Origin of the sequence: Nonomuraea sp. NPDC049624 (genome assembly GCF_040675255.1) — a bacterium.
Taxonomy (GTDB): domain Bacteria; phylum Actinomycetota; class Actinomycetes; order Streptosporangiales; family Streptosporangiaceae; genus Nonomuraea.
Map to the genome: position 1 here is coordinate 688959 of NZ_JBFAOR010000003.1, position 112638 is coordinate 801596.

At 73.5% G+C, this 112638-nt stretch carries 110 protein-coding genes (2 of these 110 running past the window's edge); 56 read left to right on the forward strand and 54 right to left on the reverse strand.

Features of this window, described 5'->3' with window-relative positions; genetic code table 11:
- Positions 1-114, forward strand: the end of a protein-coding gene (locus AB0J76_RS14480) for a hypothetical protein (RefSeq protein WP_352329107.1). 609 nt of this gene lie to the left of the window's left edge; only the last 114 of its 723 coding nucleotides appear in the window; its start codon lies beyond the left edge, outside the window; the stop codon is at positions 112-114.
- Positions 115-185: 71 nt separating this feature from the next.
- On the opposite strand, the gene AB0J76_RS14485 is transcribed toward AB0J76_RS14480, so the two are convergent.
- Both AB0J76_RS14485 and AB0J76_RS14490 read right to left on the reverse strand, forming a co-directional pair.
- Positions 186-1535: a S8 family serine peptidase gene (locus AB0J76_RS14485; protein WP_352325945.1), complete on the reverse strand. Its 1350-nt coding sequence runs from the start codon at positions 1533-1535 to the stop codon at positions 186-188.
- Positions 1536-1626: 91 nt separating this feature from the next.
- The gene (locus AB0J76_RS14490; protein WP_352325946.1) at positions 1627-2601 is read right to left on the reverse strand and encodes an EamA family transporter; all 975 of its coding nucleotides are present in this window, start codon (positions 2599-2601) and stop codon (positions 1627-1629) included.
- A 221-nt stretch (positions 2602-2822) separates the two neighbouring features.
- Between AB0J76_RS14490 and AB0J76_RS14495 the strand changes: the two genes are divergently transcribed.
- The gene (locus tag AB0J76_RS14495) at positions 2823-3644 is read left to right on the forward strand and encodes a CPBP family intramembrane glutamic endopeptidase (RefSeq protein WP_352325948.1); all 822 of its coding nucleotides are present in this window, start codon (positions 2823-2825) and stop codon (positions 3642-3644) included.
- Positions 3641-4300, forward strand: coding sequence for a transcriptional repressor LexA (gene lexA / locus AB0J76_RS14500; protein ID WP_352325949.1), 660 nt, complete (start codon positions 3641-3643; stop codon positions 4298-4300). The genes AB0J76_RS14495 and lexA overlap by 4 nt, the downstream gene beginning before the upstream one ends.
- Before the next feature lie 65 nt (positions 4301-4365).
- On the opposite strand, the gene AB0J76_RS14505 is transcribed toward lexA, so the two are convergent.
- Positions 4366-4980, reverse strand: a complete 615-nt coding sequence (locus tag AB0J76_RS14505) for a peptide deformylase (RefSeq protein WP_352325950.1) — start codon at positions 4978-4980, stop codon at positions 4366-4368.
- 164 nt (positions 4981-5144) lie between these two features.
- Here AB0J76_RS14505 and AB0J76_RS14510 point away from each other — a divergent pair, with 164 nt between their 5' ends.
- From AB0J76_RS14510 to AB0J76_RS14525, 4 genes are all read left to right on the forward strand, one after another.
- A complete protein-coding gene (locus AB0J76_RS14510) occupies positions 5145-6098 on the forward strand; it encodes a hypothetical protein (protein WP_352325952.1) in 954 nt (317 codons plus the stop codon).
- A gap of 155 nt (positions 6099-6253) precedes the next feature.
- Positions 6254-7300 carry a methyltransferase gene (locus AB0J76_RS14515; RefSeq protein ID WP_352325954.1) on the forward strand — a complete coding sequence of 349 codons (1047 nt, stop codon included), beginning with the start codon at positions 6254-6256 and terminating at the stop codon, positions 7298-7300.
- Positions 7301-7401: 101 nt separating this feature from the next.
- Entirely contained in the window at positions 7402-8244 is an 843-nt protein-coding gene (locus AB0J76_RS14520; protein WP_352325955.1) for a GNAT family N-acetyltransferase, read from the forward strand.
- A gap of 130 nt (positions 8245-8374) precedes the next feature.
- Positions 8375-8860, forward strand: coding sequence for a PepSY domain-containing protein (locus AB0J76_RS14525; protein ID WP_352325957.1), 486 nt, complete (start codon positions 8375-8377; stop codon positions 8858-8860).
- Between the two features lie 177 nt (positions 8861-9037).
- On the opposite strand, the gene AB0J76_RS14530 is transcribed toward AB0J76_RS14525, so the two are convergent.
- From AB0J76_RS14530 to AB0J76_RS14540, 3 genes are all read right to left on the reverse strand, one after another.
- Positions 9038-9649, reverse strand: a complete 612-nt coding sequence (locus AB0J76_RS14530; RefSeq protein ID WP_352325958.1) for a methyltransferase domain-containing protein — start codon at positions 9647-9649, stop codon at positions 9038-9040.
- A gap of 73 nt (positions 9650-9722) precedes the next feature.
- The gene (locus AB0J76_RS14535) at positions 9723-10364 is read right to left on the reverse strand and encodes a TIGR04282 family arsenosugar biosynthesis glycosyltransferase (RefSeq protein ID WP_364389621.1); all 642 of its coding nucleotides are present in this window, start codon (positions 10362-10364) and stop codon (positions 9723-9725) included.
- A 41-nt stretch (positions 10365-10405) separates the two neighbouring features.
- On the reverse strand, positions 10406-11752 hold the full coding sequence (locus tag AB0J76_RS14540) for a hypothetical protein (RefSeq protein WP_352325960.1): 1347 nt from the start codon (positions 11750-11752) through the stop codon (positions 10406-10408).
- Positions 11753-11880: 128 nt separating this feature from the next.
- Between AB0J76_RS14540 and AB0J76_RS14545 the strand changes: the two genes are divergently transcribed.
- Positions 11881-12861: an NAD-dependent epimerase/dehydratase family protein gene (locus AB0J76_RS14545; protein ID WP_352325961.1), complete on the forward strand. Its 981-nt coding sequence runs from the start codon at positions 11881-11883 to the stop codon at positions 12859-12861.
- A complete protein-coding gene (locus tag AB0J76_RS14550) occupies positions 12858-13547 on the forward strand; it encodes a glycosyltransferase family 2 protein (protein WP_352325962.1) in 690 nt (229 codons plus the stop codon). The genes AB0J76_RS14545 and AB0J76_RS14550 overlap by 4 nt, the downstream gene beginning before the upstream one ends.
- Here AB0J76_RS14550 and AB0J76_RS14555 read toward each other — a convergent pair.
- Genes AB0J76_RS14555 through AB0J76_RS14565 form a run of 3 tightly spaced genes read right to left on the reverse strand, consistent with a single transcriptional unit; the run spans position 13525 to position 14671 of the window.
- On the reverse strand, positions 13525-13857 hold the full coding sequence (locus AB0J76_RS14555) for a YnfA family protein (RefSeq protein WP_352325964.1): 333 nt from the start codon (positions 13855-13857) through the stop codon (positions 13525-13527). The two genes, AB0J76_RS14550 and AB0J76_RS14555, sit on opposite strands and share 23 nt — an antisense overlap.
- A gap of 5 nt (positions 13858-13862) precedes the next feature.
- Positions 13863-14291: a MerR family transcriptional regulator gene (locus AB0J76_RS14560; RefSeq protein WP_352325966.1), complete on the reverse strand. Its 429-nt coding sequence runs from the start codon at positions 14289-14291 to the stop codon at positions 13863-13865.
- Complete coding sequence (locus tag AB0J76_RS14565) at positions 14288-14671, reverse strand: hypothetical protein (RefSeq protein ID WP_352325967.1); 384 nt, start codon at positions 14669-14671, stop codon at positions 14288-14290. The genes AB0J76_RS14560 and AB0J76_RS14565 overlap by 4 nt, the downstream gene beginning before the upstream one ends.
- 96 nt (positions 14672-14767) lie before the next feature.
- Here AB0J76_RS14565 and AB0J76_RS14570 point away from each other — a divergent pair, with 96 nt between their 5' ends.
- Both AB0J76_RS14570 and nhaA read left to right on the forward strand, forming a co-directional pair.
- Positions 14768-14914 (forward strand): hypothetical protein, encoded by a 147-nt coding sequence (locus AB0J76_RS14570; RefSeq protein ID WP_352325968.1) that lies wholly within the window; start codon positions 14768-14770, stop codon positions 14912-14914.
- Positions 14915-15017: 103 nt separating this feature from the next.
- Positions 15018-16235: a Na+/H+ antiporter NhaA gene (gene nhaA, locus AB0J76_RS14575; protein ID WP_352325969.1), complete on the forward strand. Its 1218-nt coding sequence runs from the start codon at positions 15018-15020 to the stop codon at positions 16233-16235.
- Here nhaA and AB0J76_RS14580 read toward each other — a convergent pair.
- The gene (locus AB0J76_RS14580) at positions 16232-17188 is read right to left on the reverse strand and encodes a WYL domain-containing protein (RefSeq protein WP_352325970.1); all 957 of its coding nucleotides are present in this window, start codon (positions 17186-17188) and stop codon (positions 16232-16234) included. The two genes, nhaA and AB0J76_RS14580, sit on opposite strands and share 4 nt — an antisense overlap.
- A 72-nt stretch (positions 17189-17260) precedes the next feature.
- Between AB0J76_RS14580 and AB0J76_RS14585 the strand changes: the two genes are divergently transcribed.
- The 4 genes from AB0J76_RS14585 to ppk2 all read left to right on the forward strand — a co-directional run bounded on the left by AB0J76_RS14585 (position 17261) and on the right by ppk2 (position 20936).
- On the forward strand, positions 17261-18019 hold the full coding sequence (locus AB0J76_RS14585) for a DinB family protein (RefSeq protein WP_352325971.1): 759 nt from the start codon (positions 17261-17263) through the stop codon (positions 18017-18019).
- A gap of 1 nt (position 18020) precedes the next feature.
- Complete coding sequence (locus AB0J76_RS14590) at positions 18021-18728, forward strand: alpha/beta hydrolase (RefSeq protein ID WP_364389625.1); 708 nt, start codon at positions 18021-18023, stop codon at positions 18726-18728.
- 68 nt (positions 18729-18796) lie between these two features.
- Positions 18797-19873 (forward strand): phosphate ABC transporter substrate-binding protein PstS, encoded by a 1077-nt coding sequence (pstS, locus tag AB0J76_RS14595; RefSeq protein WP_364389626.1) that lies wholly within the window; start codon positions 18797-18799, stop codon positions 19871-19873.
- A 103-nt stretch (positions 19874-19976) separates the two neighbouring features.
- The gene (gene ppk2 / locus AB0J76_RS14600) at positions 19977-20936 is read left to right on the forward strand and encodes a polyphosphate kinase 2 (RefSeq protein WP_352331487.1); all 960 of its coding nucleotides are present in this window, start codon (positions 19977-19979) and stop codon (positions 20934-20936) included.
- Positions 20937-21044: 108 nt separating this feature from the next.
- Here ppk2 and AB0J76_RS14605 read toward each other — a convergent pair whose 3' ends face one another.
- Positions 21045-21542: a CAP family protein gene (locus AB0J76_RS14605; protein ID WP_352330571.1), complete on the reverse strand. Its 498-nt coding sequence runs from the start codon at positions 21540-21542 to the stop codon at positions 21045-21047.
- Between the two features lie 247 nt (positions 21543-21789).
- Here AB0J76_RS14605 and AB0J76_RS14610 point away from each other — a divergent pair, with 247 nt between their 5' ends.
- Entirely contained in the window at positions 21790-22896 is a 1107-nt protein-coding gene (locus AB0J76_RS14610; RefSeq protein ID WP_352330572.1) for a dipeptide epimerase, read from the forward strand.
- A 164-nt stretch (positions 22897-23060) separates the two neighbouring features.
- Here the strand turns inward: AB0J76_RS14610 and AB0J76_RS14615 are convergent, their stop codons facing one another.
- From AB0J76_RS14615 to AB0J76_RS14655, 9 genes are all read right to left on the reverse strand, one after another.
- A complete protein-coding gene (locus AB0J76_RS14615) occupies positions 23061-24068 on the reverse strand; it encodes a dihydrodipicolinate synthase family protein (protein WP_352330574.1) in 1008 nt (335 codons plus the stop codon).
- A gap of 1 nt (position 24069) precedes the next feature.
- Positions 24070-25095, reverse strand: coding sequence for an NAD-dependent epimerase/dehydratase family protein (locus AB0J76_RS14620; RefSeq protein WP_364389627.1), 1026 nt, complete (start codon positions 25093-25095; stop codon positions 24070-24072).
- Positions 25096-25167: 72 nt separating this feature from the next.
- On the reverse strand, positions 25168-25938 hold the full coding sequence (locus AB0J76_RS14625; RefSeq protein WP_352328345.1) for a sugar phosphate isomerase/epimerase family protein: 771 nt from the start codon (positions 25936-25938) through the stop codon (positions 25168-25170).
- Positions 25935-26942 carry a Gfo/Idh/MocA family oxidoreductase gene (locus AB0J76_RS14630; RefSeq protein ID WP_352328344.1) on the reverse strand — a complete coding sequence of 336 codons (1008 nt, stop codon included), beginning with the start codon at positions 26940-26942 and terminating at the stop codon, positions 25935-25937. The genes AB0J76_RS14625 and AB0J76_RS14630 overlap by 4 nt, the downstream gene beginning before the upstream one ends.
- A gap of 32 nt (positions 26943-26974) precedes the next feature.
- Positions 26975-27787: a carbohydrate ABC transporter permease gene (locus AB0J76_RS14635; RefSeq protein ID WP_352328343.1), complete on the reverse strand. Its 813-nt coding sequence runs from the start codon at positions 27785-27787 to the stop codon at positions 26975-26977.
- The gene (locus AB0J76_RS14640) at positions 27780-28715 is read right to left on the reverse strand and encodes a sugar ABC transporter permease (protein ID WP_352328342.1); all 936 of its coding nucleotides are present in this window, start codon (positions 28713-28715) and stop codon (positions 27780-27782) included. Before AB0J76_RS14640 ends, AB0J76_RS14635 begins: the two co-directional genes overlap by 8 nt.
- Entirely contained in the window at positions 28712-30004 is a 1293-nt protein-coding gene (locus AB0J76_RS14645) for an extracellular solute-binding protein (RefSeq protein WP_352328341.1), read from the reverse strand. Before AB0J76_RS14645 ends, AB0J76_RS14640 begins: the two co-directional genes overlap by 4 nt.
- A gap of 54 nt (positions 30005-30058) precedes the next feature.
- Positions 30059-31174 (reverse strand): GntR family transcriptional regulator, encoded by a 1116-nt coding sequence (locus AB0J76_RS14650; protein WP_352328340.1) that lies wholly within the window; start codon positions 31172-31174, stop codon positions 30059-30061.
- Positions 31175-31286: 112 nt separating this feature from the next.
- Positions 31287-33518 carry a hypothetical protein gene (locus AB0J76_RS14655; RefSeq protein WP_352328339.1) on the reverse strand — a complete coding sequence of 744 codons (2232 nt, stop codon included), beginning with the start codon at positions 33516-33518 and terminating at the stop codon, positions 31287-31289.
- Between the two features lie 258 nt (positions 33519-33776).
- Between AB0J76_RS14655 and AB0J76_RS14660 the strand changes: the two genes are divergently transcribed.
- Entirely contained in the window at positions 33777-34256 is a 480-nt protein-coding gene (locus tag AB0J76_RS14660) for a hypothetical protein (protein WP_352327619.1), read from the forward strand.
- On the opposite strand, the gene AB0J76_RS14665 is transcribed toward AB0J76_RS14660, so the two are convergent.
- The 4 genes from AB0J76_RS14665 to AB0J76_RS14680 all read right to left on the reverse strand — a co-directional run bounded on the left by AB0J76_RS14665 (position 34245) and on the right by AB0J76_RS14680 (position 39083).
- Entirely contained in the window at positions 34245-34868 is a 624-nt protein-coding gene (locus AB0J76_RS14665) for a cysteine hydrolase (RefSeq protein ID WP_352327620.1), read from the reverse strand. The genes AB0J76_RS14660 and AB0J76_RS14665 overlap by 12 nt on opposite strands.
- A gap of 10 nt (positions 34869-34878) precedes the next feature.
- Complete coding sequence (locus tag AB0J76_RS14670; RefSeq protein ID WP_352327621.1) at positions 34879-35907, reverse strand: alcohol dehydrogenase catalytic domain-containing protein; 1029 nt, start codon at positions 35905-35907, stop codon at positions 34879-34881.
- Positions 35908-36054: 147 nt separating this feature from the next.
- Positions 36055-37719 carry an RICIN domain-containing protein gene (locus AB0J76_RS14675; RefSeq protein ID WP_352327622.1) on the reverse strand — a complete coding sequence of 555 codons (1665 nt, stop codon included), beginning with the start codon at positions 37717-37719 and terminating at the stop codon, positions 36055-36057.
- Positions 37720-37928: 209 nt separating this feature from the next.
- The gene (locus tag AB0J76_RS14680; protein WP_352327623.1) at positions 37929-39083 is read right to left on the reverse strand and encodes an ROK family protein; all 1155 of its coding nucleotides are present in this window, start codon (positions 39081-39083) and stop codon (positions 37929-37931) included.
- 161 nt (positions 39084-39244) lie between these two features.
- Between AB0J76_RS14680 and AB0J76_RS14685 the strand changes: the two genes are divergently transcribed.
- From AB0J76_RS14685 to AB0J76_RS14720, 8 genes are read left to right on the forward strand one after another with little or no spacing between them, the layout of a single operon-like run.
- On the forward strand, positions 39245-40546 hold the full coding sequence (locus AB0J76_RS14685; RefSeq protein ID WP_352327624.1) for a glycoside hydrolase family 36 protein: 1302 nt from the start codon (positions 39245-39247) through the stop codon (positions 40544-40546).
- Positions 40543-41472, forward strand: coding sequence for a sugar ABC transporter permease (locus tag AB0J76_RS14690; RefSeq protein WP_352327625.1), 930 nt, complete (start codon positions 40543-40545; stop codon positions 41470-41472). The genes AB0J76_RS14685 and AB0J76_RS14690 overlap by 4 nt, the downstream gene beginning before the upstream one ends.
- A gap of 7 nt (positions 41473-41479) precedes the next feature.
- On the forward strand, positions 41480-42289 hold the full coding sequence (locus tag AB0J76_RS14695) for a carbohydrate ABC transporter permease (RefSeq protein WP_352327626.1): 810 nt from the start codon (positions 41480-41482) through the stop codon (positions 42287-42289).
- 22 nt (positions 42290-42311) lie between these two features.
- On the forward strand, positions 42312-43613 hold the full coding sequence (locus tag AB0J76_RS14700; RefSeq protein ID WP_352327627.1) for a sugar ABC transporter substrate-binding protein: 1302 nt from the start codon (positions 42312-42314) through the stop codon (positions 43611-43613).
- An 8-nt stretch (positions 43614-43621) separates the two neighbouring features.
- Entirely contained in the window at positions 43622-45166 is a 1545-nt protein-coding gene (locus tag AB0J76_RS14705) for an alkaline phosphatase D family protein (protein WP_364389629.1), read from the forward strand.
- A gap of 10 nt (positions 45167-45176) precedes the next feature.
- Positions 45177-47126: an NPCBM/NEW2 domain-containing protein gene (locus AB0J76_RS14710; RefSeq protein ID WP_364389631.1), complete on the forward strand. Its 1950-nt coding sequence runs from the start codon at positions 45177-45179 to the stop codon at positions 47124-47126.
- Positions 47127-47142: 16 nt separating this feature from the next.
- Complete coding sequence (locus tag AB0J76_RS14715) at positions 47143-48753, forward strand: beta-N-acetylhexosaminidase (RefSeq protein WP_352329969.1); 1611 nt, start codon at positions 47143-47145, stop codon at positions 48751-48753.
- A complete protein-coding gene (locus tag AB0J76_RS14720; RefSeq protein WP_352329962.1) occupies positions 48750-49472 on the forward strand; it encodes a tyrosine-protein phosphatase in 723 nt (240 codons plus the stop codon). The genes AB0J76_RS14715 and AB0J76_RS14720 overlap by 4 nt, the downstream gene beginning before the upstream one ends.
- 16 nt (positions 49473-49488) lie before the next feature.
- On the opposite strand, the gene AB0J76_RS14725 is transcribed toward AB0J76_RS14720, so the two are convergent.
- On the reverse strand, positions 49489-50340 hold the full coding sequence (locus AB0J76_RS14725; protein ID WP_352329963.1) for a PHP domain-containing protein: 852 nt from the start codon (positions 50338-50340) through the stop codon (positions 49489-49491).
- A 115-nt stretch (positions 50341-50455) separates the two neighbouring features.
- Here AB0J76_RS14725 and AB0J76_RS14730 point away from each other — a divergent pair, with 115 nt between their 5' ends.
- The gene (locus AB0J76_RS14730; protein WP_352329965.1) at positions 50456-51100 is read left to right on the forward strand and encodes a TetR/AcrR family transcriptional regulator; all 645 of its coding nucleotides are present in this window, start codon (positions 50456-50458) and stop codon (positions 51098-51100) included.
- Here AB0J76_RS14730 and AB0J76_RS14735 read toward each other — a convergent pair.
- Genes AB0J76_RS14735 through paaA form a run of 7 tightly spaced genes read right to left on the reverse strand, consistent with a single transcriptional unit; the run spans position 51088 to position 56537 of the window.
- Positions 51088-51942 carry a 3-hydroxyacyl-CoA dehydrogenase family protein gene (locus AB0J76_RS14735; RefSeq protein WP_352329967.1) on the reverse strand — a complete coding sequence of 285 codons (855 nt, stop codon included), beginning with the start codon at positions 51940-51942 and terminating at the stop codon, positions 51088-51090. The genes AB0J76_RS14730 and AB0J76_RS14735 overlap by 13 nt on opposite strands.
- Positions 51939-52679, reverse strand: a complete 741-nt coding sequence (locus AB0J76_RS14740; protein WP_364389634.1) for an enoyl-CoA hydratase/isomerase family protein — start codon at positions 52677-52679, stop codon at positions 51939-51941. The genes AB0J76_RS14735 and AB0J76_RS14740 overlap by 4 nt, the downstream gene beginning before the upstream one ends.
- Positions 52680-52736: 57 nt before the next feature.
- Complete coding sequence (paaE, locus tag AB0J76_RS14745; protein WP_352324185.1) at positions 52737-53822, reverse strand: 1,2-phenylacetyl-CoA epoxidase subunit PaaE; 1086 nt, start codon at positions 53820-53822, stop codon at positions 52737-52739.
- Between the two features lies 1 nt (position 53823).
- Positions 53824-54366 (reverse strand): 1,2-phenylacetyl-CoA epoxidase subunit PaaD, encoded by a 543-nt coding sequence (paaD, locus tag AB0J76_RS14750; protein ID WP_352324186.1) that lies wholly within the window; start codon positions 54364-54366, stop codon positions 53824-53826.
- Positions 54363-55268, reverse strand: a complete 906-nt coding sequence (gene paaC, locus AB0J76_RS14755; RefSeq protein ID WP_352324187.1) for a 1,2-phenylacetyl-CoA epoxidase subunit PaaC — start codon at positions 55266-55268, stop codon at positions 54363-54365. Before paaC ends, paaD begins: the two co-directional genes overlap by 4 nt.
- Positions 55269-55281: 13 nt before the next feature.
- On the reverse strand, positions 55282-55575 hold the full coding sequence (gene paaB, locus AB0J76_RS14760) for a 1,2-phenylacetyl-CoA epoxidase subunit PaaB (RefSeq protein WP_352324188.1): 294 nt from the start codon (positions 55573-55575) through the stop codon (positions 55282-55284).
- Positions 55572-56537 (reverse strand): 1,2-phenylacetyl-CoA epoxidase subunit PaaA, encoded by a 966-nt coding sequence (gene paaA / locus AB0J76_RS14765; protein WP_352324189.1) that lies wholly within the window; start codon positions 56535-56537, stop codon positions 55572-55574. Before paaA ends, paaB begins: the two co-directional genes overlap by 4 nt.
- 91 nt (positions 56538-56628) lie before the next feature.
- Here paaA and paaZ point away from each other — a divergent pair, with 91 nt between their 5' ends.
- On the forward strand, positions 56629-58668 hold the full coding sequence (gene paaZ / locus AB0J76_RS14770; RefSeq protein ID WP_352324190.1) for a phenylacetic acid degradation bifunctional protein PaaZ: 2040 nt from the start codon (positions 56629-56631) through the stop codon (positions 58666-58668).
- Between the two features lies 1 nt (position 58669).
- Positions 58670-59461: an enoyl-CoA hydratase-related protein gene (locus AB0J76_RS14775; RefSeq protein WP_352324191.1), complete on the forward strand. Its 792-nt coding sequence runs from the start codon at positions 58670-58672 to the stop codon at positions 59459-59461.
- Between the two features lie 18 nt (positions 59462-59479).
- Here AB0J76_RS14775 and AB0J76_RS14780 read toward each other — a convergent pair whose 3' ends face one another.
- Complete coding sequence (locus AB0J76_RS14780; RefSeq protein WP_352324192.1) at positions 59480-59989, reverse strand: Lrp/AsnC family transcriptional regulator; 510 nt, start codon at positions 59987-59989, stop codon at positions 59480-59482.
- Between the two features lie 121 nt (positions 59990-60110).
- Here AB0J76_RS14780 and pdhA point away from each other — a divergent pair, with 121 nt between their 5' ends.
- From pdhA to AB0J76_RS14800, 4 genes are all read left to right on the forward strand, one after another.
- Positions 60111-61217, forward strand: a complete 1107-nt coding sequence (pdhA, locus tag AB0J76_RS14785) for a pyruvate dehydrogenase (acetyl-transferring) E1 component subunit alpha (RefSeq protein WP_364389638.1) — start codon at positions 60111-60113, stop codon at positions 61215-61217.
- Between the two features lie 13 nt (positions 61218-61230).
- Positions 61231-62250 carry an alpha-ketoacid dehydrogenase subunit beta gene (locus tag AB0J76_RS14790; RefSeq protein ID WP_352324213.1) on the forward strand — a complete coding sequence of 340 codons (1020 nt, stop codon included), beginning with the start codon at positions 61231-61233 and terminating at the stop codon, positions 62248-62250.
- Entirely contained in the window at positions 62247-63785 is a 1539-nt protein-coding gene (locus AB0J76_RS14795) for a dihydrolipoamide acetyltransferase family protein (RefSeq protein WP_352324194.1), read from the forward strand. Before AB0J76_RS14790 ends, AB0J76_RS14795 begins: the two co-directional genes overlap by 4 nt.
- Positions 63786-63987: 202 nt before the next feature.
- A complete protein-coding gene (locus AB0J76_RS14800; protein WP_352324195.1) occupies positions 63988-64329 on the forward strand; it encodes a MazG-like family protein in 342 nt (113 codons plus the stop codon).
- Between the two features lie 155 nt (positions 64330-64484).
- Here AB0J76_RS14800 and AB0J76_RS14805 read toward each other — a convergent pair whose 3' ends face one another.
- From AB0J76_RS14805 to AB0J76_RS14815, 3 genes are all read right to left on the reverse strand, one after another.
- Complete coding sequence (locus AB0J76_RS14805; protein WP_352324196.1) at positions 64485-64805, reverse strand: GYD domain-containing protein; 321 nt, start codon at positions 64803-64805, stop codon at positions 64485-64487.
- A gap of 138 nt (positions 64806-64943) precedes the next feature.
- Complete coding sequence (locus AB0J76_RS14810) at positions 64944-65537, reverse strand: hypothetical protein (RefSeq protein ID WP_352324198.1); 594 nt, start codon at positions 65535-65537, stop codon at positions 64944-64946.
- Positions 65538-65752: 215 nt separating this feature from the next.
- Complete coding sequence (locus AB0J76_RS14815) at positions 65753-66280, reverse strand: hypothetical protein (RefSeq protein ID WP_352324199.1); 528 nt, start codon at positions 66278-66280, stop codon at positions 65753-65755.
- Between the two features lie 232 nt (positions 66281-66512).
- On the opposite strand from AB0J76_RS14815, the gene AB0J76_RS14820 reads away from it, so the two are divergent.
- Positions 66513-67988, forward strand: a complete 1476-nt coding sequence (locus AB0J76_RS14820; RefSeq protein WP_352324200.1) for an alpha/beta fold hydrolase — start codon at positions 66513-66515, stop codon at positions 67986-67988.
- Positions 67989-68208: 220 nt separating this feature from the next.
- Here the strand turns inward: AB0J76_RS14820 and AB0J76_RS14825 are convergent, their stop codons facing one another.
- Entirely contained in the window at positions 68209-68775 is a 567-nt protein-coding gene (locus AB0J76_RS14825; RefSeq protein ID WP_352324201.1) for a histidine phosphatase family protein, read from the reverse strand.
- Between the two features lie 346 nt (positions 68776-69121).
- Here AB0J76_RS14825 and AB0J76_RS14830 point away from each other — a divergent pair, with 346 nt between their 5' ends.
- Positions 69122-69874 (forward strand): peptidylprolyl isomerase, encoded by a 753-nt coding sequence (locus AB0J76_RS14830; RefSeq protein ID WP_352324202.1) that lies wholly within the window; start codon positions 69122-69124, stop codon positions 69872-69874.
- A gap of 146 nt (positions 69875-70020) precedes the next feature.
- A complete protein-coding gene (locus AB0J76_RS14835) occupies positions 70021-70776 on the forward strand; it encodes a PASTA domain-containing protein (protein WP_352324203.1) in 756 nt (251 codons plus the stop codon).
- 234 nt (positions 70777-71010) lie between these two features.
- On the opposite strand, the gene AB0J76_RS14840 is transcribed toward AB0J76_RS14835, so the two are convergent.
- On the reverse strand, positions 71011-71373 hold the full coding sequence (locus AB0J76_RS14840; RefSeq protein WP_352324204.1) for a DUF1622 domain-containing protein: 363 nt from the start codon (positions 71371-71373) through the stop codon (positions 71011-71013).
- 432 nt (positions 71374-71805) lie between these two features.
- The gene (locus AB0J76_RS14845) at positions 71806-72414 is read right to left on the reverse strand and encodes a TetR/AcrR family transcriptional regulator (RefSeq protein ID WP_352324206.1); all 609 of its coding nucleotides are present in this window, start codon (positions 72412-72414) and stop codon (positions 71806-71808) included.
- Positions 72415-72684: 270 nt separating this feature from the next.
- Here AB0J76_RS14845 and AB0J76_RS14850 point away from each other — a divergent pair, with 270 nt between their 5' ends.
- Complete coding sequence (locus AB0J76_RS14850; protein ID WP_352324207.1) at positions 72685-73047, forward strand: STAS domain-containing protein; 363 nt, start codon at positions 72685-72687, stop codon at positions 73045-73047.
- A 54-nt stretch (positions 73048-73101) separates the two neighbouring features.
- On the opposite strand, the gene AB0J76_RS14855 is transcribed toward AB0J76_RS14850, so the two are convergent.
- Positions 73102-73482, reverse strand: a complete 381-nt coding sequence (locus tag AB0J76_RS14855) for an STAS domain-containing protein (protein WP_352324208.1) — start codon at positions 73480-73482, stop codon at positions 73102-73104.
- Positions 73483-73825: 343 nt separating this feature from the next.
- Between AB0J76_RS14855 and AB0J76_RS14860 the strand changes: the two genes are divergently transcribed.
- The 3 genes from AB0J76_RS14860 to AB0J76_RS14870 all read left to right on the forward strand — a co-directional run bounded on the left by AB0J76_RS14860 (position 73826) and on the right by AB0J76_RS14870 (position 77601).
- Positions 73826-74272, forward strand: a complete 447-nt coding sequence (locus AB0J76_RS14860; protein ID WP_352324209.1) for an ATP-binding protein — start codon at positions 73826-73828, stop codon at positions 74270-74272.
- A 156-nt stretch (positions 74273-74428) separates the two neighbouring features.
- On the forward strand, positions 74429-75295 hold the full coding sequence (locus AB0J76_RS14865) for an SDR family oxidoreductase (protein WP_352324211.1): 867 nt from the start codon (positions 74429-74431) through the stop codon (positions 75293-75295).
- Between the two features lie 77 nt (positions 75296-75372).
- On the forward strand, positions 75373-77601 hold the full coding sequence (locus tag AB0J76_RS14870) for a SpoIIE family protein phosphatase (protein WP_352324212.1): 2229 nt from the start codon (positions 75373-75375) through the stop codon (positions 77599-77601).
- Between the two features lie 198 nt (positions 77602-77799).
- On the opposite strand, the gene AB0J76_RS14875 is transcribed toward AB0J76_RS14870, so the two are convergent.
- Entirely contained in the window at positions 77800-78510 is a 711-nt protein-coding gene (locus tag AB0J76_RS14875) for an NAD(P)-binding domain-containing protein (protein WP_352330333.1), read from the reverse strand.
- 317 nt (positions 78511-78827) lie between these two features.
- Between AB0J76_RS14875 and AB0J76_RS14880 the strand changes: the two genes are divergently transcribed.
- Positions 78828-79343, forward strand: a complete 516-nt coding sequence (locus AB0J76_RS14880; protein ID WP_352330335.1) for a carboxymuconolactone decarboxylase family protein — start codon at positions 78828-78830, stop codon at positions 79341-79343.
- 24 nt (positions 79344-79367) lie between these two features.
- On the opposite strand, the gene AB0J76_RS14885 is transcribed toward AB0J76_RS14880, so the two are convergent.
- Positions 79368-79760 (reverse strand): nuclear transport factor 2 family protein, encoded by a 393-nt coding sequence (locus AB0J76_RS14885; protein WP_352330337.1) that lies wholly within the window; start codon positions 79758-79760, stop codon positions 79368-79370.
- Between the two features lie 139 nt (positions 79761-79899).
- On the opposite strand from AB0J76_RS14885, the gene AB0J76_RS14890 reads away from it, so the two are divergent.
- On the forward strand, positions 79900-80472 hold the full coding sequence (locus AB0J76_RS14890; RefSeq protein ID WP_352330339.1) for a carboxymuconolactone decarboxylase family protein: 573 nt from the start codon (positions 79900-79902) through the stop codon (positions 80470-80472).
- Positions 80472-82007 (forward strand): NAD(P)-binding domain-containing protein, encoded by a 1536-nt coding sequence (locus AB0J76_RS14895; RefSeq protein ID WP_352330341.1) that lies wholly within the window; start codon positions 80472-80474, stop codon positions 82005-82007. Before AB0J76_RS14890 ends, AB0J76_RS14895 begins: the two co-directional genes overlap by 1 nt.
- A gap of 59 nt (positions 82008-82066) precedes the next feature.
- Here AB0J76_RS14895 and AB0J76_RS14900 read toward each other — a convergent pair whose 3' ends face one another.
- The gene (locus AB0J76_RS14900; protein WP_364389645.1) at positions 82067-83209 is read right to left on the reverse strand and encodes a glutamate--cysteine ligase; all 1143 of its coding nucleotides are present in this window, start codon (positions 83207-83209) and stop codon (positions 82067-82069) included.
- Between the two features lie 195 nt (positions 83210-83404).
- Between AB0J76_RS14900 and AB0J76_RS14905 the strand changes: the two genes are divergently transcribed.
- Positions 83405-84676 carry a cytochrome P450 gene (locus AB0J76_RS14905; protein ID WP_352330495.1) on the forward strand — a complete coding sequence of 424 codons (1272 nt, stop codon included), beginning with the start codon at positions 83405-83407 and terminating at the stop codon, positions 84674-84676.
- 25 nt (positions 84677-84701) lie between these two features.
- Here AB0J76_RS14905 and AB0J76_RS14910 read toward each other — a convergent pair whose 3' ends face one another.
- Entirely contained in the window at positions 84702-85553 is an 852-nt protein-coding gene (locus AB0J76_RS14910; RefSeq protein WP_352330493.1) for a DUF72 domain-containing protein, read from the reverse strand.
- A 78-nt stretch (positions 85554-85631) separates the two neighbouring features.
- Between AB0J76_RS14910 and AB0J76_RS14915 the strand changes: the two genes are divergently transcribed.
- Positions 85632-86489 carry an NAD(+)/NADH kinase gene (locus AB0J76_RS14915; RefSeq protein WP_364389647.1) on the forward strand — a complete coding sequence of 286 codons (858 nt, stop codon included), beginning with the start codon at positions 85632-85634 and terminating at the stop codon, positions 86487-86489.
- Positions 86490-86495: 6 nt separating this feature from the next.
- Here the strand turns inward: AB0J76_RS14915 and AB0J76_RS14920 are convergent, their stop codons facing one another.
- Complete coding sequence (locus AB0J76_RS14920) at positions 86496-87839, reverse strand: YibE/F family protein (protein ID WP_364389649.1); 1344 nt, start codon at positions 87837-87839, stop codon at positions 86496-86498.
- 70 nt (positions 87840-87909) lie between these two features.
- On the opposite strand from AB0J76_RS14920, the gene AB0J76_RS14925 reads away from it, so the two are divergent.
- Entirely contained in the window at positions 87910-88623 is a 714-nt protein-coding gene (locus AB0J76_RS14925; RefSeq protein WP_352328871.1) for a DUF72 domain-containing protein, read from the forward strand.
- Positions 88623-89591 (forward strand): magnesium transporter CorA family protein, encoded by a 969-nt coding sequence (locus AB0J76_RS14930; protein ID WP_352328873.1) that lies wholly within the window; start codon positions 88623-88625, stop codon positions 89589-89591. The genes AB0J76_RS14925 and AB0J76_RS14930 overlap by 1 nt, the downstream gene beginning before the upstream one ends.
- A 17-nt stretch (positions 89592-89608) precedes the next feature.
- Here the strand turns inward: AB0J76_RS14930 and AB0J76_RS14935 are convergent, their stop codons facing one another.
- Positions 89609-90211 carry a His/Gly/Thr/Pro-type tRNA ligase C-terminal domain-containing protein gene (locus AB0J76_RS14935; protein ID WP_352328874.1) on the reverse strand — a complete coding sequence of 201 codons (603 nt, stop codon included), beginning with the start codon at positions 90209-90211 and terminating at the stop codon, positions 89609-89611.
- A gap of 563 nt (positions 90212-90774) precedes the next feature.
- On the opposite strand from AB0J76_RS14935, the gene AB0J76_RS14940 reads away from it, so the two are divergent.
- Positions 90775-91749, forward strand: coding sequence for a LuxR C-terminal-related transcriptional regulator (locus AB0J76_RS14940; protein ID WP_352328875.1), 975 nt, complete (start codon positions 90775-90777; stop codon positions 91747-91749).
- Here the strand turns inward: AB0J76_RS14940 and AB0J76_RS14945 are convergent.
- Entirely contained in the window at positions 91703-92203 is a 501-nt protein-coding gene (locus tag AB0J76_RS14945; protein ID WP_352328877.1) for an ATP-binding protein, read from the reverse strand. The genes AB0J76_RS14940 and AB0J76_RS14945 overlap by 47 nt on opposite strands.
- A gap of 206 nt (positions 92204-92409) precedes the next feature.
- On the opposite strand from AB0J76_RS14945, the gene AB0J76_RS14950 reads away from it, so the two are divergent.
- The 3 genes from AB0J76_RS14950 to AB0J76_RS14960 all read left to right on the forward strand — a co-directional run bounded on the left by AB0J76_RS14950 (position 92410) and on the right by AB0J76_RS14960 (position 94319).
- Positions 92410-92877 (forward strand): adenylyltransferase/cytidyltransferase family protein, encoded by a 468-nt coding sequence (locus tag AB0J76_RS14950; RefSeq protein ID WP_352328879.1) that lies wholly within the window; start codon positions 92410-92412, stop codon positions 92875-92877.
- A 73-nt stretch (positions 92878-92950) separates the two neighbouring features.
- Positions 92951-93535, forward strand: coding sequence for a hypothetical protein (locus AB0J76_RS14955; protein WP_352328881.1), 585 nt, complete (start codon positions 92951-92953; stop codon positions 93533-93535).
- A 40-nt stretch (positions 93536-93575) separates the two neighbouring features.
- Complete coding sequence (locus AB0J76_RS14960) at positions 93576-94319, forward strand: DUF427 domain-containing protein (RefSeq protein ID WP_364389652.1); 744 nt, start codon at positions 93576-93578, stop codon at positions 94317-94319.
- A gap of 44 nt (positions 94320-94363) precedes the next feature.
- On the opposite strand, the gene AB0J76_RS14965 is transcribed toward AB0J76_RS14960, so the two are convergent.
- From AB0J76_RS14965 to AB0J76_RS14990, 6 genes are all read right to left on the reverse strand, one after another.
- Positions 94364-94963, reverse strand: a complete 600-nt coding sequence (locus AB0J76_RS14965; RefSeq protein WP_352330995.1) for a TIGR03086 family metal-binding protein — start codon at positions 94961-94963, stop codon at positions 94364-94366.
- 136 nt (positions 94964-95099) lie between these two features.
- Positions 95100-96362 (reverse strand): M20/M25/M40 family metallo-hydrolase, encoded by a 1263-nt coding sequence (locus AB0J76_RS14970; protein WP_352330993.1) that lies wholly within the window; start codon positions 96360-96362, stop codon positions 95100-95102.
- Positions 96359-98230: a prolyl oligopeptidase family serine peptidase gene (locus tag AB0J76_RS14975; RefSeq protein WP_364389654.1), complete on the reverse strand. Its 1872-nt coding sequence runs from the start codon at positions 98228-98230 to the stop codon at positions 96359-96361. Before AB0J76_RS14975 ends, AB0J76_RS14970 begins: the two co-directional genes overlap by 4 nt.
- A gap of 6 nt (positions 98231-98236) precedes the next feature.
- On the reverse strand, positions 98237-99271 hold the full coding sequence (locus AB0J76_RS14980; RefSeq protein ID WP_364389656.1) for a C39 family peptidase: 1035 nt from the start codon (positions 99269-99271) through the stop codon (positions 98237-98239).
- Between the two features lie 120 nt (positions 99272-99391).
- Positions 99392-100504, reverse strand: a complete 1113-nt coding sequence (locus AB0J76_RS14985) for a DUF5925 domain-containing protein (RefSeq protein WP_364389658.1) — start codon at positions 100502-100504, stop codon at positions 99392-99394.
- A gap of 56 nt (positions 100505-100560) precedes the next feature.
- Entirely contained in the window at positions 100561-102207 is a 1647-nt protein-coding gene (locus AB0J76_RS14990; RefSeq protein WP_352328329.1) for a serine/threonine-protein kinase, read from the reverse strand.
- Between the two features lie 94 nt (positions 102208-102301).
- On the opposite strand from AB0J76_RS14990, the gene AB0J76_RS14995 reads away from it, so the two are divergent.
- From AB0J76_RS14995 to scpA, 5 genes are all read left to right on the forward strand, one after another.
- A complete protein-coding gene (locus AB0J76_RS14995; protein ID WP_352328328.1) occupies positions 102302-104167 on the forward strand; it encodes a potassium transporter TrkA in 1866 nt (621 codons plus the stop codon).
- Positions 104168-104209: 42 nt separating this feature from the next.
- Positions 104210-105148: an S-methyl-5-thioribose-1-phosphate isomerase gene (gene mtnA / locus AB0J76_RS15000; RefSeq protein WP_352328327.1), complete on the forward strand. Its 939-nt coding sequence runs from the start codon at positions 104210-104212 to the stop codon at positions 105146-105148.
- Positions 105149-105226: 78 nt separating this feature from the next.
- Positions 105227-106006 (forward strand): N-acetylmuramoyl-L-alanine amidase, encoded by a 780-nt coding sequence (locus AB0J76_RS15005; protein ID WP_352328326.1) that lies wholly within the window; start codon positions 105227-105229, stop codon positions 106004-106006.
- Positions 106007-106051: 45 nt separating this feature from the next.
- Positions 106052-107767 carry a methylmalonyl-CoA mutase family protein gene (locus tag AB0J76_RS15010; protein ID WP_352328325.1) on the forward strand — a complete coding sequence of 572 codons (1716 nt, stop codon included), beginning with the start codon at positions 106052-106054 and terminating at the stop codon, positions 107765-107767.
- Complete coding sequence (gene scpA / locus AB0J76_RS15015) at positions 107764-109908, forward strand: methylmalonyl-CoA mutase (protein ID WP_364389661.1); 2145 nt, start codon at positions 107764-107766, stop codon at positions 109906-109908. Before AB0J76_RS15010 ends, scpA begins: the two co-directional genes overlap by 4 nt.
- 90 nt (positions 109909-109998) lie before the next feature.
- On the opposite strand, the gene AB0J76_RS15020 is transcribed toward scpA, so the two are convergent.
- Entirely contained in the window at positions 109999-111615 is a 1617-nt protein-coding gene (locus AB0J76_RS15020) for a serine/threonine-protein kinase (RefSeq protein ID WP_352326783.1), read from the reverse strand.
- A 101-nt stretch (positions 111616-111716) separates the two neighbouring features.
- On the opposite strand from AB0J76_RS15020, the gene meaB reads away from it, so the two are divergent.
- On the forward strand, positions 111717-112638 hold the 5' portion of the coding sequence (gene meaB / locus AB0J76_RS15025; protein ID WP_352326784.1) for a methylmalonyl Co-A mutase-associated GTPase MeaB. It continues 47 nt past the right edge of the window; 922 of the gene's 969 nt are visible here — the first part of the coding sequence; it begins with the start codon at positions 111717-111719; the stop codon falls past the right edge of the window.

Here is a 112638-nt window from a genome sequence, read left to right on the forward strand (position 1 = left end):
GAGCACATCAACTTCGGCGGCAGCTCGCTGATCGTGCCGCCCTTCTCCGACATCCCCAACCTCGTCCCCAGCGGGTGGAACGACCGGATCTCCTCGGTCTGGAACCACGGCTGACCCTTCGTCCACCGGCCCTCCCCGGCGGACGGCGGCGCCGCGTACCCACGGGTGCGCGGCGCCGTCGCGGTTCAGGCGGCCCGGGTGCGGTGCGAGCGGAGCGCGGCCAGGACGCCGGCGGGGTTGACGATGCCGTACCCGTAGTCGTGGTCGAAGCCGACCGTGCTGCGGTCCTCGGCGGTGCGGTTGAGCAGCGTGCGAAGCTGCGCGGGCGACAACTTGGTGGACGGGTGGCGGGTGCGCAGCGCGGCGATGACGCCGGCCACCACGGGGCAGGAGGTGGAGGTGCCGGTGTCGGGCGTGCCGGGGCCGCTCGCCTCGGAGCCGGCGTAGTGGGTGTAGGCGGCCAGGTCGGGCTTGTGGTCGCCCAGCCGGGCCGGCCCCTGCGAGGAGTAGCCGACGCGCTCGCCGCGGGTGTCGACCCCGGCCACCGTGACCACCTTCGGATGGCCGTTGCCGCCCACGATGTCGGTGAACCCGCAGCTCGCCGCCGGGCAGTCGCGTCCGCAGTTGCCCGCCGCGAACACGATGTCGGCCCCGGCGTGCTCCAGATTCGAGATCATGACGTTGAACGGGTGCATCGGGTTGTCGGAGTAGTTGCCGGGGTGGCCGGGCGGGAAGTCCTGCTGCGGGTTGTACAGGCCCCAGCTGTTGCTGACGACCAGCGAGCGGGACTCGGCCGGCATGGCCTCCAGGAGTCCGCGCAGGTGGGTGTAGGCGGCCACGGCGTCGGACAGCAGGCCCTCTGTCGTGCCCTTCCTGCTCTGCAGGACGGCGATGTCGAGCAGCGTCGAGCGCGGGGCGGCGAGCTGGGTGTTGAAGGCGCACAGGCTGCCGTGCTCCACCGGGTAGCGCCCCGGCGTGGGCGTGACGCCGGGCGGGGCCCAGCTGTGCCCGGCGTCGAGGGTGACCTGGCGGCCGAGCTTGGTGCTCACGTGGTCGGCGTTGACGCCGCCGTCCACGACCGCCAGGTTGACGCCGTGGCCGTCGTAGCCGGCCGCGCGCAGGTCGGAGGTGCGCAGCAGTCGTTCGACGTCGTGCCAGTCGCCGACCGGGCCGGTGTCGGCGCAGGTCAGGTGGGGATGGATGGACGGGTCGGCGAACACGCCGACGACCTCGCGCACGGACGACGACAACAACGCCAGCCTGGACGGCAGGTCGTCGTCGGAGAGCTCGCCGCGCACGAGCACGCTGGCGTGCTCGGCCGACAGGGAGAAGCCCAGCGGCCGGTTGATCGACGACAGCAGGCCGCCCGAAGGCGAGGCGGGCAGGGCGCGCGGCAGGGCCAGCGGGGCGAACGCCTGGTCCAGGACGATTCCCGGCAGGTCTCCTGCCACGTCGGCGACCGTGGCGGTCACGCCGGGGTCGAGGACGGCTTCGACGGTTTCACGGGCGGGGCGGAGCTGGATCAGGACACGCAAGGCTCCACCTCCTTCCTCGGGACGGGGATGGGACAGTCGTTGCTTCCCCTTGTAAATACCCGTTGTAGTGAATTAACTACTTACAGTAGTGTCAGCACTTCATTGCTCCCGAGGTCACCTCTTTGTCGCCGTCCAGGCCCGTGGGCCCTGTCGCCCGGGGACGTGTGCGGCGGGTCGCGGTCTGGGCGAGGAGCGCGCCGGACAACACGATCACGCCGCCCGCGATCTGCGGCCCGCCCAGGCCCTCGCCGAGCACCCCCCAGGCCGCCAGCGCCCCGCCGATGACCTCCAGCGACGCCACCGTGGCGCCCACGGCGGCCGACAACCGCCGCACCGCGTTCACCCCCAGGATGTAGGCCACCACGCTGGCGACCGCCACCATCCACGCGAAGGCCACCGGCACGGGCAGCGTCAGGGCGCCGGGCGCGGGAGTGGCGGACGTCGTGAACGCCTCCCACCGCAGGGCCCACGGGCGGGCGAGCGGGACCAGCGCCACAGCCGCGCCCGCCATGCCCCAGGCGACCAGCCCGAGCGGGTCGACGTCGTCCCCGAAGCTGTCGTTCATCAGGAAGTACCCGGCGGAGCAGGCCGCGGCCAGCAGGCCGAGGGCCAGGCCCAGCGCGTCCAGCCGCAGGTCGTGCCAGACCTCGGCGACGATCCCGAGGCCGGCCAGGGCGACGAGCGCCCCGGCGTAGGCCGCCCGGGGGAGCCGGACCTTGCGGACCAGCCGCACCCAGGCCGCCACCATGACCGGGGCCATGTAGACCAGCAGCAGGGCGACCCCCACGGGCAGGCGCGTGATCGCCGCGAAGTACAGCGACTGCACCCCGGCCACCGCGACGACCGCGTACAGCGCGAAGAACGGCCACCTGGCCCGCGGGATGCGCAACGCCGCGGGCCTGACCGCGGCCAGCACGCCCAGCAGCAGCAGCCCGGCCGCCGCCATCCGCGCCCACACGGCCTCGATCGGCGTCAGCCCGGCCGCGACGAGGTACCTGGCCATCGGCCCCGAGAACGCGAAACACGCCGAGGACCCGAACGCGAGCGCGAGCCCCGCATACCTCATACCGCACCACCAGAGCCGTCATCACTGTCACCACTTGCCGGGAAGCCACGACCCTGACACGCGCCCCGGCGCGGGCGCAACGCGATTACCGGCCCTCAGCCGGTGGTCGTAGTCCCCAGGTGGCAGAGGCGGGGCGGCGATTCGGATCTTCGGCCGATGGGCGGCGGGAGCGGGGTCCTGAACACTTGGCGGGGCCCACCCCCCCGGAGGAAGGTCCGCCCGTGTTCCGACAGCTCGACGACCGCGTCACGTCGATCGTCTACATCGTGGTCGTGCTCGCCGTCTCGGCGGGCACCGCGCGCGTCGCCGAGGGGCTCGTCCTGGCCCTGTCGCCGCTGCTCACCGTGCTGGTGCTGCTGTTCGTCGTCACCCGGGAGGGATACTCCAGGGACGGGCTGCGCCGCCTCGGCCTGGGCCGGGCCGGGCTGCGCGTCTGGCCGGCCGCCGTCGCCGCCACCGCCGGGGTGTGCCTGCTGGCCACGGCGGGCGCGGTCGTCCTGGGGTTCGGACGGTTCACCGCGCCGCGGGGCGACTGGGCGCAGTCGGTGGCGGCCGTGCTCGTCACCGGGCCGATCCTGGCCTTCGCCGAGGAGATCGGCTGGCGGGGCTACCTGCAGCCCCGGCTCGCCCGGCTGGGGGAGCGCACGTCCATGCTCGTCGTCGGGGTGGTGTGGATCGCCTGGCATCTGCCGTACGTCCTGTTCACGCCGTATTACCACGCCGAAGGGGCGCGGGCCGTCGTGCTGCCGCTGTTCGGCGCGTCGGTCATCGCGTTCTCGTTCCTCTTCGGCTACCTGCGGGTCATGTCCGGCAGCGTGTGGCCGGCCGTGCTGGCCCACTTCGCGCACAACGCGACGTTCGCCCTGCTGCTGGAGCACGCCGTCATCACCGACCGGCCCGTGGTGGTGGCCGAGTACCTGGCCGGCGACACCGGGCTGTTCGTCCTGGCGGGCACGGCGGCCTGCGCCCTCGCGGCCGGGATCGCCCGTTCCGCCGGCGGCCGCCACCGCTCCGGCCGCCCGGCCTCTAGCATTCCTCTGTGACCACCTACGACGACCATGACACGTTCGAGCACCTGAACGTCTCGGCCCTGCCGCAACGACAGCAGCGGATCCTGGCCGCGATCCGCGACTGGGTGGTCAGACACGGATACCCGCCGAGCACCCGCGAGCTGGCCCAGGCGGTGGGGCTGCGCTCGCCGTCGTCGGTCTCGAAGCACCTGAGGAGCCTGGAGGAGCAGGGCTTCCTCAACCGCGGCGCGGCGATGACCCGCCCGATCGACGTGCGCCTGTTCCTGCGGCCGCCGTCGGCCGAGCCGCCCGCCGAGCTGGTGAGCGTCCCCGTGGTCGGCGACATCGCCGCGGGCACGCCCATCCTGGCCGACGAGCACCTCGACGACACCCTGACCCTGCCCCGCGACCTCACCGGCCGCGGCACCGTGTTCGGCCTGCGGGTACGCGGCGACTCGATGGTCGACGCGGCCATCTGCGACGGCGACATCGTGGTGGTGCGGCAGCAGCCGGAGGCGCACTCGGGGCAGATCGTCGCCGCCATGATCGACGGCGAGGCCACCGTGAAGGTCTACCGGCGGCGCGACGGGCACGTCCTGCTCGAACCGCGCAACCCCCGCTACGACGTCATCGACGGTGACCGCGCCGTGGTGCTGGGGATCGTGGTCTCGGTGATCCGCAGCGTGTGACCGGCGGCGTGTGACCGGCGGCGTGTGACCGGCGGCGGGTGACCGGCGGCGGGTGACCGGCGGCGTCAGGGGCGGGGGGTCAGGAGACGTTCGTGGTTGGCGGTGGTCGACAACGAGCGGAGGTCGGCGCGGTCGAGGTAGATCGTGCCGTTCAGGTGGTCGGTCTCGTGCTGGGCGATGCGGGCCGGCCAGCCGGACAGCTCCTTCTCGTACGGGCGGCCGTCCCCGTCGAGGGCAGACAGCCGCACCCGCGCGTGCCTCGGGACGACGGCGGTCAGCCCCTCCACGCTGAGGCATCCCTCGTAGAACGCCCGGAAGCCGGGGCCGACGGGCGTCACGACGGGGTTGACCAGCTCCAGCGGCGGCTGCGGAACACGTTCGCGCTCGGCAGCCAGGTCGGGCGGCAGCTCGGCCGGGTCCTCGATGACCGCCAGCGCCAGCGGGATGCCGACCTGCGGCGCGGCCAGGCCCACCCCCACGCCCGGCAGGTGCCGGAACATCGCGTCGAGCAGCTCGCGCAGGAGGGCGTCGGAGAGCTGGCCGTCGTACGGCTCGGCGGTCCGGCGCAGCACGGGGTCGCCGATCTGGGTGATCGACCAGGGCCTGGGGGAGGCGAGCAGGGCGTGCACGCGCTCGGTCAGCTCCTCGGCGCTCGGGCCGGTGCCGTTCAGGGGGCTCATGGGGGTCCTTCCGCTCGACGTCGCTCGCTCAGCAGACGGTAGAGCATGCGCGGTGACCCAGTTTCGGCGGGTAAAGAGGGCTAGAATCATTCATAGAGTAGTTGATCCACTGCAATGGGTAATGATCGCTGCGGATGATCACGTAACGTCGCAGGGAGACACCCATGTGCAAGAGAACGATCGCCGTCCTCGGCCTGGCCGCGACGGGCCTGCTGACGGCGGCGGGCCCGGCGGCGGCCGAGGACGGCAGCAGAGCCGCCGCTCCGTGCGTCGCCGCCCGGCTCGAGATCACCGGCGGGCCCTCGGTCAGGGCGAGCACGCTGCTCGACACCTCGGCCGTGCGGACGTTCCTGCAGGGTCTCGTCCGCCCAGCAGACCGCCCAGCAGACCGGTCGGCGGACCGGCCGGGGGCGCTCCCGCGTACGGCGGACGCGTCGTTCGCCGAGGCCGCCGAGTTCCCCGGCGTGCTCGACGCCTTCCTGCTCGACGTCGAGCAGGAGATCGGGGTGAGCAGGCCGAACAGCGGCACGGAGGAGGCCCGGCCGACCGCGGCGGACGGCGACACCCTGGCCCGGCGGATCCTGGAGCCGCTCGTCGCCGCCGCCCTGGACTGCGCCCCGGCCCCCGGCACGTCGGACGTCGGCACGTCGGCCCCCGGCACATCGGCCCCCGGTACGTCGGACGTCGGCACGTCGGCCCCCGGTACGTCGGACGTCGGCTCGTCGGACAGCGGCGCGGCCGAGACCGGCTGGTGGGAGACCGGGCGGCCGGAGGCCGGCTCGTCGGCCGCGGCGGAGCCGTCGTCCCTGCTGGACGCCGCGGGAGCCACGGCGGTGCTCGAAGCGCTGGTCAACCGGCCCGAGACGTGCCTCACCGACGGCACCTCGACCATCCGCACCGGCGACGACGGCATGTCGGTCACGACCGCCTCGTCCCGGATGTCGCTGCTCGACGCGCTCGGCGTCAGAAGGACGCTGGACTTCCTGACCGGCCGGCCGTCGGCGGCCTGCCCCGCTGCCGACGTGCCCCTGTCGGCGGCGGCCACCGAGCGGGACCGGCCGACGTCGCTCCTGGACAGTCTCGGTCTGGGAGCCCTGTTCTCCAGGCTCCTGGGCTGACGCACCCCGGAGGCGGCCCCGCGCCGGGGTTCGCACGCAGGACCGGCTGAGGTTCGCGCGCGGGACCGGCTGTGGTTCGCGCGCCGGACGGGGCAGGGGTCGCGTGGTAGGTTGCGGGCGAGCCTTGATCCTTTGGGAGAAGGGGGCGTGCGGCCGTGACAGGAACCGGCGACGAGACCGTCCACCCGACGGCGTGGCAGGCGGCGTGGGAGGTGCTGGCCCCCGTCACGGACATGGTCACCCCGATGGCCGTACGCGTCGCGGCCACCCTGCGCCTGACCGATCTGATGGGCGGCGCCGAGCTGTCCGTCGAGGAGCTGGCCCGCAGGACGGGCGCCGACGCCGACGCCCTGGGCCGGCTGCTGCGCCACCTCGCCTGCCACGGCGTCTACGCCGAACGGGAACCCGGCGTGTTCGCGGTCAACGAGCCCGCCGCGCTGCTGGCCTCCGGCCACCCCTCCATGATGCGCGACCGGCTCGACCTCGACGGCTTCGGCGGGCAGATGGACGTCGCGCTCACCGGCCTGCTGCACACCGTCCGCACCGGGCGGCCCGCGTGGGAGAGCGTCCACGGCGCCCCGATCTGGCACCATCTCGCCGCTCACCGGCAGGTCGGCGAGTCGTTCGACGCCCTGATGGCCGCGGGCGCCGACGACCTCACCGACGCGGCCGAGGGGTACGACTGGTCCGGCGTACGGCACGTGGTCGACGTCGGCGGCGGCACCGGCGCGCTGATCGCCGAGATGCTGAGGGCCCACCCGGAGCTGCGGGCCACACTCGTCGACCTGCCGGACACGCTGGAGCGGGGCCGGCGGTACCTGACCGGGCTCGGGCTGGACGGGCGGTGCACGTTCGCCGGCCAGAGCTTCTTCGAGCCGCTGCCCCCGGGCGGCGACGTCTACGTGCTCAGACGCGTGATCCACGACTGGGACGACGCCGACGCCGAGCGCGTCCTGCGGCGCTGCGCCGACGCGGCCGGGCCGCGCGGACGGGTCGTGGTGATCGAGTCCCGGGGCGGCGCCGGCGACGACCCGGCCATGTTCGCCGAGATGGACCTGCGCATGCTCGTGATCAGCGGCGGCCGGGAGCGCACCGTCGCCGACCACACCGCGCTCGCCGACGCGGCCGGGCTCGACGTGGCCGGGGTGCGGCACACCCCGCTGGGCAACGTCGTCCTCGACTGCGTCCCCCGAAGCGGCTGAGCGGGCTCTCCTCCGGCGCGGCCCCGAGGCGGCTGAGCGGGCTCTCCTCCGGCGGGGTCGCGCGTGGTGACATACTTGATCATCCGCACGCGAGGGAGACCATGGTGACCATCGAATGGGCCGCGCTGTCCGCCACGGACCTGCCGGCGATCGCCGGGCTGGCCGGCAGGTGCGCGGCGCGCGACGGCGGGCTCCCGGCCACCGCGTCGCCCTCCTTCCTGGAACGCCGGTACGTCACGGGCGCCGCGGTGGGCGCGTTCACGCAGGGGCTGCTGGTGGCCTGCGGCGCCGTGCGGCCGGTGGGCGAGACGTCGGCGGCGACCGGCCTGGTCGACCCCGACCACCGCGGACGGGGCCTGGGGTCGGGCCTGCTCGACCGGCTGGCCGCCGAGCCCGGCAAGGTGCGGCTGGAGACCGAGTCGCTGACCCCGCAGGCGCACGAGCTGTTCCTCGCGCGCGGCTTCCGCCAGACGTTCGCCGAGGACGTCTTCCGGCGCGACCTGACCCGGCCGCTGCCGGACGTCCCGATGCCGGCGCAGGTGACGGTCGAGGAGTGGTCCCCGCTCACCGAAGGGGCGTTCCACCAGGCGTACTCCGCGTCCTTCGCGGACCGTCCCGGCTTTCCCGGGTGGACGCGGGAGCAGTGGGTGGACTGGCTGGTCGACGAGGAGTTCCTGCCGGGGTGCTCGCTGGTGGCGTTCGAAGGGGACGTCGCCGTCGGCTTCGTGACGTGCGCGGAGGAGTTCCTGGTCCAGGTCGGGGCCGTGCCCGGGTGGCGGCGGCGCGGGCTGGCGCGGGCGCTCGCCGTCGCGGCGCTCGGCCGGATGCGCGAGGGCGGCGCCGGCCAGGTGTTCCTGGACGTCAACGTCAACAACCCGGCCTCGGCCGCGCTCTTCGGCGGTCTCAGGTTCGAGAAGATCGCCCGTCGTGCCCGTTACGAGTAGGTCCGTCAGGGGTGCGGGGGCCGTTCGGCGTCTTAACCGGACGTTAGGGTTCCCGCAGTTCGTCGCTATCGTCCCGGCGGCCACTCTGGGAGGCGTCAGGACGACGACCGAACCTACGGAGTGATTCCGCATGCGTAAGCCTATGATCATCGCTGGACTGGCCACGGCCGGTGTGCTCGCCGCCGGCGTCGGCACCGCCTTCGCCACCACCTCCACCCCCACGTCCGCCCCCACGTCCGCCCCCACGTCCGCGCCGGCCCCGGCGGTCTCGCAGGAGCAGGCCGAGAAGACGGCGCTGGAGAAGGTGCCGGGCGGCAAGGTCACCTCGGCCGAGCTGGAGAACGAGGACGCCGGCCAGGTCTGGGAGATCGACATCGACGCCGCCGACGGCACCGAGCGCGAGATCACCGTGGACGCCGCCAAGGGCACCGTCCTCGCCGAGGAGACCGACGACGAGTCCGACGACCACGGTGACGACCAGGCCGACGACCGCTCGGGCGACCGCACGGACGCCCAGAAGACCGACCAGAACAACGACCAGACCGTCAAGAGCGACGACGACGCCGACGACGACGACCACGGCAAGACCGGCAGCGACGACGCCGACGACGACTGACCGACGCCGATCGACCGACCCGACCGGACGCTGATCCAGGCGCGCGCTGAACGGCCGCGACCCGGCACAGGATGCCAGCACCGGCGAGCCGTGGGCGCCGGGGCCGGGTGCCGGTGGACCGTGGGCGGCGGAGGCCGTGTGCCGATGCCGGTGGGTCGTGGGCGGTGGGGCTGGGTGCTAGTGCAGGTGGGCCAGCCAGCGGCCGTGGGTCGGGCGGCAGTGGGCGGTCGTGAATCCCGCGTTCGCGGCCAGGCGGGCGATGTCGGCCGCCGAGACGGTCGCCCAGCCGAACCATTCCCCCGCACGCGCTCCCCGGCGCAGCCGTACCCGGTCGACCCGGCTGCGCGTCCAGGGCGGCGCGAGCTCGGCCAGGACGGTGCCGCCCGGCCGTACGAGCTGCCGGACCCGGCGTAGCAGGGCGGCCGGGTCGCCGCCGATGCCGATGTTGCCGTCGGCGAGCAACGCCGTCGCCCACTGGCCGGTGCCGGGGACGTCGTCGAAGACGTCCCGCAGGAGGGCGAACCCGCCCGCCCGGCGGGTCAGGGCGACGGCGTGCGGCGTGACGTCGATGCCGAGCGAGGCCACGCCGCGCCGGGTCAGCGCCGCCGTGAGGCGGCCGGGCCCGGAGCCGATGTCCAGTGTGGGGCTGCGGCAGTGGCTCAGGATCTCCTCGTCGCCGTCGATGGGCGCGGACCAGCGCGCGGCCGCCAGCTCGGCGCGGCTGCCGTCCAGGTACTCGATCTCGGCGCGCTCACCCGCGAGCGCGGCCGCATAGATCTCCCCGATCACCGTCCCGGCCTCCCGGCGGCGCGGTCGTGCCCGATCACCCGGGTCGGCTCGCCGGTGGCGCGGTCGCGCTCGGTCACCGGCATGGCTCTCCCCGGTCCGGTCGTCGGCGCAGTGTTCGGAGGGTGGTGGCGAAGCAGGAGGCGGGAGCCTGGCGGGCCACCTCGGTCGCGGCTGTGGCGGTGTCCACGTCGACCAGCTCGGGCAGGTGGTGGACGGCCAGCCCGGCGCGGACGAGCCGGTCGAGCTGCACCTTGCCGGTCTCCGGGTGCGACATGGGCACCCCGAGCAGCAGCGCCGGGTCCGGCCGCCGGAGCCCCAGCAGCCAGAAACCGCCGTCGGCCGCCGGGCCGTACACCGCGTCGTGGTCCGCCAGCGCCGCCCCGGCCTCGCCCAGCAGCTCGGGCGTGACCTGCGGGGTGTCCATGCCGATGAGCACGACGGGCCCAGGCCGCAGCCGGTGGGCGTCAGCGAAGGCCGCCGCGAGGCGTTCGTCCAGCCCGGCGCCGCGTTGCGGGATCACTACGAAACCGGGGGGCAGCCAGCGGCCCGGCAGGCCGTCCAGAGCGAGGATCCGCTGGGCGGCGGGGGTCGCGGCGACGGCGCGCAGGCTGTCGCGGAGCGCGGCCTCGGCCAGCGCGGCGGCCTCGGCCGGGCTGTACGGGGGCGTCAGCCGGGTCTTGACCCGGCCGGCCACGGGTTCCTTGGCGATGAGCACGATCTGCGGCGGGTGCTCGAACGTGGGACGACTCAGCTTCCTCAGTCCTTCCGTGCCGACGACAGCAGGTGATCGCCGCGGGACCGCCGTACGGCCCAGCCGGCCAGCACGGCCAGGGCGGCCACGGCGTACGCGGGGGTGCCGGGGGTGCCCGGGGCCGCCGGGCCGGCGGTGTAGGCGACCGCGCCGGCCAGGGCGACGCCCAGCCACTCCCACCGGCCGTCCAGCGCGGCCAGGGCGACGACGAGCAGCGCGTACCAGGAGTAGCCGGGGGTGAACAGCAGCAGGAGGGAGCCGCTGACCAGCAGCGCGCCGCGCCAGGGCCGTCCTGCGTCGCCGTGGCGCAGGACGGCCAGGACGACCAGGCCGAGCAGCGCGACCGCGGCCCAGGGCGCCCACCCGTCCGGCACGAGCAGCCGCAGGACGGCATAACGGTTCCCGCCGCCGGGCCCGTCGTAGCGCTCCTCCTTGAGATAACCCGGCAGGTAGCCCGCCACCGAGGCGCCCGAGACCAGCACGTACGGCAGGTAGGACAGCGCGATCACGAGCCCGGCGGGCACGACGACGCCGAGCACCCGCCGCCAGGGGACACTTCCGCCCAGGCCCCCGGACAACACGCCGGACAACACCCCGGACAGCGCGCCGGGCAGCGCGGTCACGGGCAGCAGCTTGGCCGCCACGGCCGCGCCGAGCAGCGCGCCGCGCCCCCGCACGGCGGTGAAGGCCAGCACCACCAGCAGCACGCCCAGCATGTCGACGTGCGCGTTGTTCACCGCCTCCACCGGCACGGCCGGGCACCACGCCCAGTACGCCGCCCGCCGGGCCCCCGCCGCCCGGCACAGGATCGCCAGCACGGCCACGGCCGCCGCGAAGCCGCCGAGCTGGAGCCCCTTGTGCCGCACCCCGTCCGGCGACAACCAGTGGACCAGCAGGAAGTAGCCCTGCGCGACCGGCGGGTAGATCGTCGGCTCGGTGGGGCGGTTGATCCGGGTGCAACCGCCGCCGGGCAGGGGCCACAGGGCGGGGGCGTGGCAGGCGGCCGGGAAGAGCCAGTCGTCGCGCAGCCCGGCGAGCGCCGGGTCGGCCGGCGGGTGGTCGTAGGGCGAGATGCCGGCGGCCTGCACGCGGCCGTCCCAGGCGTACCGGAAGGAGTCGGTGCTGCTGCTCGGCGGGGCCGCCAGGCCGGTCGCGGCTAGCGTGATCCCGCCGGCCAGGACCAGGACGGCCGTCCGCAGCTCCGGCAGCCGGGCGGCCTGCCACAGCGCGGCCGCGAACAGCGCCCAGGCCGCCAGGTACCAGCCCAGATGGGGCGGCCCCGTCGCCAGCCGCAGCACCACGGCCGCCAGGGCGGCGAGCGTCCCGGCGGCCGCCGTCGTGTTCCGGTTCACGGCGGCAGCCTCGCATCCGGAGGCCGGTCCGGGACCGCCGCGGCGGTTCACGTTCGTTGTTCGTAAGAACCCTTACGAACCGCGAACGCGGCTTCGGCCCGCCTGTCCCGGCCGCTACCGTCGGTGGCGTGAGAGTGATGGTCACCGGCTCGGCCGGCTTCATCGGCGGTCACGTCGCCGAGGCCCTGGAGGCGGCGGGTCACGGCGTCGTCGGCCTCGACACGCGGACCGGCGCGGACGTGCGCGACGCCACGGCCCTGGACACGCTGCTGCCCGGCGTCGAGGTGGTCGTGCACCAGGCGGCCAAGGTGGGCCTGGGCGTGGACGTCTCCGACCTGCCCGCCTACGCCTGCGTCAACGTCTTCGGCACCGCCGTGCTGCTGGCCGCCATGGCCAGGCACGGGATCACCCGGCTGGTGCTGGCCTCCTCGATGGTCGTCTACGGCGAGGGACGTTACGCCTGCGCCGCGCACGGCGACGTCCGGCCCGGCCCGCGGACCGCGGACGACCTGGACGGCGGCCGGTTCGAGCCGCCCTGCCCGCGCTGCGGCGAGCCCCTGCGCTGGGCTCCGATCGAGGAGGACGCCCCGCCCGATCCGCGCAACGCCTACGCCACCAGCAAACTCGCCCAGGAACACCTGGCCGCCAACTGGGCGAGGGAGACCGGCGGGACCGTCGCGGCCCTCCGGTACCACAACGTCTACGGGCCCCGCATGCCGCGCGACACCCCGTACGCCGGGGTCGCCGCGATCTTCCGCTCGGCGCTGCGGGCCGGCCGGGCGCCGCTGGTGTTCGAGGACGGCCGCCAGCTGCGCGACTTCGTCCACGTGCGCGACGTGGCTCGGGCGAACCTCGCGGCCCTGACCGTGCCCTTGCCGCCCGGCGGGCTGCGGGCCTGGAACATCGCCTCCGGCACGCCGCGCACCGTGGGGGAGATGGCCCGCGTGCTCGCCGCCGGGTGCGGCGGCCCGGTCCCGCGGGTCACCGGCGGCTACCGGCTGGGCGACGTCCGGCACGTCGTCGCCTCGCCCCGGCGGGCGGAGGCCGAGCTCGGCTTCCGCGCCGCGATCGGGTTCGAGTCCGGGATGGCGGAGTTCGCCCGGTCATGACGATCGACGTGATCCTGCCCTGCCTCGACGAGGAGGCCGCGCTCGCCTGGGTGCTCGGGCGCATGCCCGCCGGCTACCGCCCGATCGTCGTCGACAACGGCTCCACCGACGGCTCGGCGCGGGTCGCCCGCGATCTCGGGGCGCGGGTGGTCGCCGAGCCCGTGCGCGGGTTCGGGGCCGCCTGCCACGCCGGGCTGCTGGCCGCTTCCGCCGACCTGGTCTGCTTCATGGACGCCGACGCCTCGCTCGATCCGGCCCAGCTTCCCCGGGTGGCCGGGCCCGTCCTCGACGGGGAGCTCGACCTGGTGCTCGGGCGCCGCCGGCCGCGCGGCGCCGGCGTCTGGCCCGGGCACGCCCGGCTGGGCAACGCCGTCCTGGCCCGGGGCCTGCGCCGGCGCACCGGCGTGGCGCTGCGCGACCTGGGGCCGATGCGGGCGGCCGCCCGCGTGCCGCTGCTGTCGCTCGGGACGGCCGACCGCCGCTTCGGCTACCCGCTGGAGACGGTGCTGCGCGCCGCGGCGGCCGGGTGGCGGATCGGCGAGACGGACGTGGACTACCTGCCCCGCGCGGGCCGCTCGAAGGTGACCGGCACCCTGCGCGGGACGCTGCGGGCAGTCGCCGACATGCGCCGCGTCATGGCGGACGCGCGCCCGGGGGACGGGGTCAGGCGCGCGGGGCGTACATGATGACCAGGACGCCGGCCAGGCAGATCAGGGCGCCGACGACGTCCCAGCGGTCGGGGCGGAAACCGTCGGCGACCATGCCCCACACCAGGGACCCGGCGACGAAGACGCCCCCGTAGGCGGCCAGGATGCGGCCGAAGTTGGCGTCCGGCTGGAGGGTGGCGACGAAGCCGTACAGGCCGAGGGCGACGACGCCGCCGCCGATCCACAGCAGGCCGCGCTGCTCGCGCACGCCCTGCCAGATCAGCCACGCGCCGCCGATCTCGGCGAGCGCGGCCAGGGCGAACAGCAGCAGTGAGCGGATCATCGTCATGACGGTCAGTACATCGCATCCGCCAGGGCGGCGGCGGGGAGGGGGCAGCCGGGGCCGGTGCAGCCGGTCAGGCTGTCGCAGCCGGCGGCGACCACCTGGCTCAGCGACTCCCGGACGGTGGCCAGGTCGGCGATCCTCGCGTCGATCTCGTCGATCTTGGCCCGGGCCTGGACGCGCAGGCCGGCCGTGGGGTGGCCGCGGCGGCCGGCGCCGATCAGCGCGGCGATCTCGTCCAGGGTGAAGCCGAGCCGCTGGGCCGCCTTGATCACGGTGAGCAGCGCGACGGTACCCGGCGGGTACGCGCGGTGCCCGCCGGGGCTGCGCCGCGGCTCGGCGATCAGGCCACGGCGCTCGTAATACCGCAGGGTCTGGAGGTTGACCCCGGCCCCCTCGGCCACCTGCCCGCTGCGCAGGCACGGCTCCTCGGGGCTCACGCGGGCCGTCCCCCGGCCCTGGCCTGGAGGGCGTCCAGGACGCCGGTGTGCCGCGGGGGCACGGTCGCCGCCAGCGTCAGGCCGCCGCTCCCGATGGTCAGGGTGAAGGTGAAGAAGGAGCAGCAGGCGTTCTCCCGGGCGGCCAGCCCGGCGGCGCGGGCGGCGACGCCGGGACCGCCGGAGCCGCCGGAGCCGTCGGGGCCGTCGGGGCCGTCGGGGTCGAGGTTGAGTTCCAGCCGGTCGGGCGCGGGGCGGCGCACCGAGCGCACCGAGCGCGCGAACAGCTCGTCGAACTCGGCCACCCGCAGCAGCCGTTCGGCGGTGGGCAGCGTGCAGGCGGACGGCGTCCAGCCGGGGGAGAGGGGCAGGTCTGCGGTCATGTCCCGACGGTAACCCCGTACCGGGGTACCGGATTCAAGGGCGGCGGGCCCTTGTAGGGTAGGAGGGGGACACGATCGGACAAAAGGGGGGGCAAGGTGCGCGAATTCCGCTCCTGCCTTCACCTCGCGCGCGAGCGGCACGCCCGCCCGCTGCGCCCGCTGGAGTTCCGTCCGGTCGGCACGAACGGCTACGTCAGCACGTGGGGCGTGATCGCGGGCATCCGCCCGCCGCAGGGCCGCTGAGCGCCCGCACCCGGACGTGATCCGGGTGCGCGCGTCGCCATGAGGCCGGGGCTGCGCATCGGGCGGCCCGTTCGTTTCCGTACCGTCCTGGAGTTCTCCCCTCATGTCTGCCTCCTCGCGGATCATCACTGCCCTGCGCTCGGACGCGGTCGGCGGCGTCCTGCTCATCCTCGCCGCCCTGACCGCGCTGGCCTGGGCCAACTCCTCCCTCGCCGGCTCCTACGAGGCCCTGCGCACGTGGTCCTTCGGCCCGCAGTGGCTGGGCCTGCGCCTGAGCGCGCAGGCGTGGGCCGCCGACGGGCTGCTGGCGGTGTTCTTCTTCATCGTCGGCAACGAGCTGAAGCAGGAGCTCGTGCACGGCGAGCTGCGCGACCCGCGCCGCGCCGCGCTGCCCGTGGTGGCCGCGCTCGGCGGCGTGGTGGTCCCGGCGTTGCTGTTCCTGGCGGTGAACGCCGCCGCGCCGGGCCAGGCGGCCCGCGGCTGGGGCGTGCCGATGGCCACCGACATCGCCTTCGCGCTCGCCGTCCTGGCCGTCGTGGGCCGCGGCCTGCCGGCCCCGCTGCGCACGTTCCTGCTGACGCTGGCGACCGTGGACGACGTGTGCGCGGTCGTCGTGATCGCCGTCGGCTACACCTCGGGGCTGAACCTCGCCGCCCTGGCGGGGGCCGCCGCCGCGCTGGGCGGGTGGGCGTACCTGCAGCACGGGCGGGGCCGCGCGGTCACCGCCGTGCGCCGCGCGCTGCCCGCGTGGCTGCTGTACGGGCCGCTCGCCGTGCTGATCTGGGCGCTGGTGCACGCCTGCGGGGTGCACGCGACCATCGCCGGCGTCGCGATGGGCCTGCTCATGCGCACCCGGCCGCGGGCCGGCGAGCAGGTGCCGCCCTCGCAGCGCGCCGAGCACGCGCTGCGGCCGTTCTGCGCCGGGGTGGTGCTGCCGGTGTTCGCGCTGCTGTCGGCCGGGATCTCCCTGTCGGGGGCGGGCGGCTTCTGGACGGGGACCGTGACCTGGGGCGTGCTGGCCGGGCTGCTGATCGGAAAGCCGCTCGGCATCGTCGGCGCCGCCTGGCTCACCGCCCGCCTCACCAGCGCCCACCTCAACCCGCGGCTGGGCTGGAGCGACATCGCCGGCGTGGGCGTGCTGGGCGGCATCGGCTTCACCGTCTCGCTGCTGATCGCCGAGCTCTCCTACCCCGGGCCGGCCTACCTGACGCAGGCCAAGGGCGCGATCCTGCTGGCCTCGGCGGCGGCGTCCGTGCTGGCCGCCCTGATCCTCGGCGCGCGCGTCCGCCGGCACCGCGCGGCCGGGCCGCCGGCGGCCTAGCCGGGCAGCGCGGCGGCCAGGCGGGCGGCCAGGCGCGCGACCGCCGCGCGCAGCTCGGGGCCGCCCTCGACACGGAAGGCGAACGGCACGGCCGGCAGCCACTCCTGGGCGTACATGGCCGGGTTGCCCGTGCTGCCGACCAGCACGCAGCCCTCGCCGTGCGGTTCGAGCCGTCCCATGGGCGGGTGCACCCAGGGCGCCACCTCGGCCAGGGGCGCGTCGAAGACCACGCGGGCCGCGTACGCCCATCCGGTGCCCAGGTTCTCCTCCAGCGCCGCCACCGGGTCCAGCCCGTCGGGCGGCCGGAAGCCGTGGACGGTCTCGTGGACGGCCCGGACGCGGTCGACCCGGTAGGTGCGGATCGCGCCGGCGCGGTGGGAGTGGCACAGCAGGTACCAGCGCCCGTAGCGGACGACGACCGCCCAGGGGTCGACCTCGGCCTCCCACTCCGTGCCCGACCCGCTCCGGTAGGCGATGCGGACCCGCCGCCGGGCCGCGGACGCGGCGACCAGCGCGCTGGTCACGGCGACGCCGGGACGGGCCGCGTACCGGTCGGGCGCGGCGGAGGCGTGCTCGCGCAGCGCGGCGGCCTGGCGTCCGACGCCTTCCGGCAGGGCCCGGATGACCTTGGACAGGGCGGCGCCCACCAGGTCGTCGGGATCGGTGGCGGCCGGCTGGCCGTCGAACACCGCCATGACCAGGGCCAGCGCCTCGGGCTCGGTGAAGGCGACCGGCGGCAGCCTGGTGCCGCGGCCGAGCCGGTAGCCGCCGTAGGGGCCTCTGGCCGACTCGACGGGGATGCCCCCCTCGCGCAGGATCCCGACGTACCGGCGGGCGGCGCGCTCGGTCACGCCCAGGGCCGCGGCCAGCTCCCCGGCCGTCACGCCGGGACGCTGCCGGAGGACCTCCATGGCGCGCAGGGCCCGCGCGGTGGGGCTGAGTTCGGTGGGCACCCGAGCAGATTAGGGCCGTCACGGCGGGAACCGGAAGTAGAACGTCCGGAATACGCCCTACCGTGTGGCGTCATGACCGACTACCGGGAAGACCTCCAGGTCCAGGACGTGAGCGTGCGGCGGGGCACGTTCACCCGGGTACGCCTGTCCGACGTCCGCGTGCGCGCGGCCGACCTGTCCGGCGTGCGGCTGCGCGGCGCCGAGCTCGTCGACGTCGAGATCAGCGGCGAGCTGCGGAACGTCGTGGTGAACGGCGTGGACATCGCGCCCCTCGTCGAGGCCGAGCTGAACCGCCGCATGCCCGAACGCGCCCGGATGCGCCCCGGCGACCCCGAGGGGTTCGGCGAGGCGTGGGCGATCCTCGACCGCCTGTGGGCGGGCACCCTCGCCCGCGCCGCGACGTTCCCCGAGGCGGCGCTGCACCAGAACGTCGACGGCGAATGGTCCTTCGTCCAGACGCTGCGGCACCTCAACTTCGCCTCGGCCGCCTGGGTCGGCCGGATGATCCTGGGCGACCCCTCGCCATGGCACCCGCTCGACCTGCCGTGGGACGAGGCGCCAGGCTGGGACGGCATCCCGTGGGACCGCGCGGCCCGGCCGCCGCTGGCGGAGGTGCTCGCCGTCCGCCGCGACCGCCGGGCGATGGTCGGCCGGGTCGTCGCCTCGCTCACCCCCGAACTGCTCGCCTCACACGTCACCCGTGAGGAGCCCGGCTGGCCGCGGCTGGCCGGCTTCCCCCTCAAGGAGTGCCTGCACATCGTCCTGCACGAGGAATGGGAACACCGCCTCTACGCGGAACGCGACCTGAACGCACTGGAGAAAGAAGACTGACATGGACATCCTGCTCATCGGCGGCCTCTGGCTCGACCCGTCCGCCTGGGACGAGGTGACGCCCGCGATCAAGGCGCTCGGCCACCGTCCCGTGCCGGTCGCCCTGCCCGGCCAGGGGGACGGGAACACCGCCGCCACGCTCGCCGACCAGGTGGCGGCGGTGCTCGCCGCCGTGGACGCGGCCGACGGCAGGCCCCTGGTGGCCGGCCATTCCGCGGCCTGCACGCTGGCCTGGCTGGCCGCCGACGCGCGGCCGGACAAGGTGGCCAAGGTCGCCTTCATCGGCGGTTTCCCCGCCGCCGACGGCGCCCTCTACGCCGATTTCTTCGAGGCCGCGGACGGCGTCGTGCCGTTCCCGGGATGGGAGCCGTTCGAGGGGCCGGACTCGGCCGACCTCGACGAGGCGGCCAGGCGGAGGTTCGCCGCCGCCGCGGTCCCCGTCCCCGAGAGGGTGGCCAAGGGCGTGGTGCGGCTGACGGACGAGCGGCGGTTCGGGGTGCCGGCCGTCGTCGTGTGCCCCGAGTTCAGCCCCGCGCAGGCCCGGGAGTGGATCGACGGCGGCGACGTCAAGGAGCTGGCCCGGGTCAAGCACCTCGACCTCGTCGACCTCGACTCCGGGCACTGGCCCATGTTCACCGAGCCGGTCGAGCTGGCCCGCCTCCTGGCCGCCGCGGCCGACGGGACGCCGGACGGCTTGGCGACAAGGTAACCCTTCGTGTCCGAGAGCTTGACCCCGGGATGACGGGTCCGGACGCGTCCGGTTCGTAGCCTTGTGCAATGGCAAGGCTGACATGGACGGCCAAGTCGGTCCTGGTCACCGCGCTCGTTCTGGTCGCCGGGGCCGCCGCCGCGGCCGGGGCCGTGTTCCTGAGCATGAGCAGCGAAGACGGCGCCGCCCCCGAGCCGGTCGTCGCGTGGCTGCACGCCTCGGGCTCGACCGCGCAGAAGGGCGCCATGGACGCCTGGACCGGCGAGTTCGAGCGCGTCCACCCCGAACTGCGCGTCGTCTACGAGGCCAACGGCTCAGACCGCGGCATCGAGGACTTCATCGCCGGACGCAGCGCGTTCGCCGGCTCGGACGTGCCGATGACCCCCGAGGAGCAGACGCGGGCCGACCGGCGCTGCGGCGGCCGGGCCGAGCACCTGCCGATGGTCGTCTCCCCGGTCGCGGTGGCCTACAACCTGACCTCCGTGCCCGGCCTGCGGCTCTCCCCGGCGACCCTGACCGGCATCTTCACCGGGCGTCTCACCAGGTGGGACGCCCGCGAGATCGCCGCCGACAACCCCGGCCACCGCCTGCCGCCCACCCGCATCCACGTCTTCCACCGCTCCGGCCAGTCCGGCACCACCCAGAACCTCACCGAGTTCCTGCGGGCGACCGGCGGCTGGCCGCACCAGCCGTCCAGGACGTGGACCGGCGCCGGCCAGGGCGTCACCAGCTCCAGCGGCATGACCCAGGTCCTCCAGCACACCAGGGACTCCATCGGCTACGTCGAGTACGGCTTCGCCGGCAGCGCCCGCCTGAGCACCGCGGACGTGCGCAACCCCGCCGGGGAGTTCGTGGCGCTGTCGCCGGAGAGCGCCGGCAGGGCCCTGCAGGGCGCCACGGTCGAGAGCGGCGAGCGCGGGCTGGTGCTGACGTTCGACCACAGGCGGCCGGTCCCCGGCGCCTACCCGATCGTGCAGGTCACGTACGAGATCATCTGCGCGGGCCGGGCGGACCCGCTGGTGCGCGCCTTCCTCGGCTACGCCGCCGGCGACGCCGGCCAGTCCTACCTGGCCCTGTACGGCTACGCCCCCCTGCCGCACGACCTGCTCGCCCAGGTACGCGGCCGCCTGGGAGCCACGAGCTGAACGGCCCGCCGGATTTCCCGGAACAGCGGCCGCCGGCAGGATTAGCCGGCCGCATCCGGTGAAGAGAGGACGCCATGAACGCGAACATCCGGTCGCGGGCCGCATGACCGGTCCAGGCGACGAGCAGCCCGTGGTCCTCGCCCCCCTGGCGGCCGCGGAGCACAGCGAACTGCTCGACACCACTCCCGGGTTGTGGGTGGACGACGGCGACGACGACGATCCGGTGCTGATGCGCGCCGACGGCCGGCCGGTGGACACCTGGCGGCAGCACTACCCCTACGACGAGCGCCTGTCCAGGGAGATCTACGAGCGGGACAAGCGGCTGCTGCAGATCGAGCTGCTCAAGCTGCAGTACTGGATCAAGGCCACCGGCCGCCGGCTGGTGGTGTTGTTCGAGGGGCGCGACGCGGCGGGCAAGGGCGGCACGATCAAGCGCTTCATGGAGCACCTCAACCCGCGCGGGGCCACGGTGGTCGCGCTGGAGAAGCCGAGCGAGCGCGAGCGCGGCCAGTGGTACTTCCAGCGCTACATCGCCCACCTGCCGGCCAACGGGGAGATCGTGCTGTTCGACCGCTCCTGGTACAACCGGGCGGGGGTCGAGCGGGTCATGGGCTTCTGCGACGTGCACGAGTACCTGGAGTTCATGGAGCAGGTGCCGCGCCTGGAGGACCTGCTGGTGGACTCGGGGCTGCACCTGGTCAAGCTCTGGTTCTCGGTCTCGCGGGCCGAGCAGCGCACCCGGTTCATCATCCGCCAGGTGGACCCGGTGCGGCAGTGGAAGTTGTCGTCGATGGACCTGGCGTCCCTCCGCAAATGGGACGACTACACCCAGGCCAAGGAGGACATGTTCCTGCACACCGACACGGAGTCGGCGCCCTGGACCGTCATCAAGAGCAACGACAAGAAACGCGCCCGGCTGGAGGCCATGCGCCACGTGCTCAGCCTCTTCGACTACGACGACAAGGACGACGAGGTCGTCGGCGTGCCCGACCCGCGGATCGTGATCTCGGCGGGGGACATCTTCGACGAGGACCACGTCGCCTCCCAGGGCACCGACCCGTGACCGTCCGGCGCCGGCCGGCCGGTGGTGGTCGGGCGACCGGTGGTCAGGGAGCGGTGGTCAGGGAGCCGGTGGTCAGGGGGCCCTCGCCGCCCCCTGACCGGCCCGTCGTCAGGCGGGCAGGACGTTCTGGGGGTACTCGCCCTCGTAGTTGCCCGGGTTCTCGAAGACGAACACGATGTAGGTCTCGAACCCGTCGGGGCCCTGGCCGGCGACGCGGGCCGCGCCGACCCTCCTGGTGTCCTTCCAGACGAGCTGGCTGAAGTGCCCGGTCCTGGCCGGGTCGCCCGGCGGGTTCGCCCAGTTGTAATCGGCGATCTCGTTGTACCAGGCGGTCACGGCGTCGCCGGCGGTCTTCGGCGTGGAGCCGGAGGAGATGCCCCAGAAGATGTTCTCGCCGGTGGTGTCGCGCAGGCCGTCGTGGCCGGCCGACAGCTTGGCGTACTCCGAGCGCGAGGACGCGCGCTCCTTGGCGTACTCGACGAGCTTGGCGTCCATCTCCATGGGGGGCGCGTGGTGCTTGGCGCGGTAGGCGTTGGCCTCGTTCAGTGCTTCGGCCAGGAAGCTGTCGCTGGTCGCGTCCGGAAGGGCGGGACGGGTTCCGGCCATCTCGATCACCTCGTCGTGAACGGGAGAAGTGGGGACCACCGAAGCCTGCGCCCGGGTGGGTCGCCGGTCAACGTCCGGATGCGGCCAGCGGGCGCCGGCGAAAGGGCCGGATGAATTCCTGCCGTTGATTCTGAAATCAATTCCGGCGTGCTAGATTCAGGAGGATTAAATGCTCGGGTAAGCATGAATTCCTGCTCATTGGAGAATGATGAGATCGCTGCTCGTCGAGCGTATTGAGATATTCGTCGTGGAATTGCCGTCCATCCGTTCGTTCAGCATTTCAGGGGGAAACGTCACCACCGAGGGGAAGCCCGCCGAGCGGGTTCTCGTCAAGGTGACGGCCGGCGGGGTGACCGGCTGGGGCGAGGCCACGCCGACGCCCGCCTGGACGTACGAGACCGTGGAGTCGATCTCGACGACGATCGCCGGCTACCTGGCCCCCGCCCTCCTCGGCCGCCCCGCCTGGGACCTGGACGGCGCCTGCGCGGCCTACGAGAAGGTGATCAACCGCGGGCTGACGATCGGGTCGCCGATCGCCAAGTCCGCGCTCGACATCGCCCTGCACGACCTGCTCGGCCGGGCCCTCGGGGTGCCCGTCGGCGTGCTGTGGGGCCAGCGCCGCCTCGACCGGATCACGCTCGGCTGGATCGTGGCCGGTCAGACGCCCGGCGAGGTGCGGCAGGCGGTCGGGGAGGGGCGGGCGGAGGGCTACCGCGCGTTCAAGGTCAAGGTCGGCCTGCACGACGAGGCGACGGACCTGTCCGTCGTCGCGGCCGTCAGGGAGGCGGCCCCCGGCGCCCCGCTGTGGGTCGACGCCAACCAGGCCTACACCGTGGACGGCGCGCTGCGCATGGCCCGCCGGCTGGCCGACCTGGACGTCACGGCGTTCGAGCAGCCGCTGCCCGCCAACGACGTCACCGGGCTGCGCCGCCTGCGCGACCACAGCCCGCTCCCGGTCGCGCTCGACGAGAGCCTGCGCCACCCCTCCGACCTGGCCACGTTCGTCAAGCTCGACGCCGTCGACATCGCCATCGCCAAGGTGCAGCGGTCGGGCGGGCTGACCTTGTCGCGCCGGCTGTGCCAGCTCGCCGAGGACGCCGGGCTGCGCATCATGGGCTCGGGGCTGACGGACACCGACCTGGGGTTCGCCGCCTCGCTGCACCTGTTCGCGGCGTTCGGCGTGGACACCCCGGTCGACCTCAACGGCCGCCAGTTCGTGCGCTCGGCGTACGTCGGCGGCCCGACGGTGGAGGTCTCGGACGGGACGGCCCTGGTGCCCACCGGCCCCGGCCTCGGCGTCGAGGTGGACGAGAACGCCGTCCGCGCCCTGTCCACGGCCCACTGGACCGTCTGACGAACGAAAACCGGGGGCCGGGACGCGCGTCCCGGCCGCTGCGCACAAAGCGGCTCGACAATAGCTTCATCGTCACCACCGGCGCGCGCCGGCTCCTGCAGGGAAAACAGGGCCAAAATTATCAATATTACGATGCGCCGTAATAACCTTCGGGCGTCCAGGAGCTAGCGCAGCCAGTCGTCCAGGTGGGCGGCCACGAACTCGTCGTCCACCAGCCACGGATAGGCCGCGCTCACCCGCGCGATCTCCGCGGCCTGCCCGGGCGACAGGCCCTCGTCCGGGTCCAGGCACCACGTCCCGGCCAGCAGGCCCTGGCGGCGCAGCACCTCGTGCACCCCGGCGATGCAGCCGCGGAACCCGCCCGCCACGTCGAACACCGCGCCGTTGGCGTCGGTGAGGTCGCCGGCGCGGGCCAGCAGGGAACGCAGGACCTCGTCGTCGCCCGCCCAGGCCCGGCGCACCTCGTCGAACATGAGCACCGCCGCCCGCGTCCACACCGCCCACTGGCCGAGCAGCCCGCCGACGATCCGGCGGCCCGCGACGGGGGAGAGCAGGTCGGCCAGGATGTTGTCGTCGTTGCCGGTGTAGAGCGCGAGGTCGTCGCCGCGCCCGGACGCCGCCACCGCCCTGACCACGTCGAGCGTGCGATACCGGTCGAAGGGCGCCATCTTGATCGCCACCACCGACTCCTGCTCGCTCAGCGACCGCCAGAACGACGGGCCGAGCCGGCGTCCGCCCACCGCCTCCTGGAGGTAGAAGCCGATCACCGGCAGCACCTCGCCCACCGCCCTGGCCCGCGCCAGCAGCTCCGGCTCGCCCGCGCCGGGCACCTGGGGCGACAGCAGCACCGCGTGGTAGCCCAGCGACGCGGCGAGCTCCGCCTCCGCCACGGCCTGGGCGGTGTCGCCGCACGCGCCCGCGACCATGACGAACGGCCGCTCCGCCTCCTTCGCCACGACCTCGGCGGCCAGCTCCAGCACCGGCCGCAGCAGGCCCGCCCGGCGGATCTCGAACTGCGTCGTGTGCACCGCCACGGCCGCGCCGCCCGCCCCCGAGGCCAGGTAGTAGCGGGTGAGCGCGCGCTGGCGGCGCTCGTCCAGAGTGCGCCCGGCGGTCAGCGCCAGCGGGTGGGCGGGGATGACCGTCCCCTCCCGCAGCAGGTCGATCGACATCTCAGAACCTCCCGTCGCGTACCGCGAACTTGGTCGGCCTGCCCGACAGGGGCAGCCCGCGCGACAGCCAGCCGGCCTGCCAGGCGATCAGGGTGTCCAGCGGCACGTCCGGGTAACCGAACAGGCCGTGGCAGCGCGAGGCGTCGCTGAGCAGCGCGGTGCCGCTCTCGGCGCCGGTGAAGGACGCCTTCGTCCCCATCGCGGCGGCCAGCCGGGCCGCGGTGCGCCGCACCGAGGCGGTCTCCGGGCCGGTCAGGTTCAGGGTGAACGCCTCCGGGGCGCGTGCGTGGCGCAACGACCGCAGCGCGACCTCGTTGGCGTACCCCTGCCAGACGACGTTGACGTGCCCGGTGGTGAGGTCGACCGGCTCGCCCGCCGCCACGGTGGCCGCGAGGTCGGCCAGCACGCCGTAGCGCAGGTCCACCGCGTAGTTCAGGCGCAGGATCGCGACCCTGGTGCCGTACGCCGCGGCGGCGTGCTCGAAGACGCGTTCCCGGCCCAGGCAGCTCATCGCGTACTCGCCCACCGGGTCCGGACGGTCCTCCTCGGCGCTGCCGCCGCCGGCCACGTCCACCAGCGGGTACACGTTGCCGGTGGAGAACACCGCGATCGCGGAGTCGCGGTAGCGCCGGGCCACGGCGGCCGGCAGCGCCGCGTTGACCGCCCACGCCTGGTACGGCGCCGCCGACGTGCCGAACTTGGCGCCCGCCATGAACACGACGTTGGCCGCGTCGGGCAGCCCGGTCAGGTCGCCGCCGGACATCAGATCGGCGGCGACCACCTCGACGCCCTCGTCGGCCAGCGCCCGCGCGGCCCGGCCGTCCGACCAGCGGGACACGGCGTACACGCGGGCCGAGCCGCGGCCCGCCGCCTCCAGGGCCCGCCGGGCCAGCCGGACCAGGCTCGGCCCCATCTTGCCGCCCGCGCCGAGCACGACGAGGTCGCCGTCGAGCCCGGCGACGTCGGCGGCCAGCGCGGCCGACGGGGTGGCCAGCCGGTCCTCCAGCTCCTGCTCAGAGGTGAACATGTGCGGCTCCTTCGGGTCGCCGGCGGGCCATGCCCATCCGGTCCGGCAGGGGGAGGCAGGCGGCCAGGGGGATCACCGTCCCAGCACCGTTCGGAAGGCGGCCAGGGCCTCGCCGACGGGCGCCGCGTCGGGGTACCAGGCACGCTCCCACTCCAGCGCCAGGAAGCCCGCGTAGCCGATCCGGTCCAGCTCGGCCAGCACGCCCGGCACGCCCACCGCGCCCTTGCCCGGCAGCACCGGCGCGAGGTCGGCGGGCGAGGCGGCGTCCTTGATCTGCACGTGCCGCAGGTAGGGGGCCAGCGCGTCCGCGGTGGCCGCGGCGCTCTCGCCGGCCCGCCACGGGTTGACCACGTCCCACAGCGCGCCGACGCGCGGCGAGCCGACCCCGGCCAGCACGCCGGCCACCGCCTGGCCGGTCAGGAACACGTCGTGCGTCTCCAGCAGCACGTCCACGCCGTTGTCCGGCAGCCGGCCGGCCACGTCCGCGAGCCTCCGAGTCGCGGCGGCGGCCGGGTCGTCCTGCCCTTCGACCCCGCCGAAGACCCGCACGTACGGCGAGCCGAGCGCTTCGGCGATCTCGACGTGGCGCAGCACCTCGGCCACCGGGTCGCCGTCCGGCCGGGCCACGCGGGTGTAGGAGCACACGGCGACGATGCCGATCCCGGCGGCGGCGAACGTCCGGGCGATCGAGCGCAGCTCGGCGTCGGAGGTGTCCGGCGCGACGATCTCACCTTCGGCGCAGCGCAGCTCGACGGCGGCGCAGCCGTACCGGGCGGCGGTGGCGACGACCTCCGCGGCCGGTGCGCCCGGCATGCCGAGCGTGCTGAACGCGAGCGGGTTCATGACTGTCCCTTCACTGTGACGGTGGAACCCCGGCGGGCGGACTCGTAGACGGCCAGGGCGACGTCGAGGACCGACAGGGCGTACTCGGCGGTGACCTCGGGGGCGGTCCGGCCGGCGCAGGCGCGCGCGAAGTCGGCGAGCTGCGCGGCGAACGCGGTGGCCATCTCGCCGATCCCGGGCGCGGCGACCTGCGTGGCGACGCCGCCGCGGAAGGACCAGACGCCCTCGCCGCGGCTGATGCGCAGCGCGCCCTCGCCGCACACGATCTCGGCCTCGTCGGTGAACGGCAGGCCGGTGCCGGTGACCGAGATCGTCGACCGGGTGCCGTCGGCGTGCCGGGCCAGGGCGACCGCCTCGGTCTCCACCGACCCGCCGGCGGGCCCGGCGACGTGCGCGGTGACCTCCGCGATCGGCGAGCCGACCAGCATCTGGAGCTTGTCGATGCTGTGCGTGCCGACGTTGAGCACGATGCCGCCGCCGGCCATGTCGGCGTCGAGGAACCAGCGGGGACGCGTGGGGTCGGCGTAGTCGGCGGTGCGCCGCTCGGCGGCCACCACGACCTGGCCGAGCTCGCCCGAGGCGAGGAACCCGGCCGCCGCGCGCAGCATCGGGACGAAGCGCAGCACGTGCCCGACGGCGAACACGACGCCGGCCGCCCGGCACGCCTCGATCATGCGGACGGCGTCCTCGCGGGTGGTGGCGATCGGCTTCTCGACGAGCACGTGCAGCCCGGCCGCGGCGGCGTCGAGGGTGATCGGGGCGTGCAGCGCGTGCGGCACGGTGATCACGACCGCGTCGAGGCCGCCGGCGTCGAGCATCGCCCGGTGGTCGGTGAAGACCCGCGCGCCGGCCTCGGCGGCCAGCTTCTCGGCCGCCTCGGCCCGGACGTCGCACACCGCGGCGACCTTCACCTGCCCGGCGCTCTGGCGGGCGGCGGCCACGTGGAACTCCGCGATGGTGCCCGCGCCGATGACGCCCAGGCGCAGCCCGGATGTTGTGGTCACGATTTCCTTTCCGGATCGGAGATGGGCTCTGGTCAGCCCTTGAGACCCGCGGACATGGTTCCGCGGACGAAGTAACGCTGGGCCAGCACGAACACCACCAGCATCGGCAGCAGGCTCATCATCGCCGCGGCCGTCACGAGCTGGTCGTTGCCGACGAACTGCCCCTTCAGGCTCAGCACGCCGACCGGCAGCGTGTAGTTCTCCGGCGAGGTGAGGTAGATCGTGGGCTCCAGCACGGCCTTCCACGAGGTGGTGAAGGTGAAGACCGCGAGCGTGGCCAGGGCGGGCTTGGCCAGCGGCAGGTGGATGCGCCAGAACACCTGCCAGGGATTGGCGCCGTCGAGGCCGGCCGCCTCCTCGAAGTCCTTGGGGATGCCGAGGAACGTCTGCCGCATCAGGAAGATCCCGATCGGCGTGGCCAGCCAGTACGGCACGATGAGCGGCAGCATCGAGTCCAGCCAGCCCAGCGAGCGGAACAGCAGGAAGTTCGGGACGATCGTGATGACGGTCGGCAACATCATCGTGCCCAGCGCCATCGTCAGCAGCGCCTGTTTGCCCGGCAGCCGCATCCTGGCCAGGGAGTGCCCGACCATGGCGCTGGTCAGCACGTTCCCGGCCACCGCGAGCACCGCGATCACCAGGCTGTTGGCCAGGTAGAGCCCGAACGGCGTGCGCCGCCACACCTCGGCGTAGTTGTCCCACTGGACCGGGTCGGGGATCCACGCGGGCGGCACCTGGATGTACTGGGCGAAGCTCTTGAGCGAGTTGCCCAGCGCCGCGGCGAACGGCAGCAACATGACCGCCGCCCCCGCCAGCACCAGCACGTACGAGACGGTCTTACGCATAGTGCACCCACCTGCGCTGGAGCCGGAACTGCACCAGGGTCAGCGCGAGCACCAGCACGAACAGCACCCACGCCACGGCCGAGGCGTAGCCCATCTGGAAGAACTGGAAACCCTGCCGGTAGAGGTAGAGCACGGTCAGCTCGCTCGCGCCGTGCGGCCCGCCGTCGGTCATCACGAAGACCTGCTCGAACGACTGCAGCGTCTCGATGGAGGTGAGCACCAGCACCAGGAACGTGGTGCCGGAGATGCCCGGCAGGGTGATGTAGCGGAACCGGTTCCAGGCCGACGCGCCGTCGATCTTGGCGGCCTCGTAGCGCTCCTCGGGGATGGCCTGCAGGCCCGCCAGGAAGAGCACCGTCATGTAGCCGACGCCCTTCCAGACCGCGACCGCCGCCAGCGTGGGGATCACCAGCGCGGGATCCTGCAACCAGTTCTCGGCCGGCAGCCCGAGGAAGCCGAGCACCTGGTTGGCGATGCCGGTCTGCGGGTTGAAGACGGCGTCGGCCACGTAGGCGACGACCACCCACGAGGAGACGACCGGCACGAAGTAGGCCGCGCGGAACAGCGCCATGCCGCGCAGCCGCTGGTTGAGCGCGACCGCCAGGGCCAGCGCCAGGGCCGTCTGGGTGGGCACGAACAGCACCGCGAAGTACGCCGTGTTGCCGAGCGTGCGCCAGAACGTCGGGTCCTCGAAGAGGCGGGTGAAGTTGCCGAACCCGACGAACCTCGGCGCGGACATCAGGTCGTACTCGGTCATGCTGAAGAACAGGGAGGCCAGCAGCGGCCAGGCGGCCAGCGCGACCAGGTGCAGGAGGTAGGGCGAGGCGAACGCGAAGGCCCAGGCCCGCTCGCCGGTGCGCCGCCGCCGCCGGGCCGGCGGCCGCGGCTCGGCGGCCACCTGTCCGGCGCGCCTGGTGAGCACCGTCACTGCGTCTTCCCGGCGTAGAAGCGGTCGATGACCTCCTGGGCCTCCTTCTGCCCGGTCTGCAGCGCGGTGGCGACCGGCGTGGCGCCCGACAGGGCCTCGTTCATGCGCTTGGCCAGGGCCTCGGTGTACTCCGACCACACGGCGTTGGTGCCGAGGTCGGTGGCCGCGTCGAGCGACTCCAGGAAGACCGGGCCGCGGTCGGCGGGCAGAGCCGTGGCGGCGACCTTCTTGTTGATCGGGATCGCCTCGCCCAGCTCGGCCCACTTGCGCTGCGGGCCCTCGCCGGAGAAGAACGTGATCCACTTCCACGCCGCGTCGGCCTGCGCGGGGGAGGCGCCCTTGCCGACCACCCACGAGTTGACGATCGCGACGTTGCCACGCCCGGCCGGGCCCTTCGGCAGCGGCGCCACGCCGAAGTCGACGCCCGCGCTCACGGCGGGCAGCGTCCGGGCGTAGATGCCGTACGACATGGCGACCCGGCCGGTCGCGAACAGCGTGTGCACGACGCCCTTGCCCATGGCCTCGGTGGTCACGTAGTCGGGGGCGAAGCCGTCCTTTCCCATGGCGCGCAACATCCAGTCGAGCGCGGCCGTGGACTGCGGGCTGTCGACGACGACCTTGCGGCCCCCGTCGGTGACGACGTCGCCGCCGAACGCCTTGACGATGGGCCACCAGCTCTCGGTGAACCCCGGCGAGTACGCGCGGAATCCGTAGGTGTCGGGCTTGCCGTCGCCGTTGGCGTCCTTGGTGAGCTTCCTGGCCGCGGCGGCCAGGTCGTCGTAGGTCCATTCGGCCGTGGGCTCGGCGACCTTGGCCTCGGCGAACAGCTTCTTGTTGTAGAAGAGCACCGGGGTCTGGGCGCCCTGGGGGAAGCCGAAGACCCGGCCCTGGGCGTCGCGGTTCAGCTCGATGCCGGAGAAGTCGGCGGCGTTGACGGTCTTGACCCGGTCGCTCAGGTCGGCGAGCGCGCCGCGGGCGGCGAACTCCTGCACGAGCACGCCGTCCGACAGCCACACCTGGGGCGCCTGGCCGCCGGCGATCTGCGTCCTGAGCCGCTCGAAGAACTTGACGTACGGCGCGACCTCCAGCTGCAGCTTGATCGACGGGTTGGCGGCCGTGAACTCCTTGACGAGCTCCCGCATGGTCGTGTCGGCCGGGTCGCCCGCGGCGGCGTAGAAGCCGAGCTTCAGGGTGACCGCCCCGGAGTCGTCGGCCGGGCCGCCGCACGACGCCGTGCCGGCCACGGTGAGGACGGCCGCCGCGGCAGCGGCGAGCACGCGCACTCTCATTGGGTCCTCCAACAGGAACGAAGAGGGGGGAAGGGGGGGAGGGGGACGCCGCCGTCACGTCGGGACGCGGACCTCGACCAGGCTGCCGGAGGCGGCTCCGCAGGAGGCGCGGACGGCCAGGCGGGGCTGCAGCACGACCCGGCAGACCGGGGCGGCGGGGCCGAGCTCGATCCGGCGCAGCAGCAGTTCGGTCGCCATGCGGCCGACCTCGGCCTTGGGCGGGGAGACCGCGGTGAGCGGCACCTCCGACAGGTCGGCGACCTCGTCGTCGTAGGCGACGACGGCGATGTCGTCGGGCACGGTCAGGCCGACCCGGCGCAGGTAGGGCAGCAGCGCGGTGGCCTCGCGGTCGCCGAGGCACACCACCGCGCGCACCTTCTCGGCGACCAGCGCGTTGGCGTAGGCCAGCATGTCGGGTCCGGTCCAGACGGGCTGCCTGGCCACGGCCTCCGGGATCTCCGGAAGCCCGAGGTCGGCGACGGCCTGGCGGTATCCCGCGAAGACCTGCTCGGAGCTGGCGGTGCCGATCCGGCCGAGGTAGCCGATCCGGCCCCGGCCGAGCCCGCTCAGGTGCTGCACCGCCGCGTAGCCGCCGCCGTGCACGTCGGTGCAGACGTAGGAGGTCGGGTCGGCCGGGCGGGGGTCGGCCGGGCGGCGTTCCACCAGGACGTACGGCACGGGCAGCCCGCGCAGGCGGCCCAGGTGGGCGTCGGGGTCGGCGGCGAGGTGCAGGTTGGGCACCAGCAGCAGACCGGCCACGCCGACGTCGACGAGCTGCTGGATCTGCCCGGCCTCGACGTCGGGGTCGTAGTTGGAGCAGGCCAGCACGAGCTGCACGCCGGCGGCGGTGGCCGCCCGCTCGATGCCCTGGACGACCTGCGGAAAGTAGTAGGTGGTCGACGGGACGAGCGCGCCGATGAGACGCGGCCTGGCCCCCGGGCTGACGGAGCTGGTCACGAAGGTGCCCGACCCCTGCCGGCGCCGGACGAGCCCCTCCTCGACCAGGAGGTCGACCGCGCGGCGCACGGTGTTGACCCCGACCGAGTAGGTCTGCGCCAGCTCGGACTCGGTCGGCAGCCGGCCGCCGACCGGCCAGCGGCCCTGCACGATCTCCTGCCGCAGGCGCGCCGCGAGGGTGCGGAATCGCCTTCCCCTGGGGAGGGAATTCATTCCTTCAGGTGGCTCCATAACGGGATTCTTCTCGTCATTCCAAAGTAATGTCAACCCTAAATTCACTCCGTTATTCGCGGCATATTAGGAATGAATTCCCTCCCTTTGGAGCTCACCAGCGGGCCGTGACGTCCTTGTCGCGGTCGTAGGCGGCGGCCCAGTAGCGGCCCGCGGCGGTCAGGCGGTGACCGGCGAAGCCCACCTCGCCGGTCGGCTGCTTCAGCGCCTCCGACGTCGCGGTGGCCCAGCCGTCGGCGCCCGCGGTCACCGTCACGTAGCGGCCGGCGGAGAAGGTGAAGCGCCCGCGGACCGTGGCGGCCACCGGCTGCCCGCTCTCCTTGTCCACCACCCGCAGCCGGACGCGGGCCGCGCCGCCCTCCACCGTCACCGCCATCGACTGCACGACCATGGGCCGCAGGCCGCTCGCGCCGGTCGTCACGCTGACCGGGGCCGAGGGCGGGCCGCGGTGACCGGCCACGTCCACCGGCACGACGCGGTAGTGGTAGGCGGTGGCGGGCAGCAGGCCGGTGTCGGTGTGGGTGAGGCCGCGGGCCTTCCCGGCGAGCGTGCCGGGGCCCGGGGTGAAGCCCGCCTCGGTCGAGCGGTGCACCTCGTAGTGGGCGACCTCGGTGTCGTCGCGCGCCCGCCCGTACGTCAGGTCCACCGTGGCGTGGCCGGACGCCACGGCCCGCGGCGGCGAGGCCAGGCCCGTGGGCGGCCCGGAGTCGGCGGGCGGCTCCGGCCACCTGGCCGAGGGCCCCCAGACCGTGGGCAGCTCCCGGTAGGAGTCGTAGTGGTGCAGCGCGATCCCGGCGAAGGCCGGGCTGCCCGCGAAAGCCTGGGAGACCTTGGCCAGCTCGGCCTCCAGCACGTCCCCGCCCTCCTCGCGGAAGGTGATGCTGGACGGGTCGCCGCTGGTCGCGATGTCCAGCGTCTCCACGCCGACCACCACCGACAGCGGCTTGCCGATGCGCTCGGCGTAGGCCAGCTCGCCGGCCGCCTGCGCGATGATGCCGGGGCCGCCGTCCGCCTGGTCGCGGTAGTCCATGATCGCGATGTAGTCGCTGAGGTCCTGGACGTGCTCGGCCAAGGTGCGGGTGGTCCCGCCGTAGGTGATGCCGGTGCAGCAGGCGGAGGTGTCCAGCCAGCGCGGCACGGCCGGGCCGAACAGCAGCGGCTGCCCGGAGGCGTCCCGGCGGGCGATCATCGCGCGCAGCGTGTCCAGCCACTGGATCTGCACGTCGGGCTTGCCGCTGGTGAACCAGGGCAGGCTGTACGGCTCGATGTCGACGTTGATCCCGTCGAACCGCTCCGCCGGCTTCGAGGACAGGTTGTAGTCGAGCACCCGTTCCATCTCCCCGACGGCCCGCTCGCGGTAGCGGGACAGCGCCCCCAGGTACGGCGGCCGCGTCCCGCCGGCTACGGTGGCGTGCACCTTCATGCCCCGGCCGTGCGCCCAGGCCACCAGGTCACGCAGCCCGGGACGCGCGTCCTCGATCATGTCGCGCCCGGCGTAGGTGTCCACGCCCAGGTAGAGCGTCGATCCGGCGGGCAGGACGGTCTCCAGCAGGCGGCGCGAACCGGGGTTGAGCACCAGGTTGGAGGACGCCTTCTCCCAGATCCACATCGCCCGGTCCTGCCGGTGCGGCACCGGGGCCTGCCCGCGCGCCGCGCCGAGCGCCACGTACGTGGTGGACGACCGGGACACGTGGCCGCGCGCGTCCACCGCCTCGGCCTCCAGGCTCGCCATCACGTCGCCGTACCGGGCCGGGTTCAGCAGCGCGACGTAGCGTCCTCGCGCGCCGGCGGTGGGCTGCCAGGGGCCGCCGTTGACGCGGACCCGCACCGAGCGCACGTCCGCGCCGGCCACGTGCACCCGGACCGGTGTGGGACGAGTGAGCCGGGCCCCGTCGGCGGGCTCGGCGATCGACACGCGCGGGGCCCTGGCCCGCGGGTTGTCCAGGCGCAGGGTCAGCGGCGGCGACCAGGCGCCGTAGCGGGTGTCGGCCGCCGTGGCCTTGGCGTAGACCTCGATCTCGCCGTCCAGGGCGCGGGTGTCGAGGTCGTAGGACCAGGTTCCGCTGTCGTCGGCGTCGGGGTCGGTGACCTCGGCCCGTTCCACGCGCTCGCCGTCCACCACGACGGACACGTCGTAGGCGGCGGTGAAGCGGCCGGTCAGCCGGATCAGGCCGGGGGCGGGCTCGGCGGCGTCGATCACCACCGACGGCGGGTCGGCCGCGCTCGCCACGGCCGGTGCGGCCACGGCAAGCGGCACGGCGAGCGGCACGGCGAGCGGCACGGCGAGCGCGAGCGCGCCCGCGATTCTCCACAGCCTTTCGGGCATGAAGCCACCTCCATAGGAATGAATTAACGCCGGAAACGGATATGTCCGGACATTGAATCCATGGGATGGCGAAACGATAACCCTGAATTTCCGGAAGAAGAATGGCATGAATTCCGGCCACCGAATGGGGGAGGTGCTCTCGGGCCCGAGACGGGCCCCGCGGCGACGCGGAAGGCAGGGCGAGATCCCTCTGACGGGGGAGGGGGTTCGCGCGCGGTGGGGAGGGACGGGCGCCGGGCGGTCCCTAGCGTTGCGGGCATGGTCGACTCTCATCGCCCGCGGCGCTGGCCGGCGTACGGGCTGGCGGCGCTGATGCTCGGGTACGCGGCAGGCAAGGCCGCCTTCGCCGTCCAGGGCAGGCTCGGTTTCCCCGGCGGGCCGCCCGTGCCGGCGGCCGAGGCCGCGGGCTACTTCCTGGACCCCTCACTCGCGCAGGGGTTCGCGGCGGTCTCCGGGGTGCTGGGGGCCTGTGTCGCCGTGGCCACCGTCACCGCCGCGGGCCGCCGGCTGCCGCGCGCCGCGATGCTCGCCGTGCTGGCGGTGATGCTGGCGGCGCTCGGCGGGGGTGCGGGCATCATGATCCTCGACGGGTTCGTCGGCCTCGGCGTCGGCTGGCGCTGGTACCACGGGATCATCGGGCTCGTCGTGGCCGGCCTGGCCGCCGGGACGGCCCGGTCCTACTGGACGGCCACCCGCCCCGCCCGCCCGAGCCCCGGCCCGGCCCGGTCAACCTCGTGAGAAGGCCGCGACCAGTTGCTCCGTGGTCAGGATGGCGTGGGCGAAGGTGGGGCCGTTGAGCTCGTGCGCGGCGTGCAACATCTCCGGCAGGTACGCGGCCGTCGCGTCGCGCACCAGCGTCACGTGGTAGCCCAGCTCCATGGCGAACCGCCCGGTGGACTCGACGCACGTGTTGGCCAGCACGCCCACGGCCACCACGTGCGTGACGCCGCGTTGCCGCAGCTGGAGGTCCAGGTCGGTGTTGGCGAACCCGCTCTGCGCCCAGTGCTCGGCGGCCACGACGTCGTCCTCCTCCGGCTGGAGGTCGGGATGGAACTCCCCGCCCCACGAGCCGCGCGCGAAGGTGTGCCGTTCCTGGATGCCGTGCTGCGTCGGGTTCGGATGGGCCCAGCTCTCGTAGTCGCCCGGCGCCCAGCGGCGGTGCGGGACGAACACCACCCGCACGCCGGCCGCACGCGCCGCGGCGATCACCGCCCGCAGGTTGTCCAGCAGGCCGATCGCCTGCGCCACCGGCCCGAGCCGCGGCCACACCTTGCCGCCCTCGGAGATGAAGTCGTTGTACGGATCGACCAGCAGCACCGCCGTGCGGCGCGGGTCGTAGGACTCGGTCATGGCCGCCCCCTCAGTTGCCGGTGGTCAGGACCATGCGGAAGCGGGCCTGCCCGGACATCATCCGCTGGTACGCCGTCGCGGCCTCCTCCAGCGGCGCCTCCTCCGTCCAGGCCCGCACGCCGCTCCGCGCGGCGAACCGCATGGTGTCCTGGGTGTCCACGGCGATGCCGGAGGCGTGCCCGTAGACCCGGCGGGCGCCGCCGACGAGCTGCAGCGGAGTGACGGCCAGCGGGTCGGTGTCGATGCCGACGGTGATGAGCTCGCCGCGCCGGCCCAGCCCGTCGATCGTGCCGGACATCGCCGCCGAGCTGGTCACCGTCGCCAGCACCACCTTGGCCCCGCCCCGCGCCAGCAGCGCGTCGGCGACCTGTTCGGCGGCGCCGTCGATGTAGTGGGCGGCGCCGAGCTCGCGGGCCAGCGGCTCCTTGTCCCTCCCGCGCGCGATCGCCACCGTGTCGAAGCCCATCCGCGCGGCGAACTGCACGCCCAGGTGGCCGAGGCCGCCCAGCCCGAGGATCGCCACGGTGTCGCCGGGCCGCGCCGAGCTGCGCCGCAGCGCGTTGAACACGGTCACGCCCGCGCAGGCCAGGGGCGCCGCCTGCACCGCGGTCAGCTCGTCGGGGATCGCGGCCAGGGCGACGGCCGGCGCCACGACGGAGTCGGCGAACCCGCCCGGGTAGGCGGCGCCCGGCACCTGGAGCTCCGGGCAGAGCACGCCGTCGCCCTCCCGGCAGGCGTCGCAGTGGCCGCAGCTCCCGCCGTACCAGCCGACCGCCACCCGGTCGCCCACGGACCAGCCCGCGACGCCGTCGCCGATCGCGTCGACGCGTCCGGCGATCTCGTGCCCCGGCGTGACGGGGAAGGCGGTGCCCGGCAGCGCGCCGCCGAGGATCAGCGCGTCGGAGTGGCACACCCCGCACGCCTCGACGATGATCCGCACCTGACCGGGGCCCGGTTCGCGGGTCTGCGCCGGGGCCTGGGCCATGGCGCCGCCGGGCTCGGCGACCTGGATGGAACGGTGCAGGGCAGAAGACGGCATGGCGTCCGCTCTTTCTACGTACGGGAAGCAGCGGCCTCGACGGGAGGCCCTCACAAGGGCAGCTTTTCCACTTCCGCCTCGTTTACCCCACCGGCACGGCGAAGGCCCGGGACCCTGACGCGGGTCCCGGGCCGCGGGAGCCGCCGGTCAGCCCGCGGGGACGACCGGGACGCCGCCGAAGGTCACCACCAGGCGGCCGTCCGCGGCGAAGGACCAGTTCAGGGCGCCGCCGTAGGCCGAGCAGCGGGAGCCGTTCGAGCCGGACCAGAACTGGTTGGAGGCGTCCGCGGAGCCGACGATCTTGTCGTTGGCGCCGCTGCCGGAGCGGCACGAGGTGTTGTCGCGGAACACCGAGGTGCCGCCGTCGAAGGAGAAGTTGCGCTCGGCGTTGTCGATGGAGACGTTGCCGCTGATCGACATCGTGCCGAGGTTGCGGTTGTAGGTGAAGCCGTGCTTGCCGTTGCGGTAGGCGATGTTGCGCCGCACGACGTGGTCGACCTTGATGTCCTCGCCGCCCAGTTTGTAGCCGTTGCGGTCGCCGTTCCCGGCCTGGCTGCCGTCGCTGAGCGTGCCGTTGCCGTAGGCCAGGGAGTCCTCGACGGTGACCGGGCCGATCGGGCCGGTCTCGGTCTTGGTGTAGAGGTCCCAGCCGTCGTCGATGTTGTTGCGGGACACCGCGTACCGGAAGACGTTGCCGGGCCCGACGGTCAGCTTGGCGGCGAAGCCGTCGGCGTCCTCGCCGTCGGAGTCGGCGTTGTCGTGCGAGACCGTGCTCAGCACGAGGTTGCCGGACGGCCACCGGCTCTGCGGCGTGTCGGAGGCGATGCGTGAGAGCTGCAGCCCGGTGTCGCGGTTGTACCGGGTCACCGACCGTTCGATGATGTTGCCGCTGCCGCCGACGAAGATGCCGTTGTCGCCGGCGCGCTCGACGGTGATGCCGTACAGGTGCCAGTACGAGCCGTTGACGGCGAGCCCGCGGTTGGCCGGGTCCTCGCTCTGGGCCGCGAAGTTCAGCACCGGCGTCTCGCCGGGGTAGGCCGACAACTTCTTGCGGGCCGCGGCGGTGCCGTCGTTGCCGGGGGCGATGGTGACCGTCTGGCTGAAGGCGTACGTGCCGCCGCGCAGGTAGATCGTGCCGCCCGCCGCGACGCGGGTGATGGCGGAGGTGAGCGTCGTCGGGTCCGACTGGGTGCCGGTCGCGCCGTCCCTGCCGGTCGGGGAGACGTACAGCGCGCCGGTGGGCGGCGGGACGGTGGGCGTGACGGTGGGGGTCGGCGTGGGACTGGTGGTCGGTCCGCCGCCGGCGGGCTTGAGGGTCCACTGCTTGGTGGCGGCCGAGTCGCAGGAGTTCTGCTGCAGGAGCGCGCCCGGCGCGGTGGAGTCGTCCTTGACGTTGAGGCACTTGCCGCCGCCCGCGTTGACGATCCGGTACGCGTCGCCGGCGGCGGTGAGCTGCCAGGTCTGGGAGGCGGCGCCCGTACAGGTCTCCTGCTGCACGGGCTTGCCCGCGCTGGTGGAGGCGTCCCGGACGCCGGCGCACTTGCCGCTGTGCGCCGCCTTGACCTGGAAGCCGCTCCCGGCGGCGGTGAGGGTGAAGACCTGCCCGGCGGCCTCGGCGCAGGCGTTCTGCGCGAGTTGCACGCCGTCGCCGGTGCTCTGCCCCGGCACGGTGGCGCACAGGCCGCTGCCGCCGTTGACCAGCGTGTAGTTCCCGCCGGCCGGGGCCGCCGAGGCGGGCGTGTTCAGCCCGGCGACCAGGCCGCCGGCGGTGAGCAGGCCGGTGGTCAGCACGACCGCCAGTCTCGTCGCCAAGGGTTGGTTCTTACGCACGTCCAGCTCCGTTTCGATGGAGGAGTGGAAGGGGGGTGCCGCGCGAGCCTTGCCAACCGGTTGCAGTAACAGTGGCTTCGTGCCGAGGAAAGGTCAATACGTCCAGGTAAAACTGCAAACGCTTCGAGCGTTCTGCCTGGTGGCGTGGTTATTTCTGCAACAACCGATTGCAGGAAAGTTGCGAACAGCGGTCAGCGGGTCAGGGGCAGCGGGCCGCTCTCGGGGGTGAAGAGCTGCTCGTCGAGATGGTCGACGGCGTAGTCGATCGCGCCCGCCACCACGCACTCGTCGCCCAGCGTGGACGCCCGCACCTCCGGCATGCGCATGCACCGCCGCTCCAGCCGTTCGCGCAGCGGCCCGAGCAGCACGTCCGCCGACCTGGAGAACCCGCCGCCCAGCACCACGACCTGCGGATCCAGGACGAGCACCATGGCGGCCGCGCCCACGGCCAGGTCGTCGAGATAGCGCCCGACCGCCTCCAGCGCCACCGGGTCGCCGTTCCTGGCGGCGGCCAGCGTGTAGCCCGCCGCGTCCTCCGGCGGCGTGCCCTCGGGGACGGCCGCGCACGAGTTGAGGTGCTCGGGCGCGTCGAACCAGCGGGCCTCGGGCAGCATGGAGATCTCCCCGGCCGCCGCCCCGAACCCCCGGTGGACCCGGCCGCCGATGATCAGCCCGGCGCCCATGCGCCTGCCGACGTGCAGGAACACCACGTCCTTGGCGCCCTGGGCGACGCCGCGCCGGGCCTCGGCCATGGCGGCCAGGCGGCTGTCGTTCTCGATCAGCACCTGGCAGGGGAACATCTCGCGCATCCGGCCCGCCAGGTCGAGGTCGCGCCAGGACGGGACGGCGGCCGAGTAGATGACCCGCCCGTCGATGTCGATGATGCCGATGGTGCCGACGGCGATCGTCCACAGGTCGGACACCGTGACGCGGCCGAGCGCCAGGCAGCCGGAGACGGCCCGCTCGATCGCGGCCAGGCGCTCCTCCAGCGGCGCGTCCGGCAGCACCGGCTGGCGGGTCTCGGCCAGGATCTCGCCGTCGAGGTCGGACAGGGCGGCGCGGATGTTGTGGCCGCCCACGTCGACGCCGACCAGGTAGCCGCTGTCGGCGCGGAAGCGGTAGCGGCGGGCCGGCCGGCCCATCGAGCCGGGGCTCGGCGGCACCTCCTCGACCCAGCCGAGGTCCATCAGCTCGCCGGCGACCTCCTTCATGGACGGCCGCGACAACCCGGTGCGCTCGGCCAGCGCCGACAGGGTGAGCGGGCCGGCCCGGCGCAACGCCCGGATGGCGGTCAGCGAGTTGAGCTGTCGCAGCCGTGACAGGTCGCCGCCGCGTAGATCCGCCATCGCCGTCCTTAACGTAGGTCTCCTCTGTAAGCAGAGATTATGCCAGGGCCCAGCTCGACGGCGCACCACCCACGAACCCCTCCAAATTGGGCGTTGACCCTCCGAAACCGACGGTGCTACTAATGAAGCGCTCCTTCGTAAGTTGAGAGAGATGAGGTCTGATGTCATTCGTTGACGTCGGCGAGATCAGGTGCGACCAGGCCCGGACCCGGGTGTTCGAGCACGGCTGGCAGTCGTGGAGCCCCACCGGCGCCTACGGGCTCGGCGACCTTCCGCCCAGACCCGCCGACGAGACGATCCAGATCCTCTGCTACCGGCCCGAGACGCCCGTCCCCGACGGCGTGTTCCAGGGCGAGGGGCTGCTGGCCGTCGAGACCGGGGACGGCGGGGTCGAGCTGTGGAGCGCGCCCGGACCGCTCCAGGTGCCCTCCGTGCGGGCCCGCCGGGAGGGCGACCGCCTGGTGATCTCCGCCGACGGCCCGGTACGCCACCACCGCGTCGAGGGCGACCTCGGCCGGGCCCTGCGCGCCTGGGCGGACGGCATGGCAGAACCCAGGACGTTCCCCGCCGTCCCGCCGATGTGGTGCACCTGGTACGGCTACTGGGACAAGGTCACCGACGACGACGTCCTGGAGAACCTGGCGCTGGCCGACCGGCACGGCCTGACCGCCGACATGTTCCTCCTCGACGACGGCTACGAGGCCGGCATCGGCGACTGGCTGGACCCCAGGCCCGGCTTCGGCTCCCTCGCCCGCGCCCTGGACGCCGTCACCGGCTCCGGCCGCCGCGCCGGCATCTGGACCGCCCCCTTCCTCGTCGGCCACGACAGCCGCCTGTTCCACGAGCACCCCGACTGGCTGGTGGACGGCGCGTACGCGGGCCGCATGTGGAACCAGGAGCTGGCCGTCCTCGACGTCACCCACCCCGGCGCGGCCGAGCACCTGGTCCACGTGTTCGCCGCCTTCGCCGCCATGGGCGTCACCCACTTCAAGCTCGACTACCTCTACGCCGGCGCCCTGGCCGGCCGCCGCCACGAGGACCTCGACCCGATCGCGGCCTACCGGCGCGGGCTGGAGCTCGTGCGGCGCGGCGCGGGCCCCGAGGCCACCCTGCACGGCTGCGGCGCACCCATGCTGCCCAGCATCGGGCTGGTCGACATCATGCGGGTCAGCCCCGACATCGCGCCCACCCTGCACCCCCGGTCGGGCGACATCAGCCAGCCCTCCCAGCTCGGCGCCCGGCTGACCGGCGCGGCCCGCGAGTTCCTGCACGCCCGCTGGTGGGTCAACGACCCCGACTGCCTCATCGTGCGGCCCGAGGTGGAGGCCCGGCAGGAGTGGGCGGCGCACATCGAGGGCACCGGCGGCCTGCGCGGCTCCAGCGACCCGATCGCCGCCCTGGACGACTGGGGGCTGGCGACCACCCGCCGCCTGCTGGTCCCCACCGCCACGGACCCGTCGTGATCACCGAGACCGTCCGGGCCGCTACCGAGCAGGCCCCGCAGCGGCCGCCGCGCAGGCGCACCCGTGACTGGCACGCCTACCTGTTCGTCGGGCCCAGCCTGTTCGGGGTGGTGGCGTTCCTGCTGCTGCCGGTCGTCATCGTCCTGGTGCTCAGCTTCTTCGACTGGGAGCTGCTGTCGGAGCCTTCCTTCGCCGGGCTGGACAACTACCGCCGGCTGGCCGCCGACGGCGAGAGCTGGCACGCCCTGGGCGTGACCCTCCTGTACGTCGTCCTGTGCATCCCGCTGCAGACCGTGCTGGCCCTGGTGCTGGCGTTGTTGCTGGACCGCAAGGTCAAGGGCCTGCGGCTGTACCGCTCGTTGTACCTGATCCCGTGGATGGCCACCCCGATCGTCCTCGGCCTGGTCTGGAACTGGATCTTCGACCCGCGCGACGGCGCGCTCAACAGCCTGCTCGGCCTGGCCGGCGTCACCGGCCCCGACTGGCTGTCCGACCCCGCCTGGGCGCTGCCCGCGATCGCGCTGGTCAACGTCTGGCAGCACACCGGCTACACCATGCTGTTCTTCCTGGCCGGCCTCCAGGGCATCCCCAAGGAGCTGTACGACGCCGCCGCCACCGACGGCGCCACCCCCGCCCAGCGGTTCTGGCGCATCACGCTGCCGCTGCTCAACCCCACGATGTTCTTCGTCATGGTGACCAACCTGATCGGCGCCTTCCAGGTGTTCGACACCGTCTACGTCATGACCAACGGCGGCCCCAGCCAGAGCACCGAAGTGCTCAACTTCCGCATCTACGAGACGGCGTTCAAACAGTTCGACTTCGGCTACGCCTCGACCCTGTCGATGGTGCTGTTCGGGGTCATCCTGCTGGTGACGCTGGCGCAGGTCAGGTTCTTCGGCAAGCGCACCACCTACGACCTGAGCTGAGGCCCCCATGATCAAGCGCACCCTGCTCCACGTCGTGCTCGCGGCCGGCGCGTTCGTCTCCGTCTTCCCGTACCTGCTGGTCGTGCTGACCGCCTTCAAGACGCAGTCGCAGCTCAGCTCCACCGAGCCGTGGCTGCCCGGCCTGCCGCCGACCACCGCCAACCTGACCCGGCTGCTGAGCGGCGACTTCCCCCGGTACGTGCTCAACACGCTGCTGATGACGGTCGTGCTCACCCTCGGGCAGCTCGTCTTCACCACCTTCGCCGCCTACGCCTTCGCGCGGCTGCGCTTCCGGGGCAGGGAGGCCCTGTTCTGGCTGTACGTCGCCACCATGATGGTGCCGGGCGCGGTCACGATGATCCCCCTGTTCCTCATCATGCGCGAGCTCGGCCTGGTCAACACCTGGTACGGCCTGCTCATCCCGTACGTGCTGGGCACCCCGTACGGCATCTTCCTGATGCGTCAGTTCTTCAAGTCCCTGCCCGCCGGGCTGGAGGAGGCCGCCCGCATCGACGGGGCCGGGCCGATGACCGTCCTGCTGCGCATCCTGCTGCCGCTGTGCCGCCCGGCGCTCGGCACCCTGACGATCATCACCGTGATCTCGTCGTGGAACAGCTTCATCTGGCCGCTGATCATCACCAGCGGCGACGAGACCAGGGTGATGACGGTGGCCCTCGCCACCCTCAAGGTCGGCATCGGCGTCGACTACAACCTGATGATGGCCGGCGGGCTGATCGCGCTCGTGCCGATGGTGGCCGTCTTCGTCTTCTTCCAAAGGCACATCGTCCGGTCGGTGGTCCTCACCGGCCTCAAGTAGCACACGAACAAGAGGTCAGCGAATGTTGCAATCCCCCCCGATTCGCTGGGCCGGGGCGCTGCTCTGCGCCGCCACGCTCATCCTGTCCGGCTGCGGGTCGGGCTCCGGAGACTCCGGCAAGGTGACGCTCACCTACCGGCTCTGGGACGACCAGCAGAAGGTCGGCTACGAGAAGGTGATGGCTGCCTTCGAGAAGGCCAACCCGGGCATCGACGTCAAGATAGAACTGCTGCCCTACGACCAGTACTGGACCAAGCTCACCGCCGACGCCGTCGCCGGGACCGCGCCGGACGTCTTCTGGATGAGCCCCACCCAGTTCCCCGAGTTCGTCACCAAGGGCGTGCTGGCGCCCGTCCAGGTGGACGGCTCCAAGTACCACCAGACCGTGGTCGGCTCGTTCACCTACCAGGGCAAGCTGTACGGCGTGCCGAAGGACTGGGGGATCGTCGGCCTGCTCTACAACAAGGACCTGTTCGCCAAGGCCGGCGTGACCATGCCGGACCAGCTCACCTGGGCGGCCGACGGCTCCGGCACCCTGCTCGACACGGCCCGCAAGCTCACCGTGGACGAGGCCGGCAAGCACCCCGGCGAGCCCGGCTTCGACCCCGCCAAGGTCACCACGTACGGCTTCGCCTCCTGGAACCACTACCAGACGCAGTGGATGAACTGGGTCAGCTCCAACGGCGGCAAGCTGCTGGACAAGCCGTTCGGCACCTACACCTTCAACGACGCCGCCTCCGTCCAGGGGCTGCAGTTCGGCGTGGACCTGGTCAACAAGCACCACGTCTCGCCGCCGGCCACCCAGACCAACCCGCCCACCGGCAAGGTCACCGACATGTTCAAGGCCGGGAAGGTCGCCATGTTCCCGGCGAACAACGCGCTGCTGCCGTTCGTCGCGCCGGAGGCCAACTTCGAGATCGGCGTCGCCGCCATGCCCGAGGGCCCGCAGGGCCGTTCGGTGAACCTCAACGGCCTGTCCGAGGCCGTCTCCGCCAAGAGCGCGCACCCGGCGGAGGCGATGAAGCTGGCCACCTGGCTCGGCACCGAGGAGCCGCAGAAGATGATGGCCGACGGCGGCTACGTCTTCCCCGCGCTCAACGGCCTGTCGCAGGGCTACGTCGACTACTGGAAGTCCAAGAAGCTCGACGTCTCGCCGTTCCAGAAGGAGTCGGAGGGCCAGACCTTCCCGCTGCCGGTCACCACCGGCTTCACCGGCTTCGAGAACAAGCTCAACCAGATCTTCAACGAGATGTACCTCGGCAAGCTCACCCCCCAGCAGGCAGCCGACCAGGCCGTGGCCGCCGGCAACGCCTCCGTTCAGTAGGAGCTTCATTGATCACCCGGCGATCGTTGTTCGCCGGGGGCGCGAGCCTGGGCCTCGCCGCCGCACTGGGTGCCTCACCCGTGCGCGCGGCGGCCCGCCGTGCCCCCCTGTCCGACCCGTTCCAGCTCGGCGTCGCCTCCGGCGAGCCGACGCCGGACGGAGTCGTCCTCTGGACCCGGCTGGCCATGGACCCGGTCGCGCTCGACGGGCTCGGCGGCATGCCGGACCGCGTCGTGCCGGTGCACTGGCAGCTCGCCTCCGACGAGAACTTCCGCCATGTCGTGCGCCAGGGCGTCGAGCAGGCCCGCCGCGAGTCGGCCCACAGCGTGCACGTCGAGCTGGACGGCCTGCGGCCGGGCGCGGAGTACTTCTACCGCTTCCGCGCCGAGGGCGAGATCAGCGAGGTCGGCCGCACCCTGACCGCCCCCGCCCCCGGCGCCCGCTCCCGGCCCCTGAACCTGTCGTTCACCTCCTGCGCCGACTACCAGACCGGCTGGTTCACCCCCTACCGCCGGATGGCCGAGGACCACCCCGACCTCATCGCCTTCCTCGGCGACTACATCTACGAGTACGGCGACTACAAGTACCCCGTCCGCGACCAGGCCGGCGGCGAATGCCTCGACCTGGCCGGATACCGGCTGCGGCACGCCCAGCACAAGGCCGACCCCGAGTCGCGGCTGGCCCACGCGATCGCCCCCTGGGTGGTCGTGTGGGACGACCACGACATCGAGAACGCCTGGGCCGGCGACGTGCCCGAGCAGCCCGACCCGCCCTTCCTCGCCCGCCGGGCCGCGGCCTTCCAGGCGTACTACGAGAACATGCCGCTGCGCCGCGCCCAGCGCCCCGACGGCCCGGCCCTGCGGCTCTACCGCACGATCCGCTGGGGCGCGGTCGCCAACCTGCACATGCTCGACACCCGCCAGTACCGCGACCTGTACGCCTGCACCGGCAGGAGCGGAACGATCGGCGCCGACTGCGCCGAGCGGCTGGCCCCCAACCGCACGATGCTCGGCGGCGAGCAGGAGTCCTGGCTCGACGGGCAGCTCAAGGACTCCCAGGCCACCTGGGACCTGCTCGGCCAGCAGGTCTTCCTCATGGAGATGGACTGGACCAACGGCGAGGGCAAGGGCTACTCCAACGAGGGCTGGGACGGCTACGTCGCCTCCCGCAACCGGCTGACCGCCGCCATCGACGACTACCGGCGCAACGCGGTCGTCCTCACCGGCGACGTGCACTCCCACTGGGCCGGGGAGGTCAAGCGCGACTTCCAGGACCCCGAGTCGAAGTCTGTCGCGGTCGAGCTGGTCACCACGTCGGTCACCAGCGCCGGCAACGGCCTCGACGAGTACCCCAACACCCAGACCCTGCTCGCCGAGAACCCGCACGTGAAGTTCTTCAACGGCCGCCGCGGCTACGTCCGCGCCAAGCTCACCCAGCAGGAGATGAAGGTCGACTTCCGCTCGCTGTCCCGGGTGACCGAGCCGTACGCGCCCGCCTACACCTCCGGCTCGTTCGTCGTCGAGCCGGGCGACCCGAGCCTCCACCCAGCCTGACGGGATCCCCATGCGCACGATCACGGCCGCCGCCGCGGCGGCCCTCCTCACCCTGCCCCTCGCGCCCTTACCCGGTTCCGCGGCGACCGCGGCGGCGGCCGCGGCGCCCCCGATGGGCTGGAGCAGCCGCTCCCTGGGCTGCTCGGTCTCCGAGGCGGCCGTCCGCCAGGCCGCCGACGCCCTCGCCCCGCTCGCGCCGCTCGGCTACCGGTACGTCGTGCTCGACGACTGCTGGCTGGCCGCCCAGCGCAGCGGCGGCGCCCTGGCCGCCGACCCGGCCCGCTTCCCGGGCGGCGTCAAGGCGCTGGCCGACGACCTGCACGCCAAGGGCCTCAAGCTCGGCCTGAGCCTGTCGGCCGGCGCCAAGGCGTGCTCCGGCGGCGGCCCCGGCTCCTACAAGCAGGAGGCCGCCGACGCCGCCCAGCTCAGGGCCTGGGGCGCCGACTACGTCAAGTACGACTGGTGCAACGTCCCGACGGCCGACTTCCCGGGCCAGAACGTGCAGCAGATCGCCCAGACCCTCTACCCGCGCATGCGCCAGGCCCTCGGCGACGGCGTGGTGTTCGCCATGAACAACGAGGACGGCAGCACCGTGCCCTGGTTGTGGGGCAAGGACGCCGGCGCCACCACCTGGCGGACGAACGTCTACAACAAGCCCATCCCCGACAGCTACCCCAGCATGGTCGACATCTGGGAGACCAACCAGCTCAGAGCCGAGTACGCCGGGCCGGGCAGCTGGGCCGACCCCGACCTGATCCAGGCCGGGCGCGGCGGGATGACCGAGACCGAGTACCGCGCCCAGTTCACCCTGTGGGCCATGGGAGCCGCGCCGCTCGTCCTGCAGGCCGACCCGGCCAAGGCGCCGGCCGCCGTCGTCGCCAACCCCAAGGTGATCGCGGTGGACCAGGACCGGCTGGGCGCGCACGGCCGGCTCGTCTCCTCCGACGGCTGGTACCACGTCCTGGCCAAGCCCCTGGACGGCGGCGACCGGGCGATCGCGCTGTTCAACGAGAGCGACCGGGCCGCGGTGATCTCCACCAAGCTCGGCGCGGGCTCCCGCCACCGGGTCGAGGAGCTGTGGTCCGGCGCGGTCAGCTCGACGAAGGACGTGCTGTCGGCGCAGGTCCCGGCGCACGCGGCGGTGCTCTACCGGGTCTCGGAGAGCCGGGAGCAGGCGCCGCCGCTGGTGACGTTCGAGGCCGACCCGCCGCGCTTCCTCGGCGAGGACCGCCCGTCGGTGCTGGAGCCCGGCGTGCCCGGCGAGCTGGTCACCCGCGTCACGAACACCGGGGCCACCGCCCCGCTGCGGGACGTCGAGGTCAAGGCGTCCGCGCCGGACGGCTGGCGCGCCGAGGCCCGCACACCGGCCAGGACCGCCCGGCTCGGCGCCGCCGAGACGTTCACCGTCACCTGGACGGTCACCCCGCCCGCGGGCGCCGCGCCCGGCACCTACGAGGTCGCCTTCACCCAGGGCGACCGGCGTGCCGTCGCCGTCGTCATCGTGGCCAGGGCGCCCGGCTCGGGCCGCACCTACCTGAGCGACCTGGCCTGGACCAGGGCCACGAACTACTTCGGCCCGGTCGAGAAGGACACCAGCAACGGCGAGCGGGCCGCCGGCGACGGCCGCCCGATCACCGTCGAGGGCGTCCGGTACGCCAAGGGCCTGGGCACGCACGCCCCCGCCGACATCGAGTTCCACACCGCCGGCCGGTGCACGACGGTCGAGTTCCAGGCCGGCATCGACGACGAGGTCGGCCAGGCCGGATCGGCCGACTTCGAGGTGTGGGCCGACGGCGGCCGGGTCGCGCACTCCGGCGTCCTGACCGGCGCCATGCCCGCCAGGAAGGTCACGGCGTCCGTCGCGGGCGCCCGGTTCGTCCGGCTGGTCGCGACCAACGGCGGCGACAACGCCACCTCCGACCACGCCGACTTCGCCGACGCCACCGTCACCTGTCAGTGAGGAGATGCACTTGAAGATCGTTCCCAGGCCCGTCAGCCACGGGACCAGGCGCGGGAGGTTCGTCCTCGACGGGCGCACGGCGCTCACCGCCGACCCGGCTCTCGCCGGGGTGGCCGCCTGGCTGCGCGCCGAGCTCAGCCAGGTCACCGGAGGTGAGCTGCTGCCCGGCACGCCGGGCCCGGGGACGATCACCCTGGGGCTGGGCGACGGCCTCGGCCCCGAGGCGTACCGGCTGAGCGTGGGCGACGACGGCGTCGCCATCGACGCGGGCGGGCCCGCCGGGGCCTTCTACGGCGCGCAGACCTTCCGGCAGCTCCTGCCCGCCGCCGCCTACCGCCGGTCGCCGGCCGCCGAGCCGCTGGTCGCGGCGGGCGCGCACATCGAGGACGAGCCGCGCTTCGGCTGGCGCGGCTGCCTCCTCGACGTCGCCCGGCATTTCATGACCAAACACGACCTGCTGCGCTTCATCGACCTGATGGCCCTGCACAAGCTCAACGTCCTGCACCTGCACCTGACCGACGACCAGGGCTGGCGCGTCGAGATCCGGCGCTACCCCCGCCTGACCGAGGTCGGCGCGTGGCGGCGGGAGAGCCAGACCGGCTGGAACGGCGCCATGGACGGCCGTCCCCACGGCGGCTACTACACCCAGGACGACCTCAGGGAGATCGTCGCCTACGCCGCCGCCCGGCACGTCACCGTCGTGCCCGAGATCGACCTGCCCGGCCACACCCAGGCCGCCATCGCCGCCTACCCGGAGCTGGGCAACCTCGGCACGCCGCTGGAGGTCCGCACGACCTGGGGGATCGGCCGGAACGTGCTCAACGCCGAGGACGCCACCATCGCCTTCTTCAAGAACGTGCTCGACGAGGTGCTGGAGCTGTTCCCCAGCCCGTACGTGTGCGTCGGCGGCGACGAGTGCCGCAAGGAGCAGTGGCGGGAGAGCCCGTCCGCGCAGCGCCGGATCAGGGAACTGGGCCTGCGCGACGAGGAGGAGCTTCAGAGCTGGTTCATCCACCAGTTCGACGACTACCTGACCGCCCGGGGACGCCGCCTGGTCGGCTGGGACGAGATCCTGGAAGGCGGCCTCGCCCCCGGGGCGGTGGTGGCCTCCTGGCGCGGCGACCTCGGGGCGGTGGCCGCCGCCCGGCGCGGGCACGACGTCATCAACTGCTCCAACACCCAGGTCTACTTCGACTACCGCCAGGGGCCCGGCGAGGACGAGCCGGTGCCGTTCGGGACCGTGCTCGCCCTGGAGGACGTCTACGCCTTCGAGCCCGTGCCCGCGCAGCTGCGCGACGACCCGGCGGCGGAACGGGTGCTCGGCGCGCAGTGCGGGGTCTGGACGGAGCTGATCGACTCCAACCGGCGGGTCGACTACATGGTCTTCCCCCGGCTGGCGGCCTTCGCCGAGACCGTCTGGGGGCCGCCCGGGCGCGACTTGGAGGACTTCCGCGCGCGGCTGGCGGGTCACCTGCCGCGGCTGGCGGCGATCGGGGTGGAGTACCGGCCGGAGTCGGGGCCGCTGCCCTGGCAGACCAGGCCCGGCGTGCCCGGTCGGCCGGAGGACCCGAAGGAGTGGCAGGCCACCATCGACGCCTGGACCAGCAACCTGCGGGACCTCGCGTGAGGCCCCTGGAGCCGCCGTCGGGCGGCCGGGTGCTGAGCTGGCCGGGCTGCGAGAACGTGCGCGACCTCGGCGGCCTGCCCACCGAGGACGGCGGGCGCATCCGGTGGGGCGCGCTGGTGCGGGGCGACCGCCCGAGGAGCACGGCCGTCCCGGCGTTGCGGGCGCACGGGATCCGGCTCGTCGCCGACCTCCGGCTGGCCGCCGAGTGCCGGGCCGACCCCGGTCCCGACGTGCCGGGCCGCCGCCACCTGCCCGTGCTGCGGGACGAGGACACCGTCCTGGAGGCGCTGGACGACACCCTGCCCGGCATCTACCGGGTGATCCTCGACCGGGGCGCCGCCCGGTTCGCCGCCGTCCTGTCGGCCGTCGCCCACGCGCCGGACGGGGGCGTCCTGCTGCACTGTCACTCCGGCAAGGACAGAACCGGGCTGGCGGTCGCGCTGGCCCTCTCGCTGGCCGGCGTCTCCCGGCAGGAGATCGCCGCCGACTACGCCATGACGGCCGTCTGCCTGCGCCTCGACGACCACCTGGCCGCCCTGGACGGCGACGCGGGGCGGGCCAGGGCGCTGCGCCTGTTCGCCGAGGTCACCGCGGACACCATGCTGGCCGCCCTGGCCCACCTGGACGACCGGCACGGCGGCGCGCAGGCGTACCTGCTGGCCGGCGGCCTGCCCCCGGACGACCTGGCCCTGCTCCGGGCCCGACTGGTGGACCGCTAGGGGGACGCGAGGGGGATCAACCCGTACGGCCCCAGAAGTCGTACGGGTCCCGGCCCGGGCGGAAGCCGTGCGCCCGGGCCAGCTCGGCCGCCTCCCGGAACCGGCGCGCGACGACGGACGGCTCGTGGGCGTCGCTGCCGAACGTCACGGCCTGCCCGCCCTCCTCCCGCCACCACCCGAGCAGCGTCGCGTGCAGCGGCAGGACCGTGTTGATCTCCAGCGCCCGGCCCGACCCGGCGGTCACCCGCAGCGCGTGCCGGAACTCCTCCTCGAAGTCGGCCGGGTCGAACGGCCCGGCCGCCCGCGGCCAGTAGCGCACCGGGTAGTCGACGTGGGCCAGCACGGCGAACACGTCGCTGCCCGCGACCAGCTCGGGGATCTCGGCCAGGTAGTCCCGGAGGACGTCGGCGGCGGCGCGGCGGGCGTACAGGCCGGGCGGCTCGCAGAACCCGTCGCCGGCGGGCAGGCTGTGCAGGGAGCCGAGCACCCGGTCGAAGCGCCCCGCGGCGAGCACGCCGGCGACCTCCCCGGCGTGCCGGTGCGGCTCGCCCAGCTCCAGGCCGCTCAGGATGCGCAGCTCCGGGAACCGTTCGCGGCACCGCTCGACCGCCTCCAGGTAGCCGGCGGCGTCGAAGGCCGGGGGAGGGAGGTGACCGTCCGGCGTCGTCAGCGCGAGCAGGTGGTCGTGGCCGTCGAGGGCGCCGGGGTCGACCGTCCAGACCGTGTGGTCGACGTGCTCGGTGAAGGCGATGGCGGGCAGGCCGAGCTCCACCGCCCGCGCGCAGGAACGCTCCATGTCGCCCTTCGGGGCGTCCCAGGACCATTCGCTGTGCACATGGCTGTCGGCGGGCAACGTCACAGGGCTCACTCCTCGGAGGGTAGGAGAAGATCGTCACGACTGTACCCCGCGAGCGTCCCGGCGTCCCGGGGGGGTGCGGCCGCCCCGGGGAGGAGGTCTGATCTGCCGTGAGATGCTGGCTTCCGTGACGACGACCGAGCCCGCCGGGCCCGCCCCGCGCCGCGGGCGCGGCCGGCCCGGCTACGACCAGGCCGCGATCCTGCGCGCCGCGGTGGAGCTGTTCAACCGCAGGGGGTACGACGCCACCAGCATGGGCGACCTGGCCAAGGAGCTCGGCCTGACCAAGCCGGCCATCTACCACCACGTCACGAGCAAGGAGCAGCTGCTCGGCCAGGCCCTCGACGACGCCCTCGACGAGCTCACCGCCGCCGTGACCGCCGCCACCCGCGACGCCGCCGGCCGCACGGCCTACGAACGCCTGCGCGAGGTCGTGCGGCGCAGCGTCGAGGTGCTGGTCGCCCACCAGCCCAGCGTCACGCTCCTGCTGCGGGTGCGCGGCAACAGCCCGGTCGAGCTGGCCGCGCTCGAACGCCGCCGCTGGCTCGACGACCGCCTCGCCGCGCTGGTCGCCGACGCCGTCGCCGAGGGCGCGCTGCGCGATGACGTGCCGCCCGCGCTGGTCAGCCGGCTGCTGTTCGGCATGGTCAACTCGCTGGTGGAGTGGTATCGCCCGGACGGCGCCTACGACCGGGCGATGGTCGCCGACGCCGTCACCGCGATCGCCTTCGACGGCCTGGCCGGGCACGCGCCCGGCGCTCACCAGGTGTAGAAGCCCTGGCCCGTCTTGCGGCCCAGATGCCCGGCGGCCACCAGGTCGCGCAGGATCCGCGGCGGCTCGAACCGGGGGCCGAGCTCGCGGGCCAGGTGCTCGGCGATGGCGAGCCGCACGTCCAGGCCCACCACGTCGGTGGTGCGCAGCGGGCCCGTCGGGTGGCGGTAGCCGAGGGTCATGGCCGTGTCGATGTCGGCCGCGCTCGCCACGCCCTCCTCCAGCATCCGCATCGCCTCCAGGGCCAGGCAGACGCCGAGCCGGCTGCTGGCGAAGCCCGGCGAGTCGGCCACCGTGACCGGCGTCCTGCCCAGCGCCCGCGTCCACTCCTGGGCCCGTTCGACCAGCTCGGGGTCCGTCCGCGGGCCGACGACGACCTCGATGAGGTCGCTGACCGGGACGGGGTTGAAGAAGTGCAGCCCGATGAAGCGCTCCGGCGCGGCCAGGCCGGCCGCGAGCCCGCCGATCGACAGGCTGCTGGTGTTCGTGGCCAGCACCGCGCCCGGCGCCTGCCGCTCGGCCAGGGCGAACACCTGGGCCTTGAGCGCCGCGTCCTCCGGCACCGCCTCCACGACCAGCTCGCACGGGGCCAGCTCGGCGGGGTCGGCCGTCGTGCGCAGCCGGGACAGGACGTCCTTGAGCGGGCTGCCCAGCCTGCCCTTCTCCTCGGCCTTGGCCAGGCTGCCGGTCACCCGCTCCAGGGCCTGGGCGGCGGCCCGCGGGTCGCTCTCCACGACGACGACCCGGCTGCCGGCGGCGAGGAAGGCGTGCGCGATGCCCGATCCCATCCGCCCGCCGCCGAAGACGCCGACGATCTGGGGCAGTGTCGATGGGGACGTCATGAGCGTCGCTCCTTCCGCCGGTCGAGGAACGCCGTCATGCGCGCGTGCTTCTCCTCGGTCTCGAACAGGACCGCCTGGGCCAGGTCGTCCACGAACGGGTGCGCGGCGCGCGGGGCGTGGAAGACGGCCTTGGTCAGCCGGGTGGCCAGCGGCGCCCGCGCCGCGATGCGGTCGGCGAGCCGGTGACCGGCGGCGAGCAGGTCCTCCGGCTCGACGACGTCGTTGAGCAGGTGCACCGCCCGCGCCTCCTCGGCCGTCAGCACCCGGCCGGCGAGCAGGATCTCCTTGGCCAGCGGCTCCCCGACCAGCTCGGCCAGCCGCCAGGCGGCCCCGGCGGCGGCCAGGATGCCGAGGTCGGTCTCCGGGTTGCCGATCCGGGTGCGCGGCGTGCCGATCCGGAAGTCGCAGGCGTAGGCCAGCTCGGCCCCGCCGCCCAGGGCGTAACCGTCCACGAGGGCGATGGTCGGCATCGGCAGCCGGTGGATGCGGTCGAAGATCCTGGAGTTGATGCCGCGCAGCGCGTCGCCCCGGTCCCGGTCGCGGAGCTGGGCGATGTCCGCCCCGGCGGCGAAGGTCGTGCCCTCGCCGGTGAGCAGCACGACGCGCGGCTCGTCCTCGACGGCGGCGCACGCCTCGTGCAGCGCGGCGACCAGCTCCCGGTCGATCGCGTTGCGCACCTGCGGCCGGTTGAGCCGCCACACCACCCGGTCGGCGCCCTCCTCGACGATGAGGGTCATGGGCGCTCCGCCTGGGGAGCGCGGGCTGTCGTCACGGAAAACTCCTCTGCGTCGGGGTCAGGCGTCGTAGTCCACGGTGACACGGTCGCCGGCCGGGAACGTCTGGCAGGTGAGCACGAAACCGGCGTCCACCTCGGCCGGTTCCAGCGCGTAGTTGCGGCGCATGTCCGCCGCGCCCTCGCGGACCACCGCCCGGCACGTGCCGCAGACCCCGCCCCGGCAGGCGAACGGCAGGTCCGAGCGGGTCTGCTGGGCGCCGTCGAGCAGGGTGGACTCGCGCGAGACGGTGGCGGTCGTGCGCCTTCCGTCGAGCACCGTCGTCAGCACGGTCGTCGCACCCGCCGGCACGCCCTCGGGCCGCCTCGGCCGAGGCGGGGGAGCGTCGACGTAGAAGAGCTCGACGTGCACCTTCGCGGCCGGGACGCCGAGCTCGGCGAGCACCCGGCGGGCGTCCTCGACCATGCGCAGCGGCCCGCACAGCCAGACGTGGTCGAACGTCTCGATCGGCACCAGCTCGGTGAACAGCCGCCGCAGCCGGTCGCCGTCCAGCCGGCCGGAGAACAGCTCGACGTCGCGCGGCTCCCGGGAGAGCACGTGGACCAGCTGGAAGCGCGGGCCGTACCGGTTCTTCAGGTCGCCGAGCTCCTCGGCGAACATCACGGTGCGGCTGCTGCGGTTGCCGTACAGCAGCGACACCCGCGCGCCGGGATGGGTGAGCACCGTCGAGGCGACCGACATCATCGGGGTGATGCCCGACCCGGCGGCCACGCACAGATGCCGCTCGCCCGGGGCGGGGTCGGCCTGCCAGGAGCCGGTGGGGGTCTGCACCTCGATCCGCGTGCCCGGCCGTACCTCGCGGACGAGCCAGGAGGAGAAGAGCCCGTCCGGGATCTCGCGGACGCCGATGCGCGGCGCGTCCCCGGCCGGGGCGCAGATCGAGTACGACCGCCGCTCCTCCCGCCCGTCCACGAAGCGGCGCAGGGTGAGCGACTGGCCCGCGCGGAAGGCGTACGCCTCGCGCAGCTCGCCGGGCACGGCGAAGGTGATCGCGGCGGCGTCCTCGCACAGGTGGTCGACCGCCGCCACGGTCAGCTCGTGGAAGGCGGCGTGCGCCCGGGCCGGCGCGGGCGCGAGCGTGGTCATCTCATATCTCCTTGACATGCTCGAACGGTTCCAGGCAGTCGGCGCAGGCGTAGAGCGCCTTGCAGGCGGTGGCGCCGAACTCGGAGGTCAGCCGGGTGGCCCGGGAGCCGCAGCGCGGGCAGGCCGGGGCGGGCCTGGCCGGGCCGAGCGTCAGCGGCACCGGCCCGGACGTGCGCCGGGCCGGTCCTGGCGCCGACAGCCCGGCGGCCCGCAGGGCGTCCCGGCCGCGCTCGGAGATCCAGTCGCTCGACCACGGCGGGTCGAGCACGACCCGCACCTCGACGCGCGGGAAACCCGCCTCCCGCAGCCGGTGGACGAGGTCGTCGCGCATGGTCGCCATGGCCGGGCAGCCGGTGTACGTCGGGGTGATCGAGGCGACCACGACCGCGCCGTCCGGGCCGGGCCGCAGCTCGACGCCGCGCAGCACGCCGAGATCCGCCAGGGTGAGCATGGGCATCTCCGGGTCCCGCACCCCCTCCGCGGCCCGGATGGCGCGCTCACGGGCGTCCCCGGGCGCGGGTCCGGCGTGCTCGGCGGCGGTCACCAGCGGCCTGCCGGGTGGGCGCGGGCGACCGACTGCATGTCGGCCAGCAGGTCGGCCAGCGCCGGGGTGTGGACGCCGTCCCGGCCGCCGCCTGGCCTGCCTTCGAGGGGCGGGCGGGGGACGTCGCTCACCGTCAGCACCTGGCCGAGCACGGCGTCCACGTCGGCGCGCAGCGCGGCGGCCTCGACGGCGGCGCCCGAGCGGGCGAGCGCGCGCTCGACGGGATGCGCGGTGACCAGCTCGGCCAGCAGCGGCCACAGCTCGCCGAGCGCGGCGTCGAGCCGGCGGCGCGACTCCTCGGTGCCCTGGGCCAGGGTGAGGAACCAGCGGCCGGCCCAGTCGCGGTGGTAGGCGACCTCCTTGACGCCCTTGGCGGCGACGGCGGCCAGCACCGTGTCCGCGCTCGCCGACAGCCGTTCCAGCAGCGCCAGCCGGGCCGTGGAGAACAGCAGCAGGCGCACGACGACGTGCGCGAAGTCGCCGTTCGCGACCTCGGCCAGCCACACGTTCCTGAACTGCCCGGCGTCGCGGAAGAACGCCAGCGCGTCCTCCGGCGGCACCGGCGAGCCCTCGGGCAGCGCGGGCACCACGCCGGGGTCGGCCGCGGCCGCCCGCGCCAGCAGCAGGCGGGCCTGCCCGAGCAGGTCGAGGGCCACGTTGGCGAGCGCGATGTCCTCTTCCAGGTCGGGGGCGCGGCTGCACCACTCCGTGAGCCGCTGCGACATGACCAGCGCGTCGTCTCCGAGCATGAGGCAGTACGCGGCCAGCTCGGCGTGGCCGACCCCGTCGGGCACGGTGGTGTCCACGCCCGCCAGCGGGTCCTCGAAGTCCGTGCCGAACGCCCACTGCGCGGAGTCCCCGCCGGTCAGGCCGTCGAAGATGCTCTCGTGGTCATCGCTCACGCTGGACCCCCTCTCACATGTGCGGGACGTCGCCCGGGATGTCGTAGAACGTCGGGTGCCGGTAGACCTTGTCGCCGCTCGGCGCGAACAGCGGGTCCTTCTCGTCCGGGCTGGAGGCCGTGATGGCGTCGGAGCGCACGACCCAGATGCTCACGCCCTCGTTGCGCCGGGTGTAGACGTCGCGGGCGTGCCGCAGGGCCATCGCGTCGTCGGGGGCGTGCAGCGAGCCGACGTGCACGTGGTTGAGCCCGCGCTTGACCCGGACGAACACCTCGTACAGCGGCCATTCCCGCCGGTCGGCGCTCATCGGGCGCCCGCCCCTGCCGCGGTACGGCTCGCGAACGCCGACGCGGCCTCGCGCACCCAGGCGCCGTCCTCGTGGGCGGCGCGGCGGTGGCGCATCCGCTGGGCGTTGCACGGCCCGTCGCCGCGGATGACCGCGGCCAGCTCCGACCAGTCCGGCTGCCCGAAGTCGTGGTGCCCGCGCTCCTCGTTCCAGCGCAGGTCGGGGTCGGGCAGCGTGACGCCGAGCGCCTTGGCCTGCGGGACCGTCATGTCGACGAACTTCTGGCGCAGCTCGTCGTTGGAGTTGCGCTTGATGCCCCAGGCCATCGAGCGCTCGCTGTTGGGGGAGCGGTCGTCGGGCGGGCCGAACATCATGAGGGAGGGCCACCAGAACCGGTTGACCGAGTCCTGGACCATCTCCCGCTGGGCCTGCGTGCCGCGCATCATCGTCATCAGCAGCTCGTAGCCCTGCCGCTGGTGGAAGGACTCCTCCTTGCAGATGCGGATCATGGCGCGGCCGTACGGGCCGTAGGAGGTGCGGCACAGCGGCACCTGGTTGCAGATCGCGGCGCCGTCCACGAGCCAGCCGATGGTGCCGACGTCGGCGTAGGACAGCGTCGGGTAGTTGAAGATCGAGGAGTATTTCTGCTTCCCGGCCAGAAGGAGTTCGGTCAGCTCGGCGCGGGAGACGCCCAACGTCTCGCACGCGGAGTACAAATAGAGGCCGTGCCCGGCTTCGTCCTGCACCTTGGCCAGCAGGATCGCCTTGCGGCGCAGCGACGGGGCACGCCCGATCCACTCGCCCTCCGGCTGCATGCCGATGATCTCGGAGTGCGCGTGCTGGGCGATCTGGCGGACGAGCGTCCTGCGGTACGCCTCCGGCATCCAGTCGCGGGGCTCGATCCGGTCGTGACCCGCGATGGTCGCGTCGAAGGCGGACTGCAGCCGCTCCTCCAGGTCCGGCTCCGCCGGCGTGGTGGTCATCGTCCCTCCGAGACATCGGTCTTATTTACTTATCGCTCGGTCAGTAATACGGTTGCATGAGTCGGGGCTTCCGCGCAAGAGAGGAGACAGCGTGAGCGCGCTGCTGGAGAGTTACGCCGCCGGACGATGGTTCCGCGCGTCGGACGACGGGGAACCCTTGCTCGACGCCGCGACCGGCGAGGAGGTCGCGCGGATCTCCAGCCGGGGGCTGGACGTCGCCGCCATGGTCAGGCACGCCAGGGACACCGGCGGCCCGGCGCTGCGGGCCCTGACCTTCCACGAGCGGGCCGCCCTGCTCAAGGCGCTGGCCAAGCACCTGATCGAGCGCAAGGACGCGCTGTACGCCCTGTCCACGCGCACCGGCGCCACCGCCCGCGACACCATGGTCGACGTCGACGGCGGCATCGGCACCCTGTTCAGCTACGCGAGCAAGGGCGTGCGCGAGCTGCCCAACGACACCGTCTTCCTCGACGGCGGCCTGGAGCGCCTGGGCAAGGGCGGCACCTTCGCCGGTCAGCACCTCTACACCTCGCGGCCGGGCGTCGCGGTGCAGATCAACGCCTTCAACTTCCCCGTCTGGGGCATGCTGGAGAAGCTGGCCCCGGCCTTCCTCGCCGGGCTGCCCTCGATCGTCAAGCCCGCCGCCCAGACCGCCTACCTCACCGAGCTGGCCGTCCGGCAGATCATCGAGTCCGGCATCCTGCCGGAGGGGACGCTCCAGCTCCTGGCCGGCAGCCCCGCCGGGCTGCTCGACGAGCTGACCGTCCAGGACTCCGTCGCCTTCACCGGCTCGGCCCACACCGCGGGAATCCTGCGCCGCCACCCGAACGTGCTCGACGGCGGCGTCGTCCTCGGCGTCGAGGCCGACTCGCTCAACTGCTCGATCCTCGGCCCCGACGTGCGCCCGGACGATCCGGAGTTCGACCTGTTCGTCAAGGGCGTCGTCACCGAGATGACGGTCAAGGCGGGCCAGAAGTGCACGGCCATCCGCCGCGTGCTCGTGCCGGCGAACCTGGCGGACCAGGTGACCGAGGCGTTGGCCGCGCGCCTGTCGTCGATCACCGTCGGCGACCCGCGCAACCCCGACGTGCGCATGGGCCCGCTGGCCAGCCTGGGCCAGCGGGACGAGGTGCGCAAGGCGGTCGAGGCGCTGCTGGCCGGCGCGGAGATCGTCCACGGCGACCCGCGCGGCGCGTCCCTGCTGGAGGGCGACCCCGAGCTCGGCGCGTTCATGACGCCGCTGCTGCTGCGCGCCCGCCCCGGCGCCGCCGAGCCGCACGACGTGGAGCCGTTCGGGCCGGTCGCGACCGTGCTCGCCTACGACGGCGTCGAGGAGGCGGTCGCCCTGGCCGCGCGCGGCAAGGGCAGCCTGGTCGCCTCCGTCGCCACCCACGACCCGCAGGTCGCGCGGTCCGTTGTGCTCGGGCTCGCGCCCTGGCACGGCCGGGTCCTGGTCCTCGACCGCGACGACGCCAAGGAGTCCACCGGGCACGGCTCGCCGCTGCCGGTCCTCGTCCACGGCGGCCCCGGGCGGGCCGGCGGCGGCGAGGAGCTGGGCGGCGTGCGCGGCGTCCTGCACCACATGCAGCGCACCGCCGTCCAGGGCTCGCCGGACCAGCTCACCGCGATCACCGGCCGCTGGACGACCGGCTCGGCGCGCGCCGAGTCCGGCGTCCACCCCTTCCGCAAGTCGCTGGCCGAGCTGCGGGTGGGCGACACGATCGCCTCCGCGCCGCGCACGGTCTCGCTCGCCGACATCGAGCACTTCGCCGAGTTCACCGGCGACACCTTCTACGCCCACACCGACCCCGAGGCCGCCGCCCGCAACCCGCTGTTCGGCGGCATCGTCGCGCACGGCTACCTGGTGGTCTCCCTGGCCGCCGGGCTGTTCGTGGACCCGGCGCCCGGCCCGGTGCTGGCCAACTTCGGCGTCGACGGGCTGCGCTTCCTCACCCCGGTCAAGGCCGGCGACGCCATCGCCGTCGCGCTGACCGTCAAGCAGATCACGCCGCGCAGCGGCGCCGACTACGGCGAGGTGCGCTGGGACGCCACCGTGACCAACCAGGACGGCGTCCCGGTCGCCACGTACGACGTGCTGACCCTCGTGGCCAAGACCTGGCCGGAGGGCTGACGTGGACGACACCCCGGTCCTGCTCGAACGCGACGGCGCCGTGGCCGTCGTGACGCTCAACCGTCCCGACCACCGCAACGCGCTGAACGACGGGCTCAAGCAGGCGCTGCGCCGGGCGCTGGAGGAGGCCGCCGCCGACGACTCGGTCAGGGCCGTGCTGCTGACCGGCGCGGGCCGCGCGTTCTGCGTCGGCCAGGACCTCGCCGAGCACGCCGAGGCCCTGCGCGCCGACCCCGGCCACGCCTTCGACACGGTCGAGGCGGACTACGCGCCGGTCGTCCGGCTCCTGGCCACGATGCCCAAGCCGGTCGTGGCCGCCGTCAACGGCGCCTGCGTCGGCGCGGGGCTGGCTTTCGCGCTCGCCTGCGACCTGCGCGTCCTGGCCGAGGACGCCAAGCTGGCCACGGCGTTCACGGGGATCGGGCTCACCTGCGACTCCGGCCTGTCGGCGACCCTGGCGCGGGCGGTCGGCGAGGCCAGGGCCAAGGAGCTGGTGCTGCTCGGCGAGCCGTTCGGCGCCGCGCAGGCGGTCGCGTGGGGCGTGTCGGGACGGGTGGTGCCCGGGGCCGAGGTGTGCATGGCCGGACGCGAGCTGGCCGCCCGGCTGGCGGCCGGGCCGACCGCGGCCTACGCCGAGTCCAAGCGGCTCATCGCGCAGGGGTGGGAGCAGGGCCTCGGTGCGGTGCTCGCCGAGGAGGCCCGTGCGCAGGCCCGCCTCGGCCTGACCGCCGACCACGCGGGCGCGGTGGAGGCGTTCCTCGCCAAGCGCAGAGCGACCTTCGGAGGGCGCTGAACGAAGACCTGAGGGGGCTCAGCTCTCGTGGGCCCCCCAGTCCGCGCCCCGGCCGCGGGCCTCCTCGAACACCAGCCAGGTCCGGGTGGCCCGCACCCCGGGGATGTCCTGGATGCGTTCCAGCACGACGTGCCGCAGCGCGGCGTTGTCCGGCGTCCTGACCAGCACCAGGACGTCGTAGTCGCCGCCGACCATGGCGAAGTGCTCGACGTACGGCGTCTCCCGCAGCCGTGCCGTGACCTGGCGCCAGGAGTTCTGCTCGATCGTCACCGACACGTACGCGCTGGTGCCCAGGCCCGCCCGGTGCGGCGCCAGCTCGGCGGTGAAGCCGGTGATCACGCCGTCGTCCATCAGCCGGGTGAGCCGGGCGTAGACGTTGGCGCGTGAGACGTGCACGCGTTCGGCCAGGGTGCGCATCGACATGCGGCCGTCGCGCAGCAGCTCGGCGATGATCGCCCGGTCCACTCCGTCCAGGTTTGCGGCCGAACGTCCCGGCCAGCCGCCTTCGACGCCCTCGTTGGCTGACAATTGGCCCTCCATTAGTCCCATATTAAGCCGTTTGTCGCTCATCATGCCTGATGTCTTGAACGGATGGCCCCGGAAGCGGACGCTTTCCCTCACAAACGTCCAGAGAAAGTGAGCGTCCGCCATGTCCGTGAGGAGGAGTCCCCAGACGGTCGACGGCCTGCTGCCCTCACCAGAGCCGGTGCGCTTCGTCGCCGAGGACGGCACCGCCGTCGAGCCGCCCGCCGGGTACGCAGAGCCCGCAGGGGAGCACCTGGTGGAGGCGTACCGGCGGATGGTCCTCGGCCGCCGCTTCGACCGCCAGGCGACCGCGCTGACCAAGCAGGGCCGGCTGGCCGTCTACCCCTCCAGCCGCGGCCAGGAGGCCTGCCAGATCGCCGGCGTGCTCGCGCTGCGCGAGGACGACTGGCTGTTCCCCACCTACCGCGACTCGGTCGCGCTCGTCTCCCGCGGCCTCGACCCGGTCGAGGTGCTCACCCTGCTGCGCGGCGGCTGGCACTGCGGTTACGACCCCGCCGCCACGCGCGTCGCCCCCCAGTGCACGCCGCTGGCCACCCAGACGATCCACGCCGTCGGCATGGCCGAGGCCATGCGCCGCAAGGGCGAGGACGGCGTCGTCATGGCCTTCATCGGCGACGGCGGCACCAGCGAGGGCGACTTCCACGAGGCGCTCAACTACGCCGCGGTGCTGCGCGCCCCCGTCGTGTTCCTCGTCCAGAACAACAAGTACGCCATCTCCGTGCCGCTGGCCAAGCAGAGCGCGGCCCCGGCGCTGGCCTACAAGGGCATCGGCTACGGCATCCCCTCCGAGCAGGTGGACGGCAACGACCTCGTCGCCGTCCTGTCGGTCCTGACCGCCGCCGTGACGCACGCCAGGACCGGCGGCGGCCCGTTCCTCGTCGAGGCGCACACCTACCGCATGGACCCCCACACCAACGCCGACGACCCCACCCGCTACCGGGAGAGCCAGGAGGTCGAGCAGTGGGAATCGGCCGACCCGCTGGCCCGGCTGGAGACCTACCTGCGCGGGCGCGGCCTGCTCGGCGCCGAGGACGTCGCCGCCGCCCACCAGGCCGCCGAGGAGTACGCCGCGCGCCTGCGCGAGGCGATGAACGCCGACCCCGAGGCCGACCCCTTCGAGCTGTTCGACCACGTCTTCGCCGAGCCGACGCCCCAGCTGCACGAGCAGCGGGCCCTGCTGGCGTCCGAGCTGACCGCGCGGGAGGACTGACATGACCGCGAAGATGACCGCGAAGATGACCATGGCCCAGGCGTTGAACGCCGCCCTGCGGGACGCCCTGCGCGAGGACGAGCGCGTCCTCGTCTTCGGCGAGGACGTCGGCCCGCTCGGCGGCGTCTTCCGCGTCACCGACGGGCTCACCAAGGAGTTCGGCGAGGAGCGCTGCTTCGACACGCCGCTGGCCGAGGCGGGGATCGTGGGCCTGGCCGTGGGCCTGGCCATGGGCGGCTTCCGCCCGGTGATCGAGATGCAGTTCGACGCCTTCGCCTACCCGGCCTTCGAGCAGATCGCCTCGCACGTGGCTAAGCTGCGCAACCGCACCCGCGGGCGGCTGTCGCTGCCGATCGTGATCCGGATCCCGTACGCCGGCGGCATCGGCGGCGTCGAGCACCACTGCGACTCCAGCGAGGCGTACTACGCCCACACGCCGGGGCTCAAGGTCGTGACGCCCGCGACGGCCGACGACGCCTACTGGCTGCTGCGCGACGCCGTCGCCGACCCCGACCCGGTGATCTTCATGGAGCCCAAGCGGCTGTACTGGTCGAAGGAGGAGACCTCCGTCGCCGACCGCGGCGCCGCCGGGTTCGGCCGGGCCGCCGTCCGCCGCGAGGGCCGCGACGCCACGCTCGTCGCCTACGGGCCCAGCGTGCCCGTCGCGCTCCAGGCCGCCGAGGTCGCCGCCCGCGACGGGCTCTCGCTGGAGGTGGTCGACCTGCGGACGATCGTCCCGTTCGACGACGAGACCGTGGTGGCCTCGGTGCGCAAGACGGGGCGCTGCGTGGTGATCCAGGAGGCCCAGGGGTTCGCCGGGGTGGGGGCCGAGATCGCCGCCCGCGTGCAGGAGCGGTGCTTCCACTCGCTGGCCGCGCCGGTGCTGCGCGTCACCGGGTTCGACATCCCGTACCCGCCGCCCATACTCGAGCACTCCCACCTCCCTGACGTCGACCGCGTCCTCGACGCGGTGGACCGCCTCCAGTTCGACGACCGGCCCGACGTGCTGCACCTCACCCGGGAGGCGTCATGACGGCGACCGCCGCGCGGCAGGTGTTCCGGCTGCCGGACCTCGGCGAGGGCCTGACCGAGGCCGAGATCGTCGAGTGGAAGGTGGCCGTGGGGGACACGGTGGAGATCGACCAGATCGTGGTGGAGGTGGAGACCGCGAAGGCGGCGGTGGAGGTGCCCGTGCCGTACGCGGGGACCGTGCTGCGGCTGCACGCCGAGGCGGGCGCGGTCGTGGCGGTGGGGGAGCCGCTCATCGAGGTCGGGGACTCGCAGGAGGACCCGGCGGCGGCGCGGTACCGGGAGGAGGAACGCGCGGGCTCGGGCAACGTCCTGATCGGCTACGGCACCACCGGCGCCCCCCACAAGAGCCGCCGCCGCCCCCGCACCCCCAAGCCCACCGTTTCCCCCGCAACCCCCGCTGCGGGACCGGGACCTGCGCCGGCACCGGGTTCCGTCCCGGCACCTGCTTCGGGACCTGCGCCGGCACCGGGTTCCGTTCCGGCACCTGCTTCGGGGGCGGCAGCGGGGCCTGCGCCGGCACCCGCGCGGGGATCGGCGTCGGGGGCCGCGATCGCGCCTGGGCGCGCGTCCGGGTCTGAGCCTGCTCCTTCGTCCCCCGGCGGGCCGGAGCGCGCGCCTCGCGTGATCTCGCCGCTGGTGCGGCGGATGGCGCGCGAGCACGGCGTCGATCTCGCCGCCGTCCTCCCCAGCGGACCGCACGGGGTCATCCTCCGCCGGGACGTCGAACACGCCATCGCCAACCCCGGCGCGAGCCTGGACGCCCCCTCCGCCGACAAGGCCGCGGCCCCGGCGTCTCCGGCAGCCTCCGCGTCTCCGGCGGCCCCGGTGTCTCCGGTGACCCTGGTGGCGGAGCGCATCCCCCTGCGCGGCCTGCGCCGCACGGTGGCCGACAAGCTGACCCGCAGCCGCACCGAGATCCCCGACGCCACCACCTGGGTGGACGTGGACGCCACCGACCTGCTCGCCGTCCGCGACACCCTCCGGCGGACCAGCCCGGACCTGGGCATCGGCCTGCTGGCGCTCCTGGCCCGCGCCTGCGTGGCCGGCCTGCTCCGCTTCCCGGAGCTGAACTGCTCGGTCGACACCGACCGGGCCGAGATCGTCCGCCACGGCCACATCAACCTGGGCTTCGCCGCCCAGACCGAACGCGGCCTCGTCGTGCCGGTGGTCCGCGACGCGCACCTCATGACCACCGCCGGCCTGGCCGCCGAACTGACCCGCCTGACCGCGCTGGCGCGCTCGGGCAGCCTGCCCCCGTCCGCGCTGACGGGCGGCACGTTCACCCTCAACAACTACGGCGTCTTCGGCGTGGACGGCTCCACCCCCATCATCAACCACCCGGAGGCGGCGCTCCTGGGGGTCGGCCGCGTCATCGACCGCCCCTGGGTGCACGACGGCGCGGTGGTGCCCCGCAAGATCACCCAGCTGTCCTTCACCTTCGACCACCGCGTCTGCGACGGCGGCGCCGCGGGCGGCTTCCTCCGCTTCGTCGCCGACTGCGTCGAGAACCCCGCCGTGCTGCTCGCCCACGTCTAGCAGCACGCTCCCCACGCCGGCGAACGTCACCCGGTGAGCCCGAGGGCCGCGCCCCTCGGGCTCACCCTTGTCGCCCGCGACGGGCCTGTCGGTCATTGTGCTGGACGGCCTGAGCGCAACACCCTGAAGGCATCGAACGCTGCCCGTCCGTGAGGCGGACACCCGGCGTCGACGCCAGACACCGGCATGGAGGAGGACCCCGATGCCCGATCCCACCTCGACAGACGTGTGGTCCACGATCAGCGAGCTGGTGGCGTGGCTGGACCGCAACAACGGCCGGGACCCGCACGAACTCACCCTGCGCGTCATGAAGATCGGCGAGGAGTTCGGCGAGGCGGTCGAGGCCCGCATCGGCGAACTCGGCCAGAACCCCCGCAAGCCCGCCTCCCACACCCGCCAGGACCTCGCCGACGAGTTGTGCGACGTGATCGTGACGGCAATGGTGGCGCTCGCCTCCGTCGCCGACGACCCGCGGGCTGTGTTCGAGACCAAGCTGAGGAAGATCGCCGACCGCGTCTCAGCGCTGGAGGCCAAGGGCGCCTGACCTTCCCGGGCAAGCCGTACGAGCCGCCGCTGCGGCGCTCGCCGCGCACTGCGCAGCGGATCGCTCCTCACCGCCGTACCCGACGGAGCGGAGTCGGGCCGCCTTCGCCGAGATCGCGCGAGCCGAGGCGTCGGGCCTGCGTCCGCGCCTGGTGGTCACGCGCCAGGAGCCCGGTAGGCCACCTCCATCCGCGTGGCTTCGTCGACCTCTTCCGCCGTCAGCAGGGCGACCGTCGTCGTCCGCACCGCCCCGGACGCCGACACCGCCATCCCGAGGGCAGCCGACGCCGCATTGCTCGGCAGGTCGACGACCACGAACGTGTCCGTCTCGCCGAACGCGAAGTACATCTGCTCGACCCGCCCGCCCAGGCCCTCCACCAGGCGATCCACCGCTTGCCGGCGTCCGGTGCCGCCGTCTCGGAGCACCCCGCGGATGCCGTCTGCGGTGTACGTGGACTGAATCAGATACTTGGGCATGGTCGAGTTCCTCTCCTCGTGCCGCCACCCGGGTGCGAGGCGGCTGTCGCGGGTCACGAGGTCGGAATTCTCGGCGTCCGATGAAGGTAATCCCACCGGTGGTGCTGGGTTTCCCCTGCGGCTCTCGATGCGCGCCCTCTAGGCCGCGACCGTCAGAACCACGATCGCCACTCCGAGCGTCAGGTCGAGCGCTGCGCAGAACTCGGCCATCGACCGGGCCACCACCTTGTTCCTGAGCCAGAGGACCACGTCCAGAACGGCATGCCCGACCAGGGCCGCGGCGACCAGGCAGCCCCCGGCCGCAGGCGACAGGGACAGCGCGGCCACCGACGCCGCCCCGAAGACCAGCATCGCGGGAACCTGCGCCGCGACGAGCGCCGGCCTCTTAGCCAGCCCGGCCGCCAGGCCGACGACGGCGACGCACACCGCACCCCCGACCAGCCCCGGCCACGGCTCCAGCCCGAGCACCCGCAGCACCGCCACCGCCACCACGGACGCCCCGAACAACGGCCAGACCACCTCCGGCCTGCCGGTCACCGCCGTGGCGAGGTAGATGAGCGCGGCGAGGAACACCACAAGGGCCGCGTCCCGCCCGTCCTCCAGCCCCAGGACATTGAAGACCATGAAAGCCAGGCCCAGCCCCGTGGGCCAGCGACGTGCGACGGCCATGAGCACCCGGCCGGTGGGGGAGCGCCTCTGCGAGCCGCCTTGCGCGGACGACATCTCAACCATGCCCCGACTCTCCCGCGCCACCTCCGCCCACCTTGCGACCGAACACCCCGGACGTCCGGAATCCTGCGATTCCTGTCCAGCCATCACACATTCACCCCGCCGGCCGCCCGTGAAGGGAAGGCTGTCCGACGTCAGGCCGGGCCGACCGTCTGTGAGGGGAAGGCTGTCCGACGTCAGGCCGGGCCGACCGTCTGTGAGGGGGAGGCTGTCCGACGTCAGGCCGGTCCGACCGACCGCAGCCAGACCGCCGCCGAGTACGGGCTGGTGAAGCGGAGCACCCGCAAGGGAGCGAAACGCGGATCACGGGTGCGCCGCCGGATCTCCGCCCGTCGCGCCGCGTGCTGCGACCAGGCCCACCACGCCGGATGATCACTCTGGAACCACCCGGCGACCGTCTCCCGATTGCCGTTGAAGACGGATTCGCGCAGAACCGTCCTGCGCAGCGAACGCCGCAGCACCCGCGGCATGACGACCCGGCGCGGATAGTCCAGCCAGACGATGGTGTCGGCGCGTTCCCACAGCAGGTCGCGCACCTCCGGGTAGCCGAAGGAGTCGAAGATCCACGCCGGGGTCCCGGCGATCTCGGCGACCCGCTCCTGGAACGCCTCGTCCACGGCCCAACCGGGCCCGGCGAAGTACAGGCCGTCCATCTCGTGACAGGGCACGGCGATCCGGCTGCTCAATGCGCGCGCCAGCGTCGACTTGCCCGCCCCGCTGATGCCCGCCACCAGAATCCGCCGCATCCCGGCAGGCTAGCGCAGCCGTACCCGCCGAGCCCGCGGTGCTGCCGGCCCATGCGAACGCGTACGACGCCTTCCCCAGTGACACGGGTTCAGATCGTGCAGTGACACGAGCTTCAGATCGTGCGGGACACCCGTCAGACCACGGTCTGACAACCCGTGGTAGGACTTCCCCGCTCCAAGACCAGCCCCTGGTCCGACGCGCTCCCGAACCCCGCGCCGCAATCATGACCGCATGCTGAAACCTCTCGCCACGATCCTTGCCGCCCTGCTGGCGATCACGGGCCAACCCGCCATAGCCACCGCCACCGCCACCCCCAGCGCCGAGACCCGACCCGGCAGCGAGAGCACAGTCCGTCCCTCCTCGGTCACTCCGTCCGTCGTGACCGCCGGATCCTCACTGACCTGGCAGCCCTGCCCCAACGACAAGATCGGCATGGAGTGCGCCGACCTCCAGGTCCCGGTCGACTGGCACAAGCCCGACGACCGCAAGATCACACTGAAGCTGGGCAGGCTGAAGGCGACCGGCGCCTCCGAAGGGTCGGTCCTGGTTGCCTACGGCGGCCCAGGAGGCCCCGGCATCGCCACCACCGCAGCCGTCCCCGACTGGTGGGCCCGGCTGCGCGAGCGCATGGACATCGTCACCTGGGACACCCGCGGCTACGGCGAGCAGTTCGGCGGCCTGAGCACGGGCCTCGCGTGCGTCTGGACCCGCATCCCCATCCCGGAAGCCCCGCGTGACGACGCCGGCTTCGGCCGCCTGTCCGACACCAACCGCGGCTTCGCCGAGGCATGCCGCCACCCGGACCCCCAGCTGTTCGCCAACATGAGCTCGGCCGACCAGGCCAGAGACATGGAGGCGATCAGAAAGGCCCTGGGCGGCGCGAAGCTCAACTACTACGGCGCCTCCTACGCGGGCTTCTACGGCCAAGACTATGCCCACCTCTTTCCCGACCAGATCCGCACGATGGTCCTCGACGGCACCTGGAACCACAGCCCCGCCGACTGGTCGCGCGAACTGGAGGAGATGGCGAAGTCCAACGAGCAGTCCATGCGGCGCTTCTTCACCTGGTGCGCCGTCCACGACTGCCAAGACATACCCGGCCTCTGGCACAACCTGACCGAACGAGCCCGCCGCAAGCCCATCCCCACCACGACGGCCAACATGGCCTACAACGCCCGCGACCTGCAGTCCCTCGCCCTCTTCATGGCCCGCCAAGGAGCCCCCGCCTGGCCCGCCCTGGCACGCGCGATCCGCAAGGCGGCCGGCCAGGGCGACGCCTCCGACTTCGTCCCGGCCCGTGGGGCCCGCTACCCCGACCAGACCACCCCCGTCACCGAATGCCTCGACTGGCCGCGTCCCACGACCCTCAAGGAACTGGCCGGCACCGACGCCCGCCTCCGCAAGATCGCCCCTCTCACCGGCACCGCCAACACGCTGGCCTCGGCGACCCTCACCTGCATCGGCTGGCCCGCCCCGGTCACCAACCCACCCGCTCCCCTCCCGAAGGGCGTGCCTCCCGTCCTGGGAGCAGGCGCCTGGGGCGAGTCGGACGCGGTCGAACGTGCCCTGGCCGCCGTCCCCGGCAGCGTCACCATCCGCCACGACGGCCCCGGTCACACCCTCTACGGCTTCAACCCTTGTGCCCGCGACCTGATGAACCGCTACTTCACCGACCTGACCCTGCCGCCGCCGAACACCCAGTGCTGACCACCTCGACCCGGCCGACGGGCAGCCATCCGGGCGGACGAGAACGTCTTCGTCCCACGCTTCAATCGACCCGATTTCGGCTTCCGAGCACGAAGAGCCCGAGCACGAGAAGCCAGAGCACGAATAGCCAGAGCACGAGAAGCCCGAGCGCGAGAAGCCCGCGCGCGTAAGGAAGGACCGGACCTTGCTGGGCCAGTACGTCAGCCGCAGTCGGCGATCCTCAACTCGGCCGGATGGGGCTCTGCGGCGCCCGGTGGAACTCGACACTCACGAACCGACCGTCGGCGAAGCCCAGGCGCGCACCGTCGCAGTGCGCGAACGGCGTCCCCCAGGAGTCGTGCGAAGCGTCCGGAAAGCACGCCGCCAACGCCAGCTCGATCGCCCCTCCGTGCCCGACCAGGAGCGCCGAGCAGCCCTCCGCGACGTCGCGGACCGTGTCCACCCAGATCGCTCGGTGGGTCTCGGCCACGGTCGCCGTGTCCTGGCCCTCCCGGATGATCTCCGCGAGCCGCCGGTAGGGCTCGGTCCAGCCCCACTGCGCGTGCCGAGCGATTTCTCCCGGCACATAACCCGACGGCATCTCCACGGTGTAGTCGACGGCGAAACCCATCGCAACAGCGGTCTCGACGGCCCGAGGAGACGAACTGGTGACCACGCGCTCGTAGGGGCCGACCCCGGAGCCGATGAAGCGGGCGAGGGCGATGCCGTCGGCCGACAGGTGTGATCCGCGGCCACGTGCCGCGCCCTTCTTGGTCAGGCTGTGTCGGCGCACGTCGAGCCAGCGCACTTGGCGTCCTCCTGCAACGGTGTTCCGGTGGGCAAGGGCAGAGACGCGTGCGGCCACCGGATCACCCGAGCGGTGTGGTGACGATCAACGATCATGTGGCGGCCGCAGGCCACAGCGTAGCCGTGCCCGTCCGAGCAACGACGGCGAAGGGCGAAGGGGGAGGCGGTGAGGGGGAGCTGTCACGCCGGCCTCGGCAGTGCCCTCGACGTGCCGACCAGGGGTGGACCTCGGCTGCCGCGGAAGTCGTGCAAGGGGGGCCGACCACGTGCGGCCACGGTCTTGACTGGGCGGGTCAGATCGACTAGACCACAGGAAGCCCGGCGATCATCACGCAGTGGAGGACACGATGTCCGGCAGAGCGTTGGTACGACTCGCGGCCCGCGCCGCGTTATCCGCAGTCACGACGGGCGCGCTGGTCGCGGCCGCCGCGATGCCGGCCTCCGCGACGGTCCTGGACCGGCCGCCGCGGACGACCAAGGGGCCGTGCGCGTACACCGAGACCCCCGACGACCCGGCCGTGCGCAAGGTGCCGCTGCCGCCGGACCCGCGGCACACCCCCACCCGCCCGGTCTCGGCGGTGCTCAGGACCAACCACGGCGACATCGGGCTCACCCTCGACCCGGCCAAGGCGCCGTGCACCGTGCAGAGCTTCGTGCACCTGATCCGTCATCGTTTCTACGACGTCACCTCCTGCCACCGGCTCACCGCGTACGACCGGCTGAAGGTGCTGCAGTGCGGCGACCCCAGCTTCACCGGCGAGGGCGGCCCCGGCTACCGGTACAAGGACGAACTGCCCACCGACCTGCCGCCGTGGCCCGGCGACCCGACCGGGGTGCGCAAGACGTACGCGCGGGGCGTGCTGGCCATGGCAAACGCCGGGCCCGCCACCAACGGCAGCCAGTTCTTCCTGGTCTACGGCGACTCGGGCCTGGCGCCCAACTACACGGTGTTCGGCACGGTCGACGCCGCCGGGCTCGCCGCGCTCGACCGTATCGCCGCCGGCGGCATCCAGCCGGAGCCCGACGGGCCCACGCCGCCCGTGGACGGCAAGCCCGTCCTGCCGGTCGACATCCGGGACGCCCGGGTCTGCCGGAAGTAGGCGTCACTCCCGCTCCAGCGCCGCCCCCGTCCTCGATGCCAGTGGAAGGGCTCCCGTCTCGCCTGCCGGTGGAACGGGGGCGGCACGGTCTGGAACGCCCTCAGGGCGAGGGCTCCGACCGAGGAGCCGGGAGCAGGGAGAGACACATGAACCTGAGACGCGCGTTCGGCACGGTGGCGGGGCTGGCGCTGGCCGCCGCGGGGATGGTGGGGCTGAGCGGGCCCGCGTGGGCGGCGCTGCCCTTCGTCACCCCGACCACCTGTACGTTCCAGACGTTCAACACCGGGAACTACCTGACGGCGGTGGGCGGCGGGGGCCGTACGACCGATGTGATCCACAGCGACGCGACCGTGGCCCGCTCGTGGGAACGCTTCACCCTCGTGGACGCCGGCGACGGCGTGCACGTCGGCATCAGGACGCTGACCGGCAACTACCTCACCGCCGTGAACGGCGGCGGCCTGCAGACCGACGTCATCCACTCCAACGCCACGCTCCTGCAGGCGTGGGAGAAGTTCGCGCTGGTACGCCAGGGCGGCGACGGCTTCGCCATCCAGACGGTCGACGGCCACTTCCTGACCGCCGTGGGCGGCGGCAACCGCACCACCGACGTGGTGCACAGCGACGCGACCCAGGTGCGGTCGTGGGAGCTGTTCCGGGTGCAGTGCAACCTCACCACCGTGCCCAACGTGCAGGGCTTCGATGACGGCAGCGCGCGGAACTCCATCACCGGGGCGGGCCTCACGGTCGGCGGGGTCACGTTCGACAACACCTGCGTCGACGTTCGCGGGACCGTGTTGTTCAGCAGCCCGGGTGCGGGGGCGACCGTGCCGCGCGGTTCGATGGTGAACCTCACCGAGTCCAGCGGGGTGGACCGCAACGGGCGGCCCTGCATCTTCAGATGACAGCGGCGGTCCGGCCGCCCGGGGCGATCTCGCCTCCTCGGGCGGCCGGACGCCTTTGCAGCGGACGGCCGCTTCGCTCCGGATCGGGCGTTCTTTCGAGGCTGGCGACTTCGAGCGAGGTGGCCGACTTCGTGGGATTTGTCGCGGTCGGGCGGGTCGGGGGCCGGCTGGCTGGGCGGGTCCGGCGGGGCCGGCGGGTCGGGCGGGTCGGGGGGCCGGGCCGGTCGGGCGGGTTCAGCCGGGGGTGTCGGTGCTGCGCCGTGGCTGCCAGGGCAGGCGGTTCTCCAGCTCGACCTCCAGCGAGAAGCTGAGGAAGGTCCGTACGAGCACGATGAGCGCGAGCACGCCGACGCTCACGAACGTCGGCGCCACCGCGACCGTACGGATGATGTCTCCCGCGACCAGGAATTCCAGGCCGAGCAGGATCGCCCGTCCGAGGCCCTGGCGGTAGGCGCGGTAGACGTCGTGCGGGGCCTGTCGCTCGCGTAGCCGCAGCACGAAGGACACGGTGGCCGTCAGGGCGCCCAGCACGATGATCGCCACGCCTGCGAGGTCGACAGCCTGGCCGATCGCCTCCACGATCCGCGCGAAGTCCATGACCACCCTCTTTGTCCCGCCCTCAGCAAGGATCAGCGCCCCACGCCCCACAGACCGCCCCGACACGCCGCTCCAGCCCGCCTCTTTGCCAGGCCACCACACAGGGACTCGAGCGGGGAGGGGGGCGGGCTTTGCGTTAGAGCCACGCGACCAGACGTGGGGCGGGAGGCCGTGTGTCGTTGGACGGGCGCGAACGTCGGGCGGGAGGCCGTGCGCGATCGGAGGGTAAGGGGCGGGGCTTCGGGGGAGGGGGCGGGCCTCGGGCGGGGCTTTGTGCGCGATCGGAGGGCAGAGGTCGGCCGGGGATGGGGGTGTGCGCGACTCGGGGTGTCGACGGTGCAGTTTCCCGCCGGGGCGGGGCTTGGGGAGGAGGTTGGGCCGTCCAGATGGGGTCTGGACGGCGGGGGGCTTCGTGGATGGCGGAGGGTGAGGTCAGTTCGTGGGGGGAGGGGGGGTGGGTGGGAGGGAGTCGAGCCAGTCGGTCAGGCGGGTGCCCTGGCGGGTCATGATCTCGGGGTCGCGCAAGGCGTTGGCCAGCAGCGACATCCCCTGGTACGCGCCGACGAAGGTGAGCGCGAGATCGTCGGCGTCCGGCCGGCCGAGGTCGCGGAACTGGCGTTCCGACCAGTCGAGGAGCAGCCGTATGACCCGGCCCGCCTCGACGTCGAGCCCGCCCTCCGCACGTTTGTCCAGCTCGACGGCGAGTGTGCCGGTGGGGCAGCCGTAGCGGGCGGCGCTGTCCCGCTGGCTCACCCAGGCGTCCACCATGGCCTTGAGGCGGGCGCGCGGGTCGGGGAGCCGGTCGAGTTCGGCGGTGAGCTCGGTCAGGTGCCCGGCGTGCTCGGACAGCGCGGCCAGGACGAGTTCGTCCTTGGTCTTGAAGTAGTAGTACACGTTTCCCACGGGCACGTCGGCGGCCTCGGCGATGTCGGCGATGGTCGTCCGCTCGACGCCCTGCTCGTGCAGGACGCGGGCGGCGGCGGCCATCAGCCTGCGCCGCTTGTCGGCCCCCCGGGCCCGTGTCCTCGTTGAGTCAGTCACCCAACTGACTATACGTCGGAGACAGCGCTTCCACGCACCGATCGCCGCCGCGCGGCGCGGCGGGTGGTGTGAGGACGCGGCGAAGGCGCACCGCCTGAGGCGGCATGCTGGAAGGCGGCCACCCGGATGGTGGCGGGTGAGCCACATCGTGCTTACCCGGGGCGCGGGGAAGAGCAAGCCTGCCGCTGAGGGGTAGGAGCGGGCGATGTCCGATGTCGCCGCCGATGTGCCGGATGTGGACAGGGGTGGCGCTGAGCTCGGGATCCCCTCATGACAGAGTTAGCGATCAACGTCCAGCGTCTGCCGGGCTGCCACGTGGTGCACCTCGACGGCGAGCTCGACCGCCTGACCCGCATGCCGCTGGCCCGTACGCTCGCGGAGCTTCTGGAGGCCGAGCGTCCGAAGATCGTGATCGATGCCACCGACCTGACCTTCTGCGACTCGTGCGGCCTCTGGGCCCTCATCGTCGGCCAGCGGCAGGCCGAGCAGCGCGGCGGCACCGTCCGGCTGGTCGGGGTGCACGGGCCCCTGGCCCGTCTGCTGGACATCACCCGTCTGTCGCGCCTGTTCCCCTCGGACGACGGTCCGGCCGAGGCCGCGAGCTGGGCCAGGCCGCGCGGCTGGCCGTCCTGACCCCGGACGGACGGTGAGGGCGGCGGCACCGCCCCTCAGGGCCAGGGGATCAGGTCAGGACGGCGGGGAGGGGGCCGGGTCCGGGCCGTGCGGATGGGACGCGTTGATCATCCGGTACAGCTGATCCTCCGGCCCCAGCCGCCAGCCGAGCAGTTCCAGCAGCTCGCGTACCGTCGGCGAGGCGTTCTGGAGCACCAGCCTGCGCGGCGGCGGCAGGTTGGCGGCCGTGCTGATGATCAGCCGCAGCCCGCCGGCGTCGATGAAGGTAAGCTCGGACAGGTCCAGATGGACGTCGGTCTCGCCGATGCGTAACGCCCACGCCAGCGCTCGGGCCAGCGCGGGCCGTCCATGGTGGTCGATCTCGCCGCGTACGCGCAGGCCGAAGGGGTGCACCATGGGCAGCACATCGGCAGGGTCGCCGGTCTGGTCGGTCATTTGAAATCACACCAATGCGGTCGTCCAGGGCAGAGCCGAGCCGCGCCACGTTCCCTAGCGAGGGAAGGTGCGGGCGCCCCTGACAGATCGCCGAAAACAAGAGGGCCCGGCGCGCCGCGCGTCCATACAGCGTCGGCACATCGGGCAGAGGGAGAGGCAGATGTCGGGCGATCAACCCTTTCCGCCAGGCATTGCCCAGGTCACCACGGCTTCGGCCGCCGGTGAACTGGACAGGTGCGCCCGTGGCGCGCCCGGCTCGGCTCGTTTACTCGGTCGCCTTTCTCCCTGCCCTCGATCGAGCGCTTTACGCCGCCGTAACCCCCGTACCCGGTAGGGGCAAGCCATGCAAGCACCCTTCCACCTGCGGTGCACCATCACCAACAATCTCGCGCTCACCCGCGATCTGGTGCGCGTCTACGCCACCCACGCGGGGCTGTCCGGCGCGCGGCTCGACCACCTGGTGCTCGCCGTCAACGAGGCCGCCGCGAACGTCCTGGAGCACGGTGGCGGTCGCGGCACGGTGACGGCCTACACCGACGCCGCCGTCCTCACGGTCGACGTCTGCGACACGGCCGGACGCCTTCGGGCCGAGCATCTGGCCGACGCCCGGCTCACGCGTCCCTCGCCGTCGGGGCGGCGCCTCGGCCTGTGGCTGATCCACCGTCTGTGCGACGAGGTCGGCATCGACCATCCGCAAGGAGGCAGCAGGCTGCGGCTGCGCATGCGTCTGCCCCTTGCCACCCACCTGCGTCCCTGGCAGGGCGGCGACTCCTCACCCGCGGCCAGCTAGCCACGGTGCTCCGCCCGCCCGTCTCTGCTCTCAGGCGGTTGGTGAGCCGTCCTGATGAGCGGTGAGCCGCCGGTGAGGACGCGGTGAGCCGCCCCCGCCACTGTTGACCTGTCTCCGCGACCGCGGAGCAGAGGCCACACACGTGGGGAGCGGACAATGGGCATGCTGACCGGCAAGACGGCGCTGGTGACGGGCGGTTCCCGGGGCATCGGCCGGGCGGTGTCGCTGCGGCTGGCCGCCGAGGGCGCGCTGGTGGCCGTGCACTACGGCGGCGACGACGAGGCGGCCAAGCAGACCGTCACCCTGATCGAGGAGGCCGGGGGCCGGGCGTTCGCCGTGCGGGCCCGCTTCGGCGCGAAGTCCCAGAAAAGTGCGGAGAGCGCGGAGAGCGCGGAGGGCGCGGAGGGCGCCAAGGTGGCGGCGGGCGTCAAGGGGGCGGAGGGAGACGACGGGGGCGTCGAGGGGGCGGTGGAGCGGTTGTTCGAGGGGCTGGCCGACGGGTTGGCCGGGCGTGGCCTGGACATTCTGGTCAACAACGCCGGCATCGCCTCGACCGCCCCGATCGCGCACCTGACCCCGGCGGAGTTCGAGCGGGTGATGACGATCAACGTCACCACCCCGTTCTTCGTGATCCGGCGCGCGCTGCCGCTGCTGAACGACGGCGGCCGCATCATCAACATGGGCTCGACGGCCAGCCGGTTCGCCGTCACCACGCAGATCGGCTACACGATCAGCAAGGCGGCGCTGGCGGCGATGGCCCCGACGCTCGCCAACGAGCTGGGACGGCGCGGCATCACCGTGAACACGGTCGCGCCCGGAGCCGTACGGACCGACATGACCGCGGGTTACACCTCGATCCCCGAGGTGGTGGCCGCGCTGGAGTCGATCACCGCGCTCGGCCGGCTCGGCGAGCCCGAGGATGTTGCCGACGTGGTCGGCTTCCTGGCCGGTCCGGCGGGCCGGTGGGTGACCGGCCAGACCATCGACGTCTCCGGTGGCACGTACCTCGGGCCGCTCGCCTGACGGAGCCTTGGAACACTTTGCCCATCCATTACGGACAGTGCATATTCCCGTACAAGGAGCTTGCATAGCCTGATTTCATGGGTGATATCCCCCACGCGCCACCACCACCTCCCGGCCCGGCCGACGGCGATGACGGCCGGGCCCACGACGGCGGCCCGACGAGCGACGGCGGCCCGACGAGCGACGGCGGCCCGGCGAGCGACGGCGGCCCGGCGAGCGACGGCGGCTCGGGGGGCGACGCGCACGTCGACAGGCTGCTGCTCGGCGCGGCCACCAGCACGCGGGCGCACGTGTGCGTGCTCTTCGTCCTGGCCGAGGACGGGCGCGTGCTGATGATGGACGCCGAGTCAGGGCTTCCCGAGCCCTTCTCGCGCTCATGGGTCCTGATCAGGTCCACCGACCAGTCACCGGTCGCGGTGGCGGTGCGGCAGCGGCGGCTGGTGTGGGTGCCCGACCGGGAGGCCATGGCCCGCGAGTTCCCGCTCGTGGCGCTCGCCTTCCCGTACGGGTTCGCGCTGGCCGTCGCGCCCCTGGTCGACCGCGACGGCGAGGTGCGCGGGGCGATGATGCTGCTCTGGCCGCCCGCCCCGGCCCGCCGTCCCACCCGGCGCCAGCTCGACGTCCTGACCGCCACCTGCGCCGACCTGGCGGAGATCGTGCCGAAGGGGAACCGGCCGGTGCCGCCGGGGCACCAGCCGCGGGTGCTGACCAGGGAGCCGCCCGGCGACGACGACCTCCTGCTGACCTGCCTCAACCGGCTGCCCGAGGGCTACTGCATGCTCGACGTCGAGGGGCGGCTCACCCTGGTCACCGCGCCCGCCGAGGAGCTGCTGCAGGCCGAGGCGGGCGAGCTGACCGGCAAGCGTCCCTGGGACGCCCTGCCCTGGCTGGGCGAGCCCGCCTACGAGGACCGCTACCGCGCCGCGGTCGTCAGCCAGGAGGTCACCTACTTCACCACCCGCAACCCGGGCGGCCAGTGGCTGGCCTTCCACCTCTATCCGGGCCTGGCCGGCGTCACCATGCGGGTCACGCCGAGCACGATGGCCCGCGACCCGCGTCCGGTCATGCCCGACCAGCTCGTCGCCGCCGACCGGCCGCCGCGCCTGGTCGCGTTGCACGAGATGCTGCACCTGGCCACCACCCTGGCGCGGGCCGTCACGGCCCAGGAAGTGATCAACCTGGTCGCCGACCACGTGATGCCCGCCTACCACGTGCAGGCCCTGGCCATCCTCACCTCCAGGGGCGGGCGCATGCAGGTGGCCGCCTCGCGCGGGTACAGCGAGAAGGCGATCGAGGAGTACGACGGCCAGCCCCTGCTGCACCTGCCGCCCGGCCACCCCCTGGCCGCCGGCGCGCCGGCGTTCTTCGGCACCTGGGCCGAGCTGCGCGCGACGTACCCGGAGGCGATCAGGTCGGACGACATGTCGGCCTGGGCGTTCCTGCCGCTGACGGCCGGCGGGCGGACGGCGGGCATGTGCATCCTGGCCTACGACCGTCCCCATCGCTTCACCACCGACGAGCGGGCCAGCCTGACGGCGCTCAGCGGGCTCATCGCCCAGGCGTTCGAGCGCGCCCGGCTCTACGACGTCAAGCACCAGTTCGCCCAGTCGCTGCAGTCGAGCCTGCTGCCGCGCACCCTGCCCGGCGTCCCCGGGCTGGAGGTGGTCGCCCGCTACCTGCCCGCCACGCCCGGCATGGACATCGGCGGCGACTTCTACGACCTGATCCGGCTGGAGGAGAAGGTGGCCGCCGCCGTGATCGGCGACGTCCAGGGGCATGACGTCACCGCCGCCGCGCTGATGGGCCAGGTGCGTACGGCCATTCACGCCCACGCGAGCGCGGGCGCCAACCCCGGCGAGGTGCTCGCGCACACCAACCGCCTGCTCAACGAGCTGGCCCCGGACCGGTTCACGAGCTGCCTGTACATCAGCGTCGACCTGGGGCGGAGCACGGCGTGCGTGGCCAGCGCGGGCCACCTGCCGGCGCTGCTGCGCCGGCCCGGCGAGCCCGCCCAGGTGGTGGAGCCCGCCCCCGGCCTGCTGCTCGGCATCGAACCCGGCACCGAGTACGCCACCACCCAGCTCGCCCTGCCGCCCGGCTCGGTGCTGGCCCTCTACACCGACGGGCTCATCGAGGTCCCCGGACAGGACCTCGGCGAGGCCATCGGCCGCCTGGCCGCCCGGTTCGCCCCGGCGCCGGACCAGCCGCTCGCCGACGTGGCCGAGGACATGATCGCGGCCGCTGCGGCCGTCGAGCACCGCGCCGACGACATCGCCATGCTCCTCCTGCGCACCGGCCCGGCCTGAGCAGCACCGGCCCGGCCTGAGCAGCGCCGGCCCGGCCTGAGCAGCGCCGGCCCGGCCTGAGCAGCGCCGGCCCGGCCTGAGCAGCGCCGGCCCGGCCTGAGCAGCGCCGACCGGGCCCGAGAGCTGCGCCGACCGGGCCCGAGAGCTGCGCCGGTCGCGGTCAGACATGCCGGTGGCGGTCCGGCATGTCGGTGGCGGTCAGGCGCGCCACTCGGGGGTGCGTTCCTGGCGGGCCTGGGCCAGGGCCTCCCTGACGCCCGCGGCGTCCTTGTCGGTGGTGTAGACGGGGCTGCCGGGCTGCTGCCGCCACGACTCGTCGAGGCCACCGGCGTCCACGGGGTCGAAGCCGAGAGCGTCCACCAGGCCCATCACGATCTTCTTGCCGCGCTCGTCGTCGGCGGCCACGGGCAGGGCGATGCGCCCGGGGGTGCCGGAAGGGCGGCCGCCGTGGGCGAGGTGGTCGGCGAAGATGTTGTTGAACGCCTTCACCACCGGATGGCCGAGCTGCTGCTCGACCCACCGGCTCTCCGGCATGCCGGCCTCGATCTCGTCGATCCGGCCGTCGCGCTGGGGGTAGTAGTTGCCGGTGTCCACGACGGTCAGACCGCCGGTGACGTCGTCGAACAGGTCGTCGGGCAGCTCGGGCACCTTGCCCTGGGGGATCGTGACCACGACCAGGTCGGCTCCCTGGGGCGCCTCCTCGACGGTCACCGGCGTCGCCCCGGTCTCGCCGGCCAGGTCGGTGAGCGTCTGGGGGCCCCGGGAGTTGGCCACCGCCACCTCGTGGCCCAGCTCGGTCAGGCGCCGGGTGAGCGTGCCGCCGATGTTCCCCGCGCCGATGATGCCGATCTTCATGCTCCGCCCCCGGTTGTGCGCCTCAGCTACTGCTCGCCAGGATATCGTCACCACGCGTTATCGCTGGTCGGGGGCCATGTCGGCGCGCCGGAGCAGCGCCGGACCGGATTCCGGGCGGAGGGTTCCGACGGCGCAGCTGGCATCAAGTGGTCACCGGCACGCAACTTCCTGGCCGTTCTCCGGCGGAATCTCCGCGCGACGAACCCGCACACTGGATGCCATAGGCAGGCAAACGGACGTTGGAGGGCCGAATGGGAAATTCAGCATTACGTTCCGTCTCACGCGACGCTGAGCGGCGTGAATTCGTCAATCACGCGGGCGGGACGCGTCCGCATATCCAGCTGGTGTCCGACGAGCCGGGGATTCGGGGGTTGTTCCGTTATCGTCCCGAGGCGGCCGAACCGCTGACCCTGCTCTCCGAAGTGCTGCTGTGCGGGGACAGCCCGCTGACCCGGGGCGAGCGCGAGCTGATCGCCGCGTACGTGTCGTCGCTCAACCGGTGCCGCTTCTGCTTCCACACCCACGCGGCCTTCGCCGCCGTCCGCGTGCCGGACGGCATGACGCTGGTCGACGAGACCTGTGCCGACCCGACGGCGGCCCCGCTGTCCGGCAAGCTCAAGGCCCTGCTGGCCATCGCCGGGGCGGTGCAGCGCGGCGGACGGGAGGTCACCGACGAGCACGTGCGCGCGGCCAGGGCCGAGGGCGCCACGGACCTGGAGATCCACGACACGGTGCTGATCGCGGCGGCCTTCTGCATGTACAACCGGTACGTGGACGGCCTGGCCACGCTGGCCACCGACGACCCCGCCCACTATGCCGACAGGGCCCGTCTGACCAGCGGATACGTGAAGGTGTGGAACGACGAGGCGCTGGACGAGGCCGGCTGAGCGGCCCCGTCCGGCGGGGCGTGATCAGCCGAAGAACTCGTCCACCGAATAGGGGTCGAGCGGGAAGCTCCAGCGCTCGCTGATCTTCCCGTCGGTGATCCGGAACAGCTGCATGCCGCGGTCGTCGAGCGAGCGGCCGTCGCGCTCACCGCGGATGCGAAGGACGGCGGCGACCTGGTCGCCGCCGACGAGGTAGGACTCCGGCTCCAGGCGCAGCGTGCCGGTGGTGGACTTCAGCAGCTCGGCCAGGTAGCCGAGCACGGCTTCCTTGCCGGAGTAGTCGCGGGCCATCGGTCCGCGACCGGGGACGTGGAAGATCACGTCGTCGGCGAGCAGCCGGCGAAGGTCCTCCAGGTCGCCCTTGGCAATGGCGTCGTAGGTGTTGCCGGCAACGGTGATGTGGGGATGCTCATCCATGACGACCGCCAGTCACAAACGGGGTTTAGGTGGCGTCCGTGACATTACGCGCGTCAGTTGCAGGAGACAAGAAGGAGGCGCATTTAACGAGATCTTGCGCAATTGGCGAGAGTGTGCAGACTAGGAGAAAACCGCATCGATGGGAGCTTGCGTGCCCCATATTGCCCTCGATTCCGATGAACCAGGAATCCGCGGACTTTTCCAGTTCAGCCCTGAGACAGCCGCCCCAATGAACGCGCTGGCCGAGGTTCTCCTGCGTGGCGACAGCACACTGAGCCGCGGCGAGCGGGAGCTGATCGCGGCCTACGTGTCGGGGCTCAACGAGTGCCGGTTCTGCACGGCCTCGCACGCCGCGTTCGCCGCCGCCCAGCTCCCCGAGGGCATGACGCTGGTGGACCAGGTCCGCGCCGACCCCGGCACGGCGCCCGTCACGCCCAAGCTCCGCGCCCTGCTCGCCATCGCCGCCGCCGTGCAGCGCAGCGGCAGGGACGTCACCGACAAGCTGGTGGCCGCGGCCCGGGCGGAGGGGGCCACCGACAAGGAGCTGCACCACACCGTGCTGATCGCGGCCGCGTTCTGCATGTTCAACCGGTACGTCGACGGCCTGGGCACCCACGCCCCCGACGACCCCGCCCGGTACGAACTGGCCGCGCAGCGCATCCTGACGCACGGCTACACGACCGTCCCACCGGCGGCGGGACAGCAGGACTGATGGACGCGGAACACCACCGGTTCGTGATCATCGGTGCGGGACCCGGCGGGCTGCAGCTCAGCTACTTCCTGCAGCGCGCCGGGGCCGACTACGTCACCCTGGAACGCGAGGACGCGCCCGGCGGCTTCTTCCGCGCCTACCCGCGCCACCGCCGGCTCATCTCGCTGAACAAGGTGCACACCGGCGAGAAGGAGCGCGAGATCCAGCTCCGCTGGGACTGGAACTCCCTGCTCAACGACGAGCCCGACCTGATGTTCCCGAACTACTCGCGCGAGTACTTCCCGCACGCCGACGACCTGGTCCGCTACCTCGCCGACTTCCAGCGCGTCCACGGGCTGCGGGTGCGGTACTCGACGGCCGTCGAGCGCGTCGAGAAGGACGGCGCGGGCTTCGTCGTCCACACCGGTGACCGGGTTCTCCGCGCCGACTGCCTGATCGTCGCCACCGGCTGGGGCGGCCCGCACGTCCCCGACATCCCGGGCATCGAGCTGGCCACCGGCTACGAGGACGTCCCCGTCAACGGCGAGGACTTCGCCGACCAGCGCGTCCTGGTCATCGGCAAGGGCAACTCGGCGTTCGAGACCGCGCAGGCGCTGCTCCCGTACGCCGCGGTCATCCACCTGGCCAGCCCCAGCCCCGTCCGCCTGGCCTGGACGAGCAAGCACCCCGGCCACGTCCGCGGCCAGTACGGCGCCTTCCTGGACAGCTACTGGTTCAAGACCCTGCACGGCGTCCTGGAGTGCACCGTCGACCGCCTCTGGCGCGAGGGCGGCGGGATCAGGGCCGCGATCACCTACACGCTCGCCGACGGCGAGCAGGCGCTGCTCGACTACGACGCCGTCCTGCGCTGCACCGGCTTCACCATGGACACCGGCCTGTTCGGCGACTCCTGCCGGCCCGCGCTGACCCCCGGCGGACGGATGCCGGCGATCCGCCCCGACTTCCAGTCGGCCGACGTCGACGGCCTGTACTTCGCCGGCACCCTCATGCAGGCCCGCGACTTCAAACGGGCCTCCTCGGCGTTCATCGACGGCTTCCGCTACAACCTGCGCTCCCTGACCGCCCTGCTGCTCGAACGCTACGAGGGCCGGCCGCTGCCGGTCCGCGAGCTGCCCGCCGACGCCGACGTGCTCACCGGGTCGATGCTCGACCGGGTCAACCACAGCTCGGCGCTGTGGACCCAGTTCGAGTACCTGTCCGACGCGTACGTGCTCGGCCCGGACGGCGTCGTGCGCCACTACGAGGACCTGCCGGAGGACTACGCCCGCGAGCGCTTCGCCGCCGCCGGGCTGTGCCTCACGCTGACCCTGCGGTGGGGGCCGCGCGACCGCGCCGACGTGTTCGCCATCCAGCGCCACCCCACCCCCGAGCGGGCCGACGAGTGCGCCTTCCTGCATCCCGTCGTCCGGGCCTGGCGGCACGGCGAGCCGGTCGCCGAGCAGCACCTCCTGGAGGACCTCCAGGCCCGCTGGCGCGACCCCGTACGCCACGTCGAGCCGCTGCGCGCGTTCCTGGCCGACCGGCTTGAGTCGTAGGAACCGGCCGGCTTCAGCCGTAGGAGCCGACCGGCTTCAGCCGTAGGAGCCGACCGGCTTCAGTCGTTGGAGGCGAAGCGGGCCACGAGATCGTCGACCACGTCGGCGAGCGCCCCGCGCCGGGCGTGCGCGGCCCGCTGGCGCTCGGCGCCCCCGCCGTTCTCGCGCAGCAGCCGCCACCCCTCCGCGGCCGCCTCCAGGTCGCCGGCCGCGGCCAGCGCGGGCCCGACGTGCTCCAGCAGCCGCGCCACCAGCTCGGCGACCGGCCGCGCCGCCCCCGTGAACGGATCGACGCCGGACCCGCCCAGCCCGTCCCTGGCGGCCCGCCAGTAGGCCACCCGCAGCAGCTCGGCGGGCACCTCGGGGCCGGGATCGCCGTCCCGCACCCGGTGCAGCGACGTGGTGACCAGCGCCCGGACCACCAGCGCGAGGAACACCGACTCGCGCGTGGAGGCGGGCACGTCGGCCACGCGCACCTCCACCGTGGGCAGCCGGGCCGACGGGCGCACGTCCCAGAACAGCGTCCCCGGGTCGACCAGCGCGCCGCTGCCGGTCAGCGCCGCGACCGTGCGCTCGAAGTGCTCCAGCGACCCGAAGTACGGCGGCGGCCCGGCCACCGGCCACTTGCCCCAGGCCAGCACCCGCCAGCCCGCGTAACCGGTGTCGCGGCCGGCCCAGAACGGGGAGTTGGCCATGAGCGCGAGCAGCACCGGCAGCCAGGGGCGCACGTGGTTGCAGACCAGCACGGCCTGCTCCCGGTCGGGCACGTGGATGTGCACGTGACCGGCGCAGATGGCCTGCTCGTCGTGCAGGGCGCGGTAGTTGTCGATGCCGACGCCGTAGCGGGGGTGCTCCGTGATCGGCGGCGGGACGACGTCGCCGATCACCGGCGTGCCGGAGGCGACCACCGCCAGCCCCTCGGCGCGCGCGGCGGCGGCCACGACCTCGCGCATCCGCCGCAGCTCCGCCGCCAGCTCGGCCCGGCTCGCGCAGGGCGTCGTCTTGGCCTCCACCTGGAACTGCGTGATCTCCGTGCAGACCCGGTCGCCCAGCCCGGCCGCGGCGCGGTCGACGACGGCCGCCGCGCCGGGGGCCACGGCGCGGGTGGCGGGATCGACCACCAGGTACTCCTCCTCGACGCCCATCAGGCGGGCGGTCACGCCGCCGGAGGACTGCCGTAACGACTCGGCGGTAGCCGTCATGTGCGCTCCACTCCACTGCTCGACTCGACTGCGGGGACACCGCGGGCACACCGCGGGGGACACGCGGGGGCACCGCGGGGACGCTGCCATCCGATCTTGCCCTGCCGGGGGCCGCCGCGGGCCGAATGGCGCACTCGCCCCGGGGGAATGGCTCTTCTGGCCGCATCACCCCCGCATCCAGAGGAGGGCCCGCCCGTGACCGCGACCATGTCCGTGGAGGAGGCCGGGCACGTGTTCGCCACGCCCGCCGCGTACGCCGACGAGACCCGGCTGCACGAGGCCCTGGCGCTGCTGCGCCGCGAGTCACCGGTGCACCGCGTGGAGGTGCCCGGCTACAACCCCTTCTGGGCCGTCACCCGGCACGCCGACCTGCTGGAGATCGAGCGGAACAACGCCCTGTGGCTGAGCGCGCCGCGCCCGGTGCTGCGCAGCGCGGAGATCGACGCCCGGCTGGCCGAGCAGCGGGCGCGCGGCACCGGCCTGAAGACGCTCGTCCACATGGACGACCCCGAGCACCGCGTCGTGCGCGCGGTCGCCGCCGACTGGTTCCGGCCCAGGGCCATGCGCGCCCTGGAGGTGCGCGTCCGCGACCTGGCCCGCCGCTACGTCGACCGCATGACCGCCCACGGCGGCTCCTGCGACTTCGCCCGCCAGGTCGCCGTGCACTATCCGCTCTACGTCATCCTGTCGCTGCTGGGCCTGCCCGAGTCGGACTTCCCGCGCATGTTGCGGCTCACCCAGGAGCTGTTCGGCCAGGACGACAACGACAACCGGCGCGGCGGCACCGCCCAGGACCACACCGCCGTGCTGGCCGACCTGCTGGGCTACTTCCGCGAGCTGACCGCCGCGCGCCGGGCCAGGCCCACCGGCGACCTCGCCTCGGAGATCGCCAACGCCCGCGTGGACGGCCGCCCGCTGAGCGACCTGGACGCCGCCTCCTACTACGTCATCATCGCCACCGCCGGGCACGACACCACCAGCTCCACCATCGCCGGCGGCCTGGAGGCGCTCATCCGGCACCCCGGCGAGCTGCGGCGGCTGCGCCGGGACCCCGGGCTGCTGCCGCTGGCGGCCGAGGAGATGATCCGGTGGGTGAGCCCGGTGAAGGAGTTCATGCGCACCGCGGCCGCCGACACCGCCGTACGCGGCACGCCGGTCAGGCGGGGGGAGTCGGTGCTGCTGTCGTACCCGTCGGCCAACCGGGACGAGGAGGTGTTCGCCGAGCCGTTCCGCTTCGACGCCGGCCGCGACCCCAACCGGCACCTGGCCTTCGGCTCCGGCGTGCACTTCTGCCTCGGGGCCGCGCTGGCCCGCATGGAGATCCGGGCGCTGTTCGCCGAGCTGCTGCCCCGGCTGGAGAGCGTGGAGTTCGACGGCGAGCCCGCCTGGGTGGCCACCACGTTCGTGGGCGGCATCAAGCACCTGCCGATCCGCTACACGCTGCGCGACCGGCCGGCCGGGGCGTGAGCCCGCCCGCGCGCCCGGCGGCCGGTCAGAACAGCGTGGGGGGCTCGGCCGGCATCGGCTCGGGCAGCGGGCGCAGCCCCGGCACCCGGGCGCGCACCTCGTCGTGGAAGCGGCGGGCGAGCATCGGCGCGTCGGCGTTGTCGGGCGTGTGGACGAACACGGTGGGGGAGCGGCCCTCGCGCAGCCACCCGGCGACCGTGTCCACCCACTCCCGCCAGCCCTCGACCGTGGCCTCGACGGAGTCGCGGCCCAGGTAGCGGACGATCGGATGGCCGGTGAGCGCGCGGGTCCGGCGCGGCACGCGCGGTTTCTTCGTCCACGCGTCGCGTTCGGCGTCGCTGGTCGGCGGGGTGCGGAACAGCGTCACCGTGTCGAAGGGCACCCATTCGGCGCCGGCGGCGGCCAGCACCCGTTCGAGCTGGCCGGCCTGGCGGGCGTCGTCGAAGAAGGCGCGGTGGCGGACCTCCACGGCGTAGCGGTGGGAGCGGGGCAGGCGGCGCAGGAAGGCCGCCAGCGTGCCGAGGTCGGCGGGGCCGAAGCCGGGCGGCAACTGCACCCACAGGGCGTGCGCGCGCGGCCCGAGCGGCTCGACGGCGTCGAGGAAGGCGTGCAGCTCCTGCTCGGCGCCAGTCAGGCGGTGGTGGTGGGTGATGGCCTTGGGCAGCTTGACGACGAACCGGAAGTCGGGGTCGAGCTGCCGGGCCCACGACTCCACCGTGGCGCGGGCGGGGGTGGCGTAGAACGTGGTGTTGCCCTCGACCGCGTCGCACCAGGTGGCGTAGGCGCGCAGGCGCTCTCCCGGCGGGAGCGGATGGGGCAGGAAACGTCCGTTCCACGGTGTGTGCGTCCACATCGCGCATCCCACATGAAGCCGCATGCCTCCGACGTTAGCGGAGCCGCCGGACGCCCGGGGCCGCCGCAGATGTCCGGGAACGCCACCGTTTAGGCTGGTCGCATGGGCATGGTCGGGACGGTCGGGCTGGTACTGCATCCCCAGCGCGACTCCAAGAAGGCGATCGACACCATCCTGCGCTGGGCCGCGGACAAGGGGGCGACCGTCCTCGGGCTGCCCGAGGAGGTCGGGCGCATCGACTGCAGCGCGGTGCCGGTCGACGCGGTCGCCCTGGTCGAGCGGGCCGATCTGCTGGTGGGGCTCGGCGGCGACGGCACGATGTTGCGGACCATGCGGCTGCTGGCCGGCCGGCCCACGCCCATCCTGGGGGTGAACCTGGGCAAGCTCGGCTTCCTGGCCGAGATCGACGTGGACGAGCTGGCCGGCACGCTGTCGGCCATCGACCGCCACGAATACACGATCGAGCCGCGGATGGCCATCAGGAGCGTGGTCGCCGGGGTCCCGGTGACGGCGTTCAACGACATCGCGCTGGTCCGCATCCCCGGCGAGGGGCTGGCCGGGGTGTCGGTCACCCCGTCGGGCAGCCCGTTCGTGAGCCTGTCCGCGGACGCGGTGATCGTGGCCACCTCCACCGGCTCCACCGCCTACAGCTTCTCGGCCGGCGGGCCGATCGTCTCGCCCCGCGTGGAGGCCGTCCTGGTGGTGCCCGCGGCCGCCCACTCCTCCTTCAACCGGGCCCTGGTGCTGCCCGCCGACGAGGAGGTGACGCTGGAGGTGCTGCCCGCGAGCGGCAGGCTCGCCGTCGAGGTGGACGGACGGGTGGTCGGCCACCTGTGCCCCGGCGACACCGTCACGGTCACCGCCTGGCCGGGGGCGGCGAAGGTGGTCCGCGTCGGCACCACCTTCTACGAGCGCGCCCGCCGCAAGCTGCGGGTGGACGGCAGCGCCGAGGTCGGCTGACCCCGCTCAGCGGCGGTGCCGCGCGGGCCTGGTGAGCGGCCCGCCGGCCCGCACGGGCCTGGTGGACGGCTCGCCCTCCGGCGCCTGCGCGGGCCGCGCGCCGCGGGCGACTACCAGCGCCGACAGCGCGGTCGTGATCGGCACGGCGGCGATCAGCCCGAGCGTGCCCACGACGCTGCGGACGATCTCCTGGGTCACGACCGGCGTGGTCAGCACGTCGCCGAGCGGCTGCGCGCCGATGCTGAACAGCAGCAGCAGCGGCAGCGACGCCCCCGCGTACGCCAGGATGATCGTGTTGATCACGGAGGCGATGTGGGCCCGCCCGACGCGCCCCGCGGCCCGGTACAGGCGGGCGAAGCCGTAGGAGGGGTTGGCCGCGGCCAGCTCGCCCACCGTCACCGCCTGGGTGACGGTGACGTCGTCGAGCACGCCGAGCGCCCCGATGATGATGCTGGCCAGCAGCAGCCCCTCGGTGTCGATGGACAGGCTCATGCCCAGGGTCAGGGCGGTGTCGTCGGTGACGCCGTTGAGCCGGGCCAGGCCGATCGCCCCGTACGACAGCAGCCCGGTGAGCGCGAGGCTGGCCAGCGTGCCCAGCACGGCCATCGAGGTGGTCAGGGAGAAGCCGTGGGTGAGGTAGAGCACCGTCAGCATGATCGCGGCCGAACCGACGACGGCGACCAGCATCGGCGGCTCGCCCGCCAGGACGGCCGGGATGACGAACGTCAGCAACAGCCCGAACGTCACCGCCAGCCCCACCAGCGCCGTCACCCCGCGCCACCGCCCGAACGCGATGACCGCCAGCGCGAACGCGCCGCCCAGCAGCCACAACGTCGTCGACCGGTCGTGGTCGGAGAGCTGGTAGGCCCCGTCGGCGGCCCGCAGCAGCAGCACGTCGTCGCCCGCCGTGAACCGCTGCGCCCCCGGCCCGCCCGGCAGCCGCAGCGTGACGTCGCGGCCGGTGTCGGGCCCCGAGCCGACCCGTACGGTGGCGTTGCCGCAGGTGGCCGGGTCGGGCGCCGGCATGCCCTCCTGGACGGCCGGGCAGCGCCTGAGCGTGATCGAGGTGACCGTGCCCTCGACCCGTTCGACCGCGGGCCCCTCCCGCCCGTCCTGGCCGTCCGGCGCCGCCTGCGCCGCGGGCCAGAGCCACACCAGGCAGGCCAGCGTCGCCAGGGCCAGCGGCACCAGCACGGCCAGGCTCGCCACGACCGCGCCGCGCGACGGCGGCGCGGCGGGCCCGCCGTGGGAATGGCCGTGACCGTGACCATGGCCGTGACCGTGACCGTGACCGTGGGAGTGGCCGTGGGAGGGGCCGGCGGAATGGCCGTGGAACTGATCGGCGCCCATCGCGTGAAAGATCCTCCTCGGCTTCCTGGACTGCGACAGTAACGCACCCGGCGCGGGGTAGGAGCCGGGTGTGGCGACGCTGGTGGGCACCTCCGGATGGCAGTACAAGGACTGGCGCGGCGTGCTGTACCCCGAGGGGGTCCCGCAGCGGTTGTGGCTGGAGACGTACGCGGCCGAGTTCCCCACGGTCGAGAGCAACAACGCCTTCTACCGCCTGCCGTCGCCGGAGACGTTCGCCGCCTGGCGGGAGCGCACCCCCGACGGGTTCGTCATGGCGGTCAAGGCCAGCCGCTACCTCACCCACATCAAGCGGCTGACCGGGCCCGAGGAGCCGGTCGCCCGGCTGATGGCGGCCGCCGGGGCCCTCAAGGAGAAGCTGGGCCCGATCCTGCTGCAACTGCCGCCCACGCTGCGCGCCGACCCCGCCCTGCTCGACCGCTGCCTGGGCTGCTTCCCCGGCGGCGTGCGGGTGGCGGTGGAGCCGCGGCACGACTCCTGGTGGACCGGCGAGGTGCGCGAGGTGCTGCTCGCGCGGGGTGCCGCGCTGTGCTGGGCCGACCGCCTCGGACGGCCGCTGACGCCGCTGTGGCGCACCGCCGACTGGGGGTACGTGCGCCTGCACGAGGGCCTGGCCGCCCCCCGGCCCTCCTACGGCGCGGCGGCGCTGAAGAGCTGGGCGCGGAGGGCGGAGCAGGCCGGGTGGCGGGACGTCCACGTCTACTTCAACAACGATCCGGGGGGAGCGGCCGTGCGCGATGCCCGGCGATTTGCCACACTCGCCTGATGCGCACGCGTCTGTACAGGAACGGCGTCCTCGAGAAGGAGGGCTTCCCCGTCGAGGAGGTCTCCGACCACGTCGGCGACCCCGAGGCCGTCGTCTGGTTCGATCTGTGCTCGCCCACCCCCGAGCAGCTCAACCAGGTCGGCGAGGAGCTCGGCCTGCACGAACTGGCCGTCGAGGACGTCCTCAGCGACCACCAGCGCCCCAAGGTGGACGTCTACGACAACCACCTGTTCATCACCGTGTACGGCATCCACCTCGACGAGGGCCGCCTCGTCCCGGTCGAGGTGAACGCCTTCGTCACCCGCAACGCCCTGGTGACCGTGCGGGAGAACGCCTGCTTCGACATCGACGAGGTGGTCAGGCGCTGGGACGCGACCTCCCGCCTGGCCGCGCACGGCGTCGCCTTCCTGCTGCACGGCCTGCTCGACTACGTCGTGGACAGCCAGTTCGACCTGGTCCAGGACCTCGACGCGCGGGCCGAGGCCATGGAGGAGTCGCTGTTCGACGACGCGCCCCGCGACGGCAGGCAGCTCCAGCGCGCCATGTACGTGCTGCGCAAGGACACCGCCAGGCTCCGCAAGATCTCGATGCCGATGCGGGAGGTGCTCGGCACGCTGCTCCGCCGCGACCAGGAGATCGTCGCCGACCCGGTGATGGCCCCCTACTACGAGGACGTCTACGACCACGTCCAGCGCGTCGCCGAGTGGGTGGAGGCGATCCGCGACATGCTCGCCAACGTCCGCGAGACCCGCCTGGCCCAGCAGGGCTTCCGCCTCAACGAGATCATGAAGCGGGTGACGAGCTGGGCCGCCATCATCGCGGTGCCGACCGCCATCACCGGCTTCTACGGCCAGAACGTGCCCTATCCCGGCTCCGGGCAGATCTCGGGCTTCTGGGTGTCGTCGGTGCTGGTGGCGGTGGCGTCCGTGGTGCTGTACGCGGTCTTCAAGAAGAAGGACTGGCTCTGAACCCTGGCGACAGGCCGTCAGAAGCGCGGCCGGCAGTCCTCGGCCAGCCGCTCGACCGGCACCGGGCCCGCCTGGCGGCCGTCCCGCAGCCGGACGGCCGGCACGCCGTCCGAGACCTCGCGCGGCCCCACCACGAGCTGGTACGGCACCAGCCGGTGCGCCCGGATCCTGGCCCCGAGGCTGCCCCGGTCCGCGGGCGCCAGCTCGGCCCGCAGCCCGGCGGCCACCGCCCGCCGCAGCACGTCCTCCGCCGCCGGGAGCTCGGCGTCCGACAGCGGCAGCACGACCGCCTGCACGGGCGCCAGCCACGCAGGGAACGCGCCGCCATGCACCTCGATCAGGTGCGCGACCAGGCGCTCGATCCCGCCGACCACGCTGCGGTGCACTATGACGGGACGCCGCCCGCCCGCGTACGACAGGTCGAAGCGCTCGGGCTGGTACAGGTCCACCTGGACGGTCGACAGGGTGCTCTCGCGGCCCGCCGGGTCGGCGATCTGGATGTCGATCTTCGGGCCGTAGAAGGCGCCCTCGCCGCGTTCCTCGTCGTAGGCGCGGCCGCGTTCCTGTAGCACCTCGCGCAGCACGGCCTCCGAGCGCGCCCACATCGCGGGGTCGTCCACGAACTTGCCGCCCTCGCCGCGCTGCGCCCGCGCGAGCGGTAGATCAGCGCGTGGTGCGGGCAGAGGCCGGGCCGCAGCACGAACTCCTCGCCGCCCACGTTCATGGGCGGGAACATGTCCTCGGCGTAGTGCGCCCAGTGGCCGGAGCGTTCGTACAGCTCGCGTTTGCCGAGCACGGGGGAGTTGACGTGCACGTAGCCGTGGCGGCGTTCGAGCTCGTGGACGTAGTCCTCCACGGCCTTGCGCACGGCGGCCCCGGCGGGCAGCCAGTAGGGCAGCCCGGAGCCGATCAGCGGGTCGGTGCCGAAGATCAGCGGGTCGGTGCCGAAGATCTCCAGTTCGCGGCCGAGCCTGCGGTGGTCGTTCATGATCGTCCTTTGCGGTGAAAGGGCGAACGACCAGCTCCCGGGCGCCCGCCCGGGATGCATGGAATCAGCGCGCCGGGACCGTGTCCGGCGTCGTGGTGACGAGAGCGCGCTGCATGCTGCCACCGTAGCGCCGCGGCGGACGTGAAGAAAATCTTCAACAACCGGTCAAGGAATGGCAAATGATATAAAAGAGCCGTGGCTGAGATCACCTTGAGCGTCCGCCAGTTGCAGGCGTTCGCCGAGGTCGGCTACCAGGTCGCGGGCGGTGGCGGCGCGCACGCGGCGATGGCGGCGCTGCGCCAGGTGGTCCCGCTCGACGCCTACGAGTTCGTCGCCTTCGACCCCGCCACCGGCCGGCACCACAGCGTCGTCTCCGACGGCCACCGCCGCATCGACCGCGACGCCGCCGAGGAGTACGCCGCGCTCGACGCCTGCCGCGAGGCCATCGCCGGGCGGCGGCCGGTGCCCATGCCGCAGCCGGGCACCGAACGGTACTTCCGCCGCCACCTGGCCCCCTACGGATGGCGGGCCGGCCTGACCGCGCCGCTGTTCCTCGCCGACGGCGGCCGCTACACCGGCCTGCTGCACCTGGCCGCCAAGGACGCCTTCCCGCTGCTGGCCGGCGCCCTGGTCGCCGCCGTGAGCCCGATGCTCGCGCACGTCACCGACCTGACCCGGTGCGTGATCGACCCCGCCGGGCTGCCGCCCGACTTCCGCGCCGTCGCCTTCGACCGGCTCGGCGAGCGCCGCGCGGTGCCCGGCCACGAGGTCTCCCGCGAGCTGTGGGACGACCCCGCCATGGCGGCCTTCGCGCGCGCGTTCATCGACTCGCGCGAGCTGAGCCGGCGCGGCCTGTGGCTCGACGGCGGCGGCCGCTGGCACGAGGTGCGGCTGCTGCGGGCCGGCGTCGGCTACCAGGGATCGCTGCAGGGCGCGGTCGCCGCCGAACGGCCCTGCCCGCTGCCTTACGACCTGACCGGCCGCGAGGTCGACGTGCTCACCCGGGTCGCGGCCGGCGACTCCAACCCGCAGATCGCGGCCTGCCTGGTGCTGAGCGTGCGGACGGTGACCACCCATCTGGAGCACATCTTCGCCAAGCTGGGCTGCGACAGCCGGACCAGGCTCACCACGAAGGCGCTGGCCGAAGGGTTGTGCCGGCTCGACCTGTGACGCACGGCTCCTGCCCGCCGGGCACGCGGGCCTGCGTCAGCTCGAACCAGACGGTCGTCGAGCCCCCTTCGCGGACGAACCCCCAGCGGTGGCTGAGCGCCTCGATCAGCGGCAGCCCCCGGCCGCTGGTGGCCTGCGGAGCGGTCCGGCACACGCACGGCGGGCCGTCCGCGCCGCCGTCGGCCACGCACACCCGGACCGTGGTGTCCGAGCTGAGCACTGACACCGTGAACGAGCCGCCGTCCCCGGACCTTGAGTGCAGGATCGCGTTCGTGGCCAGCTCGCTGGTGAGCAGCACCACGTCGTCATGGAACGGATGATCGCGGCCGAGCGCGGCCGTCACGAGCCCCCTGGCCCGCGAGACCTGGGACGGAACCCCGGGAAGCCGCACCGCGAGGTCGCGGAACCCGGGCGTCTCACCCCCGTCGGCATGGTCTGAGTCCCTCGGCGCCACGGCGACCTCCCCCGAATCAGGTGACGTCATGAGACGCGCGGGCAGGGGGCGAGAGATTATCGCGAAAAGGTAGGAATGCTCTTTCCAAGGTCGCCTGCACGACCTGCCGCGGCGACCGAGTACGCTGCGATCGACGAGTCGTCTAGGCCCGTGGGGGAGCAAAGCGTGCACAGCAGCCTACTCGCCCGGCCGTCGGAGGAGGTCGCGTGAGCAGCCTGGAGGCCGTCTGGGTGGAGCCGTACGACCGGCCCGGGGCGGCCGTCGTGACCGGCGTCTTCGACATCCTGCACGTCGGCCACGTGCGCTACCTGGGCGCCGTGGCCGCCCGCGGGCTGCCCCTGGTGGTCGGCGTGGAGGACGACCCGCGCGTGCGGGCGTGGAAGGGGCCCAGCCGGCCGTTCAACCCGGCGGCGGAGCGGGCCGAGGTGCTGGCCGCGCTGCGCTGCGTGTCGGGCGTCTTCGTGGTCGCCGGCCCGCCCGAGGCCCACGGCCCCGAGGACTACATCGACCTGCTCGCGCCGATGCGGCCCGGTGCGCTGGCCCACACCGCCGGCGACCCGCACGCGGGCGCGCGCGCCACGGCGGCGGCCATCCTGGGCGCGGAGTGCTGGGAGATGGCGGCCATCCCCGACCGCTCCACGACCCGCATCGTGAACGCCGCCGGCAAGGGCTGACGAGCCGCCGCCCCGGAGCGGCCGGGGCGTCGCTGAAACGGGCAGCGGCCATGATCGCGTAATCTTTCATGCCATGATGGCCGACCTGGTGGCGAAGCGGGTGACGAACCTGCTGGCACCGCAAGTGCTGGTGATCGTCATGCCGCCCGCCGTGGGCCTGCTCGCCCAGGGATGGACCGGCGCGGCCTGGGGGCTGGTGGCCTCGGCGTTCTGCGGCGGCGTGCCGGCGGCGGTGATCGCGCTCGGCGTGCGCTCGGGGCGGCTCGACTCCCACCACATCGTCGACCGGGCCCGCCGCACCGGTCCGCTGCTGGCCGCCGTGGCCGCCGTGCTGGCCGCGCTCGCGCTGCTGGTCCTGCTGGGCGCGCCGCGGCTGCTGGTGGCCACGGTGACCGCGATGCTGGTCGCCCTGGCGGTGACCGTGCCGATCACCACCCGCTGGAAGATCTCCTTCCACGCCGCCGTCTCGGCGGGCACGGTGGTGGTGCTGGCGCACGTGCTGCCCGCCGTGCCGGTGGCGATCGCCGGCGCGGCCGTGGTGGCGCTGGTGTGCTGGGCCAGGGTCCGTCTCGCCCATCACACGTGGGCGCAGGTCGCGGCGGGTGCGCTCACCGGCACGGTCACCACGTGGGTGACGCTGGCGCTGTTCGGGGTCTGAGCGCCGGAATAGCACCGCCGCCACGCGGGTTGGCGGGGACATGGATGCCACGAACCGGGGCCGGGTCCGCGTCGAGCGGTCGGCCAAGCGCGTGCGGACCTACCTGGGCGGCCGGCCGATCGCCGACACGACCCGGGCCCTGCTGGTGTGGGAAGGCCCCTTCTACCCCACCTACTACTTCCCCCTCCAGGACGTCGAGCAGGCGGCGCTCAAGCCGACCGGCGCGTCCAGGCACTCCCCGAGCAGGGGCGACGCCGCCGTCCACACGGTCACCTCGGGCGCCGCGCAGGCCCCGGAGGCGGCCCTGGTCTACGACGACTCGCCGCTGGAGGAGATCCGCGGGCACGTGCGCTTCGACTGGGACGCCATGGACGCCTGGTTCGAGGAGGACGAGGAGGTCTACGTGCACGCCCGCGACCCGTACACGCGGGTGGACATCCTGCCGAGCTCGCGGCACATCCGGGTGGAGGTCGACGGGGTCACCGTGGCCGACTCGCGCAACGCCCGCATCCTGTTCGAGACCGGCCTGCCGGCCCGCTACTACCTGCCGAAGACCGACGTACGGCTCGACCTGCTGGAGCACACCGACACCGCCACCCACTGCCCGTACAAGGGCACCGCGGAGTACTGGTCGGTCAACGGGAAGAAGGACCTGGCCTGGTCCTACCGCACGCCGCTGCCCGAGAGCGAGCGCGTGGCGGGGCTGATCGCCTTCTACAACGAGAAGCTGGACATCTTCGTCGACGGCGAGCGCGAGGAGCGTCCGCAGACCAAGTTCTCCTGAGCCAGGCCCTGCGCCCCGCCGCTCGGGCGGGGCGCACGCGGGCCTCAGGCGGCCGGCGCCCAGTGCGGGTCGCGGCCCAGGTAGCGCAGCAGGGCGGCGACCTCGTCGCCGGAGGGGTCGTCCGGGAGCGCCTCGGCGTAGGCGCCCCACGGGCGCAACGGGTCGGCGATCTGCCGGGCGACCTCCAATAGCGGCCCGGCCATCTCCGGCGTCAGCGGCGAGGGCTGACCCGTGGCCACGGCGATGTCCCAGGCGTGCACGGCCGCGTCGAGCGCGCACGCCGTCGAGCCCGCCCACGGCGACATCTTGTTCGGCGGCACCGGGGTGGGCACCTCGGCGGCATCGCGGTCGACCGCGGCCCACGCCCTGGCCGAGCGGGTCAGCGCGTCGTCGAGCTCGGCCGCCGGGTCGGCGCCCGGCTCGGCAGGCGGGTCGAACGGGTTGAACGCCGGCCCGGGCTCGCCCGTGAGCGTGGCGGCGAAGCCGATCTGGTCGCCCACCGCGTGCTTGAAGACCTTGGTGACGCTCCACTCGGAGCACGGGGTCGGCAGGCCCCAGCCGCCGGCCGGGATGCCGCTGACGGCCTTGCGCAGCGCCTCGTGCGAGGCGTCCAGAACGTCCCAGCCGCTGATGATGTCGCCCATGTGGAGCTCCTTTCGAGATGACTCCATAATAGCAGAACGGAATGCTTTGTTCCACTAGTTTGCGAGAGCGGCCTGGAGGAGGCGCTGACCGCCTGGTTCGGCCCGGCGGCAGGAGGGCGTCGCCGGGCCGGGACGCTCAGGTGAGCAGGCGGGTCAGCACGCGGGTGCCGAACTCCAGGCCCTCCACCGGCACCCGCTCGTCCTTGCCGTGGAACATGCCGAAGTAGTCCAGGTCGGGCCGGAGCATGAGCGGGGCGAAGCCGTACCCCTGGATGCCGATGGTGGCGAAGGACTTGGCGTCGGTGCCGCCGCTCATCACGTACGGGACCGGCCGCGCCCGCGGGTCCTCGGCCACCAGCGCCCCCGCCAGCTCGTCGAAGAACGCCGACGGGTACGGCGCGGCGGGCGCCTCCTCCAGGTTCACGAACTCGCGGGTGATCTTCGGCCCGAGCAGCTCGTCGATCGTCGCGAGGAACTCCTCCTGCAGGCCCGGCAGGTACCGGCCGTCCACGTGCGCCGAGGCCGTCGAGGGCACCACGTTCACCTTGTACCCGGCGTCCAGCATCGTCGGGTTCGCCGAGTTGCGGATCTGCCCGTGGAACAGCTCGCCGAGCGGGCCCAGCCGGGCGGCCTCGGCGTCCAGCCGGTCCAGGTCGATCGGCCGGCCGGTGATCTCCGACAGGCTCTCCAGGAGCGCGGCGACCGACGGCGTCAGGCGCACCGGCCACTGATGGGCGGCGACCCGCGACAGGGCGTGGGCCAGCGTGGCGACGGGGTTGTCCACGGCGGGCCGCGAGCCGTGGCCCGCCACGCCGTGGGCGGTCACCTTCATCCAGGCGGTGCCGCGCTCGCCGACGGCGATCGGGTAGACCCGCCGCCCGCCGGACTCGACGCTGAAGCCGCCCGACTCGCTGATGGCCTCGGTCACGCCGTCGAACAGGTGCCGGTGCTCGGTCACCGCGTACCGGGAGCCGTGGTCGCCGGTCGCCTCCTCGTCGGCCAGGAAGGCCAGCACCAGGTCCCGCTTCGGCCGCACGCCGCGCGCCGTCATGTCCAGCACGGCCGCGAGCGTCATCGCGCACGAGCCCTTCATGTCCACCGCGCCCCGGCCGTACACGCAGCCGTCGGTGATCTCGCCGGAGAACGGGTGCATCCGCCACTCGGCGGGGTCGGCCGGCACCACGTCCAGGTGGCCGTGGACGAGCAGCGCGTCGGAGGAGTCGCCGTCGATCCTGGCCACGACGGTCGTGCGCCGGGGCTCGGACTCGAACACCACCGGCTCCAGCCCCGCGTCGGCCAGCAGCGTGGCCACGTACTCGGCCGCCGGGCGCTCGCCCGAGCCCGGGTTGGTGGTGTCGAACCTGATCAGGTCCGAGCAGATCTCGGCGACGCTCTTCACGCTCTCCCCTTCAGCGTCAGCGGCGGGACGCCGGGCGTCTCCAGGCCGAAGATCAGCCCGTAGAAGGCCAGCTCGGCCTCCAGCACCGCCACGATGGTCTCTTCCCTGCGCCAGCCGTGCTGCTCGCCGGCGAAGGTGAGCAGAGCCCACTGTTTGCCGTGCTTGTCCAGTTCGGCGGTGAATCGCTCGGCCTGGCTCACGTCCACGATCGCGTCCTCCAGACCGTGCAACATGAGGCATGGGCCCGATGCCCGGGCCGCGTTCAGGAGCGGCGAGCGGTCGGTGTACCGCTGCCGCGTCTCGGGCAACGGGCCCACCAGGCCGTCGAGGTAGCGCGACTCGAAGTCGTGCGTCTCGGCCGCCCAGCTCTCCGGGTCGGTGATCGCGTAGTGCGCGACGCCGCCCGCGAACACGTCGCTGTGCACCAGCGCGGCCACCGTGGTCCAGCCGCCGGCGCTGCCGCCCCGGATCGCGATCCTGGCCGCGTCCGCCAGGCCGAGCTGCACCAGCCCGCGCGCCACCTTTGCGCAGTCCTGGACGTCCACCACGCCCCACTGGTGCCGCAGCCGCTCGCGGTAGGCCCGGCCGTAGCCGGTCGAGCCGCCGTAGTTCACCACGGCCACGCCGATCCCACGGCTGGTGAAGTAGGCGACCTCCAGGTCCAGCACGACCGGCGTGTTGCCGGTCGGGCCGCCGTGCACGAAGATCACGTACGGCGCCGGCCCGGCGACCCCGGCCGGCGGGTGGAGATGGGCGTGCACGCCCTCGATCGTCACCGCCTCCGGCGTGGGCAGCAGCGCCCGGTCGGGCAGCGGCTTGGGGGCCGAGACGACCTCGTGCCCGCCGGTGGCGAGATCGACCAGGGTGACCTCCAGCGGCGTGTACGGCGTCGCCCCCACCGCCGCCGCCTTGCCCCCGGCCGCCGACACCGTCGAGGCCCAGTACGTGTGCTCCGCCCCGCCGATCTCCCGCAGGTCGCCCGTCGCCGGGTCCAGCACGCCCAGGCGGCGGTGGTCGGCGGTGCCGTACACGACGACCAGCCGCTCGCCCGCCGGGGCCAGGCAGGCCAGGCCCGGCTTCCAGGCCGCCGCGCCGAACTCCAGCTCCACGGGGGTGAGGTTGCGCGAGGGGGAGCCGTCGAGGTGCACGAGGTGCACGTTCCACCAGCCGGTCGGGTCGGTGACGGCGTACAGGGACTCCTCGTCGCGCCACTCGGCCTGCGTCACCGACTCCTCGGGGCCGCCGGCCACGACCCGGTGGGGGCCCGCGACGCCGTCCGGGGACAGGGGGGCCACGCACAGCTCGGTGCCGTCCCAGGGCATGTCGGGGTGGTTCCAGCCGATCCAGGCGATCCGGGTGCCGCCGGGGGACAGGCGGGGGTTCATCAGGAAATGGTGGGCGCGGGCGACGACCCTGAGCGGGCCGCCGTCCAGGGGGACCGCGACCAGGTCACGCGCGTCGTCGATCTCGCGGACCGCCCACACCTCGTCGCGGCCGGGCGGCAGGTAGAGGTCGCCGTACCGGGCTGGGCCCTCGGGGGTCAGGGCGACCGGCTCGGCGGCCGTCCCCGAAGCGCCGTCCAGGCGGTAGAGCCGCTGGTCGGCCCAATGGGTGAAGACCAGGCCGCCGCCCGGCAGCGGGCGCCAGGAGCGGCCGCCGTACTCGACCAGGCGGTTGCGGGCGTTCCAGCCCGGAGGCAGCGCGTCGGCGCGCGAGCCGTCGGGCAGGCGGCGCACCACACAGCGCCTGCCGCCCTCGTGCGGGCGCGGCTCGTCCCACCACACCTCCACGCCCTCGGGCGTGGCGACGGCCTCCACCCACTGGGGGCCGCCGTCGGTACGCGCCACATCGATCGGTCGAATACTCATGAAAGATCACCAATTGCCGTTGGTACAGGGAGGCAGCGGGTGCCCGGGCGGGTGGAGGACGTACACGATGCCGCCGCTGCCCGAGCTCCTCAGCCACACGTTCTCGAACGCTGCCCGCGGGTAGATCCGCCGAACCTCGCCGTCCGCGGGCGCGGCGGGGTCGTTGACGACGACGTCGCCCCCGGCGGTGAAGCCGGTGACGACGAGGATGTGCCCGTTCGTGGAGTAGCCGGCGCCGGGCAGCTCGTGGGCCCGGAACGACAGCGAGGCGATCACCGGGATCCCCGCCAGCACGAACGCCTCCAGCTCGGCCGCCGACAGCAGCCTGGTCACGAAGCCGGTCAGCCCGTAGCGCCCGGCGTAGGCCACGTTGAACGGCCAGTTCCCGGTGCCCTGGTAGCCGTCGTCGTAGGTGCCCATGGCCGCGTGGTCCACCGCCGGGGCGGGGTCGTCCGCGCCCACCCAGGCCAGCTCGCCGGGCCCGGGGCCGCGGCCCCAGAAGGCCAGCACCATCGCCACCGAGGCGGGGCTGCACCAGTTCGCGCCGCCGCCGTCCCAGTGCGGGTGGTGCCCGGCGTGCGCGTACTGGGAGTGGCCGGGCACGTCCAGCTCGACGTGCCCGGCCACCCCTGGCGTGCTCACCGTGACCGGACGCTGCGGCAGGGCCGAGGCCAGCACGCCGAGAGAGGTCATCCGCGCGCCCTCGCCGCGCGCGGTGACCCTCAGCTGGAACGCCACGACCGGCCGCCTGGCCACGAACGTGTCCACGGCCACGTCGCCGTCCTCGTCGCCCTGGCCGGGAACCGAGGTGCGCGGCCCGTGCTCGGACCACCGGCCCATGACGTACCACTTGGTCAGCGTGCCCGCCCCGGTCCTGGCCCGCAGCTCCACCTCGACCCCGCCGCCGGGCGGGGTGCGCGCGGTCCACGAGGGCACGAGCTGGGTGGCCGCGAAGCCGACCCGGTGTTCCTCGCTGGTCCACGTGCCTCCGGGCACGGTGAGACGGGTGAAGGCGACGCGCGCCAGATCGACGGTGAGCACCAGCCATATTGTGGTTTCACACCCGGTGTCGCACATCGGTTGGTTTACGTACCAGCCCGGACGTGCCCCCTCAGCGCGCGGGACGCCGGGGACGCGCGCGGCGCCCCCGGCGGGGCCGGATCAGAGGTAGAGGCCGGTGGACTCGTCGGTGCCCGCCGGGGCGATCGCGCGCCCGGCGCGCAGGGCGTACAGCTCGGCGAGGGTCGCCCCCGAGGCGCCCACACCCTGCGACGACCCCAGCCAGGCGACGGCCTCGTCCCTGGTCAGCGGGCCCACCTCGATCTGCGCCAGGCACCGGCCCGGACGGATCACGGCCGGGTGCAGGCGGGTCAGGTCTTCGTTCGTGGTGATGGCCACCAGCACGTCGCGGCCCTGGCCGAGCAGGCCGTCGGTGAGGTTGAGCAGCCGCGACAGCCCCTGCCCCGCCTGGGCCTTGGCGCCCGAGCTGATCAGCTCGTCGCAGTCCTCCAGCACCAGCAGGCGCCACCGCTGCGTGTCGTCGTCGGTGTCGTAGCCGACCGCCACCTCCATCAGGTAGCCCGGGTCGTTGAACAGCCGCTCGGGGTCGAGCACGCAGTCGACCTGGCACCAGTCGTGCCACTGCTTGGCCAGCGTGCGCAGCAGCGTGGTCTTGCCGGTGCCCGGCTGGCCGTGCAGCAGGATGAGCCGGCCGTTGACGTCGGCGGGCGTGGTCGCCATCAGGCGGCCGAGCGCCGGGCGCACCTGCGCCGAGTAGTTCGTGCCGATCTCGTCCCACGGCTGGGCGGTGATCGGCTTCTCCGACCGGTTGCCGCCGTGGGAGCCGCGCCACCAGAAGCCCATCTCGACGTGGTCGGCGTCGGGCATCGGCTCCTCGGCGCCGTCGATGCTCTCCTTCAGCACCGAGGCGGCCAGCTCCTCGCTGGCCGCCGTCACGCTCACCGTGGCGGTGCGGTTGCGGTGCCGCACGACCCGCAGCGTCCAGCCCTCGCCGCAGATGAGCCGCGACTCCGAACCGTCCTCCACCTGCGCGGTGCGCAGCACCCGGCCCTCGGCCGGCTGCAACCGGGCGTCCGGACGTACGCGCTCCAGATTGGCCAGCTTGGACCAGGGCTGGACGCCGGTCGCGAACGGCGACAACGCCAGCGCGTCGATGACGTCGATCGCTGAGTCGGCGTCGTCGATCCAGATGTTCATCGGCAGTTCGGACGAGGAGTCCGCACTGGGGAACGGCACCTCCCTGATCACAGACATAGGTAAAGGATCTCCTTCGTGGGCTCGGATGTCGAAGGGTTATGCGGGTGGTTCGGTCACTTCTTGGTGAGATTGCCGGTCTGGGTGACCATGCCCAGGCCGGGCACGTCCCGCCAGGTGTAGGTGAGAGTGTCGCCTTCCAGCTCCAGCCAGACAGTACCCGGGATGCAGCCGCCCGTGGACGTCCCGAGGGAGAAAGTCAGCCGGTCCGGGCGCACCTCGGTCAGGGTGATCGTGGCGGCGCAGTCGACCTGGGAGTCCTTCTCCTTCCAGGCCGCCCGTGACTGGCCGGCCTTCAGTTCGACCGTGTTCTCGGCCCCGTCGGGGTCGAGCGGGTTGGTGGTGTCGGTGTGGCCCGACCAGGTGCCGGCGAAGGCCGCCGGGATCTTCAGATCGCCGGTGCCGCCGGTGGCCGGCGCCGTAGCGGCCGGGGAGGTGGCGGCGGGCGTGGCCGGGCCGGTGGCCGTGGACGGCGGCGCGGACGGAGGTGCGGAGGGCGGGCTGGACAGGGCGGCGGCCGTGGACGGCGGCGGGGTGGACCGGGTGGCGGTCGAGCCGGGCGTGCGGGTGGTCAGCAGCACCACGCCGCCCGCCACGGCCAGGGCCAGCAGGGCCGCTCCCGCGCCGACCAGGGCGCGGCGTCCCCGATTTCGGGCCGCGCGGCTCTCGCGCGTGTCGGCCGCCCCCGGATCGAGCCTCGGAGACCGCGTTCCCCGCCCTGCTCCCGGCCCCATCTCCGGTCCCGGCCCCGTTCCCGGTCCAGCTCCCCGGCCCGGTCCCGGTCCCGGTCCTCGCCCGGCTCCCGGCGCCGATCCAGGTACCGCGCCCGGGCCCGCGCCCGGGCCTGTGGCCGGGCTGGGGGAGACCAGGGTCATCAGGAGGGCGGCGGCCGTCGGGCGGTGGGCGGGGTCCTTGGCCAGGGCGCCGGCGACCGGCCCGCGCAGCCGGGGCGGCAGCGCCGACAGGTCGGGCTCGGCGTGCAGCACCCGGTGCAGCACCGCCGGCACGGTGTCCGCCCCGAACGGGCTGACCCCCGTGGCCGCGTAGACCATGGTCGCCCCCCACGCGAACACGTCGGAGGCCCCCGAGGCGGGCGAGCCCGCGATCTGCTCCGGCGACAGGTACGCGGGCGTGCCGACCAGCCCCGAGGTGTGCGTCGCCGCCCCCTCGGCCCTGGCGATGCCGAAGTCCACCACCCGCGGCCCGTCCGGCCCGAGCAGCACGTTGGACGGCTTGAAGTCACGGTGGACGACCCCGGCCGCGTGGATGGCCGCCAGCGCGGTGGCCGTGCCGACCGCCAGGCGTTCCAGCTCCCCGCCGCGCAGCGGGCCGCGCCCGGCGGTGCTCCCGGCGGTGCTCCCGGTCGTGCCCCCGGCGGTGCCAGCGGCCGACCGCCCGGCCACCCGGTCGGCCAGCGAGGGCCCGTCCACGAACTCGCTCACCACGTACGGCCGCGAGCCCCGCGTCGAGACGTCGAGCACGCGGGCCGTGCAGAAGGAGGCGATCGACTCCAGCGCGTCGAGCTCGCGCGCCAGCCTGGCCCGGGTCTCCTGGTCACCGGCGTTGAGCAGCTTGACCGCGACCGGCTCCCCGGAGGCGGAGTGGGCCAGGTAGACCACGCCCTGCCCGCCCTCGCCCAGACGCCCGGCCAGCCGGAAATCGCCCAGGAACGCCGGATCGTCCGGTGTGAGGGGGATCACCATGGCGGCTACGTTACCGCTCGCCATGCGGAAGCCAAGATCGCCCGGTACCTTGTGACGTCGGTTAAATCACTCCTTACACGGAGGTATCGGGGAAGTGTCGAGGATCACGGTCCGCGAACGGGCGCGGTACTGGTTCGACAACACCATGTCCAGGGGGACGGCCTCGCTCATCGGCTGGCTCGCGGTGGTGTCGGTCGCACTCATCCTCGTGGTGGCCGCGCTCACGCTCTGGCTCGCGCCCCACGAGCCCGACGGCGTCAGCGGCCCCGGGCAGGTGTTGTGGATCGCCCTCATGCACGCCCTCACCCCCAGCAAGGTCGCCAGCGACAAGGGCTCGTTCGGCTACATGACCGTCATGTTCGCCGGGTCGCTGGGCGGCATCTTCATCGTCAGCATGCTCGTCGGCCTGCTGTCCAACGGCCTCAAGCAGAAGGTGGACCGCCTGCGCAGGGGCCGCTCGCGCATCGTCGAGTCCGGCCACACCGTGGTGCTCGGCTGGTCCGACCAGGTGTTCACGATCGTCACCGAGCTCGTCAAGGCGCACGCCAGCCAGAAGAACTCGGTCATCGCCGTCCTGGCCGACCGCGACAAGCTCGCCATGGAGGAGGACATCCGCGAGCACGTCGGCGACCTCGGCAGGACCCGCCTGGTCTGCCGCACCGGACGTCCCACCGAGCCGCGCGACCTCGGCCTGATGAACCTCACCGCCGCCAGGTCCGTCGTCGTGCTCTCACCCGAGGGCGAGGACCCCGACGCGCACGTCATCAAGATCCTGCTCGCCCTGGCCAAGCGGCACGGCTCCCACCCGCCCGTGGTCGCCGCCCTCGCCTCCGCCCGCAACCTGGCCGCCGCCCGGCTGGCCGGCGGCGCGGACGTGCACCTCGTGGACTCCGACGACACCGCCTCGCGGCTGATCGTGCAGTCCTCCCGCCAGTCCGGCATGTCCGTCGTCTGCATGGACCTGCTCAACTTCGACGGCGGCGAGATCTACCTGCGCGCCGACGAGGAACTGGTCGGCGCCACCTACAGCCAGGCCCTGCACGCCTACGAGACCGCCGCCGTCATCGGCTTACGCGGCCCGGCCGGCGTCGTGCTCAACCCGCCCATGGACACCGTCATCACGGCCAAGGACCAGATCGTCGTCATCGCCCACGACGACTCCCACATCAGGCTCGCCACCGGCGAGCCCCCGATCGACGAACAGGCCGTCATCACCGCCGCCGCCCCGAAGCCCGAGCCCGAACGCACCCTCCTGCTCAACTGGAACGGCCGCGCCGAGCAGATCGTGCGCTACCTGGACGGCTACGTCTCCACGGGCTCGGTCCTGGACATCGCCGCCGACCACCCCAAGGCCGGCGCCGGCCTGACCGGGCTGCGCACCCTCACCGTCAACGTCAAGGACTGCGACACCACCGACCGGTACGCGCTGGAATCCCTCGGCGTCGGCCTCTACCAGCACGTCATCGTCCTGTCCGACGACCGCTTCGACCCCCACCACGCCGACACCCGCACGCTCATGACCCTGCTCCAGCTCCGCGACATGCAGAGCACGCTCGGCGAGCACTACTCGATCGTCAGCGAGATGCACGACGAGGGCAACCGGGCGCTGGCCGAGGTCACCGAGGCCGACGACATCGTCATCAGCGACACCGTCATCGGCCTGCTGCTGGCCCAGCTCGCCGAGAACCGGCACCTCGCCGACGTGTTCGGCTACCTGTTCGACTCGCACGGCTCGGAGATCTACCCCCGGCCCGCCGCCTCCTACGTCGAGACCGGCGCCGAGGTCACCTTCGCCACCATCGTCGAGGCGGCCCGGCGCAGGGGCGAGACCGCGATCGGCTACCGCGACAACGTCTCCAGGAACGTCCCGCCGCACTACGGCATCGTGCTGAACCCCGCCAAGAGCGACACCGTCGTCCTCGGCCGGCAGGACTCGGTGATCGTCCTGGCCGAACGCTGACCCCGCGGCCCGGCCCGGGAGCCGTGGGCTACCGTGTGCGGCGTGAGGACCATCGACTGGGCCGGCGACGCCGTCGAGCTCGTGGACCAGACCCTGCTGCCCGGCCGGTGCGTGCGGCTGCGCGTGGAGACCGTGGCCGAGCTCGTCGCGGCGATCAGGCGGCTGGCCGTGCGCGGCGCCCCCGCGCTCGGCGTGGCCGGCGCGCTCGGCGTCGTGCTCGCCGACGGCGACCTCGGCCAGATCGCCGAGCTGCGCGCGGCCCGCCCGACCGCCGCCAACCTGGCCTGGGGCGTCGACCAGGCCGCCGCCCACCTGGACGAGGGCAGGCAGGCGGTGCTGGCGGCGGCGCTGCGGATCCGCGACGACGACATCGCCGCCTGCCTGGCCATGGGCGAGCGCGGCGCCGCCCTGCTGGAGGGCGACCGGCTGCGGATCATGACCGTGTGCAACACCGGCGGCCTGGCCGCCGTCGAACGCGGCACCGCCCTCGGCGTCGTCCAGACCCTGCACGAACGCGGCCGCCTGGCCGAGGTGCTCGCCCTGGAGACCCGCCCGCTGCTCCAGGGCGCCCGGCTCACCACCTGGGAACTGGCCAGGATGGGCGCGCCGCACCGGCTGGTCGCCGACTCGGCGGGGCCGTACCTGCTGGCCAAGGGCGAGGTGGACGCGGTGCTCATCGGCGCCGACCGCATCGCCGCCAACGGCGACACCGCCAACAAGATCGGCTCGTACGCGCTCGCGCTCGGCGCCGAACGGGCCGGCGTGCCGTTCATCGTGGTCGCGCCCGAGTCCACCATCGACCCCGCCACCCCGACCGGCGACCACATCGAGATCGAGGACCGCGACCCCGAGGAGATCCTCACCGTCGGAGGTGTACGCCTGGCGCCCGAGGGCACACAGGCGCTGAACCCCGCGTTCGACGTGACGCCGCACGATCTGATCACCGCGATCGTGACCGAACGGCGGGTGATCAGACCGTGAAATAACGCGATCCCCTGACCTGCTCACCTCGCTGGCGTTACGCTCGGTCGTCCCGATATCTACTCTCGGAGAGCACTCGTGGACATCGATCTGGTGTTACGCCGCGACTGGCAGGCACGCGCGCCCCGCGGCGCCTACACCCAGCTTGACTCGACCAAGGGCGTCAAGGTCCACTACACCGGCGGCCGGGTCGAACCCGCCATCCTGTCCGACCACGCCGGCTGCGTCTCCCTCGTGCGGTCGATCCAGGCGTACCACATGGACGGCAACGGCTGGATGGACATCGGATACAGCTTCGTCGCCTGTCCGCACCGGAAGGTCTTCGAGGGGCGGGGGCTGCACCATCTGCCGGCGGCCAACGGTCCCGGGCTCAACAGCGGTCACTACGCCGTGCTCGGTCTGGTCGGCAACGCCGGGCTCGTCCAGCCGCCCGACGCGATGCTCGACGCCGTCCTCGACGCCGTCCAGTACGTCCGCGACCGGGGCGGCGCGGGCAAGGAGATCAAGGGCCACCGCGACGGCTACTCCACCGACTGCCCCGGCGACCCCCTGTACGCCTGGATCAGGCGCGGCGCGCCCCGCCCCGGCGGAGGCACCACCCCGCCCCCGCCCAAGGGCGCGCCGCCCTTCCCCGGCCGGCTGCTGAAGTACCCGCCGGTCATGGAGGGCGAGGACGTGCGCACCTGGCAGCGGCAGATGCACAAGCGCGGCCACGACCTGACCGTCGACGGCGCGTACGGCGCCCGCTCGCGCGACGTGTGCCGCACGTTCCAGCGCGAGCAGGGCGTCGAGGACGACGGGATCGTGGGCCCGCTCACGTGGAGGCTGGCGTGGGAGGCGCCGCTCGCCGACGGGTAACCCCCGGATTACTGCGGCGGCCGGGCAGCGCCTACTATCCGTTGCATGGAACTGGCAGCGGGCTTTCCTCCCACCACTCGCGACGACTGGCGGGGGCTGGCGGTCGAGGTCCTGCGCAAGTCGGGGGTCGAGGCGGGCTCGCCCGAGGAGGAGCTGTCCAGCCCGACCTACGACGGCGTGCCGGTCGCGCCGCTCTACGACGCGGGTGACCTGCCGGGCGATCCGGGGCTGCCGGGCGCGCCGCCGTTCACGCGGGGGGCGCGGGCGCGGCCCGGCTGGGACGTCCGGCAGCGGCACGCCGTGGCCGACCCCGAGGCGGTGCTGGCCGACCTGGAGAACGGCGTCACCTCGCTCTGGCTGGTCGTCGGCGACGGCGCGATCCCGGTGGGCGCGCTGCCCGCCGTGCTGAAGGACGTCTACCTCGACCTGGCCCCGATCGTGCTGGAGGCGGGGGAGCACACGCGGGAGGCAGCGGAGGCGCTGTTCGGCCTGGCCGCCGCGCAGGGCGTCACGCCCAGCGGCAACCTGGGCGCGAGCGGCGTCGAGGGGGCGGAGCTGGCCGGGCGGTGCGTCGCGGTCCCGGGGCTGCGCGCGGTCATGGTCGACGCCACGCCGTACCACGACGCGGGCGCCGCCGACGCCGAGGAGCTGGGCTGCTCGATCGCGCGGGGCGTGGCCGAGCTGCGCACGCTCACCGGCGCCGGCCTCACGGTTGAGCAAGCGCTAGGCCAGATCGACTTCCGGTACGCCGCCACCGCCGACCAGTTCGCCACCATCGCCAAGCTGCGCGCGGCGCGCCGGTTGTGGGCCAGGGTGGCCGAGGTGTGCGGCGCCGCCGAGCACGGCGGCCAGCGCCAGCACGCCGTCACCAGCACGGCCATGATGACCGCCCGCGACCCCTGGGTGAACATGCTGCGCACCACGCTGGCCTGCTTCGCGGCGGGCGTCGGCGGGGCGGAGGCGGTCACCGTCCAGCCGTTCGACGCCGCGCTCGGCCTGCCCGACGCCTTCTCCCGGCGCATCGCCCGCAACACGCAGTCGCTGCTGCTGGAGGAGTCGGGGATCGGGCGGGTCGCCGACCCCGCCGGCGGCTCCTGGTACGTCGAGCGGCGCACCGCCGACCTGGCCGAGAGCGCCTGGGCGTGGTTCCAGGAGATCGAGGCCGGCGGGGGCGTGGCGGCCGCCGGCGAGCTGATCGAGCGGCGCGTCGCCGCCACCCGGGCCCGCCGCGCCGACGACATCGCCCACCGCCGCTTCCCGATCACCGGCGTCAGCGAGTTCCCCGATCCCGGCGAGAAGCCGCTGCGCCGGCCACCCGCCCCCGCCGGGCGGCCGGTGGCCCGCTACGCCCAGGAGTTCGAGGCGCTGCGCGACGTGGCCGACGCCCTGCCCGAGCGTCCCAAGGTGTTCCTGGCCACCATCGGGCCGGTCGCCGCGCACACCGCGCGGGCCACCTTCGCCGCCAACCTGTTCCACGCCGGCGGCCTGGCCACCGAGACCGCCGGGCCGGGCGCCGACCCCGAGCAGATCGCCACCGCCTTCGCCGTGAGCGGCGCCGCCGTCGCCTGCCTGTGCTCCACCGACAAGCTCTACGCCCAGCACGCCCGCGCCGTGGCCGCCGCCCTGCGGCACGCGGGGGCGAGACGCGTCTGGCTGGCGGGGAAGGGAGACTACGAGGGCGTGGACGCCTGCCTCTACGCGGGGTGCGACGCGCTCGCCGTGCTCCGTCAGACGTTCGAGGACCTGGAGGTGCTGCGATGATCCCCGACTTCTCGGGCGTCCCGCTCGGGCCGGGGGCCGGCTCCGGCGCGGCGGCCGTTCCCGGGGGCGAGGTGTGGGAGACGCCGGAGGGCATCGGGGTCAAGCCGCTCTACACGGCCGCCGACCTCGACGGGCTCGACTTCCTGCACACCTATCCCGGCGCGGCCCCGTACCTGCGCGGGCCCTACCCCACCATGTACGTCAACCAGCCCTGGACGATCCGCCAGTACGCGGGCTTCTCCACGGCGGAGGACTCCAACGCCTTCTACCGGCGCAACCTGGCGGCCGGGCAGAAGGGCCTGTCGGTCGCCTTCGACCTGGCCACGCACCGGGGTTACGACTCCGACCACCCGCGCGTGGCCGGCGACGTCGGCATGGCCGGGGTGGCGATCGACTCCATCTACGACATGCGGCAGCTCTTCGACGGCATCCCGCTCGACCGCATGTCGGTGTCGATGACCATGAACGGCGCGGTGCTGCCCGTGCTCGCGATGTACATCGTGGCGGCCGAGGAGCAGGGCGTCGCGCCGGAGGAGCTGGCCGGGACCATCCAGAACGACATCCTCAAGGAGTTCATGGTCCGCAACACCTACATCTATCCGCCGGCCCCTTCGATGCGCATAATTTCGGATATTTTCGCTTATACGAGCGAGAAGATGCCGAAGTTCAACTCGATCAGCATTTCTGGGTATCACATCCAGGAAGCCGGGGCGACCTGCGACCTCGAACTCGCCTACACCCTCGCCGACGGCGTCGAGTACCTGCGCGCCGGGATCGCCGCCGGCATGGACGTCGACCGGTTCGCCCCCCGGCTGTCGTTCTTCTGGTGCATCGGCATGAACTTCTTCATGGAGGTCGCCAAGCTGCGCGCCGCCCGGCTGCTGTGGGCCAAGCTGGTGTCGCGGTTCGGGGCGGCCAACCCCAAGTCGCTGAGCCTGCGCACGCACAGCCAGACCTCCGGCTGGTCGCTCACCGCCCAGGACGTCTTCAACAACGTCGCCCGCACCTGCGTCGAGGCCATGGCCGCCACCCAGGGCCACACCCAGTCGCTGCACACCAACGCCCTCGACGAGGCGCTCGCGCTGCCCACCGACTTCTCGGCCCGCATCGCCCGCAACACCCAGCTCCTCCTGCAGCAGGAGTCGGGCACCACCCAGGTCATCGACCCCTGGGGCGGCTCCTACTACGTCGAGCGGCTCACCCACGACCTCGCCGAGCGCGCCTGGGCCCACATCGAGGAGGTCGAGGCGGCCGGCGGCATGGCCAGGGCCATCGAGGCGGGCCTGCCCAAGCTGCGCATCGAGGAGGCCGCGGCCCGTACCCAGGCCCGCATCGACTCCGGCCGCCAGCCGGTCATCGGGGTCAACAAGTACCGCGCCGCCGACGACGAGCCCATCGAGGTGCTCAAGGTCGACAACAGCGCCGTACGCGCCCAGCAGCTCGACAAGCTGGCCCGCCTCAGGGCCGAACGCGACGGCGAGGCCGTGCAGCGCGCCCTCGACGCGCTCACCAAGGCCGCCGAGAACCCCGCGCCGGGCCTCGACGCCAACCTGCTCAAGCTCTCCGTGGACGCCGCCCGCGCCAAGGCCACCGTCGGCGAGATCTCCGACGCCCTGGAGCGGGTGTTCGGCCGGCACGCCGAGCAGGTGCGTACCATCTCCGGTGTGTACCGCGACGAGTCAGGGCCGGCCGAGGCCATCGAGCGCGTCCGCGAGGCCTGCGCCGACTTCGAGCGGGACGAGGGCCGCCGCCCGCGCATCCTGGTCGCCAAAATGGGCCAGGACGGCCACGACCGGGGCCAGAAGGTGATCGCCACCGCCTTCGCCGACCTGGGCTTCGACGTCGACGTCGGCCCGCTGTTCCAGACGCCGGAAGAGGTGGCCAGGCAGGCGGTCGAGGCCGACGTGCACATCGTGGGCGTCTCGTCGCTGGCGGCGGGGCATCTCACGCTGGTGCCCGCGCTGCGGCGCGCCCTGGCCGACCTCGACGCCGCGGACATCATGATCGTGGTGGGCGGCGTCATCCCGCCGGGCGACCACGACGAGCTGCGCGCCGCCGGCGCCGCCGCCATCTTCCCGCCGGGCACGGTGATCGCCGACGCCGCCCTCGACCTGCTCCGGACGCTCACCGGCCGCCCGTAGCCCGGCGGGTCACCGGCCGCCCGTGACCCGCCGGGCGGCTCGCCGGGAAGGTCGCCGGCCGCCTGTGACCCGCCGGGCGGCTCGGCCGGGTCAGAGGGCGTCGTCGCAGACGGTGACGGCGACGGTGCGCCGGCGGGCGACGGGCGCGGTGATCTGGAGCGTGACGCTGTGGGGGCCGGCGTCCGTCAGCGCGGTCGGCGAGGTCAGGTGCCGGGGGGCGTCCTCGGTGACGGTGGCCGAGGCGCGGGCGGTGACCGTGCCGTCGACGATCCAGGTGTAGCGGAGGGTGACCGGGGCGCCGGTCCTGGTCACCGCCGCCTGGAGCCGTACCGCGCCGTCCCAGCAGTCGCCGTTCCTGGTGCCGCCGGACGGGCGCAGGGGGGCCAGGGTGAGGCGGTCGGGGGACGGGGTCGTGCCGGAGGTGCTCTCGTCCTGCGGGCCGGGGACCGGGGTGCGGGTGTGCCGGGGACGTCGCGTGGGGGAGGTCGCGGTGCCGGGGGTGGGAGCGAGGGTGGGGGCGGTGGTCACGTCGGCCACGTGGGTGGCCTTGGGCGTGGGCGTCGAAGGGGTGAGCCACACGATCGCGCCCGACAACACCAGCACGGACACCCCGGAGACCCCGGCCACCACCGCCGTCTTCACCCGCCGCCGCACCCGCACCTTGGGCGCTGCCCCCGGCTTGGCGGCCTGCGCTGCCATGGCCGGGGTGGGGGCCGGGGCCGGGGCCGGGGTCTGCGGTCCGGGCGGCCCCCCTTGGGGAAAGGGCGGCGTGCCCGCCACCAGGCGCAGCCCGGTCGTCCCGGACGCGGCCTCCGACGCCCCCGAGGGGGCCGAACGGGCCGCCGCCGCGGCAGGCGCCGGGCGGGCCGATGTCCCGGAGGGGGTTGGGTGGGGCGCGGTTGCCGAGGGGGGCGGGCCGGGGGCGGGGGTGGTGAGCAGGTGGCGGAGGACGTCGGCCATGGGCGGGCGGCGGGCGGGGTCCTTGGTCAGGCAGGCGAGGACCACGCCGAGCAGCGGTTGCGGCAGGTCGCCGGTGCGGGGTTCGTCGTGCAGGATGCGGTTGATCACCGCCGGCAGCGAGTCCTCGCCGAACGGCGGCATCCCCGTCGCCGCGAACACGATCACCGACGCCCACGCGAACACGTCCGCGGGCGCGCCCGCCTGCTGTCCCGAGAGCTGCTCGGGCGCCATGTACGCGGGCGTGCCCGTGATGGCGCCGGTCGGGCTCACCCCCGTCCCGAACGCCGCCGAGACGCCGAGGTCGGTCACCCGCGGACCGTCCGGCCCGAGCAGCACGTTGGACGGCTTGAAGTCGCGGTGCGCGACGCCCGCCCGGTGCGCCTCGGCCAGCGCCGTCGCGGTCGTCACCGCCAGCCGCCGCAGCTCGTCCGCGCCGCGCAGGGGGCCGGCCTCCTGGAGGGAGGGCCCGTCCACGTACTCGGTCACGACGTACGGCCGGCCCCTGACCGAGGCGTCCAGCACCCGCGCGACGCAGGACGGCTCCACGGCACGCGCGGCGGCGAGCTCCCTGGCGAACGGCTCACCGGCGGTGACGCCCTCGGCGAGCACCTTGACGGCCACCGGACCGCCGTCGCGCCCGCGTGCGAGGTAGACGACACCGTGGCCGCCCGCGCCGAGCCGCCCGGCCAGCCGGTAGGGTCCCACCGCCGCCGGGTCGCCCTCGCGGAGGGGTTCGACGTTGGGCATGAGGGGAGTGACTCCTGTGACGGCTGTGATCAGAACTCCAGCACCTTACTGGCAAATAACCGGACTTGTCAGAAGTTAGGCTGATCAACGAGAAGAAAGAGGTGAACCGGGTGCGCTCGCTGGAGGACTACGCCCAAGGCGTACGGGCAGGCTCCCGTACGTGGATCGCCCGCGCGATCACCCTGGTCGAGTCGACCAGACCGGACCACATGGCGCTGGCCCAGCGGCTGCTCGTCGAGCTCACCCCGCTGTCCGGCCGGGCCCGCCGGGTCGGCGTCTCCGGCGTGCCCGGCGTGGGCAAGTCCACGTTCATCGACGCGCTCGGCACGTACCTCACCGGCCAGGGGCACCAGGTGGCCGTGCTGGCCGTCGACCCCTCCTCGACGAGGACGGGCGGCAGCATCCTCGGCGACAAGACCCGGATGGCACGGTTGTCGACCGATCCGGCGGCGTTCATCCGCCCGTCGCCGACCTCCGGCACGCTCGGCGGCGTCACGAAGGCGACCAGGGAGGCCATGGTCGTGGTGGAGGCCGCCGGGTTCGACGTGGTGCTGGTCGAGACCGTCGGGGTCGGGCAGTCGGAGACCGCCGTGGCCGACATGGTGGACACGTTCCTGCTGCTCACCCTGGCCCGAACCGGCGACCAGCTCCAGGGGATCAAGAAGGGCGTGCTGGAGCTGGCCGACGTGATCGCGGTCAACAAGGCCGACGGCGAGTACGAGCTCGCGGCCAGGAAGGCGGCCAGGGAACTGGCCGGAGCGCTGCGCATGCTGCGTTCGGACGCCGGGCCGCCGCCCGTCCTGACCTGCAGCGGGCTCACCGGGGACGGCCTGGAGGAGTTGTGGCGGCGCATCCTGGCCCATCAGGGCTCGCTGGACCTGGCCGCCAAGCGCCGCCGCCAGCAGGTCCAGTGGACCTGGACGCTGGTCCGTGACCGCCTGCTCGCCGAGCTGCGTCATGACCCCGAGGTGGCGGCGATCACGGCGGAGGTCGAGCGGGAGGTGCTGGCGGGGGAGCTGACCC

What these genes read in the sequence shown, in the direction of transcription:
- pstS (WP_364389626.1), top strand. Translation starts at nt 18,797, where the DNA reads ATGGCAAGGCTGACATGGACGGCCAAGTCGGTCCTGGTCACCGCGCTC.
- pdhA (WP_364389638.1), top strand. Translation starts at nt 60,111, where the DNA reads ATGTCCGTGAGGAGGAGTCCCCAGACGGTCGACGGCCTGCTGCCCTCA.
- AB0J76_RS14670 (WP_352327621.1), bottom strand. Translation starts at nt 35,907, where the DNA reads ATGCCGTCTTCTGCCCTGCACCGTTCCATCCAGGTCGCCGAGCCCGGC.
- AB0J76_RS14525 (WP_352325957.1), top strand. Translation starts at nt 8,375, where the DNA reads ATGCGTAAGCCTATGATCATCGCTGGACTGGCCACGGCCGGTGTGCTC.
- AB0J76_RS14990 (WP_352328329.1), bottom strand. Translation starts at nt 102,207, where the DNA reads ATGGTGATCCCCCTCACACCGGACGATCCGGCGTTCCTGGGCGATTTC.
- ppk2 (WP_352331487.1), top strand. Translation starts at nt 19,977, where the DNA reads ATGACCGGTCCAGGCGACGAGCAGCCCGTGGTCCTCGCCCCCCTGGCG.
- AB0J76_RS14510 (WP_352325952.1), top strand. Translation starts at nt 5,145, where the DNA reads ATGTGCAAGAGAACGATCGCCGTCCTCGGCCTGGCCGCGACGGGCCTG.
- AB0J76_RS14680 (WP_352327623.1), bottom strand. Translation starts at nt 39,083, where the DNA reads ATGGCGGATCTACGCGGCGGCGACCTGTCACGGCTGCGACAGCTCAAC.
- AB0J76_RS14790 (WP_352324213.1), top strand. Translation starts at nt 61,231, where the DNA reads ATGACCGCGAAGATGACCATGGCCCAGGCGTTGAACGCCGCCCTGCGG.
- AB0J76_RS14830 (WP_352324202.1), top strand. Translation starts at nt 69,122, where the DNA reads ATGTCCGGCAGAGCGTTGGTACGACTCGCGGCCCGCGCCGCGTTATCC.
- AB0J76_RS14920 (WP_364389649.1), bottom strand. Translation starts at nt 87,839, where the DNA reads ATGGGCGCCGATCAGTTCCACGGCCATTCCGCCGGCCCCTCCCACGGC.
- AB0J76_RS14605 (WP_352330571.1), bottom strand. Translation starts at nt 21,542, where the DNA reads ATGGCCGGAACCCGTCCCGCCCTTCCGGACGCGACCAGCGACAGCTTC.
- paaE (WP_352324185.1), bottom strand. Translation starts at nt 53,822, where the DNA reads ATGACCACGCTCGCGCCCGCGCCGGCCCGGGCGCACGCCGCCTTCCAC.
- AB0J76_RS14520 (WP_352325955.1), top strand. Translation starts at nt 7,402, where the DNA reads ATGGTGACCATCGAATGGGCCGCGCTGTCCGCCACGGACCTGCCGGCG.
- AB0J76_RS14850 (WP_352324207.1), top strand. Translation starts at nt 72,685, where the DNA reads ATGACAGAGTTAGCGATCAACGTCCAGCGTCTGCCGGGCTGCCACGTG.
- AB0J76_RS14885 (WP_352330337.1), bottom strand. Translation starts at nt 79,760, where the DNA reads ATGGATGAGCATCCCCACATCACCGTTGCCGGCAACACCTACGACGCC.
- AB0J76_RS14810 (WP_352324198.1), bottom strand. Translation starts at nt 65,537, where the DNA reads ATGGTTGAGATGTCGTCCGCGCAAGGCGGCTCGCAGAGGCGCTCCCCC.
- AB0J76_RS14805 (WP_352324196.1), bottom strand. Translation starts at nt 64,805, where the DNA reads ATGCCCAAGTATCTGATTCAGTCCACGTACACCGCAGACGGCATCCGC.
- AB0J76_RS14490 (WP_352325946.1), bottom strand. Translation starts at nt 2,601, where the DNA reads ATGAGGTATGCGGGGCTCGCGCTCGCGTTCGGGTCCTCGGCGTGTTTC.
- AB0J76_RS14635 (WP_352328343.1), bottom strand. Translation starts at nt 27,787, where the DNA reads ATGCGTAAGACCGTCTCGTACGTGCTGGTGCTGGCGGGGGCGGCGGTC.
- AB0J76_RS14855 (WP_352324208.1), bottom strand. Translation starts at nt 73,482, where the DNA reads ATGACCGACCAGACCGGCGACCCTGCCGATGTGCTGCCCATGGTGCAC.
- AB0J76_RS14865 (WP_352324211.1), top strand. Translation starts at nt 74,429, where the DNA reads ATGGGCATGCTGACCGGCAAGACGGCGCTGGTGACGGGCGGTTCCCGG.
- AB0J76_RS14565 (WP_352325967.1), bottom strand. Translation starts at nt 14,671, where the DNA reads ATGACCGCAGACCTGCCCCTCTCCCCCGGCTGGACGCCGTCCGCCTGC.
- AB0J76_RS14735 (WP_352329967.1), bottom strand. Translation starts at nt 51,942, where the DNA reads ATGACGTCCCCATCGACACTGCCCCAGATCGTCGGCGTCTTCGGCGGC.
- AB0J76_RS14860 (WP_352324209.1), top strand. Translation starts at nt 73,826, where the DNA reads ATGCAAGCACCCTTCCACCTGCGGTGCACCATCACCAACAATCTCGCG.
- AB0J76_RS14900 (WP_364389645.1), bottom strand. Translation starts at nt 83,209, where the DNA reads ATGACGGCTACCGCCGAGTCGTTACGGCAGTCCTCCGGCGGCGTGACC.
- AB0J76_RS14620 (WP_364389627.1), bottom strand. Translation starts at nt 25,095, where the DNA reads ATGTTCACCTCTGAGCAGGAGCTGGAGGACCGGCTGGCCACCCCGTCG.
- AB0J76_RS14555 (WP_352325964.1), bottom strand. Translation starts at nt 13,857, where the DNA reads ATGACGATGATCCGCTCACTGCTGCTGTTCGCCCTGGCCGCGCTCGCC.
- AB0J76_RS14665 (WP_352327620.1), bottom strand. Translation starts at nt 34,868, where the DNA reads ATGACCGAGTCCTACGACCCGCGCCGCACGGCGGTGCTGCTGGTCGAT.
- AB0J76_RS14505 (WP_352325950.1), bottom strand. Translation starts at nt 4,980, where the DNA reads ATGAGCCCCCTGAACGGCACCGGCCCGAGCGCCGAGGAGCTGACCGAG.
- AB0J76_RS14835 (WP_352324203.1), top strand. Translation starts at nt 70,021, where the DNA reads ATGAACCTGAGACGCGCGTTCGGCACGGTGGCGGGGCTGGCGCTGGCC.
- AB0J76_RS14660 (WP_352327619.1), top strand. Translation starts at nt 33,777, where the DNA reads ATGGTCGACTCTCATCGCCCGCGGCGCTGGCCGGCGTACGGGCTGGCG.
- AB0J76_RS14965 (WP_352330995.1), bottom strand. Translation starts at nt 94,963, where the DNA reads ATGGGCGACATCATCAGCGGCTGGGACGTTCTGGACGCCTCGCACGAG.
- AB0J76_RS14550 (WP_352325962.1), top strand. Translation starts at nt 12,858, where the DNA reads ATGACGATCGACGTGATCCTGCCCTGCCTCGACGAGGAGGCCGCGCTC.
- AB0J76_RS14915 (WP_364389647.1), top strand. Translation starts at nt 85,632, where the DNA reads ATGGGCATGGTCGGGACGGTCGGGCTGGTACTGCATCCCCAGCGCGAC.
- AB0J76_RS14740 (WP_364389634.1), bottom strand. Translation starts at nt 52,679, where the DNA reads ATGACCCTCATCGTCGAGGAGGGCGCCGACCGGGTGGTGTGGCGGCTC.
- AB0J76_RS14695 (WP_352327626.1), top strand. Translation starts at nt 41,480, where the DNA reads ATGATCAAGCGCACCCTGCTCCACGTCGTGCTCGCGGCCGGCGCGTTC.
- AB0J76_RS14975 (WP_364389654.1), bottom strand. Translation starts at nt 98,230, where the DNA reads ATGAGTATTCGACCGATCGATGTGGCGCGTACCGACGGCGGCCCCCAG.
- AB0J76_RS14700 (WP_352327627.1), top strand. Translation starts at nt 42,312, where the DNA reads ATGTTGCAATCCCCCCCGATTCGCTGGGCCGGGGCGCTGCTCTGCGCC.
- AB0J76_RS14585 (WP_352325971.1), top strand. Translation starts at nt 17,261, where the DNA reads ATGACCGACTACCGGGAAGACCTCCAGGTCCAGGACGTGAGCGTGCGG.
- AB0J76_RS14685 (WP_352327624.1), top strand. Translation starts at nt 39,245, where the DNA reads ATGTCATTCGTTGACGTCGGCGAGATCAGGTGCGACCAGGCCCGGACC.
- AB0J76_RS14910 (WP_352330493.1), bottom strand. Translation starts at nt 85,553, where the DNA reads ATGCGGCTTCATGTGGGATGCGCGATGTGGACGCACACACCGTGGAAC.
- AB0J76_RS14800 (WP_352324195.1), top strand. Translation starts at nt 63,988, where the DNA reads ATGCCCGATCCCACCTCGACAGACGTGTGGTCCACGATCAGCGAGCTG.
- AB0J76_RS14815 (WP_352324199.1), bottom strand. Translation starts at nt 66,280, where the DNA reads ATGCGGCGGATTCTGGTGGCGGGCATCAGCGGGGCGGGCAAGTCGACG.
- AB0J76_RS14890 (WP_352330339.1), top strand. Translation starts at nt 79,900, where the DNA reads ATGGGAGCTTGCGTGCCCCATATTGCCCTCGATTCCGATGAACCAGGA.
- AB0J76_RS14625 (WP_352328345.1), bottom strand. Translation starts at nt 25,938, where the DNA reads ATGAACCCGCTCGCGTTCAGCACGCTCGGCATGCCGGGCGCACCGGCC.
- AB0J76_RS15010 (WP_352328325.1), top strand. Translation starts at nt 106,052, where the DNA reads ATGGAACTGGCAGCGGGCTTTCCTCCCACCACTCGCGACGACTGGCGG.
- AB0J76_RS14590 (WP_364389625.1), top strand. Translation starts at nt 18,021, where the DNA reads ATGGACATCCTGCTCATCGGCGGCCTCTGGCTCGACCCGTCCGCCTGG.
- AB0J76_RS14655 (WP_352328339.1), bottom strand. Translation starts at nt 33,518, where the DNA reads ATGCCCGAAAGGCTGTGGAGAATCGCGGGCGCGCTCGCGCTCGCCGTG.
- AB0J76_RS14930 (WP_352328873.1), top strand. Translation starts at nt 88,623, where the DNA reads ATGCGCACGCGTCTGTACAGGAACGGCGTCCTCGAGAAGGAGGGCTTC.
- AB0J76_RS14840 (WP_352324204.1), bottom strand. Translation starts at nt 71,373, where the DNA reads ATGGACTTCGCGCGGATCGTGGAGGCGATCGGCCAGGCTGTCGACCTC.
- AB0J76_RS14960 (WP_364389652.1), top strand. Translation starts at nt 93,576, where the DNA reads ATGGATGCCACGAACCGGGGCCGGGTCCGCGTCGAGCGGTCGGCCAAG.
- AB0J76_RS14615 (WP_352330574.1), bottom strand. Translation starts at nt 24,068, where the DNA reads ATGTCGATCGACCTGCTGCGGGAGGGGACGGTCATCCCCGCCCACCCG.
- AB0J76_RS15020 (WP_352326783.1), bottom strand. Translation starts at nt 111,615, where the DNA reads ATGCCCAACGTCGAACCCCTCCGCGAGGGCGACCCGGCGGCGGTGGGA.
- AB0J76_RS14650 (WP_352328340.1), bottom strand. Translation starts at nt 31,174, where the DNA reads ATGAATTCCCTCCCCAGGGGAAGGCGATTCCGCACCCTCGCGGCGCGC.
- AB0J76_RS14820 (WP_352324200.1), top strand. Translation starts at nt 66,513, where the DNA reads ATGCTGAAACCTCTCGCCACGATCCTTGCCGCCCTGCTGGCGATCACG.
- paaA (WP_352324189.1), bottom strand. Translation starts at nt 56,537, where the DNA reads ATGACCACCACGCCGGCGGAGCCGGACCTGGAGGAGCGGCTGCAGTCC.
- AB0J76_RS14795 (WP_352324194.1), top strand. Translation starts at nt 62,247, where the DNA reads ATGACGGCGACCGCCGCGCGGCAGGTGTTCCGGCTGCCGGACCTCGGC.
- AB0J76_RS14870 (WP_352324212.1), top strand. Translation starts at nt 75,373, where the DNA reads ATGGGTGATATCCCCCACGCGCCACCACCACCTCCCGGCCCGGCCGAC.
- AB0J76_RS14895 (WP_352330341.1), top strand. Translation starts at nt 80,472, where the DNA reads ATGGACGCGGAACACCACCGGTTCGTGATCATCGGTGCGGGACCCGGC.
- AB0J76_RS14955 (WP_352328881.1), top strand. Translation starts at nt 92,951, where the DNA reads ATGATGGCCGACCTGGTGGCGAAGCGGGTGACGAACCTGCTGGCACCG.
- nhaA (WP_352325969.1), top strand. Translation starts at nt 15,018, where the DNA reads ATGTCTGCCTCCTCGCGGATCATCACTGCCCTGCGCTCGGACGCGGTC.
- AB0J76_RS14645 (WP_352328341.1), bottom strand. Translation starts at nt 30,004, where the DNA reads ATGAGAGTGCGCGTGCTCGCCGCTGCCGCGGCGGCCGTCCTCACCGTG.
- AB0J76_RS14985 (WP_364389658.1), bottom strand. Translation starts at nt 100,504, where the DNA reads ATGTCTGTGATCAGGGAGGTGCCGTTCCCCAGTGCGGACTCCTCGTCC.
- AB0J76_RS14710 (WP_364389631.1), top strand. Translation starts at nt 45,177, where the DNA reads ATGCGCACGATCACGGCCGCCGCCGCGGCGGCCCTCCTCACCCTGCCC.
- scpA (WP_364389661.1), top strand. Translation starts at nt 107,764, where the DNA reads ATGATCCCCGACTTCTCGGGCGTCCCGCTCGGGCCGGGGGCCGGCTCC.
- paaB (WP_352324188.1), bottom strand. Translation starts at nt 55,575, where the DNA reads ATGAGCGCCGACCGGCGGGAATGGCCGCTGTACGAGGTGTTCGTCCGG.